This window comes from Pseudomonas sp. H3(2019) (assembly GCF_007713465.1).
In the GTDB taxonomy this organism is placed as follows: Bacteria; Pseudomonadota; Gammaproteobacteria; order Pseudomonadales; family Pseudomonadaceae; genus Aquipseudomonas.
Genome location: NZ_VMSG01000002.1, coordinates 57672 through 173014 on the forward strand (window position 1 = coordinate 57672; position 115343 = coordinate 173014).

94 protein-coding genes, 1 tRNA gene and 2 pseudogenes (2 of these 97 cut by a window edge) are annotated in these 115343 nt (G+C 59.2%); 37 read left to right on the plus strand and 60 right to left on the minus strand.

The genetic code is table 11. The features are described from left to right. Positions 1-133: the 3' portion of a hypothetical protein gene (locus tag FPT12_RS02700; RefSeq protein ID WP_145014526.1), read on the plus strand. Its footprint begins 530 nt before the window's first position; only the last 133 of its 663 coding nucleotides appear in the window; its start codon lies off the left edge, out of view; the stop codon is at positions 131-133. 6 nt (positions 134-139) lie between these two features. Here the strand turns inward: FPT12_RS02700 and FPT12_RS02705 are convergent, their stop codons facing one another. Both FPT12_RS02705 and FPT12_RS02710 read right to left on the minus strand, forming a co-directional pair. Continuing rightward, positions 140-715, minus strand: a complete 576-nt coding sequence (locus FPT12_RS02705) for an antibiotic biosynthesis monooxygenase (RefSeq protein ID WP_145014527.1) — start codon at positions 713-715, stop codon at positions 140-142. Positions 716-792: 77 nt separating this feature from the next. Then, a complete protein-coding gene (locus FPT12_RS02710; protein WP_054597057.1) occupies positions 793-1437 on the minus strand; it encodes a hydrolase in 645 nt (214 codons plus the stop codon). A 176-nt stretch (positions 1438-1613) separates the two neighbouring features. Between FPT12_RS02710 and FPT12_RS02715 the strand changes: the two genes are divergently transcribed. Then, positions 1614-2507 (plus strand): LysR family transcriptional regulator, encoded by an 894-nt coding sequence (locus tag FPT12_RS02715; RefSeq protein ID WP_145014528.1) that lies wholly within the window; start codon positions 1614-1616, stop codon positions 2505-2507. A gap of 30 nt (positions 2508-2537) precedes the next feature. On the opposite strand, the gene FPT12_RS02720 is transcribed toward FPT12_RS02715, so the two are convergent. Beyond that, positions 2538-3152, minus strand: coding sequence for a DJ-1/PfpI family protein (locus FPT12_RS02720; protein WP_145014529.1), 615 nt, complete (start codon positions 3150-3152; stop codon positions 2538-2540). Positions 3153-3264: 112 nt separating this feature from the next. Between FPT12_RS02720 and FPT12_RS02725 the strand changes: the two genes are divergently transcribed. Next, positions 3265-4599 carry a PLP-dependent aminotransferase family protein gene (locus FPT12_RS02725; protein WP_145014530.1) on the plus strand — a complete coding sequence of 445 codons (1335 nt, stop codon included), beginning with the start codon at positions 3265-3267 and terminating at the stop codon, positions 4597-4599. Positions 4600-4905: 306 nt separating this feature from the next. Here the strand turns inward: FPT12_RS02725 and FPT12_RS02730 are convergent, their stop codons facing one another. The 5 genes and pseudogenes from FPT12_RS02730 to FPT12_RS02750 all read right to left on the minus strand — a co-directional run bounded on the left by FPT12_RS02730 (position 4906) and on the right by FPT12_RS02750 (position 8790). Further along, positions 4906-5394, minus strand: coding sequence for a GNAT family N-acetyltransferase (locus FPT12_RS02730; RefSeq protein WP_145014531.1), 489 nt, complete (start codon positions 5392-5394; stop codon positions 4906-4908). Between the two features lie 260 nt (positions 5395-5654). After that, positions 5655-6287, minus strand: coding sequence for a VOC family protein (locus FPT12_RS02735; RefSeq protein WP_145014532.1), 633 nt, complete (start codon positions 6285-6287; stop codon positions 5655-5657). A 407-nt stretch (positions 6288-6694) separates the two neighbouring features. After that, positions 6695-6955, minus strand: a pseudogene (locus FPT12_RS02740) (transposase); the annotation flags it as partial. A gap of 83 nt (positions 6956-7038) precedes the next feature. After that, positions 7039-7665, minus strand: coding sequence for a LysE family translocator (locus tag FPT12_RS02745; RefSeq protein WP_371922472.1), 627 nt, complete (start codon positions 7663-7665; stop codon positions 7039-7041). Positions 7666-7872: 207 nt separating this feature from the next. Beyond that, positions 7873-8790, minus strand: a complete 918-nt coding sequence (locus tag FPT12_RS02750; RefSeq protein ID WP_145014534.1) for a LysR substrate-binding domain-containing protein — start codon at positions 8788-8790, stop codon at positions 7873-7875. A gap of 209 nt (positions 8791-8999) precedes the next feature. Here FPT12_RS02750 and FPT12_RS02755 point away from each other — a divergent pair, with 209 nt between their 5' ends. The 4 genes from FPT12_RS02755 to FPT12_RS02770 all read left to right on the plus strand — a co-directional run bounded on the left by FPT12_RS02755 (position 9000) and on the right by FPT12_RS02770 (position 12773). Further along, complete coding sequence (locus tag FPT12_RS02755; protein WP_256676578.1) at positions 9000-10289, plus strand: MFS transporter; 1290 nt, start codon at positions 9000-9002, stop codon at positions 10287-10289. A gap of 34 nt (positions 10290-10323) precedes the next feature. Next, entirely contained in the window at positions 10324-11580 is a 1257-nt protein-coding gene (locus tag FPT12_RS02760) for a CaiB/BaiF CoA-transferase family protein (protein ID WP_145014536.1), read from the plus strand. Continuing rightward, positions 11577-12377, plus strand: coding sequence for a methylmalonyl-CoA decarboxylase (gene scpB / locus FPT12_RS02765; protein ID WP_145014537.1), 801 nt, complete (start codon positions 11577-11579; stop codon positions 12375-12377). Before FPT12_RS02760 ends, scpB begins: the two co-directional genes overlap by 4 nt. Before the next feature lie 159 nt (positions 12378-12536). Beyond that, positions 12537-12773, plus strand: coding sequence for a hypothetical protein (locus FPT12_RS02770; RefSeq protein ID WP_145014538.1), 237 nt, complete (start codon positions 12537-12539; stop codon positions 12771-12773). A 288-nt stretch (positions 12774-13061) separates the two neighbouring features. Here the strand turns inward: FPT12_RS02770 and FPT12_RS02775 are convergent, their stop codons facing one another. From FPT12_RS02775 to FPT12_RS02785, 3 genes are all read right to left on the minus strand, one after another. Then, complete coding sequence (locus tag FPT12_RS02775) at positions 13062-13778, minus strand: class I SAM-dependent methyltransferase (protein WP_145014539.1); 717 nt, start codon at positions 13776-13778, stop codon at positions 13062-13064. 171 nt (positions 13779-13949) lie between these two features. Continuing rightward, positions 13950-14441 (minus strand): DUF2269 domain-containing protein, encoded by a 492-nt coding sequence (locus tag FPT12_RS02780; protein ID WP_145014540.1) that lies wholly within the window; start codon positions 14439-14441, stop codon positions 13950-13952. Between the two features lie 2 nt (positions 14442-14443). Beyond that, positions 14444-15571: a saccharopine dehydrogenase family protein gene (locus FPT12_RS02785; RefSeq protein ID WP_145014541.1), complete on the minus strand. Its 1128-nt coding sequence runs from the start codon at positions 15569-15571 to the stop codon at positions 14444-14446. A gap of 205 nt (positions 15572-15776) precedes the next feature. On the opposite strand from FPT12_RS02785, the gene FPT12_RS02790 reads away from it, so the two are divergent. Further along, complete coding sequence (locus FPT12_RS02790) at positions 15777-17195, plus strand: M15 family metallopeptidase (protein WP_145014542.1); 1419 nt, start codon at positions 15777-15779, stop codon at positions 17193-17195. Between the two features lie 55 nt (positions 17196-17250). Here FPT12_RS02790 and FPT12_RS02795 read toward each other — a convergent pair whose 3' ends face one another. The 8 genes from FPT12_RS02795 to FPT12_RS02830 form a co-directional block, all read right to left on the minus strand. After that, entirely contained in the window at positions 17251-18696 is a 1446-nt protein-coding gene (locus tag FPT12_RS02795; protein WP_145014543.1) for a SulP family inorganic anion transporter, read from the minus strand. Positions 18697-18863: 167 nt separating this feature from the next. Continuing rightward, positions 18864-19520, minus strand: a complete 657-nt coding sequence (locus tag FPT12_RS02800) for a VOC family protein (RefSeq protein ID WP_145014544.1) — start codon at positions 19518-19520, stop codon at positions 18864-18866. Between the two features lie 76 nt (positions 19521-19596). Then, positions 19597-19779, minus strand: coding sequence for a DUF1289 domain-containing protein (locus FPT12_RS02805; protein ID WP_145014545.1), 183 nt, complete (start codon positions 19777-19779; stop codon positions 19597-19599). Positions 19780-19782: 3 nt separating this feature from the next. Further along, complete coding sequence (locus FPT12_RS02810) at positions 19783-20154, minus strand: hypothetical protein (protein ID WP_145014546.1); 372 nt, start codon at positions 20152-20154, stop codon at positions 19783-19785. A gap of 82 nt (positions 20155-20236) precedes the next feature. Beyond that, positions 20237-21622, minus strand: a complete 1386-nt coding sequence (locus tag FPT12_RS02815) for an ATP-binding protein (RefSeq protein WP_145014547.1) — start codon at positions 21620-21622, stop codon at positions 20237-20239. Beyond that, entirely contained in the window at positions 21598-22263 is a 666-nt protein-coding gene (locus FPT12_RS02820) for a response regulator transcription factor (protein ID WP_145014548.1), read from the minus strand. Before FPT12_RS02820 ends, FPT12_RS02815 begins: the two co-directional genes overlap by 25 nt. A gap of 121 nt (positions 22264-22384) precedes the next feature. Continuing rightward, positions 22385-22822, minus strand: a complete 438-nt coding sequence (locus FPT12_RS02825) for a hypothetical protein (RefSeq protein WP_145014549.1) — start codon at positions 22820-22822, stop codon at positions 22385-22387. A 29-nt stretch (positions 22823-22851) separates the two neighbouring features. Beyond that, complete coding sequence (locus tag FPT12_RS02830) at positions 22852-23619, minus strand: hypothetical protein (RefSeq protein WP_145014550.1); 768 nt, start codon at positions 23617-23619, stop codon at positions 22852-22854. Between the two features lie 345 nt (positions 23620-23964). Here FPT12_RS02830 and FPT12_RS02835 point away from each other — a divergent pair, with 345 nt between their 5' ends. Beyond that, entirely contained in the window at positions 23965-24837 is an 873-nt protein-coding gene (locus tag FPT12_RS02835) for an undecaprenyl-diphosphate phosphatase (protein ID WP_145014759.1), read from the plus strand. A 115-nt stretch (positions 24838-24952) separates the two neighbouring features. On the opposite strand, the gene FPT12_RS02840 is transcribed toward FPT12_RS02835, so the two are convergent. Together FPT12_RS02840 and FPT12_RS02845 are read right to left on the minus strand one after the other, a co-directional pair. Next, the gene (locus FPT12_RS02840) at positions 24953-26242 is read right to left on the minus strand and encodes an MFS transporter (protein ID WP_145014551.1); all 1290 of its coding nucleotides are present in this window, start codon (positions 26240-26242) and stop codon (positions 24953-24955) included. A gap of 511 nt (positions 26243-26753) precedes the next feature. Continuing rightward, on the minus strand, positions 26754-27107 hold the full coding sequence (locus FPT12_RS02845; protein ID WP_145014552.1) for a BON domain-containing protein: 354 nt from the start codon (positions 27105-27107) through the stop codon (positions 26754-26756). Positions 27108-27829: 722 nt separating this feature from the next. Between FPT12_RS02845 and FPT12_RS02850 the strand changes: the two genes are divergently transcribed. Next, positions 27830-28324, plus strand: coding sequence for a Spy/CpxP family protein refolding chaperone (locus tag FPT12_RS02850; protein WP_145014553.1), 495 nt, complete (start codon positions 27830-27832; stop codon positions 28322-28324). A gap of 151 nt (positions 28325-28475) precedes the next feature. Continuing rightward, a complete protein-coding gene (locus FPT12_RS02855; protein ID WP_145014554.1) occupies positions 28476-28964 on the plus strand; it encodes a GFA family protein in 489 nt (162 codons plus the stop codon). Positions 28965-28993: 29 nt separating this feature from the next. Here the strand turns inward: FPT12_RS02855 and FPT12_RS02860 are convergent, their stop codons facing one another. After that, positions 28994-29599, minus strand: coding sequence for a tRNA-(ms[2]io[6]A)-hydroxylase (locus FPT12_RS02860; protein ID WP_145014555.1), 606 nt, complete (start codon positions 29597-29599; stop codon positions 28994-28996). 228 nt (positions 29600-29827) lie between these two features. Between FPT12_RS02860 and FPT12_RS02865 the strand changes: the two genes are divergently transcribed. Next, the gene (locus FPT12_RS02865) at positions 29828-30694 is read left to right on the plus strand and encodes a universal stress protein (RefSeq protein WP_145014556.1); all 867 of its coding nucleotides are present in this window, start codon (positions 29828-29830) and stop codon (positions 30692-30694) included. A gap of 228 nt (positions 30695-30922) precedes the next feature. Continuing rightward, positions 30923-33727 (plus strand): RHS repeat domain-containing protein, encoded by a 2805-nt coding sequence (locus tag FPT12_RS02870; protein WP_306108827.1) that lies wholly within the window; start codon positions 30923-30925, stop codon positions 33725-33727. A gap of 108 nt (positions 33728-33835) precedes the next feature. Here FPT12_RS02870 and glgB read toward each other — a convergent pair whose 3' ends face one another. The 6 genes from glgB to FPT12_RS28195 form a co-directional block, all read right to left on the minus strand. Continuing rightward, positions 33836-36070 carry a 1,4-alpha-glucan branching protein GlgB gene (gene glgB, locus FPT12_RS02875; RefSeq protein ID WP_145014558.1) on the minus strand — a complete coding sequence of 745 codons (2235 nt, stop codon included), beginning with the start codon at positions 36068-36070 and terminating at the stop codon, positions 33836-33838. Further along, a complete protein-coding gene (gene treS / locus FPT12_RS02880) occupies positions 36067-39408 on the minus strand; it encodes a maltose alpha-D-glucosyltransferase (protein ID WP_145014559.1) in 3342 nt (1113 codons plus the stop codon). The genes glgB and treS overlap by 4 nt, the downstream gene beginning before the upstream one ends. Before the next feature lie 156 nt (positions 39409-39564). Further along, positions 39565-41562 carry an alpha-1,4-glucan--maltose-1-phosphate maltosyltransferase gene (locus tag FPT12_RS02890; protein ID WP_145014561.1) on the minus strand — a complete coding sequence of 666 codons (1998 nt, stop codon included), beginning with the start codon at positions 41560-41562 and terminating at the stop codon, positions 39565-39567. Between the two features lie 464 nt (positions 41563-42026). Beyond that, positions 42027-42299, minus strand: a complete 273-nt coding sequence (locus FPT12_RS02895) for a hypothetical protein (RefSeq protein ID WP_145014562.1) — start codon at positions 42297-42299, stop codon at positions 42027-42029. Further along, positions 42296-43183 carry an S-type pyocin domain-containing protein gene (locus tag FPT12_RS02900; RefSeq protein WP_306108828.1) on the minus strand — a complete coding sequence of 296 codons (888 nt, stop codon included), beginning with the start codon at positions 43181-43183 and terminating at the stop codon, positions 42296-42298. Before FPT12_RS02900 ends, FPT12_RS02895 begins: the two co-directional genes overlap by 4 nt. Next, a complete protein-coding gene (locus FPT12_RS28195; RefSeq protein WP_306108829.1) occupies positions 43164-43685 on the minus strand; it encodes a hypothetical protein in 522 nt (173 codons plus the stop codon). Before FPT12_RS28195 ends, FPT12_RS02900 begins: the two co-directional genes overlap by 20 nt. A gap of 473 nt (positions 43686-44158) precedes the next feature. On the opposite strand from FPT12_RS28195, the gene FPT12_RS02905 reads away from it, so the two are divergent. The 3 genes from FPT12_RS02905 (at position 44159) to mapR (ending at position 47540) form a co-directional block, all read left to right on the plus strand. Then, the gene (locus FPT12_RS02905) at positions 44159-44392 is read left to right on the plus strand and encodes a DUF3203 family protein (protein ID WP_145014564.1); all 234 of its coding nucleotides are present in this window, start codon (positions 44159-44161) and stop codon (positions 44390-44392) included. 195 nt (positions 44393-44587) lie between these two features. Further along, positions 44588-46000: a cytochrome c oxidase accessory protein CcoG gene (ccoG, locus tag FPT12_RS02910; RefSeq protein ID WP_145014565.1), complete on the plus strand. Its 1413-nt coding sequence runs from the start codon at positions 44588-44590 to the stop codon at positions 45998-46000. A gap of 130 nt (positions 46001-46130) precedes the next feature. Next, the gene (gene mapR / locus FPT12_RS02915; protein WP_145014566.1) at positions 46131-47540 is read left to right on the plus strand and encodes a GntR family transcriptional regulator MpaR; all 1410 of its coding nucleotides are present in this window, start codon (positions 46131-46133) and stop codon (positions 47538-47540) included. 122 nt (positions 47541-47662) lie between these two features. Here mapR and FPT12_RS02920 read toward each other — a convergent pair whose 3' ends face one another. The 8 genes from FPT12_RS02920 to FPT12_RS02955 form a co-directional block, all read right to left on the minus strand. After that, positions 47663-48409, minus strand: a complete 747-nt coding sequence (locus FPT12_RS02920; RefSeq protein WP_145014567.1) for an SDR family oxidoreductase — start codon at positions 48407-48409, stop codon at positions 47663-47665. 88 nt (positions 48410-48497) lie between these two features. Next, positions 48498-50579, minus strand: coding sequence for a bifunctional diguanylate cyclase/phosphodiesterase (locus FPT12_RS02925; RefSeq protein ID WP_145014568.1), 2082 nt, complete (start codon positions 50577-50579; stop codon positions 48498-48500). A gap of 336 nt (positions 50580-50915) precedes the next feature. Next, complete coding sequence (locus FPT12_RS02930) at positions 50916-52409, minus strand: efflux transporter outer membrane subunit (protein ID WP_145014569.1); 1494 nt, start codon at positions 52407-52409, stop codon at positions 50916-50918. Further along, on the minus strand, positions 52406-55513 hold the full coding sequence (locus FPT12_RS02935) for an efflux RND transporter permease subunit (protein ID WP_145014570.1): 3108 nt from the start codon (positions 55511-55513) through the stop codon (positions 52406-52408). The genes FPT12_RS02930 and FPT12_RS02935 overlap by 4 nt, the downstream gene beginning before the upstream one ends. Beyond that, positions 55510-58614, minus strand: a complete 3105-nt coding sequence (locus tag FPT12_RS02940; RefSeq protein WP_145014571.1) for an MdtB/MuxB family multidrug efflux RND transporter permease subunit — start codon at positions 58612-58614, stop codon at positions 55510-55512. The genes FPT12_RS02935 and FPT12_RS02940 overlap by 4 nt, the downstream gene beginning before the upstream one ends. After that, positions 58611-59927 carry an MdtA/MuxA family multidrug efflux RND transporter periplasmic adaptor subunit gene (locus FPT12_RS02945; protein ID WP_145014572.1) on the minus strand — a complete coding sequence of 439 codons (1317 nt, stop codon included), beginning with the start codon at positions 59925-59927 and terminating at the stop codon, positions 58611-58613. Before FPT12_RS02945 ends, FPT12_RS02940 begins: the two co-directional genes overlap by 4 nt. Before the next feature lie 179 nt (positions 59928-60106). After that, positions 60107-60607 (minus strand): thiol peroxidase, encoded by a 501-nt coding sequence (tpx, locus tag FPT12_RS02950; RefSeq protein ID WP_019690760.1) that lies wholly within the window; start codon positions 60605-60607, stop codon positions 60107-60109. A gap of 150 nt (positions 60608-60757) precedes the next feature. Then, positions 60758-61201 carry a polyketide cyclase gene (locus tag FPT12_RS02955; protein ID WP_145014573.1) on the minus strand — a complete coding sequence of 148 codons (444 nt, stop codon included), beginning with the start codon at positions 61199-61201 and terminating at the stop codon, positions 60758-60760. Positions 61202-61472: 271 nt separating this feature from the next. Between FPT12_RS02955 and FPT12_RS02960 the strand changes: the two genes are divergently transcribed. Further along, positions 61473-62879, plus strand: coding sequence for a DUF1254 domain-containing protein (locus FPT12_RS02960; RefSeq protein WP_145014574.1), 1407 nt, complete (start codon positions 61473-61475; stop codon positions 62877-62879). Positions 62880-62955: 76 nt separating this feature from the next. Here FPT12_RS02960 and FPT12_RS02965 read toward each other — a convergent pair whose 3' ends face one another. Then, a complete protein-coding gene (locus tag FPT12_RS02965) occupies positions 62956-63450 on the minus strand; it encodes a DUF934 domain-containing protein (RefSeq protein WP_145014575.1) in 495 nt (164 codons plus the stop codon). After that, on the minus strand, positions 63447-65120 hold the full coding sequence (locus FPT12_RS02970) for a nitrite/sulfite reductase (RefSeq protein WP_145014576.1): 1674 nt from the start codon (positions 65118-65120) through the stop codon (positions 63447-63449). The genes FPT12_RS02965 and FPT12_RS02970 overlap by 4 nt, the downstream gene beginning before the upstream one ends. 265 nt (positions 65121-65385) lie before the next feature. Here FPT12_RS02970 and ccoN point away from each other — a divergent pair, with 265 nt between their 5' ends. Both ccoN and FPT12_RS02985 read left to right on the plus strand, forming a co-directional pair. Next, the gene (gene ccoN / locus FPT12_RS02980; RefSeq protein WP_145014577.1) at positions 65386-66813 is read left to right on the plus strand and encodes a cytochrome-c oxidase, cbb3-type subunit I; all 1428 of its coding nucleotides are present in this window, start codon (positions 65386-65388) and stop codon (positions 66811-66813) included. A 58-nt stretch (positions 66814-66871) separates the two neighbouring features. Next, positions 66872-67093 carry a cbb3-type cytochrome c oxidase subunit 3 gene (locus FPT12_RS02985; protein WP_145014578.1) on the plus strand — a complete coding sequence of 74 codons (222 nt, stop codon included), beginning with the start codon at positions 66872-66874 and terminating at the stop codon, positions 67091-67093. Between the two features lie 56 nt (positions 67094-67149). Here the strand turns inward: FPT12_RS02985 and FPT12_RS02990 are convergent, their stop codons facing one another. Both FPT12_RS02990 and FPT12_RS02995 read right to left on the minus strand, forming a co-directional pair. After that, complete coding sequence (locus FPT12_RS02990; protein ID WP_145014579.1) at positions 67150-67644, minus strand: hypothetical protein; 495 nt, start codon at positions 67642-67644, stop codon at positions 67150-67152. 194 nt (positions 67645-67838) lie between these two features. Then, a complete protein-coding gene (locus tag FPT12_RS02995) occupies positions 67839-68360 on the minus strand; it encodes a GNAT family N-acetyltransferase (RefSeq protein ID WP_145014580.1) in 522 nt (173 codons plus the stop codon). 187 nt (positions 68361-68547) lie between these two features. On the opposite strand from FPT12_RS02995, the gene FPT12_RS03000 reads away from it, so the two are divergent. Next, complete coding sequence (locus tag FPT12_RS03000) at positions 68548-69981, plus strand: PLP-dependent aminotransferase family protein (RefSeq protein ID WP_145014581.1); 1434 nt, start codon at positions 68548-68550, stop codon at positions 69979-69981. A 125-nt stretch (positions 69982-70106) separates the two neighbouring features. Beyond that, complete coding sequence (locus FPT12_RS03005; RefSeq protein ID WP_145014582.1) at positions 70107-70400, plus strand: putative quinol monooxygenase; 294 nt, start codon at positions 70107-70109, stop codon at positions 70398-70400. 135 nt (positions 70401-70535) lie between these two features. Here the strand turns inward: FPT12_RS03005 and FPT12_RS03010 are convergent, their stop codons facing one another. Beyond that, a complete protein-coding gene (locus tag FPT12_RS03010; protein WP_145014583.1) occupies positions 70536-75437 on the minus strand; it encodes an NAD-glutamate dehydrogenase in 4902 nt (1633 codons plus the stop codon). Positions 75438-75941: 504 nt separating this feature from the next. On the opposite strand from FPT12_RS03010, the gene FPT12_RS03015 reads away from it, so the two are divergent. Continuing rightward, on the plus strand, positions 75942-76298 hold the full coding sequence (locus FPT12_RS03015; RefSeq protein ID WP_145014584.1) for a hypothetical protein: 357 nt from the start codon (positions 75942-75944) through the stop codon (positions 76296-76298). Positions 76299-76382: 84 nt separating this feature from the next. Further along, entirely contained in the window at positions 76383-76601 is a 219-nt protein-coding gene (locus FPT12_RS03020; RefSeq protein ID WP_123580724.1) for a DUF2970 domain-containing protein, read from the plus strand. A gap of 7 nt (positions 76602-76608) precedes the next feature. Here FPT12_RS03020 and FPT12_RS03025 read toward each other — a convergent pair whose 3' ends face one another. After that, a complete protein-coding gene (locus tag FPT12_RS03025) occupies positions 76609-77694 on the minus strand; it encodes an ABC transporter substrate-binding protein (protein WP_145014585.1) in 1086 nt (361 codons plus the stop codon). A gap of 521 nt (positions 77695-78215) precedes the next feature. Here FPT12_RS03025 and FPT12_RS03030 point away from each other — a divergent pair. Then, positions 78216-79874 (plus strand): nitrite/sulfite reductase, encoded by a 1659-nt coding sequence (locus FPT12_RS03030; RefSeq protein WP_145014586.1) that lies wholly within the window; start codon positions 78216-78218, stop codon positions 79872-79874. After that, complete coding sequence (locus FPT12_RS03035; protein ID WP_145014587.1) at positions 79858-80352, plus strand: DUF934 domain-containing protein; 495 nt, start codon at positions 79858-79860, stop codon at positions 80350-80352. The genes FPT12_RS03030 and FPT12_RS03035 overlap by 17 nt, the downstream gene beginning before the upstream one ends. A 75-nt stretch (positions 80353-80427) precedes the next feature. On the opposite strand, the gene FPT12_RS03040 is transcribed toward FPT12_RS03035, so the two are convergent. Together FPT12_RS03040 and sohB are read right to left on the minus strand one after the other, a co-directional pair. Continuing rightward, on the minus strand, positions 80428-84240 hold the full coding sequence (locus tag FPT12_RS03040) for a dermonecrotic toxin domain-containing protein (protein ID WP_256676581.1): 3813 nt from the start codon (positions 84238-84240) through the stop codon (positions 80428-80430). Positions 84241-84465: 225 nt separating this feature from the next. Further along, positions 84466-85488 (minus strand): protease SohB, encoded by a 1023-nt coding sequence (gene sohB / locus FPT12_RS03045; RefSeq protein WP_019690777.1) that lies wholly within the window; start codon positions 85486-85488, stop codon positions 84466-84468. A gap of 205 nt (positions 85489-85693) precedes the next feature. On the opposite strand from sohB, the gene FPT12_RS03050 reads away from it, so the two are divergent. From FPT12_RS03050 to FPT12_RS03060, 3 genes are all read left to right on the plus strand, one after another. After that, complete coding sequence (locus tag FPT12_RS03050; RefSeq protein ID WP_145014589.1) at positions 85694-86404, plus strand: histidine phosphatase family protein; 711 nt, start codon at positions 85694-85696, stop codon at positions 86402-86404. Between the two features lie 50 nt (positions 86405-86454). Further along, positions 86455-86769, plus strand: coding sequence for an SCP2 sterol-binding domain-containing protein (locus tag FPT12_RS03055; RefSeq protein ID WP_145014590.1), 315 nt, complete (start codon positions 86455-86457; stop codon positions 86767-86769). Positions 86770-87075: 306 nt separating this feature from the next. Then, positions 87076-88923: an amidohydrolase gene (locus tag FPT12_RS03060; RefSeq protein ID WP_145014760.1), complete on the plus strand. Its 1848-nt coding sequence runs from the start codon at positions 87076-87078 to the stop codon at positions 88921-88923. Between the two features lie 51 nt (positions 88924-88974). Here the strand turns inward: FPT12_RS03060 and FPT12_RS03065 are convergent, their stop codons facing one another. Next, the gene (locus tag FPT12_RS03065; RefSeq protein ID WP_123425943.1) at positions 88975-89265 is read right to left on the minus strand and encodes an addiction module antidote protein; all 291 of its coding nucleotides are present in this window, start codon (positions 89263-89265) and stop codon (positions 88975-88977) included. A 2-nt stretch (positions 89266-89267) separates the two neighbouring features. After that, the gene (locus tag FPT12_RS03070; protein WP_145014591.1) at positions 89268-89561 is read right to left on the minus strand and encodes a type II toxin-antitoxin system RelE/ParE family toxin; all 294 of its coding nucleotides are present in this window, start codon (positions 89559-89561) and stop codon (positions 89268-89270) included. Positions 89562-89947: 386 nt separating this feature from the next. Between FPT12_RS03070 and FPT12_RS03075 the strand changes: the two genes are divergently transcribed. Then, on the plus strand, positions 89948-90322 hold the full coding sequence (locus FPT12_RS03075; RefSeq protein WP_145014592.1) for a DUF6124 family protein: 375 nt from the start codon (positions 89948-89950) through the stop codon (positions 90320-90322). 357 nt (positions 90323-90679) lie between these two features. Then, positions 90680-92398 carry a hydrogenase maturation protein gene (locus tag FPT12_RS03080; RefSeq protein WP_145014593.1) on the plus strand — a complete coding sequence of 573 codons (1719 nt, stop codon included), beginning with the start codon at positions 90680-90682 and terminating at the stop codon, positions 92396-92398. A 44-nt stretch (positions 92399-92442) separates the two neighbouring features. Here the strand turns inward: FPT12_RS03080 and FPT12_RS03085 are convergent, their stop codons facing one another. Continuing rightward, complete coding sequence (locus tag FPT12_RS03085; RefSeq protein WP_145014594.1) at positions 92443-95067, minus strand: glucosidase; 2625 nt, start codon at positions 95065-95067, stop codon at positions 92443-92445. A gap of 141 nt (positions 95068-95208) precedes the next feature. On the opposite strand from FPT12_RS03085, the gene FPT12_RS03090 reads away from it, so the two are divergent. Then, positions 95209-96072, plus strand: a complete 864-nt coding sequence (locus FPT12_RS03090; RefSeq protein WP_145014595.1) for a LysR family transcriptional regulator — start codon at positions 95209-95211, stop codon at positions 96070-96072. Between the two features lie 98 nt (positions 96073-96170). Then, positions 96171-96371 (plus strand): annotated as a pseudogene (locus FPT12_RS03095) (SRPBCC family protein); the annotation flags it as partial. A 78-nt stretch (positions 96372-96449) separates the two neighbouring features. On the opposite strand, the gene FPT12_RS03100 reads toward FPT12_RS03095, so the two are convergent. From FPT12_RS03100 to FPT12_RS03140, 9 genes are all read right to left on the minus strand, one after another. Next, positions 96450-96689 (minus strand): YdcH family protein, encoded by a 240-nt coding sequence (locus FPT12_RS03100; RefSeq protein ID WP_145014596.1) that lies wholly within the window; start codon positions 96687-96689, stop codon positions 96450-96452. A 173-nt stretch (positions 96690-96862) separates the two neighbouring features. Continuing rightward, the gene (locus FPT12_RS03105) at positions 96863-97522 is read right to left on the minus strand and encodes a DUF799 domain-containing protein (RefSeq protein ID WP_145014597.1); all 660 of its coding nucleotides are present in this window, start codon (positions 97520-97522) and stop codon (positions 96863-96865) included. Continuing rightward, the gene (locus FPT12_RS03110; protein WP_371922485.1) at positions 97519-97875 is read right to left on the minus strand and encodes a DUF4810 domain-containing protein; all 357 of its coding nucleotides are present in this window, start codon (positions 97873-97875) and stop codon (positions 97519-97521) included. The genes FPT12_RS03105 and FPT12_RS03110 overlap by 4 nt, the downstream gene beginning before the upstream one ends. 45 nt (positions 97876-97920) lie before the next feature. After that, positions 97921-98595: a CsgG/HfaB family protein gene (locus FPT12_RS03115; protein ID WP_162491272.1), complete on the minus strand. Its 675-nt coding sequence runs from the start codon at positions 98593-98595 to the stop codon at positions 97921-97923. A 204-nt stretch (positions 98596-98799) separates the two neighbouring features. After that, positions 98800-101898, minus strand: a complete 3099-nt coding sequence (locus tag FPT12_RS03120; RefSeq protein ID WP_218570706.1) for an error-prone DNA polymerase — start codon at positions 101896-101898, stop codon at positions 98800-98802. Next, positions 101874-103289 carry a DNA polymerase Y family protein gene (locus FPT12_RS03125; protein WP_145014600.1) on the minus strand — a complete coding sequence of 472 codons (1416 nt, stop codon included), beginning with the start codon at positions 103287-103289 and terminating at the stop codon, positions 101874-101876. The genes FPT12_RS03120 and FPT12_RS03125 overlap by 25 nt, the downstream gene beginning before the upstream one ends. Positions 103290-103296: 7 nt before the next feature. Continuing rightward, positions 103297-103914, minus strand: a complete 618-nt coding sequence (imuA, locus tag FPT12_RS03130) for a translesion DNA synthesis-associated protein ImuA (protein ID WP_145014601.1) — start codon at positions 103912-103914, stop codon at positions 103297-103299. Further along, the gene (gene lexA / locus FPT12_RS03135; protein ID WP_145014602.1) at positions 103914-104531 is read right to left on the minus strand and encodes a transcriptional repressor LexA; all 618 of its coding nucleotides are present in this window, start codon (positions 104529-104531) and stop codon (positions 103914-103916) included. The genes imuA and lexA overlap by 1 nt, the downstream gene beginning before the upstream one ends. A gap of 47 nt (positions 104532-104578) precedes the next feature. Next, on the minus strand, positions 104579-105496 hold the full coding sequence (locus FPT12_RS03140) for a LysR family transcriptional regulator (RefSeq protein WP_145014603.1): 918 nt from the start codon (positions 105494-105496) through the stop codon (positions 104579-104581). A gap of 105 nt (positions 105497-105601) precedes the next feature. On the opposite strand from FPT12_RS03140, the gene FPT12_RS03145 reads away from it, so the two are divergent. Next, entirely contained in the window at positions 105602-107347 is a 1746-nt protein-coding gene (locus tag FPT12_RS03145; protein WP_145014604.1) for an amidohydrolase, read from the plus strand. 150 nt (positions 107348-107497) lie between these two features. On the opposite strand, the gene FPT12_RS03150 is transcribed toward FPT12_RS03145, so the two are convergent. After that, positions 107498-108385: a Dyp-type peroxidase gene (locus FPT12_RS03150; RefSeq protein ID WP_145014605.1), complete on the minus strand. Its 888-nt coding sequence runs from the start codon at positions 108383-108385 to the stop codon at positions 107498-107500. A gap of 319 nt (positions 108386-108704) precedes the next feature. Between FPT12_RS03150 and FPT12_RS03155 the strand changes: the two genes are divergently transcribed. Both FPT12_RS03155 and FPT12_RS03160 read left to right on the plus strand, forming a co-directional pair. After that, the gene (locus tag FPT12_RS03155) at positions 108705-110330 is read left to right on the plus strand and encodes an NADP-dependent glyceraldehyde-3-phosphate dehydrogenase (protein WP_145014606.1); all 1626 of its coding nucleotides are present in this window, start codon (positions 108705-108707) and stop codon (positions 110328-110330) included. Positions 110331-110360: 30 nt separating this feature from the next. Then, positions 110361-111440: an FUSC family protein gene (locus FPT12_RS03160; protein ID WP_178098586.1), complete on the plus strand. Its 1080-nt coding sequence runs from the start codon at positions 110361-110363 to the stop codon at positions 111438-111440. Positions 111441-111447: 7 nt separating this feature from the next. Here FPT12_RS03160 and FPT12_RS03165 read toward each other — a convergent pair whose 3' ends face one another. Further along, positions 111448-112341, minus strand: a complete 894-nt coding sequence (locus FPT12_RS03165; RefSeq protein ID WP_145014607.1) for a DMT family transporter — start codon at positions 112339-112341, stop codon at positions 111448-111450. A gap of 133 nt (positions 112342-112474) precedes the next feature. Here FPT12_RS03165 and FPT12_RS03170 point away from each other — a divergent pair, with 133 nt between their 5' ends. Further along, on the plus strand, positions 112475-112912 hold the full coding sequence (locus tag FPT12_RS03170) for an Lrp/AsnC family transcriptional regulator (RefSeq protein ID WP_019690796.1): 438 nt from the start codon (positions 112475-112477) through the stop codon (positions 112910-112912). 118 nt (positions 112913-113030) lie between these two features. Here FPT12_RS03170 and FPT12_RS03175 read toward each other — a convergent pair whose 3' ends face one another. Beyond that, on the minus strand, positions 113031-113702 hold the full coding sequence (locus tag FPT12_RS03175; RefSeq protein ID WP_019690798.1) for a Bax inhibitor-1/YccA family protein: 672 nt from the start codon (positions 113700-113702) through the stop codon (positions 113031-113033). A gap of 124 nt (positions 113703-113826) precedes the next feature. Between FPT12_RS03175 and FPT12_RS03180 the strand changes: the two genes are divergently transcribed. After that, positions 113827-113914 (plus strand) — tRNA-Ser (locus tag FPT12_RS03180). 348 nt (positions 113915-114262) lie between these two features. On the opposite strand, the gene FPT12_RS03185 is transcribed toward FPT12_RS03180, so the two are convergent. Further along, a protein-coding gene (locus FPT12_RS03185) for an autotransporter-associated beta strand repeat-containing protein (protein ID WP_145014608.1) crosses the window boundary here: on the minus strand, positions 114263-115343 show its 3' portion. It continues 13712 nt past the right edge of the window; only the last 1081 of its 14793 coding nucleotides appear in the window; its start codon lies off the right edge, out of view — the gene reads right to left on this strand; it ends in the stop codon at positions 114263-114265.

A 115343-nucleotide genomic window follows, 5' to 3' on the forward strand; every position in this document is an offset into this window, starting at 1 on the left:
CGAAGTCACCGGAGAGTCACCTACGCGGCTCTCTAATGACCTGGCAACCCTCGATATGCGATGCAATCGGCGGTGGACTGCAGCCCACTCGAAGCTACTTTTCAGCAAGGGCCACCTACCGCTTGTTCGATGACCTTGCTCACGAGCCGGGCTGCGACTGCAGCCACTTTCCAAACAGACGCGTCACCCGAGGCATGAACACGTAGACCACCAACAGCACAATGCTGGCCGTGATCAGCACATTGCCTTGCACATAGCCGCCCAGCCAGGGCACCCAGCCAAACAATGGTTTGAACAGCATCGGCACCAGAAAGCTCAGGGGCAGGATGACCAAAAAGGTCACGCAGGCCTGCTTCCAGCGCGGTGGGGTCGGCGCAGCCGCATCAGTCGGAGTAAACCAGAACTCACGGTCGGCATTGACCTCGGTCTGGTCGCCATCGGCAAGCAATGGCTGCGCCTCTTCCACCAGCTTGCGGCGATCCTCGGAGTCGAGCCAATGCTGCAATTGTTCAGTCGTGGCGAAACGCAGCACGCTGGTGAACTGGGCCAGCCCCTGACTTTGTCCGCGCATCACATCAATGCCCAGATGCCCTGGATACGTGCGCGCCATGGCGATGGTGCGACGCAACCAGTTTTCGTACGCCTCATCCCCGCCCTGTTTAACCCGATGGCGTACCAACAGTGTGACCACGCCTTCCGACAATTCGATGTTCATGACTGACTCTCCGAGCATGCCGCTGGCAGTGACGGCGCAGCGGACTGCGCCGTTGAGCAACGGTATTTTTCCGAGGTTTACTTGACCTGACGTTGCGGTGCCTTGTGCACCATGGTGTAGGCGTAATCCACGCCCATGCCGTAGGCACCACTGTGCTCGCGCACCAGATCCATCACTGCATCGTAAGTCTCTTTGTGTGCCCAGTCGCGCTGGTACTCGAGCAACACTTGCTGCCAGGTCACCGGCACCGCACCGGCCTGGATCATCCGCTGCACCGACATGTCGTGCGCTTCTTTGGTTGTTCCGCCCGATGCGTCGGTGACGATGTACACCTCGTAACCTTCAGCCAGCGCTTCCAGAGCCGGAAAGTTCAAGCACACTTCAGTCCAGAGCGCGGCCATGATCAGCTTTTTGCGGCCGGTGGCCTTCACCGCTTCTACCAGTTTTTTATCTTCCCAGGAGTTCATCGAGGTGCGCTCGATGGGCTGATGATCGGGAAACACACTGAGCAATTCCGGCCAGATGTAGCCGCTGAAGCTTTCGGTTTCGACCGACGTCAAAATGGTCGGCACGTTGAAGATCTTCGCGGCTTTGGCCAGTGCAACGGTGTTGTTCTTCAGGGTTTGACGGTCGATCGATTGCACGCCGAAGGACATCTGCGGCTGGTGGTCGATCAGGATCAGCGCGGAGTTGGTTGGGTTGAGCAATTCACGAATAGACATGGCGTGTTCCTTTTGATGTCGCTGTTCTGGAGGGTTGAGTTATTCAGGCTGCAAGGCACGGTGCTTGGTCTCGTTGGAGGTGGTGTGCTACCGGCTTGGAACCTAATGTAGTTTCTGGATAAAACCGAAACAATTACCTAAAATGCATAATCATTATTTCCAAAATAGGGACAGTCTTGGACCGGATCGAATGCATGCGTGCTTTTGTCGCCACCGTCGGAGCAAACGGCTTCGCCGCCGCAGCCCGAGCGATGGATGTGCCACGCTCAAAAGTCAGCAAACAGATTCAGGCGCTGGAAGAGGCCATCGGTGTGCAGTTGCTGCAGCGCACGACGCGCAGCCTGCACCTGACCGAGGCCGGCGCGGAGTACTACGAAGCGGCCCGTGAAGTGATCGCGTCCGTGGACGAAGCCGAGCAACGTGCGCGTAACGGCATTGGTGAGCTACGCGGCGTGCTGCGGGTCAACGCGCCGATGTCGTTCGGTCTGCGGCGGCTCGGGCCATTGATCCCGTTGTTTCATGAGCAGCATCCGAACATTGAGCTGCAACTGGTCCTGAGCGACCAGCAGGTCGACCCGGTACGCGGTGGCTTCGATGTGACCATCCGCATCGCGAGCCTGCCGGACTCCTCCCTGGTGGCCCGACTGTTGGCGCCTGCTCCGCGGATCATGGTCGCCTCCCCGGCCTATCTTCAGCGCGCGGGTACACCGCAATCGCCAAAGGACCTGAGTGCACACCAATGCCTGAATTATGGTTATCTGCAAAGCGGCGTCAGCCTGCAACTGAGCAACGGCACCGAGACGCAGCGCGTGCACGTCACCGGTCCTCTGCATGCCAACAATGGCGACCTGCTGGCCCAGGCCGCAGAAGCCGGCATGGGGATCGCCTTGCTGCCGAGTTTCATTGTCGAAGAGGCTTTGGCGGCCGGCAGGCTGGTAGCCGTGTTGTGCGAATGGCAGGCCCCGCCGATCACCATCAACGCGGTCTACTCGTCTGCACGTCGGGTTCCGCAGAAGACTCGGGCGTTTATCGAGTTTTTGGTGACGCAGCTTGCGCAAAAGCCGAGTTGAGTCGGCGGTTTGATTCTCGCTGTAATCGCCTCAAGCAACCTGCCCATCGGGTAGGTACGCGGCGATATTGCGCATTGCGCGCTCAACGTACACTTCCTTTTCCCCGACCGGCGCGACGTAGTGCAGTGCGCTCTCCGCCGCTTCGATGCCTTCCAGGCGAGCAATGATCCAGGCCGCAAGATAGACCGAAGCGAGGCATCCTCCGGCGGTGGCGATGTTGCCTTTGGCGAAGAACGGCTGGTTGAGGATATCGATGCCAGCCGCCTGGACCCACGGTTTCGTCGTCAAGTCCGTGCAGGCTGGTACACCCTCCAGCAAGCCAAGCTTGGCCAGCACCAGCGTGCCGGAACATTGCGCGCCCAGGAGCTGCCTCGAGGGATCAAGTTGTAACTGCGCCATAAGGGCGGTGTCAGCCACGACTTCGCGAGTCTGCATGCCGCTCCCGACAATCACCGCATCGGCTTCGCTCGCCTCGCGAAGCGTTGCCTGGGATTCGATCACCACTCCGTTCATTGAACGAACACGGGCCGCTGGGCTGGCAATCGACACGCGCCATCCCGGCTTCTTGATGCAGTTAAGCACGCCGAGTGCGATCAGGGAGTCGAGTTCGTTGTAGCCTTCAAAGGTGAGAATGGCGATATGCATGGCTGGGTCTTCCCGCAGATTTGGCTGGCATCCGCCAGAAGGAGGCGGTTGTACAGGCGCAGGCTATGGCGAATAATTAGTACAATCAAATTATTGTAATGGATACATCTCCATGGCTCGCTCCCGGTATAAATCGTTGGTGGACGCGTTCGCTGCCGACATTCGCGCAGGACGCCTGTCACCTGGGACGCGCCTGCCCACGCACCGAGAGCTTGCGGCCAACGAAGGCCTCGCCTTAGCCACGGCGACCCGTGTCTACGCAGAGCTTGAAACAATGGGCCTGGTCAGCGGCGAAACCGGGAGAGGTACGTTTGTCCGGGAGACCTCGTTGCCATCAGGATTAGGCATCGATCAGCAAGCGGTCGCCACCGGTGTTCTGGACCTTAACTTCAACTACCCTTCTCTACCGGGCCAGGCAGAACTGCTGCGTAGCGCCTTACGCCAATTGGCGTCTTCCGGCGATCTGGAGGCATTGCTCCGCTATCAGCCCCATGGCGGGCGACAGCATGAGCGTGCGTCAGTTGCCCGGCATCTCCAGTGCCGAGGCTTGAGCGTCAGCGACGAGCACGTACTGATCGTCAACGGGGCTCAACACGGGTTGGCAGTGACTGTCATGGGGCTGCTGCGCCCAGGCGATGTTGTCGTGACGGATGCCTTGACCTATCCCGGTTTCAAAGTCCTCGCGGATACCCAGCGCCTGGAACTGGCCCCCCTCCCCGCTGCCGGTTGTGAACCTGATCTGGATGCCCTGGCTCGATTGTGCAAGAGCAGAAAGGTCCGCGCCGTATACACCATGCCAACCTTGCACAATCCACTGGGCTGGGTCGCAAGCGAAAGCTGGAGGCAACGCTTGGTGAGCATCGCCCGCGAGCATGACGTGCTGATCATCGAGGACGCCGCCTATGCGTTCCTCGCAGAGGACGCACCGCCTCCCTTGGCAGCGCTTGCACCGGAAAGAACCGTGTACGTGACAGGCCTTTCGAAAAATGTCGCCACCGGGTTGCGCGTCGGATTTGTCGCGGCACCCTCCGCCTGGGTACCCGCTATCGAGAGAGCCATACGCGCGACCATTTGGAACACGCCCGGGGTGATGACTTCAATCGCCTGTAACTGGCTCGACGACGGCACGGTCAATCGCCTGGAGCGCGAAAAGCGTCAGGACGCCGCAAAGCGACAGGCCATGGCCAGGGCCACGCTGACCGACTTGAAGTACATCGGCCATCCCTCCTCCTATTTTCTCTGGCTGCCTTTGGGAGAAGAGGTTCGCGCGGACCAGCTGGCGGTGGCGCTGATGCGCGAGCACGTTTCAGTGTCAACTGCGGAGCCCTTTGCGACATCTGCCCCTATTCCTCACGCGATCAGGCTTGCGCTCGGTTCTTTGGAACTGGATGCCCTGCAAATTGCCCTCGACACGGTGAAGCGTGTGGTTGACGCTCATTCTTATTGAGGTGGCCGAGCGTCGCTGAACGATGAGCAAGCAGGCCTTATAGCCACCGACGCACCTTTGCTTTTGCGTAAGTACCGGTACGCCGCACGCACCCAAATGCGCCAAGTCCGCTAAACGGCCCCAAGGGCATGCGCAACGTAAGCGGATGGCGAACACATCTTTACTTCGCCCTCACATCGTCCGGTAATCCCGCCTCTTGATCCCTAGGCCGCACAGCGCTGCCCATTCAGCACTGACGCACTTAAACCAAAGCAACCGACTGAATACCTGAAAGCAGCTGCATTAAGCGGGCTTTCAAGGTGAGCATTATGGTCGGGCTGCTCTTCTGCGGGCCATATGGATGAGTGCTGATCTACGACTATCCAGGGAAATTCGCTCTTCGACAGCAAAGGGTAAGAAGCCCAGTTTTGGATAAAGCAGCAAGCCTGCTGTATTTTCATTGAAGCACGAGATCTGCACCTCTGTGGCGTCATAGCGGTCGAACGCCAGAGCCGTCATCGTCTCCACGATGAAGGTCGCCACACCTTTACCTCGTGCCTCTTGGGCAACAATGACATTGCCGATACAGCAAACCCCACCCGTTTCAGCCCGATAAAAGTTAGCAAAGCCGACGACGCTGTTCTGGGTCTCGACAACCGTCGAGTCGAAACGTTGAGTAATAGCGTTAGACAGCTGAGCTTCAGTCAGAGGGTATTGAGCTTTCGGGAACATATAAAACAGTTCCCGAGCGTTCAGGGGAAAGCTACAGATAGTTCTGATGTCATCAGCCTTCACTGGCCTGTGTTGTAATATCATCGCGCGTCCTTGAGGTCTATGCATCCGGCATTCTAACTCACCTAGATTTGCTCAAATACCTTGCCTGGTTACCGCCCCCCCCATTGATGCGGCAGCAGATTTGCAATATCACACGCCCGCTGCGTCGGTAGGCGAGTGAGAACGTCCAACTGTTACCGCATCAGTGGGTGCCTTCCTGACGTACGCGAGGTGATTTAGGGGGGCTATTACCATTCAGCGCGAGTATCGATTACAACTAACCCTCGCGTGCGATATTTGCCCTATAAATTCCTGAGGCCACTTGGAGTTTCGATACAGGAAACCAAGCGTGACATCTCAATGCTGTCGCACCTATGAAGTCGAACTGGCCCGGAAAAATTTATGGCATCAAGCAGATGGCTAATCCTCTCTGGCGCAGGATGAAAGATATCGAGCATCTGCAATGAGCAGCCTTTATCTTCAAGCATCGTCGCAGGGTGCACCGGCTGTCCCCATTGAATCAGGCTGGGCGCGGCCCCCTCCAAAGGCAGTCTGCCGTCCGCTAAAATTGTAATATCCCAGCACAGTTCGCCTCGGCTCATCGGCTGCACTTGTCCGACGACCTCTGCGAACATCGGGCTAAGCGTTTTCAAGGTGTCGGTTTTAGCGACCCAATGGGCGAGCCGAGGAGACACGTTGTCTGGCAGACCGTCCAGGCCAAACCACCGAGGCCGATCCACAGGCAGGGCCGCTGGGTTAATAGCGATCACTTCTAGATAGAAATGTGTACCTAGCCGCAGCAGTTTGTTGTGGGTTCCCATAAGCGGATGGCAACCGCCTGGTTGAAGTTCCACGCCCAATCGCTGACTCACGAAGCGGTCACCCGCTTCCAACGTAGGCGCCACGATGACTAAATGATCCAGTGAAGTCTGCATAAGGGCTCCAATCGCTACAGGCGACGGTGTCAAAAACGCCGGACTGCTAGCCTCACCTCTCACCGTAGCGAGGTGTACTGACGGCCATTGGCGTCGAAGTTATCATCGGCCAGCCACCGCTCAATCAGGAGCTTGTTAGCTGGCCACTCTTCTGCAAACTGTGCATACCAAGCTGTATCGCGCCATCTACCTTTTATAATTTGAGCTTGACGCCAAGTGCCTTCAAAGGAAAATCCTAGTCGTAGCGCAGCGTTTCGAGAGGGCATATTGAGCGCGTTACACCGCCAAGCCACTCTGTTGAAGCCAATAGAAAAAGCGTGGTCAATAAGCAGGTATATCGCCTCGGTAGCGGGTCAAGTCCGCTGCAATGCTGGTGAAAACCAGATGCTGCCTATTTCAAGAGCGGCGTTATGCAATGATCCTGCAAAGAGCCAGTTCTTGCGTCCTGGTGCCCAAGGTCGGATCTGGTTTTCTGCCCAGTTGTTGTCAATGGGTACGGCGCCGTCATCAAGGTAGCGCGACAGCGCTGCACAGCGTTTCAGGCTGTAATCCAGCGCTCTACTGATAGCTGAACCTTCGGGCACTAAATTCCGCTGGACGATCATCCAAGTGTGCAGCATACCCATCACCGGCATGGCTTTTTCTTGCCGTATTCGATGCCGTAATTCCAGGTCTTAAAGTCGTCAGCTTTCATAATCACCGAGGCTCAGCGAGGCTGGAACCTTAGCCCCGCGACGCCAATACACGGATCCTATTTTTGGCTGAGCGCCGCTATCGATACTCCCGAAGCAACGAAGGTGAGTCCTGCCCCTACGTTCAGGCCATTTACCAGCCGTGGCCTCTGACGCAAAAATCGGGACAGTGCAGTGGCAAATACGCCCATAAGTGCGAATCCCACTGCCGTAAGTACGGCGAACCATATGCCATACACCAGCATCTGCACGCTCACTGAGCCGCGCTGTGGATCGACGAATTGCGGGATGAATGCAAGTACGAAAAAACCAGGCTTTGGATTGAGTGCTGCCGAGAGTAATCCCGTGAGGAAAATGCTCGGCAGTGATTGCCGAGTCGCTGGCTGGAAGCTAATCAGGCTACGAGAGCGTAGGACTTTTATGCCAAGCCATAGTAAATAACCGGCGCCGATAAGCTTGACGACCCAGAAGGCAACTGCGGACGTCTGCATAAGCAAAGTCAGTCCCAGCGAAGCGGTTGCCACATGAAATAGAATTCCCGCCCCAGATGCCATGCCCGATACGATAGCGGCTACCCTGCCCTGACTGAGTCCTCGGCCTACGGCCAGCAGATTGTCCGGGCCTGGCGCGAGAACCAATAGCAAGCACGCGGCAGTATAGGCAAGCCAGATATTGATCGGAAACACGGCATTCTCCTTAAGCCTCACCGAGGCATCCATCCTCACGTAGCGCCAAACTCTGCCCGTACCAGGCGGCAAAGTCAAAGCCACTGCATTTGACAATATGTGCTTGCCGAACGGTTACCGAAATACGTTCGTTTTCCCGTAAAGGACACATGCTCTAAGTCGATCACGACTTCAGGTTATTGCCCGAAGCCCACGCAACCGGCCTCATCATTGCCCGTCCGCCCACCCCGGGTGGCGTCCGAACGCCTCGAACAGTTCGAAAATGGTCGCCTTGACCTTTTGCACCGCGTTGCTCTGCACGGCGGTGTCAGGCCAGCACAAAGACAGCTCACGGGTGAACAGCCGATGATCGATCCTGGCGAGCTTGAGCTTATGTTGATCCAGTTCGACATGGGCGGCTGCCCAAGGCAGGATCGTCACGCCCAGTTTTGCCAGGACGGCTGAGAACAACAAGTCCGTGGAGTTGGCTTCGAACTCGACCTCACAGTGCAGACCGGCCTCCTGCAATGCCGACTCGACTCGACTGCGAATCGTGTTCGGGGCACAGGGCAGCACCAGCGGCATTTTCGCCAGGGCGTCGATAGTCACCGGCTCCTCGGGTAACGGAAATTCCGGCCACGCGATCAGGTACAGCGTTTCGGTGAGCAGTCGCTGCGAGATCAGCCCGCGGGTTTCGACCACATCGACATTCACCGCGAGTGCCACCCGCCCGACCGTAATCAGGCCTCCCAGCTCGGCGCTCGGGGCGTCGATCAATTCCAGCTTGATACCCGGATACCGACTGCGGATCGTACGTGCGAGCGGAATCGCCAACATCCGCGCCGTACTCGATGGCATGCCGACCGAGACCTTGCCCTGCGGGAGTTCGGCGTCCTGACGCAGCAGTTCACGGGTGCTGTCGGCTTGGCGCAGCAGTTCGATGGCATGTCGGTACAGCGTCTGCCCGGCCGCGGTGGGCACCACGCCCTGCACGCTGCGCTCGAGCAATTGCGTGTCCATATCCCGTTCCAGATTGCGCATCTGCTGGCTGATCGCGGGCTGCGCGATATGCAGTGCCTCACTGGCGCGGGTGATAGTGCCGCACTCGACCACCTTGATGAAATACCGCAACTGGCGCAGGTCCATGGGGGGCGTCCAAAGCATCTGACTCTATATAGAAATCCGATGAGACCAAAGGAATTTCATATTTGTAGCTTATGAGATGCGCTGCCTAGACTGATTTCACAATAAACGAAGCGCTGACGGCGGCCCCCGCCTCGCAGCGCCTCAATAGGCCTGATCAAGGTCAATGGGAGATCTTAATGTCCAGAGCATTAACCGCATCAGCAACGAGCGTGAAGCCGATCAAAACGCCCCTGACCCGCGAGCAGATTCGCGGCTTCTGGACCGTCTACCTGGGATGGGTGCTGGATGGCGTGGATTCGGTGATCTTCGCCCTGGTGTTGATTCCCGCCCTGACCGAGTTGCTGCCCAACTCGGGCATTACCCCAACCCCCACTAACATCGCCATGTACGGCTCCCTCCTGTTCGGGCTGTTTCTGATCGGCTGGGGTCTGTCGTTTATCTGGGGGCCGCTCGCCGACCGTTTTGGTCGGGTGAAGATGCTGGCCGCCAGCGTTCTGGTGTACTCGCTGTTTACCGGGGCGGCGGCGTTCTCGGAGAACATCTGGCAATTGGCGGCGTTTCGGCTGATCGCCGGGATCGGCGTCGGCGGCGAATGGGCACTGGCCGGCACCTATGTGGCCGAGAGCTGGCCGGAGGACCGGCGCAAGATGGGCGCGGGCTACCTGCAAACCGGCTACTACTTCGGCTTCTTCATTGCCGCGTTGCTGAACTACACCGTCGGCGCAACCTACGGCTGGCGCGTGATGTTTCTGTGCGGCCTCGCACCGGCGGCGGTGGCGATCTACACCGCGTTGAAGGTCAAAGAGCCTGCCCAGACACACAAGGTGGCGCACCCTGTCGCACGCTCCCCCATCACTTCTGCGCGCACCTCTTGGTGGGAAATCTTTGCCCCGGCCTTTCGCCGACGCACGCTGACCAGCTCGGCCCTGGTCGGCGTCGCGATCGTCGGTTTGTGGGCCGGCTCGGTTTACGAAGCAACGGCCGTAGTGACCCTGGCGACCCGCGCCGGCATCGACCACGTTGGCGCCGTGCACCTGGCCTCCATTGGTGCGGCGGTGCTATCGCTCAGCACCATTCTCGGCTGCCTCGTTGCGCCGTGGCTGGCCGAGCGGCTCGGGCGACGGCTTGCGCTGGCCATCTACTTCGCCGGTATGGCGACGTCGATCGTGGTCGCCTTTGGCTGGGTGTTCTACATGGACGACGGCCTGCACCTGTTCATGGTGTCGCTGGTGTTTCTCGGCTTCTTCGGCGGTAACTTCGCGATTTTCTCGCTCTGGCTGCCCGAGCAGTATCCGACCCGGATCCGCGCCACCGCGTTCGCCTTCAATGCCTCGGTCGGCCGTTTCATCGGCGCCGGCGTCAACTTTCTGCTGGCCGCTGCGATCCACTGGCACGGCTCGCTCGGCGCCCCCATCGCCTGGACCGCTGCGGCCTTCGTGGCCGGGATTCTGATCCTGCCGTTTGCCGTCGAAACCCGTGATCAACCATTGCCGCAATAAAACAGCAGCGCTCAAACATTCAGTGGAGAACCGTATGCAAGCTTTGCAAGGCGTGAAGATCGTCGACTTGAGTCGCGCACTGTCGGGGCCGTTCTGCACCATGGTGCTGGCGGACCTCGGCGCCGATGTGATCAAGATCGAGCCCGGCCCGACCGGTGATATGAGCCGGACCTGGGGGCCGTTCGACCGCGGCGTGAGCACCTACTATCTGTCGTGCAATCGCAATAAACGCGGCATCTGCATCGACTTCCGCAACCCCCAGGGCTTGGCCGCAATCCAGCGACTGGTCGATGAGGCCGACGTGGTGATCGAGAACTTCAAACCCGGCACGCTCGATAGCATGGGCCTGAGCTATGAGGTGCTCAGCGCACGCAATCCGCGCCTTATCATGGGCAGCATCAACGCTTTTGGCAGCGACGGGCCGATGAGCAGCTGGCCAGGTTTCGACCAGATCGCCCAGGGTTACTCGGGGCTGATGAGCCTGACGGGATTCGTCGATGGTGATCCGACCCGCACCGGCACGGCCATCGGCGACCTGACCTCGGGCATGTGGCTGGTGACCGCGGTATTGGCCGCCCTGCTGGAGCGCGAACGCAGCGGTTACGGCCAGCACGTCAGCACCTCGTTGCTGGCCAGCCTGGTCGGGTTGTTAAGTGTGCACGGTCAACGCTACCTCAGCCTGGGCGATGTCCCCCGCCGTACGGGCAACGCCCACTCAGTCATTGCGCCTTACGGCGTATTCCAGACGCAGGACGGCCCGCTCAACCTGGCGCCGATCACCTCGGCCATGTGGGGACGTTTATGCACCCTGCTCGATTTACCGACACTGCCGGACGACCCGCGCTTCGCCACCAATGAAGCCCGGGTCGAGCGACGTGACGAGTTGAAAGCTATTCTGGAAAGCCGCTTGAAAACCCGCAGCAAACGCGTGTGGACCGAACTGTTCATCGAGGCTGGTTTACCCGCAGGCCCGATCAATACACTCGACGAAGTGTTCGACGACCCGCAGGTGCTGCATAGCCAGCTGACCCGGACACTCATGCACCCGACACTCGGCGCGCTGCGCCAGGTAGTAACTCCCGTGTTCAGCGCAACCGACGCAACAGAACCTGCGCCCGGTGTCAGCCAGCGACCACCGCCGCTGCTCGGTGAACACACCCTCGAAGTCCTGCGCGAGGCAGGTTTCGACACGGCGTCGATCAACGCGCTGCTGGCCGCGAAAGCCGTGTATCAGGACAGCAGTGATTCGCCAGTAATGGCATCCGGACAATCAACAGGAACCGCACAATGAACCCGACGCAAACCTCTTCCGCCACCGTGACCGTCAACATGGTCGATGAACGAATCGGTCGGCTGGTCTTCAGCAACCCCACCCACCGCAACGCCCTCAGCGCACAACTGCTGAACGCCCTCGACGAAAGCCTCGCCGCACTGGCGTCACAACGCATACCCGTGGTGATACTCGGCAGCGAAGTCGGCCAGCCCGTCTGGAGCGCCGGCCACGACATCCGTGAACTGCAACACGACCACGACCCGGTTGCCTACGGCAAGCCACTCGAAAAAGTCTTGCGCCGCATCCGCGCCTACCCCGGCGTGGTGATCGCCATGATCTCCGGCTCGGTATGGGGTGGCGCGGTCGATCTGGCGATGAGCTGCGACCTGGTGGTCGCGGATCGCAGTGCAAGCTTTTCGATGACGCCGGCAAACATCGGTTTGCCCTACACAACCAGCGGGCTGCTGCGCTTCTTCAACAACCTGCCGATTCACGTGTTGAAGGAAATGTTTTTCTGCGCGCACAAGCTCGATGCAGAACGCGCTGAACACTTCGGTGTGGTGAACCGGCTGGTCGACAGCGACGTGCTGGAAGCCACTGCGCTGGAACTGGCACGCACGGTTGCCGGCAAAGCCCCGCTGGCCAATGCGGCGGTCAAGGAGCAGCTGCGCATCCTCGAAGACCTGCAACCGATGCCCGTCCAGGCGATGGAACAGATCGCAGAACTGCGTCGACAGGCGTGTGAGAGCAACGACTTTGATGAGGGGCTGGCGGCGTTTGCAGAGCGTCGGCCAGCGGTGTTTGGCGGTCAGTAGGACGCTGCGAGGCGGACAATCAAGCTGGTGAACTACGCGCGTCATACCGTTGAATCCCGATGAACATCACGAGAGCCGATATCCATCGGGAACGCCGGTAAAAAATCGAACTCAAGCCATACCGCTGCATCCAATGTATAGGCCAATGGAGGTAGCGATATGAACAACGATGACCGTGTTGACGACGAATCTGAAACGACGTCAAACACCCTTCCCACCGATACGTCTGGCAAACCCGCCAATGTGGTCGAACGAGGTCTTGAGGACAGGAAGAGTGACGCCAAAAATGTAGACGTAACCGTTACGCCCCCTTTAACTCAAGCCCAGGTGCAGGAGGCTGAGGAGCGCAGTCGAAAAATAGCTGAAATAGAACGGAAAGTGGCGGATGGCAATTAGCAGAAGGCTTGACACCACTTGCGATCAGTTTGTAATGGTCCACTCATCCCGGACACGACATTAAGTTTTTTCTCGGCCCGAGCGGGTGCCAGGGCAGTTGCGAAGACCGTCTTTATTCATCATTTGTGTTTTATTTCTCTGACGTGGGCGTTCGCCTCATCACCCTTCCTTCGATGATGGCACGAGCGTCACTCGCCACACGACGTTACCGACGTCGTCCATAATCACGATCCCACGCTCCCGGGGGCGACATGCTCCTGTCGGCCAATAACCGACTATCGGTTCCTTTCAGACAGTTTTGCACGTCACCCAGGCGCCCCAGAAAAGGCTGCTGAAAAAACGAGTAGCGTCTCCGAATCCCGAGTCATGCAGCAGTTTTTGAACTGCCGCCTCGGAGTGTGGAGGGTCAGCGCCTTGAAGGATTTTCCCAAGCTTGACCTTCACTTCATCCGGGCTCGCACCCTGCTGTCGCCACCGTTGCCCCCAGGCAGCAAGCAACATTGGTTGACTGGCATAGGCATATTGATTGCCCGCGACAATCAACGGCGCACCTGGCTTTAGATGAGTCCGAATGGAACGTAGAAGTTGTCGTTTGGCGTCATCTCCAGCGAGATGATGGAGTACACCGATCAGCGTCGCCGCGTCGTATGACGCGTCCGATGGCAGGTCGTCAACCTGACCAAGATGCACGTCCGTTCTCTCAAGTAAGTTGTTTGCCTCTAGCTGCTGCGTCGCGGCCTCGAGCATCGGCTCGGAGGGATCAACGGCAGTGAAGCGCCAACTCGGCTCCAACCTTGCCATTGCAATAATCTCCTGAGCCGTACCGCCTGCGCCAACGACCAGTATTCTCGCCGGGTTTGTGTCACCGAGGATTGCCGCCAGCATGCACGCCGCAAGATCGTGGCAGGCGTCATAGCCTGCCAATGCAATACGGCTCTGTCGTCCGTACTCAGTGGCCCGTGAGGTATCAAATTTTTCAGCTGCGTTCAGAGGCGATGATTTCAAGGCGATTCTCCATGTCCTCAAATCAAGCTACGCCTTGCACAGCGATAATTAAAATTCATTAATTTTATGCCATGCATTCCCATGAGGAATGCAATGTTTGAGTGATTGCTCGTCTGCCCGGGTTGGTTGCGCCGTTTGGTGATAGCCCGCGTCCGGCATTGCCTCACCCTCCTACCCCATCACTTCAATCAAGTCCCTCGGCGTCATCTTCGTCACCATAATCATCACAATCACGAACATTCCCAAAAACCCCAGAACGCCCATCCAGAACCATTTCCTGTAAACGGATCTGTACTCCTCAGCAAGCCCCACGCCCGCCTCAACCGCGCTCAAGGCCATCATGTGCAGCCGCTTCTGAAGCACCAACACAGGAAGCCAGAGTGAGCCCACACACAGGAAGATGATCAGCGACGTCAGAACCCATTCCGTGGTCAGGGGAAGTCCGGCAAGCCTCACCAACAGATAGCCTGTCACGATCTGAATGAAACCTGCCGGTGTGGTAATCCAGGTGTCGAATCGCACGACCATTCTCGCCACATGCGCGATGACTTGAGGATTGGCCGTGCGGCTGGCGGCGATCAAGTAGAGGTAAGACCCCATGCCGAATCCGAACAGGAAAATAGCGGCGATGACGTGGATGTACTTCAGACACAGGTAGAGCATGGTCAGCCCTGCTCGTTGGAGAATTTTACGGACAAGTGCAGATTCACCGGGTCGTTGATCGCCGCCATGTACTCATCAACGGTGATCTCGCCCACGCAAGCTCGGGCACCGGGCTCGGGCGAGTACTCCAGAACGATTTTTGCGGCCAAGGCAACAGCCGCGCAGCTGGGGATTTCCGGCCCCTTGTCATTCATCGCCGTCAGTTGCACCGTCATGGACAGCGGCTTTGCATCAACATCGATGCCCTGGACGTCGATGTACATTGCACTTTTACCATCACCGAATCGCTCGAACCTCCGGCCCCAGCGATGCAATCTTGCAGCCCATGACGCAGGGTCCCGAACCAGCCCCACTCTCATCGCCTGAGCCAGAAGATAGTTGGCCAAACCGCCGAGTTTCAGGCCTGATCCTGCTTTGAAACTCAGGGTTTTGGCACCATAACGCTGGGCGAATATATCGATGTCCGGCACGTCGACATTGGCCAGGACCCGGGTACCCAGTTGTGGCATCTTGCGAAGCGTCAGGTCCTGCCAGCCCAACACTTCATGCACCTGTCCATTCCTGAGTTGCTTGATCGGTTTACCTGCGTAGGCGAGCACGCCTTCGACGGTCGACAGTCCCGGCATCTTTGCCGAAGATGAAATGCCATGGTCGATCGAGTCGATACGTTTGAAGCGATGTCGGTGTTGGTCGATTATTGCCGACGATAAGGTCGGCACCGAACTGCAACCGCTGAGGATAGCCACGCCTGCACGCTTGGCTTGTGCGTCGAGCACGCCGATCCCGGTGACGAAGGTACGGCAGTCAGACAGGTCGCAGTAGTTCACGCCCGCATCGATACAGCCCTGCGCAACGGCATAGGTCTGTCCCTGGAACGGGCCGCCGGTATGGATGACCAACTGAATACCCATCGAGTCCAGGACGGACTTGAATGCAGTGTCCATGGCATCGCCGCACCAGCTTTCACAGGTTGTGCCCGATTGGGCTTTCAGCTCATCGACTTTGCGCAACAACTTCTGTGAGTCGCGCCCCGAAATCACCAGGGATACACCTGGCATCGCAACTAAATGCCGGCAAACGATGCTGCCGAAGTTTCCGTAGCCACCGATTACCATCACCCTGAGCGTCATTCATCTCTTCCCTAAACCATTCGATCTTGTGGCTAACTCGCCCTGAACATGGACTGGCGCGGAGCTTCGCTGATATCAGATGGCCAGGCAAGCGGCAATGCCATCTACCCAACAAGGCAACTCACCCCGCTAACCCTGATTGAGAAAAAAGGGTACAACCATTAGCCTGCTCTGGATTGAAAACCGGCACCTTTGGAGGCATCGCATGCGCCTGCTGTGCAGAATCAAACCGCTGTGCTTCTCGATGCTAGCCGTTATCGCGCCCTGCCTGGCGAGCGCCGAGCCAAGACCCGAGCATATGGTCTATTTACGGGCGATTGATCCGGGTATCGAGCAAGACATCCGCTATGCCAGCGCCCACAACTTCACCGGACACCCGCTCGACGGCTACGAAGCTGCAGAGTGTCTGTTGTCGCTGGACGCCGCCAAGGCCCTTGCCCGGGTACAAACGGCGTTGCGCACTCAAGGCTACGGTTTGAAGGTATTTGACTGTTATCGGCCCAGCCGTGCGGTTGCCGACATGGGACGCTTTGCGACGCAACCGGGTGACCCGCGCAAGGCCGAGTTCTATCCGCGCGTGGACAAGCAAGACTTCTGGCGTCTGGGCTATGTGGCCCGGGTTTCGAATCACTCCAAGGGCGGCACGGTGGATTTGACGCTGACGGGGCCAGAGGCTCTGCCCGCTCAGACATGGAGTCCCTCGGCCGTGCAAGTCGACTGCGCCGCTCCCTATGTGCAGCGTTGGCATGATGGTGCCGTCGACATGGGAACAGGGTTCGATTGCTTCGATGAGCGAGCGCATACCGACAGTTCAACGATCAACGCGACCGCCAGAGCGAATCGCCAGCGGCTCGGCAACGCCATGCAAAAAGAGGGATTTTCCGGGTACTCGAAAGAATGGTGGCACTTCACCTACACCGGGAACGATGCGCTGAAGAACGTCATGGATTTCCCTATTACGCCTCAAGCGCTGGACACCAGTAATCAGCTGATTGTGGTCACGACAAAAAACTGGACCGATGTCCAGGGGACCGCCCAACGCTACAAGCGGCAAGGGAAAACGTTTCAGAAATACGGGGCGCCGTTTCCGGTGGTTGTCGGCAAAAGCGGGCTGGCCTGGGGCAAGGGTCTCGGTGTCGTTGACCAGCGCGAAGGACCGGTCAAACGTGAAGGCGACGGGAAAGCGCCTGCCGGCCTGTTCAAACTGGGCACAGCTTTTGGATACGACAGCACGGCCGATACCAGGCTGCCTTACCTTCCGCTGACATCGACCACCGAATGCGTGGATGACAGCCACTCCAAACGCTATAACGAGCTTGTCGACGGGTCGACGATTGCCAGGGACTGGAACAGCTCCGAACACATGCGTCGCGATGACGACATGTATCGACAAGGCATTGTCATCGAGCACAACACGCCGGCGTCCGCCGACGCGGGCTCGTGCATTTTCTTCCACATCTGGCGAGCCCCCACCTCCCCGACGCTTGGCTGCACAGCCATGGACCCGGCAGATATTGCTCGCTTGTTCAGCTGGCTGGATCCGCGTCAGTCGCCCCTACTGGTTCAACTGCCCGAAGCGGAGTACGAGCACTTTCGCGAACGCTGGAACCTTCCCCAGCGTTGATCCCGCTGACTCAAGCAACCTTGAGTGATACCCAGCCTGTTCGCATGCACTGACCTCAGTCGTGCTGCACGCCAGCGCGCTTGAGCATTTTCTTGCAGCGTTCGGACAAGTGATACACCCGCAACTGTTTGCCGGTCTTGACGTAGCGCTCACGCAGCGTCCTCAGCGCGGCGATGGCCGAGTAGTCGACAAAGCTCAGGTGACGACAATCGAGGGTTACCTGAGGCGGGTCGTTGGCGGGGTCGAACTGGTTGAGGAACGGTGCAGTAGAGGCGAAGAATAGCGTGCCATGCAGGCGGTAGAGCTTGCTGCCGTCAGCTTCCAGGTAACTGTCGGCGTATAGCTCGCGGGCCTGCTGCCAGGCGAAGTTCAGCGCGGCAATGACAATCCCGCAGAGCACAGCGATGGCCAGATCGGTGAACACCGTGATGATCGTTACGGCAATGACCACCAATACGTCGTTCAACGGTACCTTGTTGAGCACCCGCAGCGAGGCCCAGGCGAAGGTCTGCTGCGCCACGACGAACATCACCCCGACCAGTGCCGCCAGCGGGATGCGCTCGATCAGCGGCGAAAGGAACAGGATGAACAGCAAGATCATCACTCCCGCGACCACACCGGAGAGTCGGCCGCGGCCGCTGGAACTGAGATTGATCACGGTTTGACCGATCATGGCGCATCCGCCCATCCCACCGAACAGACCGGAGACCATATTGGCCGCGCCCAGTGCCACGCATTCACGATCCGGGTAGCCACGGCTCTCGGTGATCTCGTCGGTAAGGTTCAGCGTCAAAAGGGTTTCCAACAGCCCGACCAGGGCCATCAACACCGCATAAGGGGCGATAATCCACAGGGTTTCCAGGTTCCAGGGCACTTGAGGCAAGGCCAGGCCAGGCAGACCGCCGGCAATGTGCGCCATGTCGCCAAGGGTGCGAGTCGGCAAGCCGAGAAGGTAGACCGCCAGACCGACGCCAAGAATCGCCACCAACGCCGGTGGCACAGCTCGGGTCACGCGCGGTAACACGTAGACGATGGCCATCGTCAGCGCCACCAGCCCGATCATCAGATACAGTGCTGTACCGCTCAGCCAGGTCCCGCCACTCTTGAAATGCTCCAGCTGGGCCAAGGCGATGACAATCGCCAGGCCATTGACGAAACCGAGCATTACCGGGTACGGCACCATGCGCACTAGCTTGCCCAGCCGTAGCAGACCGAACGCCATCATCAACAGTCCACCCATCAACACCGTGGCGAGCAGATACTGCACGCCGTGCTGCACGACCAACGCGATAATCACCACGGCCATCGATCCGGCAGCACCGGAAATCATCCCCGGCCGGCCTCCGAACAGGGCAGTCAGGGTGCAGATGATGAAGGCTCCGTACAACCCCATCAGCGGATTCAGGTGCGCAACCAGGGCGAAGGCGATGCATTCGGGCAGCAGAGCAAAAGAGGTGGTGAGTCCGGCCAGGGCATCAGCGCGCAGACGTTTGGATTTCATGACTTACCTAAAATACAGGCCGACGGAGCAGACCGCAGGGCATGGTGGGACAAAGGGTTGCGGATATTACGGAATTGAAGGCGGCCCGGCCAGCAACCGGGTAATCCCCCCTGCGTGATCGTCTGTTTTTAGCTTTTTTTGCTTTCGAGCATCTGTTTCAGGCCGAACTACCAGTTCATGATCATCGGCATCCCCGGACGAAAATCGTGCGTCTGGCCGCTCGCCCCATGATCAATCTCCACTATGAGCAGATGCTCATGACCCTGAACAATTGCAAACCCTTCCAGCTGGTTTGCACATTGCGCAGCGCTAGAAAAAGCCTGGTTGTCGGGAGTGATCACTCGCACCGATGTAATGTCGCGAAAACCATTGGGATGCTCGAACGGCTGCGCTCGCTCAATCGGAGCCTCATCGGGTCTCTTGGCAAACGAAAGAAAAAACCACATCGGTTCGGATACAGGCGCATGTCCCACGTCGACGCTCAGGGCCGCGGGTAAGTAAACAGGTCGATACTCCCAGACTGGAAATAGCGGCTTCTCCCCTACTGTGGAAGGCCTGAAGCAAACACCAAAGGGCGCGGCGACTCCCTCTGTGCACGTGAGGCGGTCAAAGAGTCGGGTTGGCGCCGTTAACTGACTTCGAGCTTCTGACTCATCCGTGAGATATAGAAGCTCAATGAAAGCGTTTCTGAAGAAGAACCGTCTATTGGCAGTGCCTTGACCTGGGTGGACGTTTGGCGTCCCTTCGACAAGCCCGAGGGTTTTCAGAGATTCAGCACCTCGACCGTCATGATTCACACAAATAAAAACATGATCCATTTCCATCGTTAACTCCCTTTAACGTCGTGATTTGACTGCTTGGTTACTCAGCAACGACTCAACAATTTTACTCGCCAGCGGCTCACCCGTTATTTTTTTTCAGGCTTTGCAGGCGCAGGTTCGCGCGTTGCACGGCGGCCATTTTTTCCGGGCGCTTCATGCGCTTCCATTTCCTGATGTCCTCCTTGATGCGCCCACAACTCACACACAGCTCACCGCGCAGCTGACAAACGGCAATACACGGGTTTTCGATATCCTTGGCCATGGTTCAATCCCGAGTCGAGCGCTGGCGCGCCAAGCGTTGCTGCCCGTTTCCGGCATGGGCGCGCTGATACTGTTCTTCGGTGTCAAATTGCACATGAGCCGAGACCGGGCTGACGAGAATATCCGCTTCACTTAACGCCACGGCCGTCAGTTCAACCATGCGTTCAGCTTGCCCGACGGCCAGGGCCTGGCGCTTGTTGGCCAGTGTGTCGAAGACCCAGGTCACCCTCAGGCTTGCCGGGAACGCGGTGTAATCCACCTCGTGGGTCAACCAGACGAACCCGACGATTTCCGCTTTGGCCGTCTCACACGCCTCGGTCAGGGTAACCACCAGGCGACGCTCGATTCGCGCCTGATCGCGTTTGGTTAAAAGCATGGATTGATCCTTGAATGAGTATCCAGAGCCGGCCGAAGAATGCTCGGCCGGCGATGTGTTCTTTTCACAAATGAATCTGCGCCTACAGATGAGCGGCAGGGGAAACACTGCGGGAAATCAATGACGGTAACCATACCGAAACACACAACCCGCGTCTTGCCGCCTCATCGCCAAACCCCAGACGGATCTGTGCCCCGTTGCGATCCGCTACCGCCTTGACGATGGACAACCCCAGCCCGGACCCGACCTCATGGTTCCCGAGGCTGCGATAAAACGGGTCGAACACACGTTCCCGTTCCTCGGCCGCAATCCCCGGGCCGGAGTCCCTGACCTGCAACAGCGCTCCGCCCTCCTCCATGCGCACCGAAAGATCTACCCGCCCGCCTGCAGGCGTATAGCGAATGGCGTTATCGACCAGGTTCTTGACCATGGCGAGCAGGTCGCGTTCGTTGATCAGCACCTGCACATCCGGTTCATCCTCGACACCGATGTCGATATGCTTGGCCTCGGCCAGCGGCAGCAGGTCCTCCAACACGCGCCGATAGACGCCATGCACGGAAACCGGCGTTGCAGGCAGCGTCGAGTTCGATTGTGCGGTGGCCAGTGCCAACAGTTGATCAATCAGATTTTTGCCGCGCTCGATCCCTCGCCGCAATGCAAACAGACGCTCCCGGGCCAATGTCGACATGTCTGCGACGGCCAGGCGTTCGGCTTGCAGCGACAGGGCCGTCAACGGTGATCGGAGTTCGTGGGCGGCATCGGCGACGAAGCGCCGCTGGGTCTCCATCGACTGAGCCACACGGGTGAGCAATCGATTTATGGCCAGCACGAAGGGGCGGATCTCGGCGGGCAAATGGTTCTCGTCGATGGGGTGCAGTTCCTGCTCGCCGCGCTGGTCGATTTCAGACGCCAGTACCGCGATCGGCCGAAACAGCTTGTGCACCAGATCGGCAACCACCAGTAACAGCACGGGAAACAGGATGAGAAACGGCAACAGGCCGCGCCAGGCGCTCTCGCGGGCGTCCTTGTCGCGGGCGCCGGTTTCCTGCGCAACGGCTATGCGCTCACCATTGGTCAGGGTCTTGACCAGCACACGAAACGGCTCGCCACCGACCACCAGCGTCGACAGGCCGTCGGCCAGCGTTGTCGGCAGTGGCAGCGGTGCGCCAGCCTCCACATTGCCCGACACCTTGTTGCCATCGTTCAGGTACTGAACGGTGACCCGGGATTCTTCATCGTCTCCCTCGATGCCCTTGCCTTGCGTCGGATAGGTCAGCGTCATCTGCTGGCGCTCGAACAACACCGCCACCTGGTGCAGGGTGTTGTCCTGCATTTCCAGGGCTTCATCGAATGCCGAGACGAAGGCGAAAATACCAGCCACGATAGCGACGATCAGAATGGCCAGCGTCAGCGAAACGGAGAGCCTGACCTGGACCGACTCGCTCAGTCGCCTTTTGAAACCATCCATCCCATACCCCTGACATTCTTGATGACGTGGCTACCCAGCTTGCGACGCAGAGCATGGATCAGAAACTCCACTGCGTTGCTTTCCACTTCATTGCCCCAGCCGTAGATACGGTCTTCGAGCTCGCTGCGCGAAAGAATAGCCCCCGGCCTGATCAACAGTGCCTGCAGTAGCGAGAACTCGCGGTTGGAGAGCTGGACGTCAGGATTGTCGATGGTGCTGGCTTGTTTCGAGATCGGGTCCAGCGACACCACGCCGTTGCTGAAAACGGGCAGCGCGCTACCCCCTTTGCGGCGCAGAACGGCACGCATGCGCGCCAGCAATTCCGCCATTTCAAAGGGTTTGAGCAGGTAGTCGTCAGCACCACCATCGAGACCGCGCAAGCGATCGTCGAGGCTGTCGCGGGCCGTGATGATCAGCAGCGGAACGCCGTTGTTGCGGCCACGGATGCTGCTCAATACCGCAAGGCCGTCCTTGCCGGGCAGGCCGAGGTCAAGCAGCACCAGGTCATAATGTTGAGTGTCCAGCGCAGTCAGGGCGGTCAGACCATCCGTGACCCAGTCGGCGGCGTAACTGGCATCCCTCAGTGCGCCCTGGATCGCGTCTCCGATCATCGGGTCGTCTTCAACCAGTAATATCCGCATGTCCCTCTCCGGTGAATGAGTGAGGCTCGATACTCACGCGGGTATACCAGCGCGAGTGTCGAGCCTGCATTGAATCACCTGTTCAAGCGTGCGCGAAGCGATTTATGGGCATTGAAAGCTGTCAGCTTTTTCCTTGCAGCGAATTGAAGGTTTTCAGCAAATCATCCATTGCCGCCTTGCAGTCGCTCTGTTTCGGGGTGCTGGCGCGCAAGGCCTCAAGTGCAGTGTCGATGGACTTGTCCAGGACATGCCAGTCGCTGGCAGCACGCGGTTTGATGCCGGCTTCCGCGGAGTCCCAGGACAACTCCAGGTCCTTGATTCGAGTTTTCGCACCCGGCAGGTCGTTTTTATTCACCAGATCGGCGACGCTGGCCGCAATACCCTGGAACGCCGACAGGTCGCCGAGTTTAGAGGCCAAGCTCTGCTGAACGCTGGCCGCACCCGAAGTAGCGCTCGTTTTAGGGGCGTCAGCGGGTTTCGAACACCCCGCGGCCAGGCCGAACACGACGATGGCGGAAAGGACGGCGGCTTTACGAATGGCAGTTTTAACGGAGACCATGATGATTCCTTGATAGGCTTTTGAACGGATTATTCAGTGACGAGTTTGCGATTGCCGACGCTCATCTGTGCGACGGCGACCAGAATCAGGATCACGCTGAGGAAAATCGCGCTGGTCCACATGGCGCCCATGCCGAGACCGCCATAGGTCTTGGCTTGCGTCAGCAAGTCTCCCAGGGAGGCGCCGAAAGGACGGGTCAGGATGTAGGCGATCCAGAAGGTCAGGACCGTATTGCCGCCCAGGCGCCAGGCGGCGAACGTCACGGCGATCAACGCGCCGAAAATCACCGCGCCCAGTGTGAAGCCAAGCCCCAGCGCCTCGGTGGCGAGGTCGCCGGCCGCGGTGCCCAGCGCAAAGGTACAGAGCACTGTCGCCCAATAGAACAGTTCCCGGCGCGGTGTGACGATTTCAGTGATCGAGAGGCTGCGCTCCAACCCGTACCAGATCATGAAATTGATCGCCAGCAGCACCGAAAATACCGCCGTGCTGGCATACAGACTGATGCCCATTTTGTCAGTGAGCACGTCGGTAATCTGCGTTCCGACGACGCTCACCAGCACCACCGTCAGCCAATAAATCCAAGGGGTGTAGGCGCGTGTACGAAGTTGGCCGAACAGTGCAATCGCCAACAGCACGGCCATGCCGATACTGGTCACACCCTGCCCCAACCCGGCATCGACAGCGAGAAAGTCAGCGCCGGTTTCACCCACGGTAGTGGACATGATCTTGATGACCCAGAACGACAGGGTCACCTCGGGGACTTTATTGAGCCAGTCAGCTTTCGTAAGCGGCTTCATGTGGATGCTTCTCCTTGACAGCGCAGCAATTGGCGCAAGGGAGAGACTACGCAGGCAAACTTAGCTGGAACTGAGGAACCTCGATTGTCGGTCATGAAGCGAACATAAAATCCCGGCCGGGCCTGTACACATGGGCTTCGCGGGCGCTCCTGGCTAAAAAAATCATCTCAACAGTCTGTAGCAAACAGTTACAAATAAGGCCATTATTCCGCTCGCGGTCACCATGAACTACCCTCTGACAGAGCGGTTCAGTCCAGGATCATTTGCCCACTGCCGAGACTTTCCGAGCGTCGTACCGTGTTTTCGGGGGTAGTGGGAAAGCCTTACTTCTTAAGGAACGTAATTTTGACAAACGTCTGTACCAGCAGCCTTGATATCGGCTTTGCTTCTCTGGATTACCTGCAAATTGGCATCCTGGGGATCATTCAAGGCATCACCGAGCTATTACCCATTTCATCCACTGCGCACATGCGAATCGTACCCGCCCTGCTCGGCTGGCCCGATCCCGGCTCAGCGTTTTCCGCTGCGATGCAATTGGCCGCACTGGCCGCGGTCGTCAGCTATTTCTGGCGTGATGTACGGGAAGTCGTCGCTGGCAGCATAGGTGCCGTGCGACAGCGTGACTTCAACAACCAATCGTTCAAGCTGGCTGTTGCGATTGTGCTGGCGACCATCCCGATCGGCATTGCGGGCCTGGCCTTGTCCTCGCTGCTCAATACGTGCAACTCACCCTTGAGAGGCCTGATGGTGATTGGCATCTCATGCCTGGTGATGGCCGTTCTGCTGGCCGCGGCCGAGCTCAGCTGCCGCCATCAGCGCGTCGTGGGACAGATGCGCCTGCGGGATGCATTGATCGTCGGTATTGCACAAGTTGGCGCGCTGATCCCCGGTGTTTCCCGCTCAGGCTCAACACTCACCGCCGCGCTCTTTCTTAACTTCAAACGTGAAGAAGCCGCGCGGTTCTCATTCCTGCTTGGGCTGCCCGCTATCGCGCTGGCCGGCTTGAAAGAGCTCTGGGTGCTGTATCACGCGCATATCCCGGCGGAAGCGTGGTCGCACCTGATGTTCGGATTGGTGATCGCCAGCGTGTCGGCGTTTTGCGCCATCTGGGGCCTGATGAAATTCCTCGAAAGGTTTTCCACCTGGCCTTTCGTTATTTACCGTGCGGTATTGGGTATTTTCCTGATTGTCGCGGTCAGTACCGGGCTGTTGAGCTAAACCACGTTCAAACGCTGATAGAGCCCGGCCCAGTGCCGGGCTTTTTATTGTCTTAAATAATCTTATATAAACAGAGTGCTTATGATAAAAATTTAAGCTCATCTTGGCTCCGCCCCTATTGGGCGTGTTCAAGCCTCTTGAAACAAAGCAACCCGATCATGCTGACAAAAGCGAAAACAAGCCAACCCATGCTGATCGGCGTCCATCCCGCGCCCATACTGCCCAGATAGTTTCCCAAGGCTCCGCCTATTGCCCAAGAGACTGCTGACGCGCCGAAATAGCTTCCAGCGTTGCTCTCGGTCGTCAGTTCAGCGAGAGCGATGTTCGACGCAGGCAAGATGAGGCTTTCGCCGAACGTGAAAACTAAAGCGATGACAACGAGGATCACCAGAGACTGTTGCGAGTTCCATTCGCCTGGGAAAATGAGCGCTGCCAGTACGAAACAGGCGAGCAGCGCGAGATGACCGATTGACATCAGGGATTGCCACCTTGCCTGTTGAAACCATCGCATCCCCAGAAGCGCAGTCAAGACACCGAACAAAGCGTTCGCGATGTAGAACGGTCGCACACCGTTATACCCTGACGCTCCCTGAGCGAAAGTCAGTGGGATGAACACATAAATTTGCGTGTACACAGTCCAGAACGGGATAAGTGCGATGCAGAGTCTTCGAAATTTCCTGTCATGGAAAACCTCAAAAAGCGCAGAGACAACACGCTTCGGTCTTTCATCCATGCGCGTCCGTACAGCCGCGAACGGTGCCACCAAAGCCAACGCAGCGAAGATATAACCGCTTACCTCAAATGGAAAAGCACCGCCATGGGCAGGCAGTAAGAACAGCACTGTTGGCCCGACCAGCGCCCCCAGGTTAAGTACAAGATTATTCAAAACGAATACACGCGAACGAATATCTGTTTTGAGGGTACCGAACACGGAGTATGCGGTCGTTTCATAGAGGGCTGCGCCGAATCCACTCAAGAATGCACATGCGGCCAACGCGGGGAAATCGAGAACATGGCCCAAACCGATGAACCCCATAGCACGGCACACCAGACCCAACGAAACCAGTACTCTGCTATTAAATCGGTCGGTAGCAGATCCTAGAACAAGCGGCAACAGCCGACTCGACAGCAGGCTCACGGTGAGTACGCTCGCGACGTCGCCGGCGCTCAAGCGGCGCTCGACGCTCAGAAAGGCAGCCAGCAGCGGAAAAGACCCGAACACCGAGAGATTAACGAGAAACTGCAGAAAGAGCAGGACCGTTGTTGCTAAGCCGACGCCGCCCGTCAATCGATCAAAAAGCGGCGAAGCCCGGCGAACCTTCATTGATTGCCTGGCGTCATTCGCAGACCGAACGCTTCGCAAATCGAGTTTATTTCCCAATGCGCGGTGATCAAAATCGTCCATCCTTCTCTCCCTGATGTTTTATGGACCGGAAGGACGAAGAGCACAAAAAAGGCCCCGTCCGTTTCCGGCGGGGCCTTTCGGTTAAATTGTGGCAAGTGTTTAGAGCGCACAACCTCCCCGCGGCCCGCCGATGGCGGTCGTGGTGGTGGTTGTCGTGGTGGTGACGAAAAGTGCGCTCATTGAATTCAACGTAACGTCCTCCTTATCGCTCGTCAACGGCAGATTGGTGTTTTATCTAACACACAGCGTGTGACTCAGATAACTGAAGTCATGGATTGATCTAAGGAAGGAGCATGACCGCGCCTGCTGGGCAATGGATTAATTTAGTAAGGGGATGAGCTAAGCAGCACATCCCTGAGCATGAAGCCCTGTAGTGTTGGCTCAGCCTCTGCTGCAACCAAATTCATCTGACGCAGGGCCGATCCAGTTGATTGAACGCGCCCGGTGCTAATACTCTGCGCCCCGCTCCCGTTACCCAACCGGGAGCGCGGCGCTCACACGGTTGCCAGCATCATTTGTCATCCATCTTTTTGTCCGACGATGGCGGCCGGTACTCGGTGCTTTCTTCAGCGTTGGGAGCTTCGGGGAGATGCCCCGGAGTGAACACATGCGTCAGCAAGTCTTTGGCATCGATTTCGTTGACACCACTCACCGAACGGGCGAGTTCTACCACCCGCTCGCATTCCTTATGGGTGTTGACGCGACCACTCAACGCCACCGTACCGGCATGGGTTTTGACATTGACGTGCATGCCGAGAGTCGGTTCTGCAAATGCCAGGGCCGATTTCACCCGGGTTGTAATCCACGCGTCGTGAACGGCCATTCCCAGATTATGAGAGTAATGCTGGAAGGAGTGAGTTTTCATAGCTGGACCCTCTCTCGTGTCATCGACAGATTAATTATAGTGCGGTCGTTGCGGTCCGAGCGCTGTCCCCCAGCCCATCTGCTTTAATCACTCTGTACCGGGCGCAAGGGTGCGCTACCGAACAGACCCGTGCCGGCAGCTAAGTCAACCTGACACAAGGCAGATCGCCGCTACATCAGGACGGTTGCGATCTCCCTGCTCATCCAGTGGACGGTGGGGTTCAGTGATTTCCTCATTTGGAGGCACGACTCATGACTCAGCATTCGCACATACCTTTATACCGACGACTGGCAGTAATGCTCGTCGCTTTCACGGTGGCAGCTGCCGCGCTACCGGCACAAGCGCAACACGACAATCAACGCGATGGCTACGGCCGGCAGGTTTACCATCGCGACTATCGTGGAGGCCATGACAACCGTCGTGACTATCGCGGCGGCGGTGGCGGTGGTTATCGCGGGGGTGGCGGCAACGATTTGGGGGCGATACTCGTTGGCGCAGTATTGGGAGCAGTGGTCGCGGGTGCGGTACAGGCGCCGCCCGCCGTGATTTACCGGGAACCCCCTCCGCCTCCGCCTCCGGGGGCCAGGTACTACTATCCCAACACGTACAATTCCAATGGCTATTAAGCTGCGCAGCCACCTGAACCCCGAGCGACCGCCGCTCACGCTGATTTATCCCATGCAACGGTCGTCAATCCGACAACTCAATCCGGATATAAAGACATGAACAACTTCGTACTGAAAGCGGCTATGCCAGCAGCGTTGATGCTGGCATTGCTCACCACTTCTGTCTCGGCGCAAACGACGGCTGCCAGCACTCCTGCCGCACAGTCACAGAAGGCTGCCGCTCACACCAAAAAGCACATGGACGTTGTAGAGAAGAGGATCAGCGAACTCCACGCCAAACTGAAAATCACCGACAAGCAGTCAGCACAATGGGAGGCCTATGCGCAAACCATACGCGACAACGCGCACAACGCTGATACAGCCTTTGTGGAGCGTGCGGAAAAGCTCTCATCGTTAAGTGCCGATGATGCGATGGCAACCTATGCCAAATTGGCCCAATTGCACGCAGACAATATGCAGAAGCTTGCAACGGCGTTTAGCGCTCTGTACGGCACCTTTTCCGATGTTCAGAAAAAAAATGCCGACAAGCTGTACCGCAATGAAGAGGAGAAGCGGGAGGACCGGCACGAGGCTGCGAAAAAATCTCAGTGATATGCCACGACCTTCAACCAGGCGAACCGGCTGCTACGGGCTCGGTTCGCACTGGAGCGCAGCGACCCGCAGAGGCTGATGCCAAGGGCTGAAGTATTGCTGAACTGCTAGGCTGTTCCAGGAAGTCCGCACGACCTGTTGGAGGTTTGCCATGCTGCTTGAAGGCTCCTGCCATTGCGGCGCGGTGTCGTTCAGTCTGAACAGTGCCCACCCCTACCCGTATCAACGTTGTTATTGCTCGATCTGCCGCAAGACTCAAGGCGCTGGTGGCTATGCGATCAACCTCGGCGGCGAGGCGAAAAGCCTGAAAGTCCGCGGCCGCAAACATATCTCGATCTATCACGCGCGCCTCAAGGATGACGGCGCCCGGCGAGCCCACTACAGCAGCGCCGAACGGCACTTCTGTTCGCTCTGCGGCAGTGGCCTGTGGTTGTTCAGCCCTGAATGGCCCGAGTTGATTCACCCCTTTGCTTCGGCCATCGACACCCCGCTGCCGGTGCCGCCGGAACACACGCACTTGATGCTCGGTTCAAAAGCCCCGTGGGTCGAAGTCGAGGTGCATCCCGACGATCAACAATTTGACGTCTATCCGCAAGAATCCATCGCAGAGTGGCACGAGCGGCTGGGCCTGAGCCGTTAACAGCTTTGATCGCTCCCACGCGTCGCCATTCAGAGCGCTGGGACACCACTGTGGAACCGGAACTCGATGTCCGGGGACTCGATCAGTTCCTGTTCGGCGGCGCGAACCTTGTCGATCACCTGTGCAATGTCCTTGGCGTCGCCGTACTGGTAGGCCAGCTTCAGATACCCCTGGAAATGCCGCGCTTCGCTTTTCAGCAGGCCGAAGTAGAACTTGCCCAGCTCTTCGTCGAGGTGCGGCACCAACGCTTCGAAACGCTCGCAGCTGCGCGCCTCGATAAACGCCCCGACCACCAGTGTGTCGACCAGTTTGACCGGCTCGTGGCTGCGCACCACTTTGCGCAAGCCCGAGGCGTAACGACCGGCGGACAGCTGACGCAATTCGATCTTGCGCTTTTTCATCAGGCGCATGACCTGCTCATGATGCACCAGCTCTTCCCGCGCCAGGCGTGACATCAAATTGATCAGGTCGACATGCGAATGGTATTTGGCAATCAGGCTCAGCGCGGTACTGGCAGCCTTGAACTCGCAGTTCTTGTGGTCGATCAGCAGGGTTTCCTGGTCGGCCAGAGCGGCCTGAACCCAGCCGTCGGGCGTGCGGCAGCCAAGGAATTCGTGAATTTCAGGAAGGATCATTGGCTGACTTCCGACAGTTCAACAGGACCATTGGGCAGGACGGCGACGATTTCAGGGTTCAGTAACATGAGGCTCACGGGCAATAAGTTCACAGCGAAGGGGGGCCGATTATACGTGCCTGTCGACAGACCACCAGTCGCGGCACTTGATATGCATCAAGACCCGAGTTCACGACCAGCAACTATAGTTGTGCAACGACGTGTTTTTCATTCATCGGAGAATCCGACCATGCAAGCCATCCGCAGCATCCTGGTGGTCATCGAACCCTTGCCCGAGGAGAGCCTGGCCCTCAAGCGCGCCAAGCTGATCGCCGGGGTGACTCAAGCGCATCTGCACCTGCTGATCTGCGATAAAGAGCATGATCACTCGGCGCTGTTGAGCGTGCTCAAGGCCAGCCTGCAGGAAGACGGCCATAGTGTCACCACCGAGCAGGCCTGGAACAAAAGCCTGCATGAAACCATCATCGATGTGCAGCAGGCCGAGGGTTGCGGGCTGGTGATCAAGCAACACTTCCCGGACAACCCGCTGAAGAAAGCCCTGCTGACCCCGGCGGACTGGAAATTGCTGCGCCAGTGCCCGAGCCCGGTGTTACTGGTGAAAACCTCGAAACCCTGGACCGGCGGGACGGTTCTGGCGGCCATTGACGTGGGCAACAGCGACCCCGAGCACCGCGTGCTGCATGCGAGCATCGTCGATCTTGGCTTCGACATCGCCCACCTGGCCAAGGCCCAGTTGCACGTCATCAGCGCCCATCCGTCGCCCATGCTCTCGGCGGCCGACCCGGTGTTCCAGCTCAAGGAAACCATCGAGGCCCGCTACCGCGAGCAGTGCAAAGCGTTCCAGGCCGAATTCGACATCGACGACGAACACTTGCATATCGAAGAAGGTCCGGCCGATGTGCTGATTCCCCACATTGCGCATAAATTGCAGGCGTCGGTGACCGTTATCGGCACCGTGGCGCGCACCGGGTTCTCGGGGGCCTTGATCGGAAATACTGCGGAAGTGGTGCTTGATTCGCTGGAAAGCGATGTGCTGGTGCTCAAGCCACAGGAAATCATGGATCACCTGGAAGAATTGGTGACCAGCGGCAAGTAAGCGCAACCGGTCGCGGCTCCTGCGCATCCAAGGAGCTGGGGGAGTTGGCCTCTATCAGCACCGACCTGTTAGTTCTTACAGTATCCAGAGTCGAGGAGGTTATGCATTGTGGCGAGGACACCACCTTGATCAAGGCCAGCACGGATGCCAACAATATCTTCGGTTTATGCAGATACCGCCACACCGAACATTATGGTGTCGGACCCACGTGGCCTAACGATCAGGACCGTGCAGTTCCATCGACGGCTCGCGACCGACCCGCTTGAAACGCGGGTCACCCACCAACGGTTCGATACCGCCGGCCGACCGGTTGCCAGCCGTGACCCGTATTTGTTTGCCTTGGCCCAAACCGACGCATCTGTCCCCGCCAACCTGTGCCAGATCTTCAGCCTGTCCGGCGTACCGTTGGCGACCCAGAGCGTGGATGCCGGCTGGCGGCTGGCGCTACCGGGTGAAGCCGGGCAAGCAGTCGAACGCTGGGATGGCCGTGGCAGCCACTCACGGACCGAATACGATGAACTGCTGCGCTCGGTGGCCGTGCAGGAGCGTGGAGCTGACGTTGCCGAACACACACTGGAGCGCTTTAGCTATGCCGGCGCCGATGCGGACGCCGCCGCCCACAATCGGTGTGGGCTGTTGATTCGCCATGACGACCCGGCCGGCACCCTGCACCTGCTCGACCTGAGCCTCAGTGGCGCACCGCTGCAACAGCGGCGACATTTTTTACTCAGCACAGACGCGCCCGACTGGCCGATCAACGTAGCCGAGCGGGACGCCTTGCTCGAAACCGTGAACGGTGCAACCACCTGGAACAGCTACGCCCCCAGCGCCGAACCGCTAAGTCAGACCGACGCACTCGGCAACCGTCAAGCCTTCGCCTACACCGTCGCCGGCCAACTGAAAAACACCCGGCTGACCCTGGCCGGTGACGGGCAGATCGAGAAGGTGCTGGTCAGTGCCATCCACTACAACCCCTTCGGTCAGGTCGAATCGGAGACCGCCGGTAACGGCGTGATCACCGCTCACCGCTACGACCCCGCCAACGGTCGGCTGACGAACCTCAGCGCTCACAAAGCCGATGGCACGCCGCTGCAAGACCTGAGCTACACCTACGACCCGGTCGGTAATGTGCTGAGCATCAAGGATGCCGCGCAACCGACTCGTTACTTCAACAACCAGCGCATCGAGCCGATCAAGACGTACCGCTACGACACGCTCTACCAACTGATCGAAGCCACGGGCTGGGAAGCCAACACTAGCCGAGGCGGCCCGGCCCTGCTGGACTTGCACCCCCTGCCACCCGACCCCAAGCAGATTGCCAACTACACCCAGACCTGCCACTACGACGCGGGCGGTAATCTGCTGGATCTGCTGCATGTCGGCGCCCATGCCCACGGCCGCACCTTGACCCGCGCGCGCTACAGCAACCGTTGCCTGCCCGATCGAAATGACCGACCACCGACCGAAGATGAACTGGCCGCCGCCTTCGATGCCAACGGCAACCTGTGCGAATTGCAAGCGGGGCAGCCTCTGAGTTGGGATCTGCGCAATCAGTTACAGCAAGTGCGTCCGGTGGTACGCGAAGACGCGGAGGACGACCGCGAGCGGTATATCTATGACAGCGGCGGCCAACGTGTGCGCAAGGTTCGTACCAGCCAGACCAACGCCCGCACGCTCACCAGCGAGGTGCGTTACCTGCCCAGTGTGGAGGTCCGCACCCACAGAGGCACCGGTGAAATCCTGCATGTCATCATCGCCAGCGCCGGGAGCAACAGTGTGCAAGTGCTGCATTGGGTAGCCAGGCAACCCGACGACCTCGCCAATGACCAGGTGCGTTACAGTCTTGGCGATCACTTGAAATCCAGCACTCTGGAACTGGACCAACAGGCCGGTCTGATCAGCCAGGAATGGTATTACCCGTTCGGTGGCACCGCGTGCTGGGCGGGTCGATCCGCGACTGAGGCCACGTACAAAACCGTGCGTTATTCCGGCAAGGAACGGGATGCAACGGGGCTTTATTACTATGGATTCCGCTATTACGCGCCGTGGTTGCAGCGGTGGATCAATCCGGATCCCGCGGGGCCAGTTGATGGGCTCAATTTTTATCGGATGGTGAGGAACAACCCGATTACGTTATTCGACCCAGATGGGCTGTCAGCTCACGGGGACTTGGCGCGAGAAATCATGGGTTCCAAGTCTTTTAACAAGGCTTACCGCAAAAACCCGGAGCGCGCACTTGAAGCCATGAAAGAAACAAGCCTGGAGAGGGGCAATGATCCTCACGTTGTCGACAAGGCAATAAAAAGGGTTCAGAAAGAAATGGCTGCCAGCGATGACGCTTTGGCGCAAGCAATGACTAAGCTAGCCGTTGCCGAGCATCAGAAGCTTATTCGCAAACCCTCGCAGGAATATATTTACATGAAAGAGTTCAAAGCTATTTATTCAACAACTTACGGCTCGGACGTGATCAATACTGCCATGAGAACCGGAGCACAAATATCCCTGAATGGAAAAAAGGTAGTGCGCGAGCTAATAGAGCGAGTTGGAGATCAAGAATTTTCGGGGGCGCACGGAAAAGAAAGAGTAAGATTCATCGAAATCATCGCAAACGGTTTAAATATCCATAACACCGAGCAAATAAGCTATCAGTTGTACAAGCAAGCTAACGAATCAACGCAAACCTATTTTCGAGGGCAAGAAATAACTGAGTCGGGGTTGGAAAATTTTTTGGCCGCCAAAAAAGATGGCTCCGTAATGCATTCAAAGAGCTTCCTTTCGGTAGCTAAAGAAAAAAATACTGCCGAAGAGTTCATGAGCGGAAAGACATCTGTTCTTTTTATCATAGAGGGATTTAGCGCCGCCAATGTGATTTCAACTTATTCCGCGACGACTGTAAGGGGCTATGTGTTCACTCCTCATGCAGATTTCACAGTGACCGCTGTCGGTACAAGAGAGAACAAAAAAGGTCAGTACGTCGTAAAGCTCAAAGAAGTACGAGGCCATACTGGCAGTCGAGCCGACATGCCTTATTAGAACATCCGAAAAGGCACTGGGTGTGGCAATGAACCGGCAGTACTTGGCTTATACAGCCTTACTGTTATTGGCTCGTCACACTCCAGTACCCTTATAGTTCCGTGCCCGTTATCCCTCCGGCCGCAACATCAACACCGCCAACGGCGGCAAATTCAGCACCAGCGACAAGGGCTGGCCGTGGCTGCCCTCCTCTTCAGTCATCACACCGCCACCATTGCCGTAGTTGGAGCCAGCGTAGATGCCCGCATCGCTGTTGATCACTTCATTCCAGCGCCCGCCAATGGGCACGCCAATCCGATAGGCCGGACGCGGCACCGGCGTGAAGTTCGCCACCACCAGCACCGGCCGCCCTTCCTTGCTCCAGCGCAGCCAGGCATAGACGCTGTTCATCGCGTCATCGCCGATCAGCCATTGGAAGCCCTGCGGCACATCGTCCTGTTCGTGCAGCGCCGGCTCTTCGCGGTAGAGCTGGTTGAGGTCAGTCACCAGTTTTTGCACGCCGAGGTGTTCCGGGTATTGCAGCAAGTACCAATCCAGCTGCTGATCGTGATTCCATTCGCGCCACTGGCCGAACTCACAGCCCATGAACAGCAGTTTTTTACCCGGATGAGCCCACATGAAACTCAGGTAAGCGCGCAAGTTGGCGAACTTCTGCCAGCGATCGCCGGGCATCTTGTCGATCAGCGAATGCTTGCCGTGTACCACTTCATCGTGGGAAATCGGCAGGATAAAGCGTTCGGACCAGGCGTAAACCAGGCCAAAGCTCAGTTCGTTGTGATGATGGGCGCGGTAGACCGGGTCCTGCTGAATGTAATGCAGTGAATCGTGCATCCAGCCCATGTTCCATTTGTAGTCGAAGCCCAACCCGCCATGCTGTGTGCCCTGGCTGACCCCCGGCCAGGCCGTGGACTCCTCGGCAATCACCAGCGCACCGGGCGCTTCGAGGTCGATCACATCGTTGAGATGACGGACAAAATCAATCGCTTCGAGGTTTTCCCTACCGCCATGACGATTGGGCACCCACTCGCCGGCCTTGCGTGAATAGTCGCGATACAGCATCGAGGCCACTGCATCGACCCGCAGCCCATCGACATGAAAATGTTTCAGCCAGTGCAATGCCGACGCCAGCATAAAGCCATGCACTTCGGTGCGCCCGAGGTTGTAAATCAGCGTGTCCCAGTCCTGATGAAAACCTTCCAGCGGGTTGCCGTACTCATAAAGCGCGGTGCCGTCGAACTGTGCCAGGCCATGGGTATCGGTGGGAAAATGCGCCGGCACCCAATCGAGGATCACCCCGATGTCGGCCAGGTGGCAGGCGTTGACGAACGCGGCAAAGTCACTGGGCGAGCCGTAACGGGCGCTCGGGGCGAATTGCGATAATGGCTGATAACCCCAGGAACCGCCGAACGGGTGCTCCATGATCGGCATCAGTTCGATATGGGTGAAACCGAGTTTCTGCACATAAGGGATCAGATGTTCGGCCAATTCGCCCCATGTGTATTGACGCGCCACTTCACCGACGTCATCCACTTCGCACTGCCAGGAACCGGCATGCAGCTCATAGATCGACAGCGGCGCGCTCGGCCGGTGGCGCTCGCCGCGCGTCTGCATCCAGTCCTGATCCTGCCAATCGATATGCAACGGTGAGGCGACTTTCGAGGCAGTGTCCGGCGGTAGTTGTGTCGCCAGTGCCATGGGGTCGGCCTTCAGCGGCAAAATCCCGTGGGCACCGAGAATTTCGTACTTGTACGCCTCCCCCGCCTGCAAGCGCGGAACAAACAGCTCCCAGACGCCGGACGGATGACGCAGCCGCATCGGATGCCGGCGACCATCCCAGACGTTGAAATCGCCGACCACCGAGACCCGCCGGGCATTCGGTGCCCACACGGCAAAACACACGCCGTCGACACCCTCGACATTCTTCAACTGCGCCCCCAGACACGCACTGAGATCCCGGTGATTGCCCTCGGCGAACAGATACAGATCTATCTCACCCAGCAACGGACCGAAGCTGTAAGGATCCTCTGCGGTTTGCTCACCACCGGCCCAACGGGTGCGCAACAGGTAAGCCTGTGCCCGATCGAAATGCCCGACGAACAACCCCGGCACTTCGGTCGGGTTCAAGCTGCCGAGTTCTTCGCCGGAGTCACGGGCAATCACCCGCACGCTCAAGGCGTCCGGCAGGTAAGCGCGAATGAACTGACCGCCGGCCCCATCTGCATGGGGTCCGAGTATCGCAAAGGGATCCTGATGCTCGGCACGCACCAGCGCCTCGATGTCTCGCGCCGCCGGCAGCAGCGCTTCTTTCACCGGTCCCTGCTCCCTCAATGATGGCTCCGTCATGACTGCTCTCCACTCACATAGGAAAAGGGTTTGAGTCCACTCAACAACCCGTATAAACCGTGCAATGGCACAGGCAACCAGGCGGGACGATTTTCGGCTTCATACCCCACTTCATAGGCCGCCTTCTCCAGGCAGAACAACGCCAATGCGGCGTCTTCGGCCGCGGGATCCTGCCAGGCATGAGCAAGACTAGCTGTTGCCTGCCGATACGCCTGAACAAACGCTACAGTGGACTCATGCAAGTAACGTTCCGTCACCCGTTGACGTGCCGCCAGCGTCTGCGCGGTGCCATCAACCCCTTGCCCGTCCAGGGCCATTGCCGCCGCGTAATCGAACGAACGCAGCACGCCGCTCACATCCTTGTACGGACTGTGTTTACCCCTTCGCTCATGCAACGGCCGCGCCGGTTCCCCCTCAAAATCGATCAGGTAGGCATCGCCCTTGATCACCAGCACCTGGCCCAGGTGCAAATCACCGTGGACACGCATCTGCAAACCGCCCAGCGCTTTTTCCGCCAGCGCCTGAATGTGCCTGAGGATGGCTTTCTTCTGCTCCTGCAAACGCACCACCAACACCTGGTCCCCCGGGCTCAGCCGGGGCTGATGCTGTGTGAGCAACTGCAAGGCATGCTCCAGCTGCGCACCAATCGCTTTCGCCAATGCCTGCTGATCCTTGTGCGTGCTGACCCGCGAACCGAACGCCGGGTTGTTACCCGGCGCCGCCAATAGCAGGTGCATTTCCCCAAGCCGCTGACCGAGCATGCCCGCGAAATCTTTCAATTCACCGAGCGCGTTGTAGTGCTGTTCCTGCTCGGACATGGCCTCGGCCAACTCATCGCGAATCGCCCGTTCAAGGTTGTTCTGGGTCCATTCCCAGGCGTCGCCCTGATTGCTCAGATAGCCTTGGGCGATCATCAACAGAGTGTCTTCACCTCGCCGATCACGGCGAATCACCGAGCCGAGCAGTGGTGAAATATGCTCGAACCCGGCGGCGGTCAGGTAAGCGCCCATCTCCAGTTCCGGGTGTACGCCGCTGGCGACCTTGCGGATCAGCTTGAGTACCAGGCTGCCGCCAATCACCGCGGAGCTGTTGGATTGCTCGGCCGACAAGTAGCGCACATCGCAGTCAGCCTGCAGATTGAGGTTCGCCAGCCCGGCAGTCGGTTCGAAACGAATTGCGCCGTCACTGGCGTCCAGCACCGTGTGTGCCTGCATCGCCTGGATCACCGCACGAATGAAGCTGTCGAGGCTGAACGCGTCCGTCACCAAGCCCACCTGCCGCCCGCGCCGAACTCGCGCCAACGCCAACTGCTGCGGCAATGCGGCGCCGACCTGGTCTTCGGCCAGAAACCCGAACGGCAGTTGGTAACGGCTGGTCTGACCGTCACTGACCACCTCGATTTCGCTGAACAGCACCGGATGCAGCGGATCACCAAAACGCACACCGTAAGCAATGTGCACCGTTTCGATACGGGAGTCCTTGCCGGCGAACCAACGTCGATTGTGCAACCAGCTCGGCAGCGCACTTTGCTCCAGAATGGTGCGCGATGGCGCCTCGAGCAGCTCTTCCATGCGCTTTTTTAGGACCAGGGTCGTGAAGTCCGGCAAGCTTTGCGCAGGTTCGACGTGCCAGCTCGGCATCTGGTTTTCCGCCGCCAGCACAAACCAGTAAAAGCCGTACGGCGCCAGGGTCAGCAGAAAGTTGAGCTGGCCAATCGGCGGAAATGCATTGCCGCCGAGCATTTCCACGGGAACCATGCCGGCGAAGGCTGAAAGGTCCAGCTCGGCCGCCTGGGCACTGCGCGAAACGTTGGCCACGCAAAGGATGATTTCGTGTTTACCGTCATCACCGGTGTATTCACGGGTATACGCAAGAATCCGCCGGTTGCTCGGCGAAAGCATCTTCAAGGTGCCCCGACCGAACGCCTTGGACTGCTTGCGGATCGCCAACATGCGCCGGGTCCAGTTCAGCAACGAATGCGGGTCGCCAGCCTGGGTTTCGACGTTCACCGACTGGTAACCGTAGAGTGGGTCCATGATCGGCGGCAGCACCAGACTTGCCGGGTCGGCGCGGGAAAACCCGCCATTACGGTCGATCGACCATTGCATCGGCGTGCGCACGCCATCGCGGTCGCCGAGATAGATATTGTCCCCCATGCCGATTTCGTCGCCGTAGTACAACGTCGGCGTCCCGGGCATCGACAGCAGCAGGCTGTTGAGCAGTTCGACGCGGCGCCGGTCACGCTCCATCAGCGGTGCCAGGCGTCGACGAATACCGAGGTTGATTCGCGCGCGACGGTCAGCCGCGTAGTAGTTCCACAGGTAATCACGCTCCTTGTCGGTGACCATCTCCAGGGTCAGCTCATCATGGTTGCGCAGGAAAATCGCCCATTGGCAGTTAGCCGGAATCTCCGGCGTCTGGCGCAGGATATCGGTGATCGGAAAACGGTCTTCCTGGGCCAGCGCCATGTACATGCGCGGCATCAGCGGAAAGTGGAAGGCCATGTGGCATTCGTCGCCGTCATCGCCATGAACATCACCGAAATACGTCTGAGTGTCTTCCGGCCACTGGTTGGCTTCGGCCAGCAGCATGCGGTCCGGGTAATGAGCATCGATCTCAGCGCGAATCCGCTTGAGCACGTCATGGGTTTCGGGCAGGTTCTCGTTGTTGGTGCCGTCGCGCTCGATCAGGTAGGGAATCGCATCCAGGCGCAGGCCGTCGATGCCCAGGTCCAACCAGTAGCGCATCACCGAGAGCACGGCTTTCATGACCTGCGGGTTATCGAAGTTCAGGTCCGGTTGGTGCGAATAGAAGCGGTGCCAGAAGTACTGGCCGGCCACCGGGTCCCAGGTCCAGTTGGACTTCTCGGTGTCGAGAAAAATGATCCGCGTGCCGTCGTACTTTTGATCGTCATCGGACCAGACATAAAAGTCCCGCGCCTTTGATCCTGGCTTGGCCTTGCGCGCCCGCTGAAACCAGGGATGTTGATCAGAGGTGTGGTTGATGACCAGCTCGGTGATCACCCGCAAACCACGATTGTGGGCCTCGGCTATAAAGCGCTTGGCGTCGGAGAGGGTTCCGTAATCGCGATGTACGCCACGGTATTCGGCAATGTCGTAGCCATCGTCGCGGCGTGGCGAGGGGTAAAACGGCAGCAACCAGAGGGTGTTGACGCCCAGATCGGCGATGTAATCCAGTTTGGCGATCAAACCGGGAAAGTCGCCAATTCCATCGTTGTTGGAGTCGAAATAAGACTTTACGTGGACCTGATAAATCACCGCATCCTTGTACCAGAGCGGGTCATTGCTGAAGGTGGCTGACCTGGGTTTCTTCGCCATTGGAAACTCCCATCGAGTTCGTGAACTCCTGTAGCAGATCGTTCCCACACTCTGCGTGGGAATGCATCCAGTGACGCTCTGCGTCACAGCTGACAGAGCGGACGCGGAGCGTCCAGGGCGGCATTCCCACGCAGAGCATGGGAACGATCATAAACTTCAAGTTGCAGTAATCCGCCATATCCCGAACGGCTGATTCCACGGCTCGATGCGCATCCATTGAGTCTTGCCGTGCCAGTCCCAGCGGTGGCCGTTCATCAGGTCTTCACCCTGGGTCACCGCGTCGTCGGGCAGGCCCATCTCCCACAGCGGCAGCTCAAAGTGCGCCTCCTGGGCGTTGAACGGGTCGAGGCTGACCGCCACCAGAATAAAATTGCTGCCATCGGCCGTGCGTTTACCGAAGTACAGAATGTTGTCGTTCCACACGTTGTAGACCTGCAAACCCAAATGGCTGTGCAAGGCCGGGTTTTGCCGGCGAATACGGTTGAGCTGGGCGATCTCGGCGATGATGTTGCCCGGTGCAGTGAAGTCCCGGACACGGATTTCATACTTCTCGGAGTCGAGGTATTCCTCCTTGCCCGGCACTGGCGCCGACTCGCACAGTTCAAACCCCGAATACATGCCCCACAGGCCCGAGCCCATGGTCGCCAGCGCAGCCCGGATCAGAAAGCCGGCACGGCCCGATTCGTGGAGAAAGCCCGGATTGATGTCAGGTGTGTTGACGAAAAAGTTGGGCCGGAAGCACTCGCGCCAGGGCGACTGGTTCAGCTCGGTGAGGTACGTCGCCAACTCGTGCTTGGTGTTACGCCAGGTGAAGTAGGTGTAGCTCTGGGAGTAACCGACCTTGCCCAAGCGCGCCATCATGGCCGGGGTGGTAAAGGCCTCGGCCAGGAAGATCACTTCGGGATACAACGCCCGCACATCCCCAATCAGCCACTGCCAGAACGGCAAGGGCTTGGTGTGCGGATTGTCGACCCGGAAAATCTTCACGCCCTCCTCGACCCAGCCGACCACGATGTCCCGCAGCTCCAGCCACAGGCTGGGAATCGCCTCGCTGGCGTAGAAGTCGACGTTGACGATGTCCTGATATTTCTTCGGCGGGTTTTCGGCGTATTTGATGGTGCCGTCCGGCCGCCAGTTGAACCAGCCCGGATGCTGCTTCAGCCACGGATGGTCCTGGGAGCATTGAATCGCGAAATCCAGCGCGATCTCCAGCCCGTGTGCGGCAGCGGCCTTGACCAGACGACGGAAGTCCTCGCGACTGCCCAACTGCGGGTGAATCGCCTCGTGCCCCCCTTCGATACCGCCGATGGCGTACGGGCTGCCGTGGTCATCGGGGCCGGCGGTCAGGGAATTGTTGGGACCTTTGCGATAACGGCGACCGATCGGGTGAATCGGCGGAAAGTACAGCACGTCAAAGCCCATGTCCTGGATCATCGCCAGACGTGAGTGGACATCGTCGAATGTACCGTGGCGCGCCGGATCATCGGTGATCGAGCGCGGAAACAACTCATACCAGCTGGCGAACTGCGCACGTTCGCGCTCGACGTCCAGCGGGTACTCCGGACTCAGGCTGAGGTAGGGACGCAGATCGGCCTCGGTCATCAACCGGGCACTGCGCGGGTGCAGAAACAGTGCGACTTGCTCGGTTTCAAGCAGCCCGGCCAGCTCCTGATGCAGCGCTGCAAGTTTCTCGCTCAACTGAGCGTCACTGCGCTCCGCCGCCTGCAGCACCTGGATACGCCCTTCCTGCAGCTCCAGGCTGACCGGCACGCCCGCTGTGTGTTTCTTTTCCAGTTCATGACAGAAACTGGCGAACTGATCGATCCAGGCCTCGATACAAAACCGATACCTCCCCGGCATTGCAACGCTGAACTGACCTTTCCAGGCGTTATTGCCCAGATCGGTCATGACTTCGCTCTGCCAGATCGAGTCGGCCTCGACACGCCAACGCACGCGCACCGCAAGCGTATCGTGACCGTCGGCAAAAACCTTGCTGCTCACCGTCACCGCCTGCCTTTCGATAGCCTTGGCTGCAAACTGGCCGCCATCGATCACAGGCTGGGTGCTCTCGATAATAATCCGCGGCAGCAACAAGGCCTGCGACAATGGCAGTTGCGGGTAGTACTGCAGCTCAGTCGGTTTTTCAGTCGTCATCGAGCCTCGCCCCTTACGCCCCATGGACGCTCCTGTGCTTGATCGTGTGCTGCTTGCATGACGCTACTTAGGTTCCGAGCGCCGCAACCTTCGAAAAGTTCAGCCGGATGTACGCAGGGCCCTTGAAGGAATCAAATCCGTCAGTCGGCAGTCCATCGGAGTAAGCCAAGCACAAAAGAGGCCACAGCGATGAATATCCTGATCCCGGCCGAAACGCCGGATCCGAACATCGACCAACCTGTCCTGCCACCGGGTGATCCCGATTCAGTGCCCGAAAAGGATCCCGTCCCACCGGCCACCTAACAACCCTTGGGCGACCGGCCAAAAGAAGTATGGGTGAAGTGCGCGCGTAAAGCGGGAAACCGGGCGCGAACGCCCGGTCAAGTGACGCTGGGCAATATTTATCCGTTGAAAACTGCCAACATCGGGGGTACGGTCGATTGGGCGTCATCCCCTCAGTACAGTCAATCAAAGGTGTATTTGCCTTCGAGCATGAACGCCGGCTCTCTCCAGTTGGGCCCCCTGACAATTCCGCCCCCACCATATTTGATAAAACCGGCGTCGCTCATATTTTTGACGAGGTTCAATAGCCCTATATTGTCTGTCACATGTGCCCAGTTAGCCCTGTTATAAAATCGATCAAGCTGAGGAAGGGAGATACCCAACTCATTTTTGGTGAAAAATAGAATGACCTCTTCAGGTTTTTCGTTGAGTACAATTGTCATTATGATGCTCATCGTTTTATTCCTCCTATTTGCCTGTACTCTTTTTCCCTTTGTTTTTCATCCGCCTCTATAGCATCAGGTGTATAGAGTGATTCAACAGCATCTTTTAACTTATAGTCTTCCAGAGTCGCGGCGTGAGTGTTGTTCCAAATGACCCCGTCGTCAGTCGGGTTTACACCGTCAGCCACCGCTAATGCTCTGAAGCGCTCTAGCTCTCTGAGTTCATGAGTATAAAACCGCTTGTCGACAGCCGAAATTGCCAATTCACCCCGCAGGATTTTTTCCAGGCGATTAATCATGATGTCGTTAGCGTCCGAAGGACTGAAGCGCCCCGTATGCAATTTCACCAGATCGATACCCGCTTGGGTTACGGTAGCACTGGTCCAATCCAGATCCAGGATTGGGCCTCCGGCTTTGGCGGGATTGAATGATCGACCACTGTACTTCCCTCTCGTAGTTGCCCCTTCATAGGGACTATTGAAAACAACGTAGATTGGTGGCAGGCCGGTCTCAGCCGGGAAACAGTAAATGCAATCCCTGAAGTCCGGCAATTCGACCGCGGGCAAGGTTTCAGGCTGCACGAGCAATGGCGTCAGTGTAACACCCGTGTAAATCGGTACTTCCGCAGGCTCGGCAGGCGACGTTGTCGAACTGCTTCCCAAGTGAATGATGGGAAAGCTGAGGACAATGGGCGGCGTGTCGTTTGACGTGAAACTGTAGCTGCTGGTCGTCGGATCGAACGCCAGAGCCCGCACTGGCACTTCTGCCGGAATGCTCCCTTCAGTCGGGGTTGCAACGAGTGTGTATTGGCTGAGGTCGCCATAGATCCGATAGGGAAGGTCAATGGTTCCTTCGGCAGCGGCGATTTCATTCAGGTTAGACGGCAGCTCCGGCATAAGTGTACTGCCAGGCAGGCTGAGTGCTGTTTGAGGATAACGTTCGCCATTGCCAAGAGCGGGTGAGTAGAACAACGCGCCTATACCGACAGCAGTAGCGCGGCTGAGAACTGCTCCCCCCAATCCTATTCGCCATGACTATTTTCAGAAGTTCAACGATAACTGCTTTCTTTTTTAAGGCGGCTTCCAGTGCATTGGGCTGATGGGCATCAATAGTTGAGGCCGTGTATTTTTCCAAGTAATTTTGAATATTTGTATCACTGCCCAGAAAGGCACTTTTTATCTGGCCTTGCGCTGAAACAGCTATTGCCACCAGCTTTTCGTATGCGTTCCGAGTGCTTTTGATGCGATCAATATGGTAAGGCGTTGTGACCGTCGGGACAGCCCCATCCCAAAATAGAATGCTGTCGAAGTCTGAAGGAAAAGCTGGCGTTTCTTTGGGTGGGGCAGACTGAGAGTCGGGCGTTATCAAAAGCGGAGGAAGCGTGATAGGTTCTTGCATGTGCGCTCCGTGCAACAATATGAAATCCACGTAATAGACAAGCACCCAAAGTCTTGTCGCAATAACTGGATTATTTCAATCTTAAAATATTAACCGGATTTGTCGCGCGCAGGGAGCGGTATCAGATTGAAATAGTTTTTTAGATTTCTTAGCAAACATCAGCTCAAACAATTTAATTCGGGGGGAGATTTCATGAAGCAATACTCCGCGAAAAATCTGGATAATGCGTTCGTCCAAGCAGCCGCGCAGTAAACCCTCAATCCTCCCGCCTCTCCAACAATCGAAAAAAACGGCTTGTCTGCTGCTGCGCTTCGTCCGTCGGCATGACGCTTCATAGGTTCCGAGCGCAGAGCCCTGCTAAAAGTTCAGATCGTTACACCTTAGTCACCGTCCATGACCACTAATCGGTTACACCGAACGATGAGCAAGACCTGTGCCCTAACCTTTAGATCCCGCAGAAAAGGGTGACCCTCATGACCGTGCGCATCGAAAACCAGGTCTGCTTCTTCATTACCGAGAACGGCGAAGAGATTCGCCTTGCTGCCGATGTGACCATCACTACCGACGCGGACAAAGCCATGTCGGCGGTGGACCTCGATGACCAGCGCGTCTACATCACCGAAGCAGAAGCCGACGCATTAACCGTAGCAGGTGCTACCGATGGTCGCCGGCACTTGATGGTCACCAACGGTGATTCGGTGATTTGACTGACGCAGATCAGAGATCGCCGCAGACGCCTGTGACAGACACTGCCGCCGCGCCTGCCGGGGTGCATCAAGTTGTCGCAGGGGCGGTTCACAGACTCATCTGATCCGCTTTTTAATCCAATACCTGAGTCTGTTATGCAAACAGTTCGGTGGTCATAGTTCATTGGCCTGATGGAGGCTGATGAGCGAAAGACCATGAGCAATAGAATCCCCGTCCGATTAGTAGAGACATTCGAGCCTTCGCGTCCAAAGATGAAGGCCAAATCCAGCGACAACCAGATTCACACCCGCAGCTTCACCGGTTTGTTCCGCACCTTGCGCCTGAGCGGTGCGGGGTTTCTGTTCCTCGCGTTTTTCGGCACTGTGTGGCTGAACTGGGGCGGCCGGCAGGCGGTGCTCTGGGACTTGTCGGAAAGCAAATTCCACATCTTCGGCGCGACCTTCTGGCCGCAGGATTTCATCCTGCTCTCGGCGCTGCTGATCATCTGCGCCTTCGGCCTGTTCGCGATCACCGTGTTCGCCGGGCGAGTGTGGTGTGGCTACACCTGCCCGCAGAGTTCCTTCACCTGGCTGTTCATGTGGTGCGAAAAGATCACCGAGGGCGAGCGCAATCAGCGGATCAAGCTGCAAGCCGCCCCCTGGGGACTTAACAAACTGCTGCGTCGCTCGGCCAAACACACGATGTGGCTGGCCATCAGTGTGCTGACAGGACTGACGTTTGTCGGCTACTTCACGCCGATTCGTCCGCTGGCCAATGAGCTGCTGACCCTGCAAATGGGCGGCGTCAGTCTGTTCTGGGTGCTGTTCTTCACCGGCGCGACTTACATCAACGCCGGCTGGCTGCGTGAAGCGGTGTGCATGCACATGTGTCCGTATGCACGGTTCCAGAGCGTGATGTTCGACAAAGACACCCTGACCATCTCCTACGACGCCGCCCGTGGCGAAAGCCGTGGCCCGCGCAAACGCGAGGTGAAGCCTGCCGACGTCGGTCTGGGCGATTGCATCGACTGTCACCTGTGCGTGCAGGTCTGCCCGACCGGCATCGACATTCGCGACGGCTTGCAGATGGAGTGCATTGGCTGCGCGGCGTGTATCGATGCCTGCGATTCGATCATGGACAAAATGGGCTATGCCCGTGGCCTGATCAGCTACACCTCCGAGCATGAGTTGCAAGGTGGCAAGACGCACCTGCTGCGGCCTCGGTTGATCGGCTACACCGTGGTGCTGGTGGTGATGATCGGTGCACTGACGCTGGCGCTGATGGAGCGGTCGATGGTGTCGCTGGACGTCAGCAAGGACCGTGGCCTGTTTCGCGAAAACAGCCAGGGCCAGATCGAAAACATCTACAGCCTCAAAGTCATCAACAAAACCCAGCAGCGGCAGGACTATCGTTTGTCCCTGGTGGACGGCGACGGCTTCCAGTTGCAGGGCAAGACCGAGTTGAGCCTGGCGCCGGGAGAAATTGTTGATGTGCCGGTATCTGTGGCCATGACCGCCGACAAGCCGAGCAGTAGCTCGCAGAAGATCAGCTTCAAGATCACTGACAGCGATGAGCCACAGATCAACAGCGTGGCCAAGAGCCGGTTTGTTGCGCCGATGAACCGTTGATCCCTTACACTGCGGTGCTGCCATTCGCGAGCAGGCTCGCTCCCACAAGAACTACGCGCTACCTGTGGGAGCGAGCCTGCTCGCGAAGAAGCCACCTGGATTTTTCTGAATGACATCAATCGGGCTTTCGATGAAACGCTACGAAAAATTCGCTGACGACATTGCTGAACTGATCCGCTCCGGGGTACTCGGCCCTGGCCAGCGCGTACCTTCGGTACGTTACGCCAGCCAGACTTACGGGGTCAGCCCGTCCACGGTGTTTCAGGCCTACTACCTGCTGGAGCGTCGCGGGCTGATCCGCGCCCGGCCGCGCTCCGGCTACTTCGTCAACACCCACGCGCCGAGCCCGTTCTCGGAGCCGGTGATCAGCAGCCAGGTCAACGAGTCCACCGAAGTCGACGTCAGTGAACTGGTGTTCTCGGTCCTTGATTCGATCAAGGATCCAACCACCATACCCTTCGGCTCAGCCTTCCCGAGCCCAACGCTGTTTCCACTGCAACGCCTGTCACGCTCGCTGGCCAGTGCCGCCCGGGAAATGGACCCACGCATGGTGGTGACCGACATGTCGCCGGGCAATCCGCAATTGCGTCGGCAAATCGCCCTGCGCTACATGGTCGGCGGGCTGATGCTGCCCATGGAAGAACTGCTGATCACCAACGGCGCACTGGAAGCACTGAACCTGTGCCTGCAAGCGGTGACCGAACCCGGCGACCTGGTGGCCATCGAAGCCCCGGCGTTCTATGCCAGCCTGCAGGTGCTTGAACGACTCAAACTCAAAGCGGTGGAAATCCCCGTGCACCCGCGCGACGGCATCGACCTCGGCGTGCTGGCGCAAACCCTTGAACGTCACCCGATCAAAGCCTGTTGGTGCATGACCAGTTTCCAGAACCCCATGGGCGCGACCATGCCCGAGGCCAAGAAACAGGAACTGGTCGAGCTGTTGCGCAGCCATCAAGTGCCGCTGATCGAAGACGATGTCTACGCCGAACTCTATTACGGCCAGCAAGCGCCAAAACCGGCCAAAGCTTTCGACACCGAAGGGCTGGTGATGCACTGCGGTTCCTTCGCCAAGAGCCTCGCTCCCGGTTATCGCATCGGTTGGGTCGCCGCCGGGCGCTACGCGCAGAAAATCGAACGCCTGAAGCTGATGACCTCGCTCTGCGCCTCGATGCCGGCCCAGGCGGCGATCGCCGATTACCTGCAACACGGCGGTTACGACCGACACCTGCGCAAACTGCGCTATGCCCTTGAAGAACAGCAAAGCGCCATGCTCGCAGCCATCGCCCGCTACTTCCCGGCCCAGACCCGCGTCAGCCAGCCGGCCGGCGGTTACTTCCTGTGGCTGGAATTGCCGGCACAGATGGATTCGTTGAAGTTGTTTCAGATGGCGCTGGCGCAAGGCATCAGCATTGCGCCGGGGCCGATCTTTTCACCGACCCAGCGATTCAGGAATTGTATTCGCTTGAACTACGGCAGCCCGTGGACCGAGGATGCTGAAAAAGCCATGGAGACGTTGGGGCGGATTGTGCGGTCATTCTGAGACTTGAGTCGCCCCGACCGTGGCTATCGCGAGCAGGCTCGCTCCCACAGGTGAAATGCATTCCCCTGTGGGAGCGAGCCTGCTCGCGATGAGGGTGGCACTGACAAAGCAAAACCTGAGGTTTAACGCCCGCCCGCCAGATCGATAAACGTTCCGGTCGCATAAGAAGCCTTGTCCGACAGCAGCCAGATAATCGCCTCGGCGACTTCATCCGGGCGTCCGCCGCGGGCCATGGGAATGCCCGATTCAAGCTTACTGACCCGATCCGGATCGCCACTCAGGGCGTGGAAGTCGGTGTAGATGTAGCCGGGACGTACGGCGTTGACGCGGATGCCTTCGCCTGCGACTTCCTTGGACAAGCCGATGGTGAACGTATCCAGCGCGCCCTTGGAAGCTGCGTAGTCGACGTATTCGCCAGGCGAGCCGAGGCGCGAGGCGACCGAGGAGACGTTGACGATACTGCCGCCCTGCCCGCCATGTTTGGGTGACATGCGCAGCAGTGCATGCTTGGCGCAGAGAATTGGTGCCAGGACGTTGGTTTTCATGATTTTCAGAATGCGAAATTCGGACATTTCGTCGACCCGCGACTTTTGCCCGACGGTGCCTGCGTTGTTCACCAGCGCGGTGACTCGACCCAACTCGGTGTCGACGCGGTGGAACAGGCTGATCACTTCGTCTTCGATGCTGACGTCAGCGCGCACCGCAATCGCCTGGGCGCCGAGCGCGCGGACTTGCTCGAGGACCTGTTGCGCGGCCTGCTCATCGGCCTGGTAGTTGATGCAGATTCGGTAGCCCTGCTCAGCCGCCAGGAGCGCCGTAGCGGCGCCGATACCGCGACCGCCACCGGTGATGACGATGACTCTGTCCATGCTGATTCTCCCATTCAAACCCGAAGCATTGCGCCGCAAGAATACCTGCCGGCGCCGGGTTTTGCATGGCCTGCGGTCAGTCTGGCGTTCAGCCCGTCACCAATTGCTCCGCCCGGTGGATGTCGACCATGAACCTGTCGGCCGGTAACGGGTGACCGAGCAGGTAGCCCTGCAAGGAATCACAGCCGAGCCGAGTCAGGAAGTCCTGTTGCACATCGGTTTCCACGCCTTCGGCGACGATGCGCAAACCCAGCGCCTGCCCAAGGGCGACGATGGCCGAGACGATCGCCGCGTCATCGCTGTCGCGCTCAAGGTCACGGACAAAACCACGGTCGATCTTCAGCTCATTGGCCGGCAGGCGCTTGAGGTACATCAAGCTCGAATATCCGGTACCGAAGTCATCAATCGACAGGTCGACGCCCATTTCCGACAGTTGCTGGAGCACCGTCATGCTCGCGTCGGCATCGCTCATGGCGGTGGTTTCGGTGATTTCCAGGGTCAGGCTGTTAGCCGGCAATCGGTGAGTGGCCAAGGCTTTGGCGACGCTTTGAACCAGCCCGACATGACAGAACTGCAACGCCGAGAGATTCACTGCAATGCGCCACTGGGTGTACCCCTGGCTGTGCCAGATACTCATTTGCCGACACGCTTCGTTGAGCACCCAGTCGCCGATCGGAATGATCAACCCGGTTTTCTCCGCCAGTTCAATGAACTTGTCCGGCAGCAGCATGCCCAGGGTCGGGTGTTCCCAGCGCAGCAAGGCTTCGGCACCGACCGGCCGACCATTGCTGGCATCAAACTTGGGTTGGTAGTGCAGACTGAATTGCCGTTGCTCGAGCGCATTACGCAAATCCTGAAGCATTTGCAGTTGCTTGCGGGCGTTGGTATTCATCGAGGCGTCGAAGAAGCTGTAGCCGTTCTTGCCCGCACCCTTGGCGTGATACATCGCCGCGTCGGCGTTCATCAGCAGTTCTTGCGGGGTTTGTCCGTTGCCAGGGTATACGGCAATGCCAACGCTGGCAGAGATCTGCAAGTCGTGTTCGGCGACCCGGAACGCGCGCGAGATCAACCCCACCTGACGCGCCGCCAGGCGCAAGGCACCGTCAGGATCCGCGAGCTGCACCAGCAACACGAATTCGTCACCGCCAATCCGCGCCAGCGTGTCCTGGCCGCGCAGGTCCTCGCGCAAACGTACGCCGACTTCGCGCAGCAACTGGTCGCCTATATGGTGACCAAAGGCATCGTTGACCGGCTTGAAACCGTCAAGATCGATGAACATCAACGCGAAACAACCGCCCTGCTCCTGCACCACATGCATGGCTTGATCGATGCGATCGGCCAACAGCACACGGTTCGGCAACCCGGTCAGGGGGTCGTGTAACGCCAGTTGGGTAAGTTCGCGGTTGGCCAGGGTCAGGGAGTTGGCCAACTCGGCGGTGCGTGCTTCCAGGCGTGCATCAAGGATCGACGTCAGCAGCGCGATGCTCAACACTGCCAGAGTGGTGATCAGCACCAGATTGTCCAGGCCCTTGCCACTCAAACCGTCGACTGCCGCGCCACAGTAGCTACCTTCGGCAAATCGCGCGGCCGCCATCCCCGTGTAGTGCATGCCGACAATCGCGACACCCATGATCACCGCGGCGCCGCCACGAACGACGCGCACATACGGGGTGTTCTGGCGTAAACGAAAGGCAATCCACAATGCCGCAGCCGAAGCGCCGACCGCGATCACCAGCGAAGCACCAAACAATGTCGGATCGTAATCGATACCCGGTTGCATGCGCATGGCGGCCATGCCGGTGTAATGCATGCCGCTGATGCCCGCGCCCATGATCAATGCGCCAAACGCCAGTTGCCAGCCCGGCATACGCGGCTGGCTGACCAGCCACAGCGCGAACCCGCAGGACAGAATGGCGATCACCAGCGACAACGCGGTGATACCGATATCGTAGCCGAGGATGATCGGCAACCTGAATGCCAGCATGCCAATGAAGTGCATTGACCAGACGCCGATACCCATCGCTAACGCGCCACCCGCCGTCCAACAGTGAACTGCGCGGCCTTTGGCGGTTGCGATGCGACCGGTCAGGTCCAGGGCGGTATAGGAGGCAAGAATCGCCACACAAAGGGAAATCAGAACCAGCGCGGGGGAATAGCTACCGATGAGCATCAGAACTTCTCGTGGCCGCCCCGCTGGAGTGCATCCATGCTTGTTGGGGCAAAGTGCGCGATTGTACTGATTCCATCAACGAACGCACTCACAAAGTAACCAAAAGGCCATTAGCGCGACGGACAGTCTGAAACAAGGCAGAACATGCCCTTACAGAGAGTAAGGCTGAGCGCAATTTGTGGCGAGGGAGCTTGCTCCCGCTGGGCCGGTCCGCGTTCGGGCGAAGCGGCCCCAAAACCTGCGACCGCGTCATTTCAGTCACACCGCAATGGCTGCCTTCACGACTGCTGCGCACCCGAGCGGGAGCAAGCTCCCTCGCCACAAAAGCGCTCTATCCTAGTCTTTCTTGCTGACCTGGGTCTGGCCATCCCAGCCACCGCCCAATGCGGCGATCAAGTTCACGCTGGCAATCAGCCGGCTTTGCTGCAAGGTCAGCACGCTACGCTCGTTGCTCAGCGCTGTGGCCTGGACCACCACCACATCAAGGTAGGCGATCAACCCGGCCTTGTACTGGTTCAGGGTCAGGCGCAACGACTCGCGGGCCGCGTCCAGCGCTTCCTGACGCACCGCCGCTTCGTCTTCCATGACCTTGAGCTGCACCAGGTAGTTTTCGACTTCGCGGAACCCGTCGAGCACGGTTTGCCGATACTTGGCCACGGTCTGGTCATAGGCAGCCTCGGTTCGGTCGACTTCCGCCGAGCGCTGGCCGCCGTCGAACAAGGTCATGGCGAGTTTCGGCCCCACCGACCAGAAACGGTTCGGCAAGCTGATCAGGTTAGAGTAAGTGCTACTGCTGTAGCCGCCACTCATGCTCAAGGTCAGGTCCGGGTAGTAAGCCGCCTTGGCCACGCCGATGTTGGCGTTGGCGGCAATCACCGAACGCTCGGCGGAGGCGATGTCCGGGCGCCGCTCCAGCAGTTGCGAGGGCAGGCTCAGCGGTACCTGCGGCAATGCTGGAATGTTCTGCGTTTCAGCCAGATTGAAGTCAGCCGGCGGCAAGCCGATCAGCACCGCAATCGCGTTCTCGAACTGCGCACGCTGCCAGATCAGGTCGACCATGTCGGCCTGTGTGCTTTTCAGCTGGGTTTGCGCCTGGGCCACCGCGTCCTTGCCGGACACTCCCGCGCGGTACTGGTTTTCGGTCATTTGCAGCGAGCGCTGATAATTCTCGACTGTGGATTGCAGCAGGCGCTTTTGCTGGTCGATCACCCGCAATTGCAGATAGTTCTGCACCAGCTCCGATTGTTGACTCAGGCGCATCGCGGCCAGGTCGGCAAAACTCGCTTGGGCACTGGCCTTGTCGGCTTCCAGGCCACGACGCAATTTGCCCCAGACGTCCGCCTCCCAACTCACCCCAAGCTGGGCGTTATAAGTGTCGCGGATACCACTGTTGGTACTGCTCAGGCTTGAACTGCTGCTGCCAGTGCCCTGACTCGAACGGGTTTTCCCGGCGCTCAGATCAACCGTCGGAAAAAACGCACCTCGGGCACTGTGCACCAAGGCCTGAGCCTGACGGTACTGGGCTTCGGACTGGGCAACGGTCTGGTTGGCACTGTTGAGTTTTTCGACCAGCCCGTTGAGCTGCTGATCACCGTACAGTTCCCACCAGGCGCCACGCGCCAATGAATCACTCGGCGTCGCCTGACGCCAGCCGTCTGCCTGCTTGTACTGTGCTGGCTCGGCCACTGTCGGACGCTGATAATCCGGGCCGATGGCGCAGGCACTGAGCATCAAGACGCTGAGCGAAAGACTCAGTAAACGCGAACCGCGGGCCGATACCAGGCGCCGGGCCATCGGTGCTTCGAGGTTGAGTGGGCAACGGTCAGTCATAGCGGAGTTTCCAGAGAAGCATCGGTACGAACCCCACGCCAGCGGTTGACCCGATGGCGCAAACGGTCGAGATAGAGGTAAACCACCGGGGTGGTGAAAAGCGTCAGAACCTGGCTGAAAATCAACCCGCCGATGATGGTCAGGCCCAGTGGCTGGCGCATTTCCGCGCCTTCGGCGGTGCTGAGCAATAAGGGCAAGGCGCCCAGGATCGCCGCCAGAGTAGTCATCAGAATCGGCCGCAGACGCAACAGACACGCACTGCGAATCGACTCCAGCGGCTCCATGCCCTGATGGCGTTCAAGCTGTAGCGCGAGGTCAATCATCAGAATGGCGTTTTTCTTCACCACGCCGATCAGCAAAAACAGCCCGAGCAGCGAAATCAGGCTGAACTCGCCGCCCAGCACATAGATCGACAGCAGCGCGCCAACCCCCGCCGAAGGCAATGTCGAAAGGATCGTCAGCGGGTGCACGTAACTTTCGTACAGCACGCCCAGTACCAGATACACCGCCACCAGCGCGCCGAGAATCATCCACGGCTGACTCTTCTGGGTCGCCGCGAAAGCGTCGGCAGTGCCGGCCATCTTGGCGATCACTTCTTCCGGCAGCCCCAGCTTGGCAATCGCCCGTTCGATGGCGGCCGAGCCTTGCTCAACGGTGACGCCTTCGGCCATATCAAAAGAGATGCTTTCGGAAGCGAACTGCCCTTCATGGCTGACCCGGTCGTTTTCCAGGCTGTTTTCATAGTGGGCAATCGCCGACAGCGGAATGCGCGCACCTGCAGCGGTGATCACCTGGACCTGATTGAGGGTGATCGGGTCCTGAGCGTATTTCGGATTGACCTCCATCACCACCTGATACTGGTTGAGGCTGTCGTAAATGGTCGAGATCTGGCGCTGGCTATAAGCGTTGTTCAGCACCGCGGTGACCATCGACATGTCGACACCCAGACGTTTGGCCTGGTCACGATCGACCACCAGTGTCACCTGCGCGGCACCTCGCCCTTCGCGGGCGTCGATGGCCGTCAGTTCAGGCAATGCCTTGAGTGCGCTGACGACCTTCGGATACCACTCGCGCAACGCCGATAAATCGCCGCTTTGCAGGATGTAGGTGTATTGCGAGGTGGTCTGCTCGCGGCCACCGCCAAACTGCAAGTCCTGGTCGGCCATCAGCATCAATTGGGCACCGGCCACCTTGGGCATTTCCTTGCGCAGGCGTTCGATGACCTTCTGCGCAGAAATATTGCGTTCCTTGATCGGCTTCAGGCGTACCAGCATGAAAGCGTTATTGGTGCCGTTGGTGCCGCCGATAAAACCGGCGACACTTTCCACCGCCGCGTCTTTCAACACCGCGCGGCGGAAGGTTTCCATTTTCGGCTGCATGACGTTGAACGACAGGCCATTGTCGCCGCGGACAAAACCGATCAGTTGACCGGTGTCCTGCTGCGGCAGGAAGGTCTTTGGCACCACCACATACAAGGCGATGTTGACGCCAATGGTGACAAACAGGCTGAGCAGCGTCAGCCGCTTATGCCGCAGCACCCAATCCAGGCCGCCGGCATAGTGCTTGACCATCCAGTCGTTGGCGCGCCGGCTGGCACGCTGCAAACGGTTTTCCTCGCCGGGTGTGTGGGGTTTCAGCCAGCGGGCACAGAGCATCGGCGTCAGGGTCAACGAGACCACCAGCGACACCACGATTGACGCCGCCAGGGTGATCGAGAACTCACGAAACAGGCTCTCGATAATCCCGCCCATGAACAGAATCGACAGGAACACCGCCACCAGCGAAACGTTCATCGACAGCAAGGTAAAACCGACTTCCTTGGCGCCCAGGTACGCCGCCTTCATCGGCGCGATTCCTTCGTCGATATGCCGCGAAATGTTTTCGAGCACCACGATGGCATCGTCCACCACCAGCCCTGTGGCCAGAATCAGTGCCATCAGCGACAGGTTGTTCAGCGAAAAGCCATAGAGGTACATCACCGCGAACGTACCGACCAGCGACACCGGTACCGCCAGCGTCGGGATCAACGACGCGCGGAAGTTACCGAGGAACAGGTACACCACCAGAATCACCAGCGCCACGGCAATCAGCAGGGTCATTTCCGCTTCGTGCAGGGTCGCCTTGATCACCGGTGAACGGTCCATCGCCAGGTTCAGCTTGACGCTGGCCGGCAACACCGCCTGCAACGCCGGTAACTGTGCCTTGATATCGTTGACCGTTTTAATGATGTTGGCGCCAGCCTGACGGTTGATCACCAGCAGCACGGCCGCGTCGTCGTTGAAGAAACCGCTGTTGTAGCGGTCTTCGACGCTGTCGCGAACCTTGGCCACATCGCCCAGGCGCAATGCCGAGCCATTCTGGTAGCGAATGATCAGCGGTTCATAATCCTTGGCCTTCTCCAACTGGTCGTTGGCCTGCACCTGCCACATCCGCTGATCGTCTTCGATCGAGCCCTTGGGCCGGCGCACGTTGGCGTTGGCAATGGTGTTGCGCACGTCATCCAGCGCTACGCCGTACTGGTTCAGCAGTTGTGGCTCAAGTTCGATACGTACCGCCGGCAACGAGCTACCGCCGATTTGCACTTCGCCGACACCCGGTACCTGAGACAGGCTTTGCGAAAGGATGGTCGAGGCCAGGTCGTAGAGCTGACCTTTTTCCAGCACATCCGAGGTCAGCGACAGCACCATGATCGGTGCCTGGGACGGGTTGACCTTCTTGTAGGTCGGCATGCTGCGCATCCCGCTGGGCAGCAGGTTGCGCGAGGCGTTGATCGCCGCTTGCACTTCTCGCGCCGCGCCATTGATGTCGCGGTCCATGTCAAATTGCAGGATCACCCGGGTCGAACCCTGGCTGGATCGGCTGCTCATGGTGTTGACCCCGGCGATGGCGCCGAAGGATCGCTCCAGCGGCGTCGCCACGGTGGACGCCATGACCTCGGGGCTCGCGCCCGGCAGGCTCGCCGACACCACGATCACCGGGAAGTCCATTTGCGGCAGCGGCGACACCGGCAGCAAGCCGAAACTCACGCCGCCCAGCAACATGATCGCCAGGCTCAGCAGCATCGTCGCTACCGGCCGGCGAATGAAAGGTCCGGACAGGTTCATGGCTGCTCTACCGGCTCCAGACGCTCAGGCGCACGCCGCCAGCGCCGACCGAGGCGGTCGAAGTACAGATAGATCACTGGCGTGGTAAACAGCGTCAGCACCTGGCTGACCAGCAAGCCACCGACCATCACCAGACCCAATGGCTGGCGCAGTTCAGCACCCGAACCGGTAGCGAGCATCAACGGCACAGCGCCAAACAACGCGGCCAGGGTGGTCATCAGGATAGGCCGGAAACGCAGCAGCGCCGCCTGATAAATCGCGGTCGCCGGGTCCATGCCCTGATTACGCTCGGCGTCGAGGGCGAAGTCGATCATCATGATCGCGTTCTTCTTGACGATGCCGATCAGCAAGATGATGCCGATGATCGCGATCATGCCCAGGTCGTTGCCGCTGAGAATCAACGCCAGCAAGGCGCCGACCGCCGCCGATGGCAATGTCGAGAGAATGGTGATCGGGTGAATGTAGCTCTCGTACAGCACGCCGAGCACGATGTACATGGTCACCACCGCCGCCAGAATCAGCAGCAAGGTGCTCGACAACGAGGCCTCGAACGCCTGGGCCGCACCCTGGAACTGAGTCTGCACGCCAAGCGGCATGCCGATGTCCTGCTGCACCTTGTTGATCAGCTCGACGGCCTGCCCCAGCGCCACGCCGGGCGCGAGGTTAAAGGACATCATCACTGCCGGGAACTGGCCGATGTGCGCAATCGCCAATTGCGCCTGGCGCTCTTCGACGTGAGCCAGGCTGGACAGCCGCACCTGGCCGCCATTGGTGGTCTTGACGTGAATCTGCTCCAGCGCCTGCGGGCCGATCTTCTCGCCGTCCTGCGCCTGCATCACCACGCGGTATTGGCTGGCCTGGGTGTAAATGGTCGAGATCTGCCGCTGGCCAAAAGCATCGTACAGCGCGTCGGTGATGTTCGACACCGAAACCCCGATTCGCGAAGCCGCATCACGGTCGATCACCAGATAGACCTGCAAACCCTTGTCCTGTAGATCGCTGGCAACGTCGGTCAGCTCGGGTTGCTTGCGCAGCGCCTCGACCAGTCGCCCGCTCCACAGGCTGAGCATCTCGGCATCCGGTGACGACATGCTGAATTGGTACTGTGTACGGCTGACCCGGTCTTCGATGGTCAGATCCTGCACCGGCTGCATGAACAGACGAATGCCCACCAGTTTATCCAGCTGCGGCTGCAACCGGCTGATCACCTGGGCCGCGCTCAGGTCACGTTCTTTGTGCGGCTTGAGGTTGATCAGCAAGCGCCCGCTGTTCAGGGTCGCGTTATCGCCGTCGACTCCGATATAGGACGACAGGCTTTGCACCGCCGGGTCGGCCAGGATGACCTTGGCCAGCTCCTGCTGGCGCTGGCTCATGGCGGCGAAGGAAATCGACTGCGGCGCCTCGGAAATACCCTGGATCACCCCGGTGTCCTGCACCGGGAAAAAGCCCTTGGGCACCACGATGTACAGGAACACCGTCAGGCCCAGGGTAGCGATGGCCACTAGCAAGGTCAGCGGCTGATGCTTGAGCACCCACTGCAACTTGCGCCCGTAGGCGGCAATCAGCCAGTCGATCCACGCACCGCTGGCCCGGTAGAAACGGCCCTGCTCTTCTGGCTTGGGTTCACGCTTGAGCAACCGCGCGCACATCATTGGCGTCAGGGTCAGGGAAACCACCAGGGAAATCAGGATTGCCACCGCCAAGGTGATCGCAAATTCGCGGAACAGGCGCCCCACTACATCGGCCATGAACAACAGCGGAATCAATACCGCAATCAGCGACAAGGTCAGCGAGATCAGGGTAAAACCGATCTGCTTGGCGCCCTTGAGCGCCGCCTGCAACGGGCTGTCGCCCTCCTCGATGAACCGCGAAATGTTTTCCAGCATGACGATCGCGTCGTCCACCACAAAACCGGTGGCAATGGTCAACGCCATCAAGGTCAGGTTGTTGACCGAGAAACCGGCCAGGTACATCACGCCGAAGGTGCCGATCAACGACAACGGCACTGCAATCGACGGAATGATCGTGGCGCTGGCCCGGCGCAAGAACAGGAATGTCACCATCACCACCAGGGCGATGGCGATCAACAGCTCATGCTGCACGTCGGTGACGGAAGCGCGGATGGTCTGGGTGCGATCGGTCAGCACGGTCACATCGAGGCCGGCCGGCAGGTTATCGGTGATGCTCGGCAACAGGGCCTTGATCCGGTCGACCACCTCGATCACGTTGGCACCCGGCTGACGCTGGATGTTCAGCAGCACGGCCTGGTTTTCATTGGCCCACGCGGCGAGGCGTTCGTTTTCGGCGCCATCGACAATCTGCGCGACGTCCTTGAGTCGCAACGGCGCACCGTTCTTGTAGGCCAGAATCAGTTCGGCGTAGTCCTTGGGCGAGGTCAACTGATCGTTGGCATCGAGCATCGAGACCCGGGTCGGGCCGTCGAAGTTGCCTTTGGGCTGGTTGACGTTGGACGCGCCGATCAAGGTGCGTACGTCCGACAGGTTCAAGCCGTTGGCCGCCAAGGCTTCCGGGTTGACCTTGATCCGCACGGCCTGACGCTGGCCGCCGGCAATGCTGACCATACCGACGCCACTGATCTGGGCGATTTTCTGCGCCATGCGCGTGTCGACCAAATCATTGAGTTTGGGCAGCAGCATGGTTTTGGAGGTGATCGCCAGGGTCAGTACCGGGGTGTCCGCCGGGTTGACCTTGTTGTACACCGGCGGAGCCGGCAAGTCCTTGGGCAACAGATTGGTCGCCGCGTTGATCGCCGCCTGTACCTGCTGCTCGGCGACGTCCATGTTGATGTCGAGGCTGAAGCGCAGGGTCAGTACCGAGGCGCCGCCGGAACTGGTCGAGGCCATTTGGGTCAGGCCGGGCATTTGCCCGAACTGGCGCTCAAGTGGCGCGGTGACCGCACTGGTCATCACATCCGGACTGGCGCCCGGGTAGAGGGTCATGACCCGAATGGTCGGGTAATCGACCTGAGGCAATGCCGAGACCGGCAACAACTTGTAGGCGATCATGCCGGCCAAGACAATGGCCAGCATGCTCAGGGTGGTGGCTACCGGGCGAAGGATAAACAGCCGCGAGATGTTCATGCGCGGCCCTTGTGCGCCTTGCCGGTGGCTTTCGGATCAGTCGCGGCGCTTGTCGATGGGTCCTGGTTATCCGTCGGGGTCACGGGGGTGGCATTAACGCTGTCGTTGACCACCTCGACTTCACTGCCCTCCTTGAGGCGGTCAGTGCCTTCCAGAACCACGCGATCACCGGCTTTCAAGCCTTCCAGGATCACCGTGTTGTCGCCATCGCTGGCACCGATCTTCAACGGACGAATGGTGACTTTCTTGTCACCGTCCAGTGCGTAGACAAAGGTCCCGTTGGTGCCGAACTGAATGGCTGCCGAAGGCGCCAGCACCACGCCTTTGAGAGTGTCGGCCAGCAGTCGGACGTTGACGAACTGATTCGGGAACAGCGCCAGATCGCGGTTGTCGTAGCGCGCCTTGAACTTCAATGTGCCGGTGGTGGTGTCGATCTGGTTGTCGAGGCTTTGCAAGACGCCGCTGGCCTGCATTTTGGTATCGCCACGATCCCAGGCTTCAGCCGGCAGCTTGGCACCGGAGTGGTAGCGGGTCAGCACGGTATCGAGAGTGTTTTCCGGCAACGTAAAGACCACGCTGATCGGCTGGGTCTGGGTAATGACCGCCAGGGATGTGGTGTCATTGGCGGACACCAGGTTGCCGACGTCCAGCTGCCGCAGGCCGACGCGCCCGGTAATCGGCGCACGGATTCTGGTGAATTCGAGATTGAGTTTGGCGTCGTTGACCGCCGCCTGATTGGTCTTGACCGTGCCCTGGTACTGCCCCACCAGCGCAGCGGCGGTGTCGAGGGTCTGTTTGGCGATACTGTCTTGCGCATACAAACCGCGATAGCGTTCCAGATCCACCTGAGCGTTTTTCAACTGTGCCTGGTTCTGCAACAACGTGCCTTCGGCCTGCAGCAAGGCGTTCTGGTAAGGGCGCGGGTCGATCTCGGCGAGCAGGTCGCCAGCCTTGACCATTTGTCCTTCTTCAAACGCAATCTTCACCAATTCACCGCCCACACGGCTGCGCACATTGATGGTGTTCAGTGCAGTAACCGTGCCCAAGGCTTTGTAGTACAGCGGGAAGTCACCCACGACAGCAGCCGCAACCCGAACCGGGACCGGTCCTGTGGCACCGCCGAAACCCGGACGCATCCCGCCAGACTTGCCGACATGCCCCGCCGCTGCTTTAGCTACAGGGGCGTCTTTGTGAGCCGTACCGCCTGGCCAGAACTTCCAGCACAGGCCGGCAATGACCAACAGGACCAGCAGGCCGAATAGCCAGCGACGGGGATGACGGGAAGCAGAGGATTGCATGGAATGATCAACCATTGGGCGCGTGTGGACATCTTTATACGGGAGAGTGAACGATAAGCACTGACGGCATTGAAGCAAAGCGCCTTTACCGGCAATTTACCTTCTAGCTGCTTTTGCAAATTTTTGCTAAAGCACTGAAGCACAAATGAAAACGGCCTGGACAGAGCCAGGCCGTTAACAATTGTAAGATGCGGTTACTTCAAAACGGCCAGCGCCGCTTCGTAGTTTGGCTCTTCAGCGATTTCTTTAACCAGCTCGCTGTGCAACACCGTGTCGTTTTCGTCGAGTACGACCACGGCGCGGGCGGTCAGGCCTTTGAGCGGGCCGTCGGCAATGGCAACGCCGTAGTTCTCGATGAATTCGCGGCCGCGCAGGGTCGACAGGTTCTGAACGTTTTCCAGACCTTCAGCGCCGCAGAAGCGTGCCTGGGCGAACGGCAGGTCAGCCGAGATGCACAGGACAACGGTGTTGGCCACGTCGTTGGCCTGAGCGTTGAACTTGCGTACCGACGTGGCGCAGGTCGGAGTGTCGATGCTTGGGAAAATGTTCAGCACTTTACGCTTGCCGGCGAAGCTTGCCAGGGTCACGTCGGACAGATTGCCGGCAACCAGGGAAAAGGCTGGTGCCTTGGAACCGGCTTGTGGCAGTTGGCCGTTGACTTGAACCGGATTGCCTTTGAGGGTGACTTGAGCCATGAACGGAGTCCTTCTGAACGTTGTTTGGAAAATATCGAAGAGGTCGAAGTTAACCACGAAATTGTCCGACGACCTATGGCCAGATACAAATTGTGATAGGTCGTTGCGTACATTGGATGTACGCCGATTTCTGTAGGAGCAAGGGGCGGTTCAACCCAATAATTGAAGCATATTGCGGTGTCGCGCCTCGAAAATCCGCCGCATGTAGGCATTGACCATCAACCGCTCGAAAAGTGCACCGCCAATGGCCGCATAGGTGACGCGATCGGTGTACAGCGTCCCGCCCTCCGCCGCCGCGACCCGGTGCTCATGACGAAATGCAGCCATCGGGCCCTTGAGCATTTCGTCGATGAAATGGCTGTCGCTGACCTCGCGAATCGTCACGGTCCAGGTCGCCGGAATACAGCCGAACATCCAGTGACGAAAACTGAACTCCCGACCGGCAGCAATGCGCAAGTCGTTCACGTCGATGTTGCCTAATGGCGTCACCCGTTCCGGGAAGATTTTCGGGAAATTGCTGCCTTCAAGGCAAAAATCGAGAACCTGTGCGGGTGTTTGTCCTCTGATCAGCGTGGAGAGTTCCAGAACAGGCATTGACAGTGTCCTTCCTTGAGCACGAATACCGGCAGATTAGCACTCAACATTTACCGTATTACAGCGCTTTTCACATGCAAGCCTGTGAATAGGCTTATTATTTTGGCGCACGAAATTTAGGGGACTTTATGTACAAAGTGACCAGGTAACGACCCGCAATGACGTGCACCTTTGTTCGGTAACGGAAACTTGTTTCGACAAAAACCGCAAACTCGACGACATTACGCCCGTGCAATGACACCTGAATCGCGCTTATCCATAGGACTGTGCAATGACCATCGAAAAACCGACCCGCCTGTTGCTCGCCGGCCTCTCTTTGCTACTGAGCGCCAGCGCCTGGGCAGATTTCAGCGCCAGCCCCGAAGAAGCCAGGGGGATCGCCAAAGACGCGTATCTCTACGGCTTCCCGGTGGTTGAGATGTACAAGACCCTGTACACCCAGGCGTTGGACAAGAACGGTCCGAACTTCAAGGCCCCGCTCAACCATATCAGCAATGCGGCAAGAGCGTTCACCCCCAAGGACACCGCGGTCGTTACTCCAAACCCGGACACTCCCAGCTCAGTTCTCTGGATGGACCTGCGCGCGGAGCCTGTGGTTGTGACCCTGCCGCAGATCGCCGAAGAGCGTTACTACTCGGTACAACTGGTCGACCTCTACACCCAGAACTTTGCTTACCTGGGCACCCGCAGCACGGGTAACAAGGGCGGGACCTTCATGATTGCCGGTCCTGAATGGCAAGGTCAGCAACCGCTCAAGATCGATCGCCTGGTACGTAGCGAAAGCAATATTGCCTATGCGCTGTACCGTACGCAGCTGTTTGATGAAAAGGACCTGGAGAAGGTCAAGAAAATCCAGCACGGCTACAAGGTTCAGACGCTGAGCCAATACCTGGGGCAACCGGCACCGGCCGCCGCACCAAAAATCGACTGGCCAAAACCAACCCCGACCATGAGCGACAGCCCGGAGCTGTTCCGCTACCTGAACTTCATGCTCGGCTTCGCCCCGGCGCAAGACGTTGAAAAAGACCAACTGGCACGCTTCGCGAAAATCGGCATTGTTGCCGGCCAGCCGTACGACCTCAAAACCCTCACTGCAGAACAGCGCAAGGCCCTCGACGACGGGATTGCCGATGCCAAGGCCGAGTTCGCGGCGTTCAAGAAAGACAAGATCGATACCCATCAGGTCAGCAACGGTGACTTGTTCGGCACCCGCGACCACTTGAACAACAATTATCTGTACCGCTACGCCGGTGCCAACATCGGGATCTTTGGCAACTCGGCCGATGAAGCAGCCAAATTCAGCTATCTGGTCGACAACCAGGGCAAACCGGCTAATGGCGCGAAACACAGCTACACCCTGCACTTTGACAAGGATCAGCTGCCGCCAGCCGATGCGTTCTGGTCGCTGACCATGTATGACGGCAAGACCAAACTGCTGGTACCCAACCACAAGAAACGCTACCTGCTCAACTCGCGCATGCTGTCCACCTTCAAGCGCGACCCGGACGGCGGCCTGACCCTGTACCTGCAGCATTCCGAACCGCTCAAGGATCAGCGCAGCAACTGGCTGCCGGCGCCACACGGTCCGTTCTACGCGGTGTTGCGCCTGTACCTGCCCCAGCCTCAGGTCGGCAACGGTCAATGGAAACTGCCGCCGCTGACGCCGATCAACCCGTAAGTTGAAGTGATACGCAAACCGTGTGCACCCACGCGACCGTAGGTGCACACATACCCGGATCTGTTGAACGTATTGATCAGCGCCGGCGAAACAACGGTCGTGGCTCGATCACCGAGCGACCGTAATGCACACTCATCCCCACCAGCCCCTTGAGGGCATCTTCAGCGCATTTGTCTTCACGCACCGCGAAAGCATCGAAACCGCATTGGCGCATATGGCTGAGCTGGTCACGCAGCACATCGCCAATCGCCCGCAACTCCCCCGCCCAGCCCAAACGCGTGCGCAACAGGTAAGCCTGGCTGTAAGCCCGGCCATCGCGGAAGCTTGGAAACTCCAGCGCGATCATGGGTATCAGCTTGAGCCACGGCTTGAGACTTTCGACCTCGTCATCCGGCCCCAGCCACACCGCGTCTCGTGAGGGATGATGTTCAATACGGCGCATCAGCCACAGGGCCAGCGGCAAGATCAGCGGCCCCGTTGGCAGTTCGCTTTCCAGGTCCCTGACCAGCGTCCACGGATCGTCGTCGACCTTAAGCGCAACACCCTCCTCCAACCGCAGCAGATTATTCATGCGACGACCTCCAGGCTCTTGGGGTAAATGCGCTCCTTGAACGGCTCCAGACCGATGCGCTGCAAGGTATCGACAAACAGTTCTTCGCTCTCGCGGTAACGGACAAAGGTCGCGATGATCCGCTCGATCACCTGCGGTACTTCGGCGGCGCTGAACGACGGACCGATGACCTTGCCCAACGTGCTGTTCTTGCCCTGTGATCCACCGAGGGTGATCTGGTACCACTCGCTGCCATTCTTATCGACGCCGAGGATGCCGATATTGCCGATGTGGTGATGACCACAGGCATTCATGCAGCCAGAAATGTTGAGGCTGATATCACCCAGGTCGTGAAGGTAATCCAGATCATCGAAACGTGCCTGGATCGCTTGGGCGATGGGGATCGACTTGGCATTGGCCAGCGCGCAGAAATCGCCACCGGGGCAGGCGATGATGTCGGTCAGCAAGCCGATGTTGGCGCAGCCCAGTCCGCGCTCGCAGGCCAGGCACCACAACGCGTACAGGTCAGCCTTGGGCACGTCCGGCAGGACAATGTTCTGTTCATGGGCAATACGGATTTCGCCGAAACCGAACTGCTCGGACCAGTCGGCCACTGCTTCCATCTGCGCACCAGTGACGTCTCCCGGCGGCGAGGCCATGCCGGGTTTGGTCGACAGCACCACGCTGGTGTAGCCAGGTACTTTGTGCGGCTGCACGTTACGCGCGACCCAGCGCGCGAACGCCGGGTTCTCGGTCAGGCGAGTGCCGAAGTCCAGGTCGGTGTCGGCCAGTGGCTCATAGGCGGGTGGCACGAATGCGCTGGCGACGCGCTGGTATTCGACGTCGGTCAACTGCGCCGGGCCGTCCTTGAGGTGTTGCCACTCCTGTTCGACTTCCTGGGCGAAGGCCTCGATGCCCAGCGCCTTGACCAGAATCTTGATCCGCGCCTTGTACTTGTTGTCACGTCGACCGTGGCGGTTGTACACCCGCAACACGGCCTCGACGTAGGACAACAAATGCTGCCACGGCAACCCTTCACGGATCTGCAAGCCGAGGATCGGCGTGCGCCCCAGACCGCCGCCAACGATCACCCGCAGCAGCATCTGCCCCGCCGCGTCGCGGTAAAGGTAGAGACCGATGTCGTGCATCATGATTGCGGCGCGGTCGTGTTCCGCCGAGCAGATGGCGATCTTGAATTTGCGTGGCAAAAACAGGAATTCGGGGTTGATGGTCGACCACTGCCGGAGGATTTCCGCCAGGGGTCGCGGATCGATCAGCTCATCCGCCGCCACCCCGGCAAAGGCTTCGGTGGTGATGTTACGCACGCAGTTGCCGGAGGTCTGGATCGCATGCATTTCGACCTGGGCCAGGCGCTCGAGGATGTCCGGCACCTGGGCCAGTTCAATCCAGTTGAATTGCATGTTCTGCCGGGTGGTGAAGTGCCCGTAACCCCGGTCGTAATCCCGGGCGATGCTCGCCAGCGTACGCATTTGCCGGGCACTGAGGGTGCCGTAGGGAATGGCGACCCGCAGCATGTAGGCGTGCTTTTGCATATACAGGCCGTTTTGCAGGCGCAACGGCAAAAACTCTTCCTCACTCAAGGCTCCAGTCATGAACCGCTCGACCTGATCGCGAAACTGCGCAACCCGCTCAAAGACCAGGGCCCGGTCATAGTCATCGTACTGATACATGTCGCTACCTCATCAGGGTTGATCGGGCTCTGCGGCTCGTTTCTGTGGGGAGTGACTATGCAGTAGCGGCTCAGGCGGTTACAGATTCAGCTAAAGACTAAAAAACCATATCAGGACGCGGCAGATCACCGCAGGCAGGCGCTGAATCTGATCCGTATTAATGCAGTTTTTCTGAGTCTGTTTTGTTTCGACGAGGGTTTCTACAGTTGACCGCATGCCAGACCGGGTGGCCTGGCAAGACTTTGCAACCGTGGAAGCATTGACCATGAGCACAACAGCAATCGGACAGGCCTATAACTACAAGGTCGTCCGCCAATTCGTCGTGGCAACAGTGGTATGGGGTGTTATCGGAATGGCGATGGGCGTGTGGATCGCCTCGCAACTGGTGTGGCCGGAGGCGAACCTCGATTTGCCCTGGACCACCTTTGGCCGCTTGCGCCCGCTGCATACCAGCCTGGTGATATTCGGCTTTGCCGGCAGCGCACAATTTGCCGCCAGTTACTACGCAGTGCAGCGCACCTGCCAGGTGCGACTGTACAGTGACAAACTCGCCGCCTTCACCTTCTGGGGCTGGCAATCGGTGATTGTCAGCATGCTGATCACCCTCCCCCTGGGCTACACCACCACCAAGGAATACGCCGAGATCGAATTCTCCGGCGCGGTGTGGATGACGGTGGTCTGGGTCGCCTACGCCATAGTGTTTTTCACCACTGTGGTGCAGCGCAAAACCAAACACATCTACGTCGGCAACTGGTTCTTCGGTGCGTTCATTGTGGTAATCGCCATGCTGCACGTGGTCAATCACCTGTCGATTCCGGTGGGCTGGTTCAAGTCCTATCCAGTGTATTCCGGGGCCACCGATGCCATGGTGCAATGGTGGTACGGGCACAACGCGGTGGGTTTCTTCCTGACCACCGGTTTCCTGGGAATGATGTATTACTTCGTGCCGAAACAGGTCGGCCGGCCGGTGTATTCCTATCGGTTGTCGATCGTGCATTTCTGGGCGCTGATCACCCTGTACATCTGGGCCGGTCCGCACCACTTGCACTACACCGCACTGCCGGACTGGGCGCAATCACTGGGCATGGCGATGTCGCTGATTCTGCTGGCACCGAGCTGGGGCGGCATGATCAACGGCATGATGACCCTCTCGGGCGCCTGGCATAAGTTGCGCACTGACCCGATCCTGCGGTTTTTGGTGCTGTCGCTGGCGTTCTACGGCATGTCGACCTTCGAAGGGCCGATGATGGCAATCAAAACCGTCAACGCCCTCTCCCACTACACCGACTGGACCATCGGCCACGTACACGCCGGCGCACTCGGCTGGGTGGCGATGATTACTTTCGGTTCGCTGTACCACATGATCCCGAAAGTCTTCGGTCGTGCGCAGATGCACAGCCTCGGCCTGATCAACGCGCACTTCTGGCTCGCGACCATCGGCACGGTGCTGTATATCGCCTCGATGTGGGTCAACGGCATCACCCAGGGCCTGATGTGGCGCGCCATCAACGACGACGGCACGCTGACCTATTCCTTCGTCGAAACCCTGGTGGCCAGCCATCCGGGCTTCATCGTGCGGTTCATCGGTGGTGTGTTCTTCCTCAGCGGCATGCTGCTGATGGCTTACAACACCTGGCGCACCGTGCGGGTCGCCGACCTGAAATTCGCCGAGAGCGAAGCGCAGATCGCTTGATCCGGCCCCTGACGCAAGCCGCAGCGGCTTGCGTCCCTCACCTCAGGGAATGTTCGTCATGATCGAAGTCATGTTGGATCTGTTGGGCGTGGCGTGCCTGTATTTTTCCGTGGAGTACTGCTTGCGGCATCAGTCGGCCGAGAGTCTGGACGACGCCAGCCTGATCCCGTTTGCCGATGACCCGGAAGTGGCACGGCGGGTGGAGCTGGCGACGGGCAAGACCGTGAAAGCCGTTGCGCCTGAAGAGGCCAGGCCAGGCTGGGGAAATCTGGAGATTTGAACTGTTGAAATACATCGCTCCCACGCTCTGCGTGGGAACGATCATGACAAGGTGACTCAACCCCGATCGCGCGGTATCAGGCTCTGCAACTGTTGCGCCAGGAAATTCGCGTCGAAGGCAAAGATGTCCGGGTCTTTCAGGCCGTTGGTCTTGCGCCACTGCCAGTCAGTCGAAGGGGGCTGGCACACCAGCGACACACTGCCGTAACGCGCAGCGGTCAGACCCATGACCGCCAGTGAAATCAGCCCACCGGCGCCCATCACTTCGGGCACGATTTCCACCGGTTTGCCGGCAATCAGAATGCTCAGCTTTTCGGTCTTGAAGGTCGAACTCTCGACCGGCACGTTCGCCCCGAACGCCACATAGGCTTCGCGGCTCACTTCCAGCAAGTGCGGGGCCTTGACCGGGGCCAGCCACTGTTCGATCTGCCCGAACAACTCGCCTATACGCGTCGCCCACACGGCCGATTGGCTTTCAAACAGCTGTTTCTTGTGCGCTTCGCTTTCTGCGTAGTGGCGAAGCATCTCACCCAGTTGCTGTACGTCATCCATTGCGGTGTTCCTTTGGTTGAAGCAGTACTGCGGACATTGAGCATGGCAGATGCACGCTGCCGGCGTACGACTAAAACCGGGCATACACAGCCTGCTGACACTTCAGCGCCGCGCCAAGGGTTTACTCCGCTGCCGGATCACGCGCATTGTAGGCCGCACGCAAGCTGCGCTGGCGTTCGCCCTCGGCGACTGACTCAGCGCGCCTTGAGCAGACGACGCAAGCGCGCCATGCTCAGGGCATCCACCAGCACCCCATCGCGCACTGCATACTCGCGAAACAAGCCTTCTGTGTCGAAACCAAACTTGCGATACAGCCCGATCGCTGCTTCGTTATCCGCATACACCGAGAGTTCGACCCGTTGCACGTTCATCCAGTTGTCGGCAAGGTCGAGCACCGCCGCGAGCAGCCGAGAGCCAACGCCCTTGCCTTGCCACGCGACCGCCACGCCCATGCCAATGTTGGCGCAATGGCTGCGACGAATGCGCGAAACCTGCTCCAGACCGACGTTGCCAATGACCTGGCCCTGATGCAACGCCACCAGTTGCACCACCCGCTCGTTTTCCGGCGCCAGTCGCTTGCGCCAGACTTCAGTGGACTGAAACGGCATTTGCAGCACCTGGCGGGCGACCGCCGGATCATTGTAAAGCGCGGTGATGCCCTCGATGTGGGCTTCGCTCATACGCTCAATGGTGATAACAGGATCGATGGCTGGCATGGTGATTCCTCCTTGAAAGTGGCATGGCCATCGAGTCTAAACGGATCATCACCCGGGTGACGACAGCCATAGTGCGGCGAGGCGCGAATCTGGATGCGGTGCAACTTCTTCCCGACACCGCAATACGGGTAATCTGGCGCCACGCACGTCTACCCAAAACACCAACTGCCGCAGGAGCCTCGCGGGTATGGAACTTCATGTTGTGATCAACGGCCGCAAGGACCTCGCAGGTCAGCTGTATCAGCAACTGCGCAGCGCCATCGAGTCGGGTCGCCTGGCCGCCGGGACACAGCTACCGCCGAGCCGCTTGCTCGCCGAACAATTGGGTATCTCACGCAAGACCATTTCCGACACCTACGCGCAGTTGACCTACGAGAACTTCCTCACCGGGAGGATCGGCAAAGGTACCTACGTCAATGCCCGTCCCTCGACTATCGTCCACAAACAGAGCCATTCCGAATTGGCGAGCGCCGACACCCTCGAGCGTTGGCGCAACATGCCGTCGTTCTTGCGCCATCCGACCCTGGAAGGTTCGCTGCGTTACGAGTTCATTGGCGGCGCCACCAGCAAGGGCCAGTTTCCTCAGGATGACTGGCGCCGCTGCACCGCCCATGCGCTGCGACAGATTGCCGGCTCCAAGGGCTTTTACAGCCAGCCGGAAGGCCTGCCGGCGCTGCGCAACGCGATTGCCCGGCATATCGCCTTTTCTCGCGGGGTCAATTGCCAGGACGACGACGTGGTGGTGTGCAACGGAGCGCAACAAGCACTGGACCTGATCTCCCGCGTACTGACCGAACCCGGCAGCCTGGTGGCCATGGAAGATCCCGGCTACCCGCCGGCCCGCCTGTTGTTCGCCTCTCACGGCGCTGAGGTAGTCGGGGTGCCCGTGGACGAGCAAGGCATTCAGGTCGAGCTGATTCCCGATGGAACCCGGCTGATCTATGTCACACCCTCGCACCAGTTCCCGCTCGGCATGCCGATGAGCCAGGCACGGCGCGAAGCCTTGCTGGCAAGGGCGCATGAGCTGGGCGCGATCATTATCGAGGACGACTATGACAGCGAGTTCCGCTACGCGGGCCGGCCCACCGACTCCCTGCAAAGCATGGATGAGCGCGGGATCGTCGCCTATGTCGGGACCTTTTCGAAAACCCTGCTGCCGGAGTTGCGCCTGGGTTACGCGATTCTGCCGCCGGCCATTCTTGAAGCGGTGATCCGCGCCAAGCAACTGACCGACCTGCACACCTCGACGCTGCCGCAATGGGCACTGGCCAAGTTCATTGCCGAAGGCTGCCTGCTAAAGCACATCCGTCGCTGCCATACGGTCTATGCCGGTCGGCGCGAGCGAATCCTCGCACGCGTCGCCGGGGACCTGTCGCCCTGGTTCGAAGCAGTGCCAACTACTGCCGGTTTTCACATGGCCTTGCTGTGCAAAGTCGAAGTGGATGTCCCACGGGTCATCGAACTGGCGAAAAAACTCGACGTCGGCCTGTATGGCCTGGACGGCTTTTACTATCAGCAACTACCACGGGCCGGGCTGTTCATGGGCTTCGGCGCCATAGAAACCCTGGACATCGATGTAGCCCTGGACCGTTTGCGCGATATTCTCCAGCAAGTCTGTTGAGGTCTATTGGTATGGCGCTTTTACTGCCAATTGGCTGTTGGCCGCTACCCGACACAGGCCTATCCTGCACAAGCGTTATCCCACCATGAGCGAGCCTCGTCCGGCTTGATACAGGAGCGTGTGCGATGCCCAACGAAATAATCAATACGGTCCAGGTACGGGCCGCCGCTGGCCGCTCGGATGAACTGGGCAAGCAATTGCAGAAGATCGTCGAAACATTGCGTGAGCTCCCGGGTTGCGATTCCTACATGGCCGACCGCTGTCCGGAGGACGACAATCGATGGACGGTCAGTGCCCGCTGGCAGTCCGAAACCGCCATGCAATCACACTTCTACTGCCCGCAAGTTCAAGGCTTCATCAGCCTGATCGACAGCCGACTGGCCAGCAGCGTCGACTTCAACAGTTTTCCGATCGTTTAAAGCGTCAACGCCATAAACTACTGACTCCATTGAAACGCTAAACAGCAAAAGCACCAGAACAGACAACCGGTAAACTCCAAACAAAAAAAAGCCCCGCCTCTCTCGAGACGGGGCTTTTTATTCAGCGCCTGATAATCAGGCAGCAGGCTCCAGTTCAACGATCGCAGCGGCCGTGACTGGCACCACCGCTTGACCGCTCAACGCCAGGTCCAGCAGTTCGCGGTTGGCGACCGCGTACATGGCGTAGTCGGTGCCGCTGGCGGCACGGATGTCCACCAGCATGGCGCGCCAGCGCTCGACCATGGTCTGGTTCTGGTCCATCCACAAGGCCAGACGCGTTTCCACGTCCTGCTCGCCGCTGCCCATTTGCAGGACCGAGATGGTGATCGCCCGTTGCTGCCAGTCGATGTCATCGCGGAACGCTTCACGGGCCAGCGCTTGCCAGTTGTTTTCCACCGGCAGAGCGCTGATCTGTTGCAGGTACCAGGTCAGGTCCAGCGCACTGCCCACGGCGAAGTAGGCCTTGGCCACGTCCGCTGCATTCTGGCCAGTCACGTCCGCCGCCTCGATGATTGGCAACAAGGTGTACAGGTGACTAGTGCCTGCAACCATGCGCGCCAGCAACTCGGGTACGCCAGCTGCAACGTAGGCCTGATAGCGGGTCTGCCAGCCTTCGCGGGTCGGGCCTTCCAGCAGCTCGTCGAGCTTGAGGCCCAGCGCTGCCAGATGTGGACCGAAGTGCGCGACGTCTCGCGCTGCGTTCTGCTCGTTGCGACGGCTGCGCAGGAACCAGCGAGTGGCACGACGGCCCAGACGCATCAGTTCATCCATCAGCTCCAGTTGCACGTCAGCCGAAACCTGGTAATCCAGGGATTCGATCTGACGGAACCAGTGCGGGAGATGGAAGATGTCACGCACGATCACATAAGCGCCTGCCACGTTCGCCGGGCTCATGCCGGTCGACTCTTTGAGCCGCTGAACGAAGGTGATGCCCATGTGGTTGACCAGGTCGTTGGCGATCTGGGTGCTGACGATCTCACGCTTCAGACGGTGACGACGCATGGCCTCGGAGAACTTGCTCACCAGCATCGGCGGGAAAGCGGTTTCCATGTCGCGGGTCAGGTAGTCGTCGTCCGGCACCAGGGAGTTGAGCAACTGCTCCTTGAGGTCGATCTTGCTGTAGGAGATCAATACCGACAGCTCGGCACGGGTCAGGCCATGGCCTTCCGCAATGCGCTCGTTGAGTTGATCTTCCGTCGGCAGGAACTCGATGGCACGGTCCAGCTTGCCACGGCCTTCCAGGTCGTTCATCAGACGCTTGTACTCGGCAATCCGCACGTAGGCACGGCGGGCCGCCAGGGACAGGGCCTGGGTCTGCTTGTAGTTGTTGCCGAGGACCAGACCGCCGACTTCATCAGTCATGCTGCCAAGCAACTGGTTACGTTGCTTCTCGGTCATGTCGCCAGCCTGCACCACTTCGTTGAGCAGGATCTTGATGTTCACTTCGTGGTCGGAGCAGTCCACGCCACCGGCGTTGTCGATGAAGTCGGTGTTCGAGCCGCCGCCATTGAGACCGAATTCGACACGACCCAGTTGGGTCATACCGAGGTTACCGCCCTCGCCCACGACTTTGCAGCGCAGTTCGTTGCCGTTCACGCGCAGTGCATCGTTGGCCTTGTCGCCGACATCGGCGTGGCTTTCGCTGCTGGCTTTGACGTATGTACCGATACCGCCGTTCCACAGCAGATCCACTGGCGCCTTGAGCAAGGCGTTCAGCAGTTCGGTCGGGGTCAGCTTGTCGGCCTGAATGTCGAAGCGCTCTTTCATCTGCGGGGAAATCGCGATGCTTTTCGCGCTACGGGAGAAGATCCCGCCGCCTTCGGACATGATGCTGGTGTCGTAATCCGACCACGCCGAACGCGGCAGGTCAAACAGACGCTGACGCTCAGCGAAGCTATTGGCAGGCTCAGGGTTCGGGTCGATGAAAATGTGCAGGTGGTTGAACGCGGCAACCAGTTGCAGCTTGTCGGACATCAACAAGCCGTTACCGAACACGTCACCGGCCATGTCGCCGACACCGACCACAGTGATGCTGTCTTCCTGGACGTTGATGCCGCGCTCACGGAAGTGACGCTGTACGCCAACCCACGCGCCTTTGGCGGTGATGCCCATTTTCTTGTGGTCGTATCCGGCCGAGCCGCCCGACGCGAAGGCGTCACCGAGCCAGAAGCCGTAGTCGATCGCAATACCGTTGGCGATGTCGGAGAAGGTCGCAGTGCCCTTGTCCGCTGCCACCACCAGGTACGGGTCATCGTCGTCATGACGCACGACGTTGGCCGGCGGTACCAGCGCGCCGTCTTTCAGGTTGTCGGTAATGTCCAACAGACCGGAAATGAAGATGCGGTAGCAGGCGATGCCCTCTGCTGCGATCTCATCACGGCTGCCACCCAGTGGCAGGCGACGCGGCAGGAAGCCACCTTTGGCGCCTACCGGCACGATGACCGAGTTCTTCACTTGCTGGGCTTTTACCAGGCCCAGGACTTCGGTACGGAAGTCTTCTTCACGGTCGGACCAGCGCAGACCACCACGAGCCACGTTGCCGAAGCGCAGGTGCACGCCTTCGACGCGTGGCGAGTAGACGAAGATTTCGAACTTCGGTACTGGCTTCGGCAGCTCTGGAATAGCGTGCGGGTTGAACTTGAAGCTGAAGTAGGACTTGTTCTGACCGTTGGCGTCGGTCTGGTAGAAGTTGGTCCGCAGGGTTGCCTTGATCAGGTCCAGGTAGCGACGCAGGATGCGGTCTTCGTTTAACACCTGAACGTCGTCCAGAGCGCTCAGAATCGCTTGTTCCAGGCGCAGTTGCTTGTCGTCGAGGTCGTCGCTGGTCAGCTTGCGCGCCAGGTAGAAACGGGTCTTGAACAACCGGGTCAATTCGCGAGCGATATCGGTGTGGTTGTTCAGGGTGCTGGCGATATAGCCCAGGTCGAAGCCCAGACGGATCTGCTTCAGGTAACGGGCGTAAGCGCGCAGCAGCGCAACGTCGCGCCATGGCAGGCCGGCGGTCAGTACCAGACGGTTGAACGCATCGTTTTCGGCGTCGCCGCGAACGATATGGACGAACGCGTCCTGCAGCGTGTCGTTGAGCTGCTGGATATCGAGTTCCAGGCCTTCAGCAGCGGTGAACGCGAAGTCGTGAATCCAGAACTCGCGACCGTTGCTGTGACGCAGGCGATACGGGAACTCGCCCAGCACGCGCAGGCCGAGGTTTTCCAGAATCGGCAAGACGTCGGACAGCGCCAGCGGGGTATCGGCGTGGTACAGCTTGCAGTGCAGCTCGCGCTGACCGGACACCTGACCCAGCGGCTGATAGAAGCTCATGACCAGCGGATTTTTTTCGCTCAGGCTCAGCAGGTGCTGCATGTCGACCACAGCCGAATGCGCGGCGAAACGCTCGCGGTAGCCGGCCGGGAAGCCTTTCGGGAAGTCGGACAGCACATTGGTGCCCTGGGCTTCGCCGAAGCTTTCCACGACCAGGCTTGCGTAGTCGTCCTGCCAGCTGCGGCAGGCCTGAACCACTTCTTTTTCCAGCAGCAGTGGGTCGATGTCCAGACGATTCTTCGGGTCGACCCGCAGAATCAGTTGTACACGGGCCAGCACGGACTCGGAGAAGAAGGTCCAGAATTCGCAATCGCTGGCTTTCAGGCGATCCATCAGCACTTGCTGGATCTTCTGACGCACTTCGGTGGAATAGATGTCGCGTGGCACGTAGGCCAGGCAGTAGCAGAAGCGACCGTACGGGTCTTTGCGCAGGAACACGCGAATCTTGTTGCGTTCCTGGATCTGCACAATCGACATCACGGTGCTGAACAGCTCGTCGACCGGAGTCTGGAACAGATCGTCACGCGGCAGTACTTCGAGTACCTGGGCCAGTTCCTTGCCCAGGTGCGCCTTGGACTGGAAGCCGGAGCGCTGCTCGATGACATCGACCTTGCGACGGATGTATGGAATGACCCGCACGCTTTCGCCATACACCGACGAGGTGTACAGGCCCATGAAACGGCATTCCTTGATGACTTTGCCGTTGGCATCGATCTGGCGGATCGACACGTAGTCAGGGTAAGCCGGACGGTGCACACGGCTTGGGTGCGCAGCCTTGGCGAACGACAGCGGCGTCGGTTCGCGCAGGTAGTTCACAGCGTAGTCTTCGATACGCAGGTCTTCGGCGGTCAGGCCGGCGCGCAGCAATCGGGTCAGGCCCAGGAACGAGCTCTGGTCGTACTCGATATGGCCGCCATCCTTGTCGTCGCGAACCACGAACTCTTCGTAACCGAGGAACGTGAAGTGGTTGCCCACCAGCCATTCGAGGAAGCCCTTGATCTCGCTCTTTTCTTCGGCGTCGACGGCAAACTTGCTCTTGTCGATGCCTTCGATCAGTTCCTGGACCTTGGCTTTCATCGGTTCGAAATCGGCGACCGCAACGCGGACTTCACCGAGAACCTGCTCCAGTTCCTTGCTCAATACATTGAGTTCGGCGGTATGGGCGCAACGGTCGATCTCAAGGTACATCAGCGATTCTTGCAGAATGCCTTCGCCCTGGGTGCCTTTAGGCAGGATTTCCAGCAGCTCGCCCTTGGCGCCGCGACGTACGCTCAGCACCGTGGTTTGCAAGGTGTGGATGCTGTAGCCGCGACGGTTCAGCTCGGTGCGCACCGAGTCCACGAGAAATGGCAAGTCGTGGTGCAGCACTTCGACCGCCGTGTGGGTCGACTGCCAGCCGTGCCGTTCGTAATCCGGGTTGTAAACGCGCACTTGTGGTTGCGCGTGATCAAAGCGCTCAAGCAGGCGCCAGGCAGAAAGGGTGCAGCCGGCGAGGTCGGACAACCGGCGCTGGGTCAGCTCATCGAGGGAAATAATGCCGAAGAATTGTTCAGCGAACAGCGCCACTTGTGGCAGTGACTGTTCACTGATGTGCTGCGCCAGTGCCGCTTGCAGTTGTTGCTGGAAGTCGGCTTTGCTGGCTGCGGTGAAGAACGCCATCTGTGGTACTCCGCTTGGGCTTGTTATTGATGGAAGCGTCGCGTGCAAAACCCCTGTCGGGGCGGTCCGTCACCCTGCTCCTGAATCTCGGGCAGAGGTTAACAGGGTGACAGGTGGGTGAAGCTGGACGAGACACTCAGGTCACATTCACCTTCCATGAATGGGCATCTGTAAAAACGACTACCGAGTAGACAAGCAATGTCTTTAGAGGTGCCCATTGGTTGCGCAGCTTATCGGGTGCGACAACCTGCCTGCTTGCGATGCTGCGACATATTCGGTCATAGGCACGTAACTCATCGGCAGCACATCGAATAACACTAGCAGCCGCGTGAAAAAAAGACGGTTTTAAACCCGGATTTACGGCACCTTCGTACCAGAAATGACCAACAACCCCTCTGGTGTTCACAACACACTTTTTGACACACAGCCGAGCAGAAATTCCCTCGGGCTGGCAGAATCGGATTTTGTTGTCTTTATAACGCTCGCCGAGCCAGGAATCACCCCATGCAACTGACCACCGCCCACCTGATCGCCAACCCGTGCGATGACGAAGAAGACAACCTGGCCATGCTCTGCTGCCACAGCAATCAGGGCGAGATGTTTCTGATGACGCGCTACCCGGACGAAGATGAGCTGGAGATCACCCTTGATGGTGAACCGTCGACCCTCGATGGCGTGAAAGTCACCCTCAGCCCTACCCGCCTGCTGATCGAAATCGCCGCCGCTGATGCCGATGCGCTGAATGGCGACGATCATCTGGAAATCCACCACAGCACCGCGCCGGCGGATCTGGCTGAAGTGGAAGAAACGTTGCAGAACATTCTCAAGGGCACGGGCACTTATGTGAGCCAGTTGACCTGACCCGCGATGGCGGCCTCACGGCCGCCACATCCCCCGGGAAGATTGACTATGCTTGCCTCATACACTCCGTGTGACGAGGGATTTATGGACGATCCAGTCGACAACAAACCACCCAGCTTCTGGCAAATGCTGCACAGCGTGCTGGCGGCAGCGTTTGGCGTGCAGAGCGGGAAGAACCGCGCACGCGACTTCACGCACGGCAAACCCAGTCATTTCGTGGTGCTCGGCATTTTATTCACGGCTGTCTTTGCACTGACGCTGTTCGGTATCGTGAAACTGGTCCTGCATCTGGCCGGGGTTTAGCCCACCCTCAGTGCATCAGGGTTTGCAGACTGAACGGGTAGCGATAACTCAGAGGACGATCCTTGGCCGACAGGCTACGGAAGTTCACGCCGTAGTTCTGCGTGGCTCCCATGGCCAACAATCGCCTGGCCTGCTCCCGATCAATCAACTGCAACAGCGGGATCTGCCGATCACGGCCGCCATATCGGTCGACGTGCACACCCTGGTCATAGTCATGCAACTGCACCAGCGCCCAACCGCCCAGGCTGAAGTGCCCGCCCAGCAATACGCTAAGACGGCCATCCAGCAGCGCCTGCAAGGCTGACGGCGAGGTATTGACGGCGCTGAACAGCGCGCCCTTGCCGGGTATGCCGCCCGCTTCTTCGTAAGCCTGCATCGCGCCGAACGCCATTTCATCGTTGGCCGTCCAGATCAGCGACGTCTGCGGATAGCGCTTGAACAGCAACGTCGCCTGCTCATGAACGCGCTGACGGTTCCACCCGCCGTACACCAGTTGCTGCAAATGCACCTCGGGGTGCTCGCGCAACGCCCGCATCAAGCCCTTTTCGCGCAACTGCGAGGCCGGCGTGATTTTCAAACCGGCAAACGCCAGCAATTCAAGTTTCTGACCGGGGACGACCGGAGGATGCAGGCGGATCAACTCCTTGAGCATCAGGTAACCGCCCTCCTCATCGTTGGGTATCAGGCTACCGAGTAAATTGGGGTATTTTTCCTGGCGATTGCCGAGCAACGCCAGTTGATCGGTGTTTAGCCCGCTATTAACGATAAACAGCTTCACGCCGCTGCCCTCGGACAGCCGCAAGATTTCCGGCGCAACATATTGTTCGTTGGCGAACACCAGATAATCCGGGCGTTTTGGCCCTTGCAGGGCTTCACGGGCCTGTTTGATCGTGGTTTCAGGCACGCGCTCGGAATACTGAATCTGCAGGTCCATGCCCAGATCCCGGGCGGCGGCCTGCATGAATTGCGAATAGCTCAGCCAAAAGGTTTCCGTAGAGGTGCCAGGGCTAAGGAACAGCACCGACGCCGCTTGCGTACCCGACCCATAGGCCGAGCAAACCGATAGCAATACCCCACAGAGAAACTTGAACATTGAATATCCGAGCCCCGGCAATTAGCCGCGCATTATAGCCAACGAAGTGCTGGCAAATCGCGATTAATCGACGTTTTGTCCGACAATCGTCAGGTCAGGGCCCGGACACGCTTACCTATTGATGGCTGACCCAGAACACCGCAGTGCCCACTACCAGGATGATCAGAAACAGAATGGCCCATGCATCGACGGTGCTATCGCTTTTCCGTGCTTTGGTTGGGTTGCTCATTGCATCGCCTCTTGTCGGTTTTATCGGTGATTGCATAAAGACTCGAGCACAGTTAAGTCGAGGATTGCCCGCACCACAAATGTGGGTAAGACAATAACCAGTCTCATTAGTCGATTTGGTTCTTTACATATACTCAAACATCACTTTTGCGCATAAACGCAAACTGGTATCTTGCCTCGGCTCCGTGGGGAGTGCGCGGCCGTGCGCGCAGAATTGCCAAGGCAGTATCGGAATCAAGCGAGCGGAAAACGCAGCTGTTCCTGATTGGCCCAAGCCTGAGAACAGGACCTATATGTACGTATACGACGAGTACGATCAGCGGATCATCGAGGACCGCGTCAAGCAGTTCCGTGATCAGACCCGACGCTATCTGGCAGGCGAGCTGAGCGAAGAAGAATTCCGCCCCCTGCGCCTGCAAAATGGCCTTTACATCCAGCGCTTCGCCCCGATGCTGCGGGTTGCCGTGCCTTATGGCCAACTGACTTCGCGCCAAACGCGAATGATGGCCAAGATTGCCCGCGACTATGACAAGGGCTATGCCCACATCAGTACCCGGCAGAACGTACAGTTCAACTGGCCGGCGCTGGAAGACATCCCGGACATCCTCGCTGAGCTTGCGACCGTGCAGATGCACGCGATCCAGACCAGCGGCAACTGCCTGCGCAACGTCACCACCGATCAGTTCGCCGGTGTCGCTGCCGACGAGTTGATCGATCCGCGTCCGTGGTGCGAAATCGTCCGTCAGTGGACCACCTTCCACCCGGAATTCGCCTACCTGCCGCGCAAGTTCAAGATCGCTATCAACGGTTCGACGTCGGACCGTGCAGCCATTGAAGTCCATGACATCGGCCTTGAGCCGGTGCACAACGCCGCAGGCGAACTGGGTTTCCGCGTGCTGGTCGGCGGTGGTCTCGGCCGTACACCTGTCGTTGGCGCGTTCATCAATGAGTTCCTGCCGTGGCAAGACCTGTTGAGCTACCTCGACGCCATTCTGCGTGTGTACAACCGCTATGGTCGTCGCGACAACAAGTACAAGGCGCGGATCAAGATTCTGGTCAAGGCCCTGACGCCTGAAGTCTTCGCTCAAAAAGTCGACGCGGAAATGGAATACCTTCGCGGTGGCCAGACCACGCTGACCGAGGCCGAAGTGCATCGCGTCGCCAAGCATTTCGTCGATCCGGACTACAAAGTCCTGGACGATCAGACCGCAGAGCTGGCTGAACTCGACAAGCAACACCCAGGCTTTGCTCGCTGGCGTACCCGTAACACCCTGGCTCACAAGAAGCCGGGTTATGTTGCCGTGACCCTGTCGCTCAAGCCGACCGGCGTTGCGCCGGGCGACCTGACCGACAAGCAGCTCGATGGCGTTGCCGACCTGGCCGATCGCTACAGCTTTGGCCAACTGCGCACCTCCCACGAGCAGAACATCATTCTGGCTGACGTCGAGCAGAACCAACTGTTCGCCATGTGGGGTGAGTTGCGCGAACAAGGTTTCGCTACGCCGAACATCGGCCTGCTGACCGATATCATCTGCTGCCCGGGCGGCGACTTCTGCTCCCTGGCCAACGCCAAGTCGATTCCGATCGCCGAAGCCATCCAGCGCCGTTTCGATGACCTGGACTATCTGTTCGACATTGGCGAACTGGACCTGAACATCTCCGGTTGCATGAACGCCTGTGGTCACCACCACGTCGGTCACATCGGCATCCTCGGAGTGGACAAGAAAGGTGAAGAGTTCTACCAGGTATCCCTCGGCGGCAGCGCCAGCCGTGACGCCAGCCTGGGCAAGATCCTCGGCCCGTCCTTCGCCCAGGACGACATGCCTGACGTGATCTCGAAGCTGATCGACGTGTACGTGGAACAACGTACCGAAGACGAGCGCTTCATCGACACCTATCAACGTATTGGCATCGACCTCTTCAAGGAACGCGTCTATGCAGCGAATAATTAAGAACAACGAGGTCATTGACGAAACCTGGCACTTGTTGCCCAAGGACGCGACCTTCGACGGCATTTCCAACTGCGACGACCTGATCGTGCCACTGGCGCTGTGGCGCGATCATGGCCATGCCCTCAAGGCCCGCGATGGCGGTTTGGGCGTTTGGCTGGATGCCGATGAAGAAGCCGAGGAAATCGGTGACGACGTTGATCATTTCCAGGTCATCGCCTTGAACTTCCCGGCCTTCACCGACGGGCGCAACTACTCCAACGCGCGCCTGCTGCGTGACCGTTACGGCTACAAGGGCGAACTGCGGGCGATTGGCGATGTGCTGCGCGACCAGTTGTTCTACCTGCACCGCTGCGGTTTCGACGCCTATGCATTACGCGCGGACAAGGACCCGTACGAAGCCCTGGAAAGCCTCAAGGACTTCTCGGTGACCTACCAGGCCGCCACCGACGAACCGCTGCCGCTGTTCCGTCGCCGCTGATCGACAAGAAAGCCTTGAGCCCGGTGCCTGTGCAGGGGCTCAAGGTTTTTTCATGTCTGCTACAGAGTCCCTGTTCTACCTACGGCGTTTGAAGAGTCTCGCCATCGAGTCTGGCTTTTTCACCGACGGTTCCTTGAATAAAGTGATTCTGTCTTCCAGTCGTTCGAAACTGGCAAACGGGTTATCGCCATCAAGGGCCGACCACTCCACATCCTGAAACAGTGTCTGGCATAGCCCCGGCGACGCATCCATCTCGTCCAGCATATGCCACACACGCAACTGCAACGGTGCGTAATCCACCCGGAAATCCGCTGTGCGTGTCAGCACCTTCAAGGTTCCGAAAAAGCGCTCGCTGCCCTCTTTCGCCAAAACACGCTGCCAACACGATGTCTGCCGTGTCGCTTGTTCCGAGGAAAGTCCGGTCAACCAGCAGTCTGGCCAACTAACATCCGGCGTTGCGGCCCACATCCATAGATTTATCCCGGTCTGCTTGCGATGGTCCATGACCCATTTCAAACTGTCTGCGTCCACTAGCGGATTGCCTGAAAGCAAGACGTTGCCCTTGACCACCGACTGCCTTCGAACCCCGTGAGGCACTCGGGTAATGTAGTTATTACGCAGGTCCAGCCGCTCCATGTAAGGATGATCGAGAGTCAACACCGGGCAAGTCCTGAGTCCCGCTCCCCGCAGCTCAAGTTTGCGCAATTCAGTCATCTGGATCACTGCCGGTGGGACATCGAGCGGGTTTTCGCTTAAATTGAGTTCCTGAAGTCGGGTGAGCTCGGCGAGTTGTCTTGTGCTTTCCTCTGTCAGGACCAGCCTGGTCGCTTTCAGATTTAGCGTCTCAAGCTGACGCAGATCAGCGATGGCGGGCGGTAAGCGGCCAACCTCAATGCCATCCTGATTAAAGAGACGCAAGTCGACGCCTTGCATGTTCAACGTGCGCAGATTGGGAAAACACTCAAGGAAGCCGTTAAGGCTACTGCGTTGCGTTAACTTGAAATTCGGCATGGTGAGAGACACAACGTCGTTTAACTTGACGTTGAGCTGCGGGAGGTAGTGCATCTGCTCAAAGTCCATGTCCAAGTGAAAACCAATGAACTGACCGTCCCGATAGACCCTGCTGTCTGGCCCGCTGCGTTTTTGCCAAATGGCGATCAGTTCCTCGGCCAGCTCATATCGGGTATCACGTTCAATCTCCATCCACTCCTCTATGCGCGCGTCGTTCTCCTCCTCGATCTCGGCGTCGCTCATTCCCTCGGTCCCCTCATCACCCGCGAGTAGAATCTCGATATCCATGTCTTCGATATCATCGGTGATGTCTTCGATCCAGCTGGTGATGTCGACACGCAGTTGCTCGGCCTGCAACCTCAGCCGATCAAGATCAGCCTGAGCCCGGGCTCCCGCATTCAACAGAAACTCATCCGCTTGCTCCGACGTAAAAGCAGGGTAAATCTCTTTAACCTGAAGCCTCATCATCTCTGTGGACATCTCACCGGACTGCGCAGTGGTCGGAAATCCGCCACCTCGCAACCCGAGACGCCGGAAGGTCAAGCCGGAGTCCATCCTGTGCAGCCCGAGTATCAGCTCGGAGCGCGGCAGTGCGCTCTCCCGGATTTTGAGCTGCAAGTCCTGCCATTCATGGCCTGGACGCAAACCGAGGGCCGAGCGTTGTTCTTGCGGCAAGAGAGCGAGAAGCGCTTGGTCAAAGTCAGCCGTACCGGCCAGCCCGTAGAGCGTCTCGACTCGAATCGCGCGAGACCAGCCCGGCAGCCGTTCCAGCGTATGCAAAACGAGCACATCACTGTCGGCGTTTTCGACCGACTTCAGATAAAGCCCCTCATAGGCGCGGCACAGGCGTACATGCTGCTCGTACTGCTGCGCCTTGCCGCTCAACTGCCCCAGCACTCGCTTGGCGTCAGCCAGTGTGTGGGGTGCAGCAATATCCACTCCCGATCGGTCGAGCATTTGCTCCACCGCACTTTTCGGCAAACCCGGGTATTGATGCTGAAACAACCTGACCCAGTCATTATCCGAATGCTGTAGTGCGTCGTAGCGTTGCTTGAACTGTTCGACTCGTGTGCTCTTTAGCTGCTCGGCCTGCGCCGAGCCTTCGGGTAACGCGTCAATGGCACGTTGCAGATCCTGATCGATGGTGAAACGACTGATGGTATCTGCCAGCACCGGAGATGGAGGCCGATCACCCGTTTGCATCAGACGTAAGACATCATCGTCCACCGGGCTGACATGAGCTATCTGGGCCAGAACCTCATCGCTGAATGATTGGACACTCGGCCCAATACCGCGCATCAGCTGTACCCGTTCAGCGCCAGGAGCAGGAGGTGCAACATCTCCGGCCACGAACGAAGACTCGCCAGACAACGGCTCGTCCACCACCTCGGGTGCAGGACCGGGGTCAACCCCAATGCCGACGGAGTGTTCTTCGGCCTTGATGGCTGCCCCCTCCGCGGCCAGTGGCAAGGCATTGAGCAAACCGAATACAGTGCGTGTGACACCTGCCGAGCGCTCATCTGGAGTCTTGCCATCAACCGCCTGAGCCAGCCCATAACCGGCGTCGATCAGTCCGGCCAACGCCAGCACGCCCTCGCCTCCGGGAACAAACAGCGCCAGAGGACCAAACCGGTTGATCCATTGCACAACGGGCTCGACCACAGCGCTCAAATCATCGCGATTGACCTGTGCATCGTCGCGGATGGTTTCGGCACTGTCAGTGGCCGCTTGCTTCATGACCAGCACCCACTCGGCGAAAGGGTCGCTGCCCTTGGGGGGCTTTTCAAACTGGATATAGTCGGCCGGGTCCCAGTAACCGTCATTGTTGAAGAAACCGGCGGTTTTCGTCAGGCGATGCTGCTGAGGAAAAATGGCCATGCCCTGCAGCGCCGTCAGTACACCCGCGTGCAACGTCCCGTCGCTGCGATCATCCTTGGCAAAGTGCTCCGTCAGCGCCTGCGACTTTTCACTGTCACGCGCCGCCTGCACCACCCACTGGCGCAAGTCACTGATATGTTCGAACTCCAGAAACGGAGATGAGTTTCCCGGAATAAAGAGCAGCCTGCGTGCTCGACCAACCTGGCTGAAGCACCAGATGTCGGTCGAGGTGTAGCGGTAAATACGCAGCCGACTGGTTTTAATGGTTGAACCGATATCAGTGAAACGCTGCAATTGCTCGATCCCGAGCTGTTCCCAGGTTTGTTCAGGGCCAAGCCCGGCGACCCTCAATGCCAGTTTCAATCCTGCCGCTGTCAGGCTTTGCTCCTGATGTTGCAGGTAAGCAGCCATGACAAATGCGCTTTTGACGGCAGTTCTCAGTGGGCTGGGGGCTTTCGAACGAATGACTTCGTCCGTCGGCCAGACTTGTTGCAGGTAATCGGTATATTTTTCTTTTAAGTCAAGGTTCCAGATCCAGTGCTTGAAGTCCGCCGGCGACAGATCCAACTGCGTGTCAGGGCCGTAACGCTGGGGGTCGGTCTGCCGGTAAACACCTTCGTAGTCTTTGAAACCACCATTGGGATACTGCGACTCGTCCACCTTGACGATCCGTACTTGCGGCCCTACCGCAGGAGGCGTGTACAAACCGAATGCCGTCTCGCCAAAACGACCGGCCCCAACCGTCTGGTAATTGGACAACAACGCTTGAACCAGATTCTGGGACTTGACGACCTTGCCCTGTTGGACACCATTGTGTGCCGGATAACCGCGAAAATCGTATTGCAGATAGACCAGCCGCGTGCCTGGTAAAGCAGCCTCCTTGCCCCAGCGTTCTTCGATCAGTTTTACGGCAAGTTGGGCCGGGGTTTGGGGCAATGCAGCATCCAGCGCCAACCCTAATTCCTGGTGCCGAACCTCGCGAGTTTTTTCGTACGCCATCATCGCAATCCTTTGCATCGTTGTATGAACTGACAGCCTAGGAGCTGCCGTGCAAAACAAATGCAGGACATTTCTTCAATGAGATTCGAATTTTCGCCGCACCTGAAAGGTGCCCGGCAATAGAAAGGCGTGTCATAAAGAAGGGGTTGAACCGAGCATTGCACTCGGCACCCGATCCGTCAGACCTGCCCGATCATGCGGGCAGGTCTGCGCAATGTACGCGAATTACCAGAAGCGCTGCTGAGTCAACCGGCTCCACCAGGTCAGCAAGACCCGATCAATCGAACCGCTGGCCGCCAGGCCAACGCGTTCTTGCAGGCTCTTGCGCTCGGCATAATGCAGGTGAAACAGCTCTGCACCCTTGGCCCGTTCGGCGAGGTATTCATCACTGGTTTTCAGTTCATCGACCAGTCGTTTTTCCAGTGCGGCAACACCCAGCCAGATTTCACCGGTGGCCACTTCATTGATGGCCAATTGCGGCCGGTAGCGTGAGACGAAGTTCTTGAACAGTTCGTGGGTCACATCCAGGTCTTCCTGGAACTTCTCCCGGCCCTTCTCGGTGTTTTCGCCAAACACCGTCAGCGTGCGTTTGTACTCGCCCGCCGTCAGGACTTCAAAGTCGATGTCGTGCTTTTTCAGCAGGCGATTGACGTTAGGCAACTGCGCCACCACCCCGATCGAACCCAGAATGGCAAACGGCGCGCTGATGATCTTCTCGCCGATGCACGCCATCATGTAACCGCCGCTGGCCGCGACCTTGTCGATGCATACGGTCAATGGCACACCGGCCTGACGAATGCGCGCCAGTTGCGAGGATGCCAGACCGTAGCTGTGAACCATGCCTCCGCCGCTTTCCAGGCGCAGCACGACTTCGTCCTTTGGCGTGGCCAAGGACAACAGCGCGGTGATTTCGTGGCGCAGGCTTTCAGTCGCCGAAGCCCTGATATCGCCATCGAAATCCAGCACGAACACCCGGGGTTTGGCTTCCGGCTTTTTCTTCTGTTTTTTCTCGGACTTGGCTTCGGATTTACGCAAGGCCTTGAGCTGGTCCTTATCGAGCAGTGTCTGCTCCAGGCGCTCACGCAGCTCCTTGTAGAAATCATTGAGTTTACTGACCTGCAACTGGCCCGCGAACTTGCGCCGGCCTTTGCTGCGCAACGCCGCAAAGCTGGCCAGGACCACCAGAATGGCGATCACCAGGGTAACGGTTTTAGCCAGAAAACTTGCGTACTCGGCAAGAAAATCCACATTGACTCCTTAACGACAGTGCGCCGCAGAACACGCAGGCGCGTATACCTTCAGCATACCCATGCGGCCGCGTTGCGACCAGTCGTGAAACCTTCTGTAACGGGCCTCCAACGAGCATTTCAAACAAGCGTATGTTTTTTCATTGACAGCTCATCGCCATCCTCATAACCTCGCAAAACCTTCAACGTACCCGGATGACGCGGACGTGGGCAGCATCTACTTGATTCGACATGGCCAGGCCTCTTTCGGTGCAGACGACTACGACGTGCTGTCGCCGACCGGTATTCGCCAGGCAGAAATACTCGGCAGTCACCTGGCTGAACTGGGGTTGAGTTTCGATCGCTGCCTGTCGGGCGACCTGCGTCGCCAGCAACACACCGCCAACAGTGCCCTGACACAATTCGGCGCTGTCGGCTTGCCGGTACCGCCGCTGGAAATCGATTCGGCCTTCAACGAGTTCGACGCCGACGCGGTGATCCGTGCACTGCTTCCAGACCTGCTGCCCGAAGAACCCGAAGCCCTGAATATTCTGCGCAATGCCGCGCAGAATCGCGGCGAGTTTCAGCGAATCTTTGCCTTGATCATCGAGCGCTGGCTGGCCGGCACTTACAACCCACCGGGGCTGGAAAGCTGGCCAGACTTCGTCGAGCGGGTCCAGGCCGGTTTACAGCGTATTCTCGAACAGGCCGACAACACCCAGCAAGTCGCCGTGTTCACCTCCGGCGGGACCATCACTGCCCTGCTCCACCTGATTACTCAAATGCCCGCCAGGCAGGCCTTTGAACTGAATTGGCAAATCGTTAACACCTCGCTCAACCAACTGAAGTTCCGTGGTCGCGAGGTGACACTGGCTTCCTTCAACAGTCATGCACATTTGCAACTGCTGAAGGCCCCGGAACTCATCACTTTCCGTTGAGTCCGGATCACTGTGACCCTTGCTGTAACACTTCATGAAAGGATCGAACCATGACCTCCGTAGCTGACGCCGTACAAGCCATGAAAGCCAAGTTCAACCCAGCCGCTGCTGCCGGTCTGGACCTGGTTTTCGGTTTCCGCATCGACGACACCAAAAACTTCTCGCTGATCGTTAAAGACAGCACTTGCGACCTGCAGGAAGGCGAAAACCCGGACGCTCAAGTGACTCTGGTCATGGACGGTGAAACCCTGCAAGGCATCGTCGACGGTTCGACAGACGGCATGCAAGCGTTCATGGGCGGCAAACTGCGCGCTGAAGGCGACATGATGCTGGCCATGAAACTGTCCGAGCTGTTCCCAAGCTAAGACGGCGGCTCCCGCCCTCGGGAGCCCTCTGGCTGCCTGCGAATCCCGCCTTTATGGCGGGATTCGTCGTTTCTGTCAGTCGTAAATGTGCCCGCCCGACACATCGACTGCGCATTTGCCGTCTATATTCCTTGCTGGCCGTATGGGTTACGTATCCGACTGCCCGCTCGACAGAATACTGCGGAGAACGGCGCCATGAGCCCACCTGATGAACACGACGACTTCAGCCACCGTCGCGTACTACAAGGCCTTTCGGCAGGCACCATCAGTGCCTGGACCAGTCCTCTATTTGCGCAGAGCACCAGCATGACCAATTCCCCAGCCGATCTCATCCTGTTCAACGGTCGCATGCACACGGTTGACCGGGATAAACCCCAGGCCAGTGCGGTCGCCATCAAGGACGGGCGGTTTATCGCCGTCGGCAATGATACGGACGTCATGCCCCTGCGCGGCGCCAGCACGCAAGTCATCGACCTGCAAAAACGCACGGTGATCCCCGGTCTCAACGACTCGCACCTGCACCTGATTCGCGGCGGCCTGAACTACAACCTCGAACTGCGCTGGGAAGGCGTGCCGTCCTTGGGCGACGCCTTGCGCATGCTCAAGGATCAGGCCGATCGCACACCGGCACCGCAATGGGTGCGCGTGGTCGGTGGCTGGACCGAGTTCCAGTTCGCCGAAAAGCGCCTGCCGACGATTGAAGAGCTGAACAAGGCCGCGCCTGACACCCCGGTGTTCGTCCTGCACCTGTATGACCGCGCCCTGCTCAACCGCGCGGCGTTGAAAGTAGTTGGCTATGACCGCAATACGCCGAACCCGCCGGGTGGTGAAATCCAGCGCGACGCCAATGGCGACCCCACCGGCATGCTGATCGCCCGTCCGAACGCGATGATTCTGTACTCGACGCTGGCCAAGGGACCGAAGCTGCCACTGGAGTATCAGCTCAACTCGACCCGGCAGTTCATGCGCGAGCTCAATCGCCTCGGCGTCACCAGTGCCATCGATGCCGGTGGCGGCTTTCAGAATTACCCGGACGATTACCAAGTCATCCAGCAATTGGCGAAGGACCAGCAACTGAGCGTGCGCATCGCCTACAACCTGTTCACCCAAAAACCCAAGGCAGAGCTGACCGACTTCAAGAACTGGACCAGTACCTCGCACTACGGCCAGGGTGATGATTTCCTGCGGCACAACGGTGCTGGCGAGATGCTGGTGTTCTCCGCCGCCGACTTTGAAGACTTCCTCGAACCGCGCCCCGATCTGCCGCAAACCATGGAGCAGGAACTGGAACCGGTGGTGCGCCATCTGGTCGAGCAGCGCTGGCCATTTCGCTTGCACGCCACCTATAACGAATCGATCACGCGGATGCTCGATGTATTTGAAAAGGTTAACCGCGATATCCCGTTCGACGGTCTGCCATGGTTCTTCGATCACGCCGAAACCATCACCCCGCAAAATATCGAACGGGTTCGCGCGCTGGGCGGTGGCATTGCGATTCAGGATCGCATGGCTTTTCAGGGTGAGTACTTTGTCGAGCGTTACGGTGCCAAGGCCGCCGAACACACCCCACCGATCCAGCGCATGCTCGCCGAAGGCATTCCGGTCGGTGCCGGCACTGATGCCACACGGGTTTCCAGCTACAACCCGTGGACGTCGCTCTACTGGCTGGTCAGCGGCCGTACTGTCGGCGGCCTGGAGCTTTACCCGCAAGGACTGAGCCGCGACACGGCGCTGGAACTCTACACCCATGGCAGCGCCTGGTTCTCCTCCGAGCAAGGCACAAAAGGCCAGATCAAGGTTGGGCAACTGGCCGATCTGGTGGCGTTGTCTGCCGACTACTTCAGCGTCGACGACGAAGCGATCAAATGGATTGAATCGGTGCTGACCGTCGTCGGTGGCAAAGTGGTGTATGGCAGCCTCGAATTCGAAAAACTCGGCCCGTCGCGTTTGCCGGTAATGCCCGACTGGTCACCCGTGGTTAACGTGCCGGGGCACTGGAAACCCCTGGCGCCGCTCACCGCCCAAATGCATCAATGCGTGGGCGCCTGCGCCGTGCATGCCCACAGCCATGAGCGAGCACGCTTGTCGAACGCGCCGGTCAGCGACTTCCAGGGGTTCTGGGGCGCGTTTGGCTGCTCGTGTTTTGCGTTTTGACGAATGCGTTTGACAGTAAGCCCGCATAGGCGGGCTTGTTGTTCGAAAATTTCAAGCACGCCCAACAGTGGCGTGGAGCTCAATGCCCATCGCACGCATCACTTTAATCACCGTGTCGAAGCGTGGCTTGGCGCCTGGCGCAAATGCTTTGTACAAGCTTGCCCGGCCAAGGCCCGAGTCATTCGCAATCTGGGCCATACCGCGCGCCTTTGCGACGTATCCAACCGCACGGATGAACTCGTCAGTATCGCCCTCGGCCAGAACCTGAGAGAGGTACTCGCTGACTGCTTCGTCAGTGTCCAGAAGCTCCGCCATATCAAACGGCATAAGGGTATCGGACATTTTTAAACCTCCTTTGCCAATCTTTTGGCCTGCCGGATATCGGAAGGTTGAGTGGACTTGTCCCCGCCAGCCAGCAGGACCACGACAACGCCGTCGCGCATTGTGAAATACACGCGGTATCCAGCCCCGACATCAACGCGCATCTCGGATACACCTTCACCTACTGGCTTCACATCGCCCAGGTTGCCAGTTGTGGCTCGATCAATGCGTCGTGCGATGGCAATCCTTGCGCGTACATCACGTACAGATACAAGCCAATGAGCAAAATACTTGGTTTGCTGGATTAGATAAGTCACGAGGAAGTGTATCCAATTGGAGACATAAAGCAACCGTGTTTTGTGAGTCGAAGGGGCGAGAGATTCCTCTCAGCCACATCCAATCGAAGGTCACTTTATGCCTTGATCATCCACGTGAAGCCCTACATAGATAACACCTGCGTGTGTACCGGAACTGCCTTGCTGCCTGCTTCGAAACATAAGCAGCTGCGGGCGTTTACTTTTGCCGACTGAGCCCCTGTCAGAGGCTACAGCGCCTTGCGTAGCGACCTACACCTGCGCCAGAATCCGCCGGCTTGCGCGTATTGGCCCTCACCCCTATCGTTTCCGTGTCGCTGACCATTCAGCGGCACGGGCTTGGCGGCCCAGAATTCAAGGTGTTTCCCGATGACAAAGTGAGGTTCACCATGTTCAAAGCCACCCCCAATCCCTCTGAAACCGACCCCGTTTCCCCCTACGCCTCCCTCGATTCAAAAGAACTCCACGCCGCTGCGCACCGTGCGCTCGATCATTACCTGGTGTTGCCAGAGACCAAGGCATTGCTAGCCGACCGACGCCCCGGCTGCATTTTCGTCATCGCCCCCGACGTCGACAGCGAAACTCTATTGGCTCATGCCTGCGAAACACTCGCCTCGGCCAACGTCATGGCCAGCGATCTGGCGTTTGACCTCGAAGGCCCCAAACGCAATACCGCGCTGGGGATTCAGCAGATGATTTCTCTGGCCGAGTTGGCAGTGAATCGGGCACTGGACCACCTCGATCCACCGGATTCGCCGGAGTAGCAAGCAACACCGTGGAGCTCTTGTGGCGAGGGGGCTTGTCGGAACGCCGCACCGCCCCGTTGGGACGCGAAGCGACCCTAAAACCGGTGTCCGCGGTGTATCTGGAAGTTCCCGTTGATCAAGGGAGCGGCTGCTTTGCAACCGAACGGGGGCAAGCCCCCTCGCCACAGGTTCTCGGCCGTGTCTGCGAACAACACAAAACCCGTCGCCTTTTCACAAGACGACGGGTTTTGTCGTTTCAGATTGATCTCGATCAGGTTCCCCCCACAGGGCTGCCTCTACCCTTGCGCTTCCATCAAAGGCCAGGGACGGCTCAATGGGAGCCTCCGGCTGCGCATCCTCAGGGAAGAGTCATCCATGCGGTCATTGAAGATCATTTTGTTGTCATCGGCGTTCAACGGTTTGACCCAACGCGCCTGGCTGGACTTGCGCCAATCGGGTCACGAGCCCAGTGTGGTGCTGTTCACCGACGAAACCTCGGTATGCCGACAGATCGAGAAATCGGCGGCCGATCTGGTGATCTGTCCATTTCTCAAGGATCGTGTTCCGCAACGGCTCTGGAGCAACCCGGATCGTCCGGTGGTGATCATTCACCCCGGTATCGTCGGCGACCGCGGCGCCAGCGCTCTGGACTGGGCCATCACCCAGCAGGTCAGCCGCTGGGGCGTCACGGCCTTGCAGGCAGTCGAAGAAATGGACGCTGGGCCGATCTGGTCGACCTACGAATTCAGCATGCCCGCCGACGTGCGCAAATCCGAGCTGTACAACGGCCCGGTGAGTGACGCTGCGATCTATTGCATCCGTGACGTGGTGGAAAAATTCGCCAGCGATTTCGTCCCGACACCCCTCGATTACACGCAACCGAACGTCATCGGGCGCCTGAAGCCGAACATGAAACAGGCCGACCGAACCTTCAGCTGGCACGATTGCGCACAGTTCATCAAACGCAGCATCGATGCCGCCGACGGCCAGCCGGGTGTGTTGGCAAGCCTGGCCGGTGGGCAGTATTACCTGTACGACGCGCACCTGGATTTACGCAGTGGCACACCGGGGACCATTCTTGCCGTGCAAGACGATGCCGTGCTAGTTGCGACCGGGGATCACAGCCTGTGGATCGGTTCGCTCAAGCGCAAGGCCCAGCCAGGGGAAGAAACCTTCAAATTACCGGCGCGGCATGTGTTGGCCGGGCAACTCGATGCAATACCGGTACTGGACGGATCAATCGCCAGCCAACCGTTCAACGAAGCGGCCTATCAACCGATTCGTTATCGGGAGTCGGGCCACGTCGGTGAACTGACCTTCGAGTTCTACAACGGCGCCATGAGCACCGAACAGTGCCAACGGTTGGTTGCGGCGCTGCAATGGGCCAAGGCCCGGGACACTCAAGTGCTGCTGATCAAGGGCGGTCGCGGAAGCTTTTCCAACGGCGTGCACCTCAATGTCATTCAGGCAGCCAAGGTGCCGGGGCTGGAAGCCTGGGCCAATATTCAGGCGATCGACGATGTCTGCCAGGAACTGCTGACGGCCCGACAACTGGTGGTCAGCGGCCTGACCGGCGGTGCCGGAGCCGGCGGCGTAATGCTGGCGCTGGCCGCCGACATCGTATTCGCCCGGGCGGGTGTCGTGCTCAATCCGCATTACAAAACCATGGGCCTGTATGGCTCCGAATACTGGACCTACAGCCTGCCCCGCGCAGTGGGCAGCGAAATCGCGCACAAGCTGACCGAAGAGTGCCTGCCGGTCAGCGCGTTTCAGGCCTGGCAGTTGGGGATGATTCAGGAGATTGGTCCGCGCTGCCCGCGCGAGTTCAGCCAATGGTTGTTGCAACAGGCCAAGGGCGCATTGACCGATGAAAAGTACGCGACGTTTCGAGCGCGCAAAGCCAACATGGACCTTCAGCAGATCGAACACTGTCGCGAGGTCGAGCTGGCCCAGATGCAACTGGACATGGTGCACAACCGCCAGCAGTTCGCCGAGAAGTGCCGCAACTTCGTGTTCAAGCGCAAAACCTGCCAGACCCCGCAACGCTTGATCGCGCCGTGGGTACTGGAGCGCGAAGCGACGCTGATCGCTTGATAGGCCACGTGATCATTCCCATGCTCTGCGTGGGAACGAGCTCGCTAGAGCAGCAAGGCCACCAGCGCACTCCAGCCGGTTTGATGGCTGGCACCCAAGCCGCGGCCGGTTTCGCCATGGAAATACTCGTGAAACAGCACCAGGTCACAGCTCAACGGGTCGGCCTGGAGCTGCGCGTAGCCGACCATCGACGGTCGGCTACCGTTTTCATCCCGCAGAAACAGTCGAGTCAGACGCTGACTCAAACTGTCGGCTACTTGGGCAAGCGATGCCAGATAGCCTGAACCGCTGGGGTATTCGACCGAAAAGTTTTCGCCGTAGTAGCGATGAAACTCACGCAACGACTCGATCAGCAGGTAATTGATCGGCATCCACAGCGGCCCGCGCCAGTTGGAATTGCCGCCGTACAGCCGCGAACCGGATTCCGCCGGTTCATAGTCGGCACACAGTTTGTTGCCATTGATTTGCATGCCAAACGGATGCTCGGCGAAGGCTTTGGACAAGGAGCGAACGCCGAATTCGGAGAGGAACTCGGCCTCATCGAGCATGCGTTTGAGCAGGTTTTTGGTGCGCTCGCCACGCAACAGTGCGAGCAGTATCCGATTGCCTTTTCCGGGCTCGGTCCAGCGTGAAATCAGACTCGCCAGGTCCGGCCTATGATGCAGGAAGCCCAATAAACGCTCACGCAAACCCGGCAACCCTTCGTGCTCGTGCTGTTCCAGCACCTGCACCGCGAACAGCGGCATCAAGCCGACGATAGAGCGCAGGCGCAGTGGCTCGTTGGCCCCGTCGGGACGGTGCAGAACATCGTAGAAAAACTGGTCCTGTTCATCCCACAACCCTTCAGCGGCATCGTCCACGCGGTTGATGGCGCCGGCGATATAGAGAAAGTGCTCGAAGAACTTCACCGCGATGTCGACGTACACCGGATTGCGCTTGGCCAGTTCCAGGGCAATCCGCATCAAGTCCAGCGCATACGCCGCTACCCATGCCGTACCGTCGGCCTGATCCAGGTGAAAACCGGGTGGTAACGCGGCCGAACGGTCAAACAGCGCAATGTTGTCCAGCCCGAGAAACCCGCCCTGGAACAGGTTGCGACCTTCGGCATCCTTGCGGTTTACCCACCAGGAAAAATTCAGCAGCAGCTTGTGGAAAATCCGCTCGAGAAAATCCATATCGCCGACACCGGTCAAGGCCTTGTCACGCTGATACACCCGCCAACTGGCCCAGGCATGCACCGGCGGGTTGGCATCGTCGAAACGCCACTCATAAGCCGGCAGTTGGCCGTTGGGGTGCATGAAGCGGTCTTTGACCAACAGCAGCAGTTGATGCTTGGCAAAACCCGGATCGATCAACGCGTAAGCAACGGCCTGAAAGCCCAGGTCCCACGACGCGTACCACGGATATTCCCAGGTGTCGGGCATGGAAACGATGTCGGCGTTCGACAAATGCCGCCAGTGGGTGTTGCGGATGTGCAGCCGCGCGGGCGGTGGCGAGGGTTGTCCGGGGTCGCCGTCGAGCCAGCGATTGACGTCGAAGTAATACAGCTGCTTGGACCAGAGCAACCCGGCCAGCGCCTGACGCTGAACGTTACGTGCGTCCGGGTCCGTCATCTGTGCTTGCAGCACCGCGTAATAGTCATCGGCCTCCAAGCGACGGCGTTCGAACAACGCCTTGGCGTTGATCTTGGGCACGACAGTCGGCGCAAAGCGCAGGTAGATGCTTTTGCGCGCCAGCCCGTCCAGTTCGAGAACAAAATGCGCCGCGACCCGAGTACCGGCGTCACGTCGAATCGCCCCCGCCACACCGTCGACCAGATAATCGTTGATGCCATCCTTGAACGGGCCGTTGGCGGGCACACCGTCGAGTTTCGGATGATTGGTCTGGTTGTCGCAGAACAGCCACTCACATCCCTCCTCGCCCCAGGCACTGAGTTGCCGGTCCGCCAGCATCGGGTGCTGCGCCAGGACCGAGTCGCCGGTCAGCGTCAGGCTGGGCATGTGCCGGTCACCACCCCAACTCCAGGTGTTGCGCGCCCACACCTGAGGCAAGACCCGCAGACGCGCCGGCAAATCCGAACGGTTGTGCACGGTGACCCGCATCAACAGGTCATCCGGGCTGTTCTTGGCGTATTCCACCGTTACGTCGAAGTAGCGGTCGTCCTCGAACACCCCGGTATCGAGGATTTCATACTCGGTATCGGAAAGGCCGCGACGAGCGTTCTCGGCCACCAGGTCGGCATAGGGAAACGTTGCCTGCGGGTATTTGTAGAGCATGCGCATGTAGGCATGGCTCGGCACCCCGTCGACATAAAAATACAGCTCTTTGACGTCCTCGCCGTGATTGCCTTCGGCATTGTTCAGGCCAAACAAACGCTCCTTGAGAATCGGGTCGCGCTCGTTCCATAGCCCCAATCCGACACACCAGTGCTGGGCCCGGTCGCAAAACCCGGCCAACCCGTCCTCGCCCCAACGATACGCCCGGCTGCGGGCGTGCTCATGCGGGAAATACGTCCAGGCATCGCCATCGGCGCTGTAGTCCTCGCGCACGGTGCCCCATTGCCGTTCACTCAAGTACGGGCCCCACTCGCGCCAGCACTGCGCCTCATCACCAACCAAACGTTGGCCTTCGACGGTGTCGAGAATGTTCGCGGCCGACTTTGCTGTCATGAGAACGTCCGTTGTTGCCTGGGATGATTTGCAGTGTAGAGCGAGGACTCGCCCCGGTGCACGCGGCTTCCTGTTCATTCAACTCGAGTTCAGGCGCACGCTTGCTCTACACTGCGGGGCTCTTCACCTCAGCGACGGCTTATGGACATCGATCTCGCCCGTACCTTTCTGGAAATCGTTCGCTGCGGCAGTCTTGCAGCCGCCGCCGATAAGCTGCACGTCACCCAGACCGCGATCACCGCTCGGGTGCAGAAGCTCGAAAGCCAGCTCGCCAGCACCTTGTTCGTACGCAACCGCGCTGGCGCTCGCCTGACCGCGGATGGCGAAGCCTTCGTGGTGTACGCCAATCAACTGGTACAGACATGGGAAGCCGCGCGCCGGGATTTGCCGCTGCCGGAAGGCTACCGCAATGTGCTGCACATCGGCGGCGAGGTCAGTTTGTGCAACCCGTTGATGCTCAGTTGGGCCCGCGAACTGCGTGAGAAGATCCCCAGCCACGCCTTGCGCACAGAAATCCGCGACGGCGAAAACCTGCTGCGCCAACTGGAATTGGGCGTGCTGGATGCCGCGCTGGTGTTTCAACCCGAGTACTGGCCACAGCTGCAAGTGGAGCAACTGCTGGAGGAGAAACTCATCCTGGTGCGCCTGCCATCCAGGCCCGAACCCTACGTCTATATCGACTGGGGCAAAGAGTTCCGGCGCCAGCACGACGCGGCACTGCCGGACAAGGCCAAAGCCGCGCTGAGTTTCAACCTCGGCCCGCTGGCGCTGCAATACATCCTGCAAAGCGGTGGCACCGGTTATTTCCGCACTCGGGTGGTTCAGACCTACCTCGACAGCGGCGTGCTGGAACGGGTGCCCAAAGCCCCGGAATTCAGTTACCCGACCTATCTGGTGTATTCACGGGATCGCGACTCGGCGGTGCTGCAACAGGCCTTTGAGTTGTTGCGCGAACTGGTCAAGGCCGACAGCGACTGGTCGCAGCGCTGGGATCCGTTGATCTGAGCAACATCCACACCCGTTCGGCGTGAATACCCACTCAATCCCGACATCCATTGGCTGAATAATTTCTCCGCGACTAGTCTTTTGTTAATAACAACGACGTGACCTATGAATGCGCCAGCGAGGGTGACGGCACTTGCTTCGTTCGCACCCTGGAATACCGCTTCAGCGGACGGCTGATGCGCCTGGCCAATCGACTGCTGCTCAAGCGGCGTATCGAGCACGAATCGGCAGCCTCGATGCTGGCCCTGCGCGACATGGCACAACGGGCAATCCCGGCCCAGACAGGGTCAATCGCCTGATGCGCAACACACCACATTGAATCAACGCGTGCAAGCAGACTGCCGAACAGGGGGCGACACGGCGCCCCCCCACGTTGGTCACGTTCTGGCAGAACCGTTCAATCTCTGGGATATTTCGTCTTTGATAGAAAGGCGCTTTTCCTTGAGCTTCCTTACTTCGTCATCTGCCTGAGCCTGGGCTTCTGCCTTCAGGACCCGGTTGTCGATATCCGAATATTTATCCAGCAGCGCATTCAGGTGGGGATCATTGGCACGCTTTTGCTGAATGACTTCCTTTGAGCAGCTCAGGTCCTGATACAGGTCATGATTCACCGGCATGGAACACCTCCGTTTGTTGATCGGTGGCGAACGCCTTTGCGCGCGCTCGCCAGCTATCAGAATGGCCTCGCTCGGCAGTTGCTGTCGACTATCAATCGGACCAGCGGTGCCCGTTGGTCGCAACTCGCGACTGGCAAGGGTGACGAGGGAGCTTGCTCCCTTGCAGAGGTCAATCAGTCAGTGCCGTACTTCGGCGAACGCGGCCCGTACAGCAACCCCGCAGAATGGCCCGCCGACAACAGTCGTTCACTGGTGATACCGGCAATCGGGTGAGCGGCGTCGGTGGAGCTGTTGATGATCTGCTTGACTGCTGCGGTGATCAGCAGACCCACCAAACCACCTGAGTTGTTGTTGCCACCCTCTTCGCTCGACGCGCTGGCCGAGCCGGTCCACAAGGTAGTGCCCGTCTTGAGGTCTACCAGTTTCGCGCTGGCGGTAACCACGGTCGCACTGGAGATCACCATGTAACGAGTGCCGTAGTCAGTCACGGTAATGTAGAGCGCGGCATCGGCACCGAAGATCTCTTGCAGTTTGTTGGCTGGCGCCTGGTGGATGTCCGCCGGCGTGGTCAGACCGTTCTGGTGGAACGTCTCGTCGACCAGCGCGATCGGCAGCACGTAGTAACCGGCTTCAGCCAACGGATAGGTAACCTGCGAGAGCATGCTGTAAGACGCCTTGACGTCCGGCGAATTGTTCAGCGGCGGCAGCACCAGAATGGTTTTTGGACGGCTTTGTTTATAAGCCGAGTAGTCCACGGTCTTGGGGCTGACGCAACCGCCGAGGACTGCCAGGGCCAGCAGGCCGGCCATCAGTTTCAATGAGCGCGCGATCATTGGGTATCTCCGGTCTTGGCGTTTTTAAGCAGAAAGTCCATGTACGGCGTCGACTCGGGAAACAGGGTCTTCTCGGTTCTGAACTGCTGCACCATCTGATCGTCCTTGCCCAGGCTCAGGTACAACAGACCCAGGTGAGCGTGGTAGCCAGGCGGCGGCGTCTTGCCGGTGGATTTGATCTTTTGCAGGTCGCGCTCCAGCGCTTCGGCCTGGGCTTCCTTGGGCTCCTCGCCCTTGAAATACTCATAAACCTGTGGCTGGTAGCCTTCCCACTGGTAAAGGGTTTGCGGACTGCTGCATCCGGCCAACAGGCCACTGACCAGCAACATCGACGCCATCGGCGCCCACGACATATAACGCTTGAACATGCTTGTAACGCTCCTTGTCATCGACCTTGATCAGTTGCCCGGCTTCCATGCACCCGAGTTCATGCCATCCACCAGGCGATTGATCGCCTCGCGCATCGCCAGGTCGAGCACCTTGCCGTTGAGGGTCGAATCGTAGGCCGCGGTACCGCCGAAGCCGATGACTTCACGGTTGGACAAGGCGTATTCACCTGCGCCCTGAGTCGAATAAACGACTTCCGACGTGCTGATATTGACGATGTTCAAGTTGACCTTGGCGTACGCCACCTGGGTCTTGCCACGGCCAAGAATGCCGAACAGCTGGTGATCGCCAGTCTCTTTGCGGCCGAATTCGGTAACGTCGCCAGTCACCACAAAATCAGCCCCCTTGAGGCGCTGGGACTGCCCCTTGATCGCTGCTTCCTGCTGGATCTCGCCCATGTTGTCGCGGTCCAGCACGCTGAAGCGGTTGGTCTGCTGCAAGTGAGTGATCAGGATGGTCTTGGCCTGACCGCCGAGGCGATCCACACCATCGGAGAAGATCCCGCGCATGTAGCTCGAACGGTTGTCGAACTTGCCAACGGCCATCGGCACTCGAACACCGACAAAGGCCTGGCTGGCGCTTTCGACTTTGGCTACCGGCAATGCGCGGGAGCTTTCGGTCGCACACCCGGCCATCGCGCCTAATACGGCAATCGCTGCCCCTGATACCACCATTCGAGAGATCATTCTCACTGTGCATTCCTTTTGAAAAACGGTTTATCCCGGCACGGTCGTGCCCAACCACAGCGGGTTGCGGTGGCGAAAAAGCGATGGGAATTTGAGTCGGCAAGCGTCGTGCAGGACGTCGACGGACGGCATTATGCCAAAGTGCACTATTGAAGACAGTGTTTAAATTTTTTTGGCGTCAGCTCTTTGAGCGATCCGGGTGATTTAGTGAAAGTCCCGGCTGTGCACGCTGATGCCGTTGAGCAACGAGCTCAGGTCGCTCAAGCGTCCGGCGATCAGGTGCCGGACTTCACCGACCTTCTCCCAGCGGCCGTCGATCTTGAGCAATTGCGAGCCGATCAGTGCTTTGCGTTGGCGCTCGGCGAGGTCGCGCCAGACCACGACGTTGATGTTGCCAAACTCGTCTTCAAGGGTCACGAAGGTCACGCCACTGGCCGTGCCCGGGCGTTGGCGGCCGGTGACCAGGCCGGCGACGCTGACGTTGCGCCCATGTTCGACCTCCAGCAACTCCCGCGAACTGCGGCAACGTCGGGCACGCAACTCATCGCGCAACAACGCCAGCGGATGCGGGCCGAGTGTGGTGCCGACGCTGCTGTAATCGGCTTGCAGGTCTTCACTCACGGTCGGTTTGGGCAACACCACGCAAGGCTCTTCCTGGCTCGGCAACCCGACGAACAACCCAAGTTGTTTCTGCACCCCCGCCACTTCCCAGCGTGCCCGATGACGATCACCGGCCAGCCGGCGCAACGCTCCGGCGTCGGCCAGTTGCTCTTGGGCTCGGGCATCGAGTCGGGCGCGCTCGCCCAGGTCGGCGATGTCGATGAACTCACCCTGCAAACGCGCTGCTTCGATGCGGCGCGCATCGTCCTCGCGAAAGCCCTTGATCATGCGCAACCCCAGGCGAATCGCCGGTTGCTCACCGTCAGTCGGCTCCAGGCTGCAATCCCAATCGCTGGCGGCCACGTCCACCGGACGGATCTGCAACTGATGCCGGCGCGCATCCTGGAGAATCTGGTCCGGGCTGTAGAAACCCATCGGCCAGCTGTTGATCAGCGCACAGGCGAACGCCGCCGGCTCATGGCATTTCAACCAGCAGCTGGCGTAGGTCAGCAAGGCAAAACTGGCGGCGTGGGATTCGGGAAAACCGTAGCTGCCAAAGCCCTTGATCTGCTCGAAAATCTGCGCGGCGAACTCCTCCGAGTAGCCGTTTTTCAGCATGCCTTCGCGAAGACGCTTCTGGTGCGGTTCAAGGCCACCGTGGCGCTTCCAGGCCGCCATGGAGCGGCGTAACTGATCGGCCTCGCCGGGACTGTAATCGGCGGCCACAATCGCGATCTGCATGACCTGTTCCTGAAACAACGGCACGCCGAGAGTGCGTTTGAGCACGGCCTCCAACTGTACCGAGGGATAGGTTTCCGGCTCTTCCTTGTTACGTCGCCTTAGGTACGGGTGCACCATCCCGCCCTGGATCGGGCCGGGACGGACGATGGCCACTTCGATCACCAGGTCATAGAAGTTTTGGGGTTTGAGCCGGGGCAACATCGACATCTGTGCCCGGGACTCAATCTGGAACACCCCGATGGTATCGGCGCGGCTGATCATCTCGTAGGTTTGCCGGTCCTCGGACGGTATGTTGGCCAGGCTCAAATCCCGCCCGCGATGGTGGCGCAACAGATCGAAACAACGGCGAATGGCGCTGAGCATGCCGAGGGCAAGAATGTCGACCTTGAGCAGGCCGACCATGTCCAGATCGTCCTTGTCCCACTGGATGATCGTACGCTCGGCCATGGCTGCGTTTTCCACCGGCACCAGGCTGTCCAGCGGCTGCTCGGAAATCACGAAACCGCCCGGATGCTGGGACAGGTGCCGGGGGAAGCCGATCAACTGCCGGGTCAGACTCAGCACCTGGCGCAGCACCGGGCTGTCCGGGTCGAAGCCACCTTCGCGCAGGCGTTCCAGCGGCGGCACATCGTCGCTCCAATGGCCACAGCAATCGGCCAGCGCATTGACCTGATCCGGCGGTAAACCGAGGGCCTTGGCCACGTCGCGGATCGCACCGGCACCGTGGTAAGTGCTGACCACCGCTGTCAGCGCGGCCCGGGTTCGGCCGTAACGCTGGAACACGTACTGCAGGACTTCTTCGCGGCGCTCATGCTCGAAATCGACGTCGATATCCGGTGGCTCGTTGCGCTCTTTGGAGAGGAACCGCTCGAACAGCATGCTCGTCCGGCTCGGGTCGATTTCGGTGATTCCCAGGGCATAACACACCGCCGAGTTGGCGGCCGAGCCGCGCCCCTGACACAGAATGCGCTGGCTGCGGGCGAAGCTGACGATGTCTTCGACGGTGAGAAAGTAACTCTCGTAACCGAGCTCGGCGATCAGTTTCAGTTCCTTTTCGATCAGCGCCATGACCGTGCTGTCCGGCCCTTCAGGCCAACGCCTGCTCAAGCCCTGCTCGGTCAACCAGCGTAGCCAGGAAGTCGGGGTCTGCCCTTCGGGCACCAGCTCGCGCGGGTATTGGTAGCGCAACTGACCGAGATCGAAGGTGCAACGCCGGGCAATGACCTGCGTCTCTTCAAGCAACGACGCGGGATACAGCTCACGCAACGCCTCAAGGCTGCGCAAGTGCCGTTCGCCATTGGGGTGCAAGCGCTGCCCGGCGTCGGCAACCCGCACGTGCAGACGAATCGCCGTCATGGTGTCCTGCAATGCGCGGCGGCCACGGGTATGCATGTGCACATCACCGCTGGCCACCGCCGGAATCTGCAAGCGGGCAGCCAGGGCCTGTAAATCGGCCAGACGCCGGGCGTCGTTCTGTCCGCAGTGCAGCTCGACCGCCAACCACAGCCGCTCGCCGAAAATACTTTTTAGCCAGGCGCCGTGTTCCAGTGCGTCGACGGCATCTGGCACCCACAACGCCAACAGTCCGGGCAATGGTTCGCTGAAGTCTTCGCGCAGCACCCGGTACTGGCCCTTTTCCGTGCGCCGTCGGGCGTGGGTGATCAGCCGGCACAGGGCCTGATAACCCTCAAGGTTTTCCACCAGCAGCACCAGCTTGGGGCCGTTCTCGATGCGCATTTCACTGCCGATGATCAACGGCAATTCCAGCGCCTTGGCCGCTTGCCAGGCGCGGACGATGCCGGCCAGAGTGCACTCGTCGGTGATCGCCAGGGCTTGGTAACCCTGACGTTTGGCCCGTTCGAACAGCTCGTGGGCACTCGATGCACCGCGCTGGAAACTGAAGTTCGACAGGCAGTGCAGTTCGGCGTAGTCAGCGCTCATGCGAACCAGCCTTGCAGCCACAGCGGTCCGGCCTCGCCCACCGCACGATAGGCCCAGGCCTTCGAGCCTGCGCGGGTTTCGATCAGGTAGTAATCGCGGCGCACGTCGGCGCCATCCCACCAGCCGGACTCGATGCGCTCCGGCCCCATGAGGATGTGCGCCGTGCCTTCGTGCACGGGTAACGGTTCGGTCAGCAACCAACCGGGACGCTGTACATCAGGCAGCGCCGGGCAGGCCTGAGGCTGTGCATTCGGCAGCCAGGCACACTCCGGCCGATGATCGGACTGAAAACCCAGGCCCTGCACCGCCTCATCCCCGAGCCGCGCACGCAAGCGTTCGCGCAGTTGCTCCCAGGGCAAGGACTGTTGCGGGCGTTCGTCGAACAGCTCCCGGCGCTGCGGGACGAAGCTTGGCAAGTCTTGCGCCGACAGCCGAAAACCGCGCACCGGCGCTTCGACCTGCACCTGTTCCAGCCGCCCGCGGGCCAGTTCGAAGAGCATCGCCGGATCACGCTCGGCGCTCAGCAGGCCGACCTTGATCAGTGTATCCGGCAACCCAGCGTGTTCCAGATGCAGGTCAAAGCGCTGCACGCCGCTGTCCCGGCCACAGAGGAACGCCGAGAGATCACCGGTCAGCCGGCGCAAGGGGAACAGCAATGCCTGATGGGATTGCACATCGAAATTCAGCTCGATCCGCACATCGAAACGGTCCGGCGGCAGATAAAACCCCAAGGCCAGCGGCCGTTCGCCCAACAAGGTATCGAGGTGCTTGAGCACTTGCGCCTCGAAGCGTCGGGCCAGGGTTTGACGCGGCAGCGCCTGAACCTGGCCCAAGGTGCGCAAGCCCATGCGCGACAGTGCGGTGGCGACCGTTTGCTCAAGCCCGATCCGCTCGACAGGCATCTGCCCGAGCAATTGCCGTAGAGCGTCATTGTCCGGCACCGCCAAACCGTCGTAGGCATTGGCCAGGACCCGTGCGGCCAGCGGGTTGGGCGCCGCGACCAGTCGATGGCGAAAACCCAGCGCCGAGAGCTCTGCGCGCAACCGCGCCTCGAACTGCGGCCAGGGCCCAAACAGCCCCAGGCTCGACTCGATTTCAAACAGCACCGCACGCGGGTAATGCACGCTGACCTGGGAGCTGAAGCGGTAGGCCCAGGCGGCGAGAAACTGCTGCCAATGCTCGATTTCGGCCACGTCATAGTCGGCGCTGACAAAGGCCTTGCTCAAGGCCTGGGCGGCGGTCATCGACTGGCCCGGACGCAGCCCCAATGCTCGCGCCGGTGCATTGACCGCTTGCAACACCCGACGCTGCGCCGGACCGCTCAGCAGCACCAGCGGTTCGTCAGGGTCGCTGCGCTGACGCAACACCGCGTCCAGCGCCAACTGCGGGAAAAGGATACAGACCCAGCGCATGCCAACCTCACTGCCCGGTGGCGAAGGCAATCGGTGCCGAACGGGCCAGCCCGCCACGGCACTTGAGCACCCTTAACTGCGCGGGCCTTGAATCGATGGCGATGCGCAGGGCTGCCGGCGAAGGATTGATGGCGTCCTTGATCGAGCGATAGGCAAACGCCAGGGTCTGCCCGGTTTCCGCCGCCACCTGCAAACGGCGCAAGGCGCGGTCATCCGCCTGTTGCGGCCAGCACAACACCGCCCCGCAACTGCCTGAGCGCAGGCATTGTTCCGCCGCCCACAGTGCCTCGCGGTCACTGGCCTGGATGATCGACAACTGCCGCAGATCCACCCCGGCGTTCTGCCAGGCCTGGGGATACGGCACATGCGGCGGCGCTACCAGCACCACTCGCTCACCGGCGGTCGTCAGTCGGGCCAAGGTTGGCCATACCAGTTGCAACTCACCCACGCCCTGCCCGGCGACAAGAATTTCGCTCAGCGCCGCTTCCGGCCAGCCGCCGCTGGGCAAAGCCGCGTCCAGTGCCGCATGCCCGGTCGGCTGCGGGCTGATGCTGGGTGGCGCGGGCCGGCCTTTCCAGACCTGGCCGCCATTGAACAGCGTATCCAGCGCAACGACGGCGCCCATCACCCTTGCCTCACCAGACCACAGAACACCCCTTCAATCGCCAGGTCCTGATCGGCAGTGACCACAATGGGGCTGTAAGCCGGGTTGCGCGGCAGCAACCGCACGCTGTCCCCTGCCCGCTCAAAGCGCTTGATGGTGACTTCGCCCTCAAGCCGCGCAACGACGATCTGGCCGTTCCGCACCTCGGCACTGCGGCGCACGCCCACCAGATCACCGTCGAGAATGCCGTCGCCGATCATCGAGTCGCCCTGAACCCGCAGCAGGTAGTCCGGTGTGCGCGAGAACATTGCCGGATCCAGCCACAAGCGGCTGTGCACCTCGGCATCGACGCCCATCGGCGCACCGGCAGCCACCCGCCCGAGGACCGGGATATCCAGCAACTCGGGGCGACGCGGCTGATTGAGCAAGCGAATACCGCGGGCCTGATGCGGATTGACCTCGATAAAACCGGCCTCGGTCAGCGCCACCACATGCTTGCGCGCCACGCTGCGCGAGGCAAAACCAAACGCCTCGCTGATTTCAGCGAGGCTCGGTGACTGGCCTTGTTGCGCAATACGGTCGCGGATGAAGGTCAGGATGGCGGTACGGCGGGGAGTCAAAGTCGTCATGGAGTACATTTGTACTCCTCTCGGGTTTTCCTGACAATAACCGCCAGTCGTAACGCTTAGCTCAAGCCGCGCTGGCGCAGAAAAGTCGAAATGAAATCGATGAAAGCCGCCACCTTGGCAGTGGCGCGACGGTGACTGGGGTACACCGCCAGGATGTGCGAACCGAACGCGTCCGGATCAATCTCGTAGTCGGCCATCAACCGCACCAGCCGGCCATCCGCCAGATACGGCGCGGCACTCCACAGCGGCGCGTGCAGCAGCCCGCGCCCTGCCAGCGCAGCGGCCAGCAGCAAGTCGTAATTGTCGCTTTTCAGGCGCGGCCGCGACGGCTGGGGCAGGCTGAGCCGCTGACCGTCGCGCTCGACCCACCAGAATTCACGGCTCAGGTCCGCATGGCGATAAAGCAGCCAGTGATGCTGATCGAGGGTCTGCGGCGTCACCGGAACCGGGTTGCGCGCCAGGTAGTCCGGGCTGGCACACAGGGCCAGGCGATTATCACCGACGACTCGGGCGATCTGTCCGGGCAGGTCGTCATGACCTTCACGCAATGCCAGGTCGTAGCCGCTTTCGAGCAGATCGACGAACTCGTCGCACAGGTCGATGTGCAAACTGATTTGCGAGTATTCATCGAGAAAGCCTGCGCATACCTCGTCGAGAAAGGCCCGGCCAAAGGCCAGCGGCGCAGTGATTTTCAATGTGCCCTGCAAACCATGCTGCACCTGCAGGATCTCTTCGCTGACCTCTTGCAGGCGTTGCAACACCTGACGCGCGGTCTCCAGATAAAGCCGCCCGACCTCGGTCAATAAAGTGCGCCGCGTGCTGCGCTCGAACAAGCGCGCACCCAGTTCATCTTCCAGATGGCTGACCGCTTTGGTTAGCGCTGACGGTGTTTTGCCCAGTTGCTGCGCGGCACGGCTGAAACTGCCGTGTTCCGCCGTCGCAACAAACATTTTCAAGGCACTGAGCGTGTCCATGGTTTTTCCATTCAGGCAAAAGGGTTTTGCTGGTTTCAGGTGTTCTGCCCAGCGTGCCAAGCTACTAGTCTCGCTGCCAGACGAATAAAAACAAGGCACACGAGCATGAATAGAGTTATCCCGACACTCCTGAGCTGCGCCGTGGCTTTTGCCTCGATGGAAGCCATGGCCGCCGCCGATCTGGTATTGATCAACGGCAAGATTTTCACCGCCGACCACACCCAACCCAAGGTCCAGGCCCTGGCGGTGCAGGACGGCAAAGTGCTGCAGATCGGCAGCGACACGCAGATCAAGGCGTTGATCGAGCCCTCGACCCGGGTCATCGACCTGGCGGGCAAAACCCTGATGCCCGGCCTGATCGACAGCCACTCACACGCGATCTTTGGTGGTCTGGAACTGGCCTCGGCCAATATGGAAGATGAGCAAGTCAGCCTCGACGAACTGGAAAAACGCCTGCGCGACTGGCGTGACGATGGCAAGGCAAAACACGGTGATGTGTTGAGCGTGGCCGGCATGAGTTCGACCTACTGGGCGCAAGCCGAGGCTTTTGCCCAGCGTTTCAACCAGGGTGAATGGGCGCAGGTGCCAATCGTGTTCATCGGCAGCGACCACCACACCGCCTGGGCCAACAACGTGATGCTCGCGCGGGCCGGGATCGATGCCGCCCTGATCAACACCCTGCCCGCCGTGGAGCGCGACACTATCGGCCGCCTGGCGAATGGTGCGCCCAACGGTTTTCTGGTGGACGCGGGTTGGGACCGGGTCGCTTCGGTCATGCCCAAAGCGAGTCCGGCGGACCTGCTGCGAGCCGCCCAGACTGCGCTGCGGTTCAACAACAGCCTGGGCATCACCGCCTGGATGGACCCGGCCGCCAATGCTGCGCCGGGGGAACCGGTGTTCGCCCTCAAGCCCACAGAGAAAACCGTCGGCGTCTTACCGGTGTACAAGGCGTTGTCTGAAACCGGGGCCATGAGCGCGCACGTCGCCGCGCTGTTGGTGGCCAACCCGCGAAGCTGCCCGGCTGACCTCGACACACTGGACATTGTGCGCAAGCAGTTCCAGGGCATCCCGAACCTGAGCTTGCCCGGCATCAAGATCTTCGCCGACGGCGTACTGGAATTTCCGGCGCAAAGCGCGGCGCTGATCGATCCCTACAACAACTCGCACAAACAGGGCGAGCTGCTGATCGATCCGGCGCATTTCGGTGAGCTGGTCAGTGCCGCCGACCAACGCGGCTGGTTGGTGCACATACATGCCATTGGCGACCGTGCAGTGCGTGAGTCGTTGAACGGCATCGAACAAGCACGCAAGGATCGGCGCAGCGGCGTGACCCACTCCATCACCCACCTGCAACTGGTCAACCCCAAGGAGTTTGCCCGCTTCAAGCCACTCAATGTGATCGCTTCGATGCAGCTGCTCTGGGCCTCGGCTGACGAGTACACCCTGGACATGATCAAGCCGTACGTCAGCGCGCTCGCCTTCCGCTATCAGTACCCGGCGCACTCGTTGCTCAAGCAAGGCGCAACGATTGCCGGTGCGAGTGACTGGCCGGTGTCATCACCGAACCCGTTCAATGCGATGGCCCAGGCCATCACCCGTGTGGGGCCCAAAGGCGTGCTGAACGCCGCCGAGGGCATCGACCGCGAGAGCATGTTCTACGCCTACACCGTCAACGCCGCCCGCACCATTGGCCTGGAACAGCAGATCGGTTCGCTCCAGCCCGGCAAGCAGGCGGACTTCATCATCGTCGACCGCGATGTGTTCAAGGTCGATGAAAAAGCCCTGCACGACACCCAGGTATTGAGCACCTGGTTCGCTGGCCGCGAAGTCTACGTCTCCGCCGCACAGTGACATCTTGCCAGCGATGACATCCGTAAGACCCGCCATCGCTGGCAAGAGCTGGGCGCCCCCCCGATCCGTAGGAGCAAGGCTTGTCCGCGATAGCGCCCGCAAGATCGCCATCGCCGGCAAGCCGTGCCCCTACAGTATCTGCGTTAGTCTTCAGCCGATGCTCAGTGCACGCAGATCCAGCTGACCGTCCTTGAGCGGCGGGCACCAGTAGTAGCCGCCGGTAATCGGCCGGCTCATGCGGTACAGACCGTCAACGACGCCGTCTTCCAGGCCACTCATACGGCGCAGTTGAGCTTCGAAGGCATTGAAGGAATGACCGAAGGCCAGGAACATCAGGCCGGCACGATCACCTTCGATCCATGGCATCGAGCGGCGCACGATGAAGGCTTCGGGGGTGAAGCTTTCCTGGGCGGTGCGTTTGACGTGAGCGGAGATCGGCGCGTCGTCGAGTTCTTCGTTGTCGCTCTTGCGGCGACCAATGATGTTGTCCTGCTCATGGGACGGCATCGCATTAAAACCGTTCAGGTCATGCTGCCACTGCTGGATCGCGGCGAAGCTGCCACCCACCAGGCCGTCCTCGCCCTCAGCCACCAGCGCTGCAGCAACGGCAGCTTCGTCGTGGGGGTTTTCGGTGCCGTCTTCATAGCCCGTCAGATCGTGGCCACTCATGTGACGGAAGGCTTCGTTCATCTGCACCAGGCGCAATGCTGGAGCCAGCGCGACTTCAAGGGCACGGCTGCGATTAAGCAATTCGCCGCGATCCTCACCGTGCAGCCAGCACCACAGCGCGTGCTGGGTCGAAGGGTTATCGACGCCAACGCCGATCATCGCCGGGAACGGTCGCAGCCCCGCTACTTTCGCGTCCAGTGCATTGACCAGCGACTTGCCAAAACCGACCACCGCCGACTTGCCGTCCACCAGTTTCATCAGGTTGTCGAGCGCAGTCGGCAGAGCCTCGGCGGATTCGAGAGCGAAAAACAAATGACGCGCCTGAGGCGGAACGGGGGTGGCAAGGATGCCCGGCTGGTAGTAACTCATGAGAACTCCTCTGGAAAGGCATGAAGTTTACCCGGCACACGGCAGTTTGTGTGTGTTGAAAGGTGCAAGAGCGATGCAGACACGGAACTGTGCTGATGTCGCTCAAATCCTCCGTAGCAGTTGCCGAAGCAATCTGATAAAACGATTCAGCAATGCTAATCATGGCGCACATCCTGTGCCGCGCCAAAAGCGGCATCAGAATGATTTGTAGCCATCGCCGTCACTCCAGAAAAAGACACGGCTGACAGGTCTTGACCTCATGGCAGTGTCTGGCGACAAAAACCTTATCCGCATCACCCAATCCAGACGGGGTAGCGACATGAGCACAGCAAACATCCTTGGCAACCTGTTCCCGACCGCCCGCGACATCCCGGAGCAATACCGCCTCGACGGGCAGACCGAGCAACGCGAATACCTCGTCGATGGCGTCCTGAAAATCTGGAACGGCCCTCTGGCAATCGTCCGCAGCCCGGTCTACCTGACCGGCGAAAATGGCGATGAACAAGTCATTCTCGGCAGCACGCCACTGCTCGACGCCGACACCGCATTAACCGCCCTCGACGCCGCCGTCCGCGCCTATGACCGTGGTCAGGGCAACTGGCCAACGATGCGGGTGGCCGAGCGAATTCAGCATGTCGAAGCGTTCCTCGCCCGCATGCGCGAACAGCGTGAGGCGGTGGTCAAGCTGCTGATGTGGGAGATCGGCAAGAACCTCAAGGACTCGGAAAAAGAGTTCGACCGCACCTGCGATTACATCGTTGACACCATCAACGCTCTCAAGGAACTCGACCGTCGCTCCAGCCGTTTCGAACTGGAACAGGACACGCTCGGCCAGATCCGCCGCGTGCCGCTCGGCGTCGCCTTGTGCATGGGGCCTTACAACTACCCGCTGAACGAGACCTTCACCACGCTGATTCCGGCACTGATCATGGGTAACACCGTGGTGTTCAAACCGGCCAAGCTCGGCGTCCTGCTGATTCGCCCGTTGCTGGAAGCGTTCCGCGACAGCTTCCCGGCCGGGGTGATCAACGTGATCTACGGCAGCGGCCGCGAGACTGTCAGCGCGCTGATGGCCAGCGGCAAGATCGATATCTTTGCCTTCATCGGCACCAATAAGGCCGCCAGCGACCTGAAGAAACTTCACCCGAAACCACACCGCTTGCGCGCCGCGTTAGGCCTGGACGCGAAGAACCCCGGCATCGTGCTGCCCGAGGTGGATCTGGACAATGCGGTCAGCGAAGCCGTCACCGGTTCGCTTTCGTTCAATGGCCAGCGCTGCACTGCGCTGAAAATCCTCTTCGTTCATGAGCAAGTGGTCGACCGCTTCATCGAAAAATTCAACCACAAGCTGGCCTCTCTCAAACCCGGCATGCCGTGGGAAAGTGGTGTGTCGCTAACCCCATTGCCGGAGTCGGGCAAAGTCGATTACCTGCATGGACTGGTGGACGATGCCGTGAGAAAAGGCGCCAACGTGGTGAACGACAATGGCGGCCAGGCACGCGGGTCGTTCTTCTATCCGGCGGTGCTGTACCCGGTGACCACCGACATGCGCGTCTATCATGAAGAGCAGTTCGGCCCGGTGGTGCCGATCGTCCCTTATCGTGACCTGGATACGGTGATCGACTACGTCCTCGAGTCGGACTTCGGACAGCAATTGAGCCTGTTCGGCACCAATCCCGCCGAGGTAGGACGGTTGGTGGATATCTTTGCCAATCAGGTCGGGCGAATCAACATCAACGCCCAGTGCCAGCGTGGCCCGGACACCTTCCCGTTCAACGGGCGCAAGAACTCGGCCGAAGGCACGCTGTCGGTGCACGATGCGTTACGAACATTTTCGATCCGCACGCTGGTGGCGACCAAGTTCCAGGAAAGCAACAAGGAACTGATCAGCGACATCATCCGCGGACGGGAGTCGAGTTTCCTGACCACCGACTATATTTTCTAGAACGCACGCCGAGGACACCCTGCGAACCCGATGACAGCCCTTCGATCATCCCGACTGCCACCGTTGCTGCGCCGGTTGCTGCGTCCGCTCCTGGACCCGTACCGGCGCTATCGCAACGCCAAACTGATCCACGCCGTTCGGGTGTCGCTGGGGCTGTTGGCGACGATTCTACTGACCACCGGGATCCACCTGCCCCACGGTGAATGGGCGTCGGTGACCATGTTGGTGGTGATCGGTGGTTTGCAGCACCACGGCAATATCGGCAAGAAAGCTGCCGAACGCGCATATGGCACGCTGATCGGCGCTGGCGTGGGTTTGCTGCTGGTGGCGCAGCAGGCCTGGCTCGGCATGCCGTGGCTGACTTACTTCGGTATGTCGGTGGTCTGCGGGTTCTTCTCTTATCACGCGATCGGCAAGGGCGGTTACACCGCGTTGTTGTCGGCGATCACCGTATTCATCGTCGCCGGACACGGCGACAACCCGGTGACTGACGGACTCTGGCGCACGGTCGATATTCTCATCGGGATCGTCCTGGCCCTGGCCTTTTCCTTCGCACTGCCGCTGTACGCGGTCTACTCCTGGCGCTACAAACTCGCCAGCGCCTTGCGCGACTGCGCGAGTATTTACCGCCGGATCATCAGTGGCCAGTCGGTCACCGATGACCACTACCTCAAGATGCTCAGCCGTCTCAACGGGATGATGGTGCAACTGCGCTCGTTGATGCCGTCGGTGTCCAAGGAAGTGCGAATGTCCATGACCGAACTCGACGCCCTCCAGCGCAATTTGCGGATGTGCATCAGCACTCTGGAAATCCTCGCCAACACCCGCCCCGAAGCAAGCGACGAACAGGCCATGGCACAACTGCAACTGGCGCTGAAAGCCGAGCACCGGCAGGTTCGCGTGTTACTGATTGGCATGGCCCGGGCGCTGCAATCCGGTACGACACAACGCCTGGAGCGTGCGACCGATGAAGCCGCACCGCAGACCGCCATGGGCACCCCGGTCTACAGCGCGCTGGACGGTTACCGATTACTGACCCGACAACTGACCGCCAACCTGAATGACATGCGCCAGCGCTTGGTAAAGACTGCGCCCCGTTGGAAAATCTGAACGTCGGTCACTGCGTCGCGACTTTACGAACGCCGTTGCCCCAACCTTGTTGCATACCGGCAGCGGCCAGCAGAATCGCAACCACACCGATCCACTGCAACAGTTCGAGGCGATGGCCGAAGGCGAACCAGTCAACGAAAATCGCCGCAATCGGGTAGATAAACGACAGTGCGCCGGTCAGTGCTGTCGGCAGTTTCTGAATTGCGCCGTACAGCAGCACATACATCACGCCGGTGTGCACAATGCCCAGCGTGAGCAAACTGGCCCAGGCACCGGGCTGTTGCGGCAACGCAGAAAAATTCGCCCAGGGCGCAAGCAACAGCACGCCGGTGCAGACCTGAATCAACGCGATCAAATGCGGCGGTGTGCCGGTCAGGCGTTTGATGATCAGCGCGGCAAAGGCATAAAGCAGTGCAGCGCCCAAGGCCAGAGCAATTCCCAGCAGGTATTCACCGCCCCCCACGCCCTGCTCGCCATGCGCACTGACGATTGCCAGCATTCCGAGAAATGAAACCCCGAGCCAGAACAGCTTTTGCGCGGTAATTTTCTCGCCTAAAAACAGCGCTGCCAGACCGACCAGCATGAACGGTTGTACGTTGTAGACCGCAGTGCCGATGGCAATCGAGGCTCGTGAATAGGAGGCAAACAACAGCACCCAGTTACCGACAATCGCCACCCCGCTGAGCACCGCCAGCAAGAATGTGGTGCGGGTCAGAATGCCCGGGCGCAGAAAGCCGAACACCGCGCAAATCAGCAGCAAGGTCGCAGCGCCGAACACGCAGCGCCAGAACACCACGTCCAGCACAGGCTGGCCGGAAACCAGCACGAACCATCCGATGGTCCCGGAAATAAGCATGGCGGCGGTCATTTCCAACGAACCACGACGCAGTGTTTTATCCATGATCAGGCTCCTCGATATGAGCCCAAAGTATGCCAATCCAGCGCCGTGCCACTCCAGCGTCAAATGCAGGCTAAACTGCCAGTTCACCTTTTTTATCAAGGCAGATTCCAGTATTTGCCTAATCGGGGGTTGTATGACTGACGACATTGACCAACTGCTGATCGCAGCCCTCATGGAAGACTCCCGACGTTCGCTCAAGGCCCTGGCGCAGATCAGCGGCCTGTCATCGCCCAGCGTCGCCGAGCGCCTGCGTCGACTCGAAGAGCGTGGCGTGCTCAAGGGTTATACCGTCGACATCGATCCCAAATGCTTCGGTTATCAATTGCAGGCCATCGTGCGTATTCGCCCGCTGCCCGGCCAGTTGCAAAACGTTGAACGGCAGATCCAGGCCATTCCCGAGTTCACCGAATGCGACAAGGTCACCGGCGATGACTGCTTCATCGCGCGCCTGCATGTGCGTTCGATGGAACAACTGGATACCCTGCTCGACCGCCTCAACAGCTATGCCGAAACCAATACTGCAATCGTCAAGAAGACCCCGGTGAAACGGCGGTTGCCGCCGATGGCGTGAAATGGCTGGGATTGAGGGGATTCCGGTGAAAGCAGCATCATCGTCACCGAGTGAGCCCTGCCCGAATGCCAGACAACAAAAAACCCGCCGTAGCGGGTTTTTTGCTCAAGGCTGACGATCAGTCATCGCGACCCATGATGCCGAACAGCTGCAACAAGCTGATGAACAGGTTGTAGATCGATACATACAGGCTGATGGTCGCCATGATGTAGTTACGCTCGCCGCCATGAATGATGGCGCTGGTCTGGAACAGAATGCAGACCGAAGAAAACAGCACGAAGCCCGCGCTGATCGCCAGTTGCAGACCGCTGATCTTGAAGAACATGCCCGCCAGCGTCGCGCCCAGCAGGACGAAGAAGCCAGCGGTGATGAAACCACCGAGGAAGCTCATGTCCTTGCGTGTGATCAGCACATAGGCCGACAAACCACCGAATACCAGTGCGGTCATCGCGAAAGCCGAGCTGACCACTTCAGCGCCGCCTTGCATGCCCAGATAACGGTTGAGAATCGGGCCCAGCAGGAACCCCATGAAACCGGTCAGGGCAAACGCCGACACCAGGCCCCAGGCCGAGTCACGGAGCTTGTTGGTCAGGAAGAAAAGCCCGTAGAAGCCGATCAGCACCACGAACACGTTCGGGTAGCCGACACGCATCTGCTGAGCGACGAACGCCATCACACCGCTGAATGCGAGCGTAAGGGCGAGTAAGCCGTAAGTGTTGCGCAGGACGCGGCTAACCTCTAGCTGCTCAGCCTGCACGCTGTTATTAACTGCGTAATCCTGTTCGCGCATGGCGACACTCCTGTTGGTTTGAAACGTTCAGTCGCAAAGATCATAACAGACGCTCTGTAACAAGCTATGCAGAGAGTTTGACAGTGTGTTTCATTCAGGTATTATGGCGCCCGCAACGCAATACGGAGGTGTGGCCGAGTGGTTTAAGGCAACGGTCTTGAAAACCGTCGACTGTAACAGGTCCATGAGTTCGAATCCCATCGCCTCCGCCATCTTATGTACGACAAAGCCCTGATTATTCAGGGCTTTTTCGTTTCTGAGGTTTGAGAATTCTGCTTTGACATTTACGGATCGTTTCCGCATCTTTTCAGCTATTTCCGCAACCCTCTCTCCCAGTTCCTTCTGACTGAATCAACAAACTCGACTCTCAACCACAAAGGGTATTCGGTGAGGGTTCCGGCCAAAAGCGGTCTCTCGCGATGCGGTGAAAAACCTTTATTTGCTGATTTTCTTTTCGGGGCTGGACTTACAGATTCCGACGCATAGGAAATTCCACAGCACCATCAGACCGCCACCATCGTGGGCTTTGCCAATAGGAGGAAGGCGCTTTCAGCCCCCCCTTACCAAGACCAGCGCACCCCGACGCTAACCTGCTGCTGATTCACATCGCCGCCGCCCAGGTTTGCGCCTATTACCGAAGCCGTGCCAAATACCTTCAGATCCTGAGTTACCTGGGCCTCCAACCCCACATCCAGCGTTGCGCTCAATCCTAGGTCATGTCCGGAGAAGCTCTGCCGTGTCCCGCCCGGCAGTGTTACTTCCAGGTTTGTTGAGTTCTCCCCCAGGGTGTCCTGCAACCCTACGGCCAGCCAAGGCCTTAGGCTCGCGCCGCCATCCGTCTTGATGGTCTTTTCGACGCGCACCGCAGTCCTCACTAATCCCAATACATCGTCCTTTATATTCAGTTGCTTGCCGCTCGAGTCGGTCTTGTCGTCCCAGCGCATGTGGATGGCACTCGCCTGGAACTGCGGCTCCACTACCCATCCGTCGCCCAGCGCATACCTGTGCCCCACTTGTCCACTGAGACTCAAGATGTCGCCGTGCACCCGCTCCCTGAAGCCATCGGACGAACGGACATGCGCATCGGGCAGCAGAGCCGTCAGGCTCAGGTCGGCATAGGTGCCGCTCTGCCAATCCAAGCTTCCATAGGCGCCAAACGCCAGCGCCTCCATGTCCACGTTGGATCTGCCCACACTCACCGGACCGGTCGAACTCTCGCCTGTGGTCGAGTAATTGCCCCGCTGCTGGCCGATGAACAGACCGCCACGCATGCGGTAAGCCTGTTCGTCCACGAACAGGTGGTCGTAGCCGCCATAGAGCCCCGTGCTGTTGCCATCGAACTCGAACCCCGGATTCGATTCCATCGACAAGTGACTGCCGATGGCGGCCAGCCACAGCCCTTCGCAGGTGCCGAACCACTCCAGACCAATGCGCGTGCGCTCTTCCTCGCTGCGGTTGCAGTAGGGGTTATCCCCACGGCCTCCGGCCATGCGGTCAAACAGCAGTCGGTTGTTATCCAGAGTCATGCTATAGCCGATATCCGGCACCACCGTATAGCCGGGGATCTCCGGCAGCAGCAGCTTGTCGGCCGAACTCAAATACCAGTCCGAGCCATTCTTGCCCTGAGCGAAATTCCACGCC

What these genes read in the sequence shown, in the direction of transcription:
- FPT12_RS02705 (WP_145014527.1), bottom strand. Translation starts at nt 715, where the DNA reads ATGAACATCGAATTGTCGGAAGGCGTGGTCACACTGTTGGTACGCCAT.
- FPT12_RS02710 (WP_054597057.1), bottom strand. Translation starts at nt 1,437, where the DNA reads ATGTCTATTCGTGAATTGCTCAACCCAACCAACTCCGCGCTGATCCTG.
- FPT12_RS02720 (WP_145014529.1), bottom strand. Translation starts at nt 3,152, where the DNA reads ATGCATATCGCCATTCTCACCTTTGAAGGCTACAACGAACTCGACTCC.
- FPT12_RS02725 (WP_145014530.1), top strand. Translation starts at nt 3,265, where the DNA reads ATGGCTCGCTCCCGGTATAAATCGTTGGTGGACGCGTTCGCTGCCGAC.
- FPT12_RS02730 (WP_145014531.1), bottom strand. Translation starts at nt 5,394, where the DNA reads ATGATATTACAACACAGGCCAGTGAAGGCTGATGACATCAGAACTATC.
- FPT12_RS02735 (WP_145014532.1), bottom strand. Translation starts at nt 6,287, where the DNA reads ATGCAGACTTCACTGGATCATTTAGTCATCGTGGCGCCTACGTTGGAA.
- FPT12_RS02750 (WP_145014534.1), bottom strand. Translation starts at nt 8,790, where the DNA reads ATGGACCTGCGCCAGTTGCGGTATTTCATCAAGGTGGTCGAGTGCGGC.
- FPT12_RS02760 (WP_145014536.1), top strand. Translation starts at nt 10,324, where the DNA reads ATGCAAGCTTTGCAAGGCGTGAAGATCGTCGACTTGAGTCGCGCACTG.
- scpB (WP_145014537.1), top strand. Translation starts at nt 11,577, where the DNA reads ATGAACCCGACGCAAACCTCTTCCGCCACCGTGACCGTCAACATGGTC.
- FPT12_RS02770 (WP_145014538.1), top strand. Translation starts at nt 12,537, where the DNA reads ATGAACAACGATGACCGTGTTGACGACGAATCTGAAACGACGTCAAAC.
- FPT12_RS02780 (WP_145014540.1), bottom strand. Translation starts at nt 14,441, where the DNA reads ATGCTCTACCTGTGTCTGAAGTACATCCACGTCATCGCCGCTATTTTC.
- FPT12_RS02785 (WP_145014541.1), bottom strand. Translation starts at nt 15,571, where the DNA reads ATGACGCTCAGGGTGATGGTAATCGGTGGCTACGGAAACTTCGGCAGC.
- FPT12_RS02790 (WP_145014542.1), top strand. Translation starts at nt 15,777, where the DNA reads ATGCGCCTGCTGTGCAGAATCAAACCGCTGTGCTTCTCGATGCTAGCC.
- FPT12_RS02795 (WP_145014543.1), bottom strand. Translation starts at nt 18,696, where the DNA reads ATGAAATCCAAACGTCTGCGCGCTGATGCCCTGGCCGGACTCACCACC.
- FPT12_RS02800 (WP_145014544.1), bottom strand. Translation starts at nt 19,520, where the DNA reads ATGGAAATGGATCATGTTTTTATTTGTGTGAATCATGACGGTCGAGGT.
- FPT12_RS02805 (WP_145014545.1), bottom strand. Translation starts at nt 19,779, where the DNA reads ATGGCCAAGGATATCGAAAACCCGTGTATTGCCGTTTGTCAGCTGCGC.
- FPT12_RS02810 (WP_145014546.1), bottom strand. Translation starts at nt 20,154, where the DNA reads ATGCTTTTAACCAAACGCGATCAGGCGCGAATCGAGCGTCGCCTGGTG.
- FPT12_RS02815 (WP_145014547.1), bottom strand. Translation starts at nt 21,622, where the DNA reads ATGGATGGTTTCAAAAGGCGACTGAGCGAGTCGGTCCAGGTCAGGCTC.
- FPT12_RS02820 (WP_145014548.1), bottom strand. Translation starts at nt 22,263, where the DNA reads ATGCGGATATTACTGGTTGAAGACGACCCGATGATCGGAGACGCGATC.
- FPT12_RS02825 (WP_145014549.1), bottom strand. Translation starts at nt 22,822, where the DNA reads ATGGTCTCCGTTAAAACTGCCATTCGTAAAGCCGCCGTCCTTTCCGCC.
- FPT12_RS02830 (WP_145014550.1), bottom strand. Translation starts at nt 23,619, where the DNA reads ATGAAGCCGCTTACGAAAGCTGACTGGCTCAATAAAGTCCCCGAGGTG.
- FPT12_RS02840 (WP_145014551.1), bottom strand. Translation starts at nt 26,242, where the DNA reads ATGGACGATTTTGATCACCGCGCATTGGGAAATAAACTCGATTTGCGA.
- FPT12_RS02845 (WP_145014552.1), bottom strand. Translation starts at nt 27,107, where the DNA reads ATGAAAACTCACTCCTTCCAGCATTACTCTCATAATCTGGGAATGGCC.
- FPT12_RS02850 (WP_145014553.1), top strand. Translation starts at nt 27,830, where the DNA reads ATGAACAACTTCGTACTGAAAGCGGCTATGCCAGCAGCGTTGATGCTG.
- FPT12_RS02855 (WP_145014554.1), top strand. Translation starts at nt 28,476, where the DNA reads ATGCTGCTTGAAGGCTCCTGCCATTGCGGCGCGGTGTCGTTCAGTCTG.
- FPT12_RS02860 (WP_145014555.1), bottom strand. Translation starts at nt 29,599, where the DNA reads ATGATCCTTCCTGAAATTCACGAATTCCTTGGCTGCCGCACGCCCGAC.
- FPT12_RS02865 (WP_145014556.1), top strand. Translation starts at nt 29,828, where the DNA reads ATGCAAGCCATCCGCAGCATCCTGGTGGTCATCGAACCCTTGCCCGAG.
- glgB (WP_145014558.1), bottom strand. Translation starts at nt 36,070, where the DNA reads ATGACGGAGCCATCATTGAGGGAGCAGGGACCGGTGAAAGAAGCGCTG.
- treS (WP_145014559.1), bottom strand. Translation starts at nt 39,408, where the DNA reads ATGGCGAAGAAACCCAGGTCAGCCACCTTCAGCAATGACCCGCTCTGG.
- FPT12_RS02890 (WP_145014561.1), bottom strand. Translation starts at nt 41,562, where the DNA reads ATGACGACTGAAAAACCGACTGAGCTGCAGTACTACCCGCAACTGCCA.
- FPT12_RS02895 (WP_145014562.1), bottom strand. Translation starts at nt 42,299, where the DNA reads ATGAGCATCATAATGACAATTGTACTCAACGAAAAACCTGAAGAGGTC.
- FPT12_RS02900 (WP_306108828.1), bottom strand. Translation starts at nt 43,183, where the DNA reads ATGCCGGAGCTGCCGTCTAACCTGAATGAAATCGCCGCTGCCGAAGGA.
- FPT12_RS28195 (WP_306108829.1), bottom strand. Translation starts at nt 43,685, where the DNA reads ATGCAAGAACCTATCACGCTTCCTCCGCTTTTGATAACGCCCGACTCT.
- FPT12_RS02905 (WP_145014564.1), top strand. Translation starts at nt 44,159, where the DNA reads ATGACCGTGCGCATCGAAAACCAGGTCTGCTTCTTCATTACCGAGAAC.
- ccoG (WP_145014565.1), top strand. Translation starts at nt 44,588, where the DNA reads ATGAGCAATAGAATCCCCGTCCGATTAGTAGAGACATTCGAGCCTTCG.
- mapR (WP_145014566.1), top strand. Translation starts at nt 46,131, where the DNA reads ATGAAACGCTACGAAAAATTCGCTGACGACATTGCTGAACTGATCCGC.
- FPT12_RS02920 (WP_145014567.1), bottom strand. Translation starts at nt 48,409, where the DNA reads ATGGACAGAGTCATCGTCATCACCGGTGGCGGTCGCGGTATCGGCGCC.
- FPT12_RS02925 (WP_145014568.1), bottom strand. Translation starts at nt 50,579, where the DNA reads ATGCTCATCGGTAGCTATTCCCCCGCGCTGGTTCTGATTTCCCTTTGT.
- FPT12_RS02930 (WP_145014569.1), bottom strand. Translation starts at nt 52,409, where the DNA reads ATGACTGACCGTTGCCCACTCAACCTCGAAGCACCGATGGCCCGGCGC.
- FPT12_RS02935 (WP_145014570.1), bottom strand. Translation starts at nt 55,513, where the DNA reads ATGAACCTGTCCGGACCTTTCATTCGCCGGCCGGTAGCGACGATGCTG.
- FPT12_RS02940 (WP_145014571.1), bottom strand. Translation starts at nt 58,614, where the DNA reads ATGAACATCTCGCGGCTGTTTATCCTTCGCCCGGTAGCCACCACCCTG.
- FPT12_RS02945 (WP_145014572.1), bottom strand. Translation starts at nt 59,927, where the DNA reads ATGGTTGATCATTCCATGCAATCCTCTGCTTCCCGTCATCCCCGTCGC.
- tpx (WP_019690760.1), bottom strand. Translation starts at nt 60,607, where the DNA reads ATGGCTCAAGTCACCCTCAAAGGCAATCCGGTTCAAGTCAACGGCCAA.
- FPT12_RS02955 (WP_145014573.1), bottom strand. Translation starts at nt 61,201, where the DNA reads ATGCCTGTTCTGGAACTCTCCACGCTGATCAGAGGACAAACACCCGCA.
- FPT12_RS02960 (WP_145014574.1), top strand. Translation starts at nt 61,473, where the DNA reads ATGACCATCGAAAAACCGACCCGCCTGTTGCTCGCCGGCCTCTCTTTG.
- FPT12_RS02965 (WP_145014575.1), bottom strand. Translation starts at nt 63,450, where the DNA reads ATGAATAATCTGCTGCGGTTGGAGGAGGGTGTTGCGCTTAAGGTCGAC.
- FPT12_RS02970 (WP_145014576.1), bottom strand. Translation starts at nt 65,120, where the DNA reads ATGTATCAGTACGATGACTATGACCGGGCCCTGGTCTTTGAGCGGGTT.
- ccoN (WP_145014577.1), top strand. Translation starts at nt 65,386, where the DNA reads ATGAGCACAACAGCAATCGGACAGGCCTATAACTACAAGGTCGTCCGC.
- FPT12_RS02985 (WP_145014578.1), top strand. Translation starts at nt 66,872, where the DNA reads ATGATCGAAGTCATGTTGGATCTGTTGGGCGTGGCGTGCCTGTATTTT.
- FPT12_RS02990 (WP_145014579.1), bottom strand. Translation starts at nt 67,644, where the DNA reads ATGGATGACGTACAGCAACTGGGTGAGATGCTTCGCCACTACGCAGAA.
- FPT12_RS02995 (WP_145014580.1), bottom strand. Translation starts at nt 68,360, where the DNA reads ATGCCAGCCATCGATCCTGTTATCACCATTGAGCGTATGAGCGAAGCC.
- FPT12_RS03000 (WP_145014581.1), top strand. Translation starts at nt 68,548, where the DNA reads ATGGAACTTCATGTTGTGATCAACGGCCGCAAGGACCTCGCAGGTCAG.
- FPT12_RS03005 (WP_145014582.1), top strand. Translation starts at nt 70,107, where the DNA reads ATGCCCAACGAAATAATCAATACGGTCCAGGTACGGGCCGCCGCTGGC.
- FPT12_RS03010 (WP_145014583.1), bottom strand. Translation starts at nt 75,437, where the DNA reads ATGGCGTTCTTCACCGCAGCCAGCAAAGCCGACTTCCAGCAACAACTG.
- FPT12_RS03015 (WP_145014584.1), top strand. Translation starts at nt 75,942, where the DNA reads ATGCAACTGACCACCGCCCACCTGATCGCCAACCCGTGCGATGACGAA.
- FPT12_RS03020 (WP_123580724.1), top strand. Translation starts at nt 76,383, where the DNA reads ATGGACGATCCAGTCGACAACAAACCACCCAGCTTCTGGCAAATGCTG.
- FPT12_RS03025 (WP_145014585.1), bottom strand. Translation starts at nt 77,694, where the DNA reads ATGTTCAAGTTTCTCTGTGGGGTATTGCTATCGGTTTGCTCGGCCTAT.
- FPT12_RS03030 (WP_145014586.1), top strand. Translation starts at nt 78,216, where the DNA reads ATGTACGTATACGACGAGTACGATCAGCGGATCATCGAGGACCGCGTC.
- FPT12_RS03035 (WP_145014587.1), top strand. Translation starts at nt 79,858, where the DNA reads ATGCAGCGAATAATTAAGAACAACGAGGTCATTGACGAAACCTGGCAC.
- FPT12_RS03040 (WP_256676581.1), bottom strand. Translation starts at nt 84,240, where the DNA reads ATGGCGTACGAAAAAACTCGCGAGGTTCGGCACCAGGAATTAGGGTTG.
- FPT12_RS03055 (WP_145014590.1), top strand. Translation starts at nt 86,455, where the DNA reads ATGACCTCCGTAGCTGACGCCGTACAAGCCATGAAAGCCAAGTTCAAC.
- FPT12_RS03060 (WP_145014760.1), top strand. Translation starts at nt 87,076, where the DNA reads ATGACCAATTCCCCAGCCGATCTCATCCTGTTCAACGGTCGCATGCAC.
- FPT12_RS03065 (WP_123425943.1), bottom strand. Translation starts at nt 89,265, where the DNA reads ATGTCCGATACCCTTATGCCGTTTGATATGGCGGAGCTTCTGGACACT.
- FPT12_RS03075 (WP_145014592.1), top strand. Translation starts at nt 89,948, where the DNA reads ATGTTCAAAGCCACCCCCAATCCCTCTGAAACCGACCCCGTTTCCCCC.
- FPT12_RS03080 (WP_145014593.1), top strand. Translation starts at nt 90,680, where the DNA reads ATGCGGTCATTGAAGATCATTTTGTTGTCATCGGCGTTCAACGGTTTG.
- FPT12_RS03085 (WP_145014594.1), bottom strand. Translation starts at nt 95,067, where the DNA reads ATGACAGCAAAGTCGGCCGCGAACATTCTCGACACCGTCGAAGGCCAA.
- FPT12_RS03090 (WP_145014595.1), top strand. Translation starts at nt 95,209, where the DNA reads ATGGACATCGATCTCGCCCGTACCTTTCTGGAAATCGTTCGCTGCGGC.
- FPT12_RS03100 (WP_145014596.1), bottom strand. Translation starts at nt 96,689, where the DNA reads ATGCCGGTGAATCATGACCTGTATCAGGACCTGAGCTGCTCAAAGGAA.
- FPT12_RS03105 (WP_145014597.1), bottom strand. Translation starts at nt 97,522, where the DNA reads ATGATCGCGCGCTCATTGAAACTGATGGCCGGCCTGCTGGCCCTGGCA.
- FPT12_RS03110 (WP_371922485.1), bottom strand. Translation starts at nt 97,875, where the DNA reads ATGTCGTGGGCGCCGATGGCGTCGATGTTGCTGGTCAGTGGCCTGTTG.
- FPT12_RS03115 (WP_162491272.1), bottom strand. Translation starts at nt 98,595, where the DNA reads ATGATCTCTCGAATGGTGGTATCAGGGGCAGCGATTGCCGTATTAGGC.
- FPT12_RS03125 (WP_145014600.1), bottom strand. Translation starts at nt 103,289, where the DNA reads ATGCGCTGGGTCTGTATCCTTTTCCCGCAGTTGGCGCTGGACGCGGTG.
- imuA (WP_145014601.1), bottom strand. Translation starts at nt 103,914, where the DNA reads ATGGGCGCCGTCGTTGCGCTGGATACGCTGTTCAATGGCGGCCAGGTC.
- lexA (WP_145014602.1), bottom strand. Translation starts at nt 104,531, where the DNA reads ATGTACTCCATGACGACTTTGACTCCCCGCCGTACCGCCATCCTGACC.
- FPT12_RS03140 (WP_145014603.1), bottom strand. Translation starts at nt 105,496, where the DNA reads ATGGACACGCTCAGTGCCTTGAAAATGTTTGTTGCGACGGCGGAACAC.
- FPT12_RS03145 (WP_145014604.1), top strand. Translation starts at nt 105,602, where the DNA reads ATGAATAGAGTTATCCCGACACTCCTGAGCTGCGCCGTGGCTTTTGCC.
- FPT12_RS03150 (WP_145014605.1), bottom strand. Translation starts at nt 108,385, where the DNA reads ATGAGTTACTACCAGCCGGGCATCCTTGCCACCCCCGTTCCGCCTCAG.
- FPT12_RS03155 (WP_145014606.1), top strand. Translation starts at nt 108,705, where the DNA reads ATGAGCACAGCAAACATCCTTGGCAACCTGTTCCCGACCGCCCGCGAC.
- FPT12_RS03160 (WP_178098586.1), top strand. Translation starts at nt 110,361, where the DNA reads ATGACAGCCCTTCGATCATCCCGACTGCCACCGTTGCTGCGCCGGTTG.
- FPT12_RS03165 (WP_145014607.1), bottom strand. Translation starts at nt 112,341, where the DNA reads ATGGATAAAACACTGCGTCGTGGTTCGTTGGAAATGACCGCCGCCATG.
- FPT12_RS03170 (WP_019690796.1), top strand. Translation starts at nt 112,475, where the DNA reads ATGACTGACGACATTGACCAACTGCTGATCGCAGCCCTCATGGAAGAC.
- FPT12_RS03175 (WP_019690798.1), bottom strand. Translation starts at nt 113,702, where the DNA reads ATGCGCGAACAGGATTACGCAGTTAATAACAGCGTGCAGGCTGAGCAG.